Origin of the sequence: Microbacterium testaceum, assembly GCF_001476285.1 — a bacterium.
Lineage (GTDB): Bacteria > Actinomycetota > Actinomycetes > Actinomycetales > Microbacteriaceae > Microbacterium > Microbacterium testaceum_B.
On record NZ_LDRU01000082.1, the window covers coordinates 1 to 93,741 of the forward strand.

Annotated in this window: 86 protein-coding genes, 2 tRNA genes and 1 pseudogene; 60 read left to right on the forward strand and 29 right to left on the reverse strand. The window is 69.5% G+C overall.

What is annotated here, in order from left to right:
* Nucleotides 1–167: 167 nt before the first annotated feature.
* The 5 genes from NS283_RS13430 to acs form a co-directional block, all read right to left on the reverse strand.
* Nucleotides 168–1,340, reverse strand: coding sequence for a bifunctional 2-methylcitrate synthase/citrate synthase (locus NS283_RS13430; RefSeq protein ID WP_058597367.1), 1,173 nt, complete (start codon nt 1,338–1,340; stop codon nt 168–170).
* A 2-nt stretch (nt 1,341–1,342) separates the two neighbouring features.
* Nucleotides 1,343–2,245: a methylisocitrate lyase gene (gene prpB / locus NS283_RS13435; RefSeq protein WP_058597368.1), complete on the reverse strand. Its 903-nt coding sequence runs from the start codon at nt 2,243–2,245 to the stop codon at nt 1,343–1,345.
* Nucleotides 2,245–3,771: an MmgE/PrpD family protein gene (locus tag NS283_RS13440; protein ID WP_058597369.1), complete on the reverse strand. Its 1,527-nt coding sequence runs from the start codon at nt 3,769–3,771 to the stop codon at nt 2,245–2,247. The genes prpB and NS283_RS13440 overlap by 1 nt, the downstream gene beginning before the upstream one ends.
* Nucleotides 3,768–4,448 carry a GntR family transcriptional regulator gene (locus NS283_RS13445; RefSeq protein ID WP_058597370.1) on the reverse strand — a complete coding sequence of 227 codons (681 nt, stop codon included), beginning with the start codon at nt 4,446–4,448 and terminating at the stop codon, nt 3,768–3,770. Before NS283_RS13445 ends, NS283_RS13440 begins: the two co-directional genes overlap by 4 nt.
* Nucleotides 4,449–4,601: 153 nt before the next feature.
* On the reverse strand, nt 4,602–6,569 hold the full coding sequence (gene acs / locus NS283_RS13450) for an acetate--CoA ligase (protein ID WP_058597371.1): 1,968 nt from the start codon (nt 6,567–6,569) through the stop codon (nt 4,602–4,604).
* Nucleotides 6,570–6,999: 430 nt separating this feature from the next.
* Between acs and NS283_RS13455 the strand changes: the two genes are divergently transcribed.
* From NS283_RS13455 to NS283_RS13525, 15 genes are all read left to right on the forward strand, one after another.
* Nucleotides 7,000–7,968 (forward strand): TadA family conjugal transfer-associated ATPase, encoded by a 969-nt coding sequence (locus NS283_RS13455; RefSeq protein ID WP_058597372.1) that lies wholly within the window; start codon nt 7,000–7,002, stop codon nt 7,966–7,968.
* Complete coding sequence (locus NS283_RS13460; RefSeq protein WP_058597444.1) at nt 7,965–8,873, forward strand: type II secretion system F family protein; 909 nt, start codon at nt 7,965–7,967, stop codon at nt 8,871–8,873. The genes NS283_RS13455 and NS283_RS13460 overlap by 4 nt, the downstream gene beginning before the upstream one ends.
* 41 nt (nt 8,874–8,914) lie before the next feature.
* On the forward strand, nt 8,915–9,154 hold the full coding sequence (locus tag NS283_RS13465) for a DUF4244 domain-containing protein (protein ID WP_058597373.1): 240 nt from the start codon (nt 8,915–8,917) through the stop codon (nt 9,152–9,154).
* Between the two features lie 43 nt (nt 9,155–9,197).
* A complete protein-coding gene (locus NS283_RS13470; RefSeq protein WP_193751245.1) occupies nt 9,198–9,497 on the forward strand; it encodes a TadE family protein in 300 nt (99 codons plus the stop codon).
* A complete protein-coding gene (locus NS283_RS13475) occupies nt 9,497–9,910 on the forward strand; it encodes a helicase (RefSeq protein WP_193752688.1) in 414 nt (137 codons plus the stop codon). The genes NS283_RS13470 and NS283_RS13475 overlap by 1 nt, the downstream gene beginning before the upstream one ends.
* A complete protein-coding gene (gene topA, locus NS283_RS13480; RefSeq protein WP_058597375.1) occupies nt 9,886–12,600 on the forward strand; it encodes a type I DNA topoisomerase in 2,715 nt (904 codons plus the stop codon). The genes NS283_RS13475 and topA overlap by 25 nt, the downstream gene beginning before the upstream one ends.
* Entirely contained in the window at nt 12,597–13,271 is a 675-nt protein-coding gene (gene tmk, locus NS283_RS13485) for a dTMP kinase (RefSeq protein ID WP_058597376.1), read from the forward strand. Before topA ends, tmk begins: the two co-directional genes overlap by 4 nt.
* A gap of 72 nt (nt 13,272–13,343) precedes the next feature.
* Nucleotides 13,344–14,522, forward strand: a complete 1,179-nt coding sequence (locus NS283_RS13490; RefSeq protein ID WP_058597377.1) for a DNA polymerase III subunit delta' — start codon at nt 13,344–13,346, stop codon at nt 14,520–14,522.
* Nucleotides 14,519–16,060, forward strand: coding sequence for an alpha/beta hydrolase (locus NS283_RS13495; RefSeq protein WP_058597378.1), 1,542 nt, complete (start codon nt 14,519–14,521; stop codon nt 16,058–16,060). The genes NS283_RS13490 and NS283_RS13495 overlap by 4 nt, the downstream gene beginning before the upstream one ends.
* Nucleotides 16,061–16,136: 76 nt before the next feature.
* Nucleotides 16,137–16,808 carry a deoxyribose-phosphate aldolase gene (gene deoC / locus NS283_RS13500; RefSeq protein ID WP_058597379.1) on the forward strand — a complete coding sequence of 224 codons (672 nt, stop codon included), beginning with the start codon at nt 16,137–16,139 and terminating at the stop codon, nt 16,806–16,808.
* 64 nt (nt 16,809–16,872) lie between these two features.
* Nucleotides 16,873–16,948, forward strand: a tRNA-Thr gene (locus NS283_RS13505).
* 192 nt (nt 16,949–17,140) lie between these two features.
* Nucleotides 17,141–17,647, forward strand: a complete 507-nt coding sequence (locus NS283_RS13510; protein WP_058597380.1) for a hypothetical protein — start codon at nt 17,141–17,143, stop codon at nt 17,645–17,647.
* A 67-nt stretch (nt 17,648–17,714) separates the two neighbouring features.
* On the forward strand, nt 17,715–18,110 hold the full coding sequence (locus NS283_RS13515; RefSeq protein WP_058597381.1) for a hypothetical protein: 396 nt from the start codon (nt 17,715–17,717) through the stop codon (nt 18,108–18,110).
* A 40-nt stretch (nt 18,111–18,150) separates the two neighbouring features.
* Complete coding sequence (locus tag NS283_RS13520) at nt 18,151–20,454, forward strand: MMPL family transporter (protein WP_058597382.1); 2,304 nt, start codon at nt 18,151–18,153, stop codon at nt 20,452–20,454.
* A complete protein-coding gene (locus NS283_RS13525; protein WP_058597383.1) occupies nt 20,451–21,029 on the forward strand; it encodes an isochorismatase family protein in 579 nt (192 codons plus the stop codon). The genes NS283_RS13520 and NS283_RS13525 overlap by 4 nt, the downstream gene beginning before the upstream one ends.
* On the opposite strand, the gene NS283_RS13530 is transcribed toward NS283_RS13525, so the two are convergent.
* The 3 genes from NS283_RS13530 to NS283_RS13540 all read right to left on the reverse strand — a co-directional run bounded on the left by NS283_RS13530 (nt 21,018) and on the right by NS283_RS13540 (nt 24,790).
* Nucleotides 21,018–22,124, reverse strand: a complete 1,107-nt coding sequence (locus NS283_RS13530; protein WP_241490345.1) for a PAS domain-containing sensor histidine kinase — start codon at nt 22,122–22,124, stop codon at nt 21,018–21,020. The genes NS283_RS13525 and NS283_RS13530 overlap by 12 nt on opposite strands.
* Nucleotides 22,125–22,221: 97 nt before the next feature.
* Nucleotides 22,222–23,799, reverse strand: a complete 1,578-nt coding sequence (locus NS283_RS13535) for a molybdopterin-dependent oxidoreductase (RefSeq protein ID WP_058597384.1) — start codon at nt 23,797–23,799, stop codon at nt 22,222–22,224.
* Between the two features lie 82 nt (nt 23,800–23,881).
* Complete coding sequence (locus tag NS283_RS13540) at nt 23,882–24,790, reverse strand: DMT family transporter (RefSeq protein WP_058597385.1); 909 nt, start codon at nt 24,788–24,790, stop codon at nt 23,882–23,884.
* 80 nt (nt 24,791–24,870) lie between these two features.
* Here NS283_RS13540 and NS283_RS13545 point away from each other — a divergent pair, with 80 nt between their 5' ends.
* Both NS283_RS13545 and NS283_RS13550 read left to right on the forward strand, forming a co-directional pair.
* Entirely contained in the window at nt 24,871–25,335 is a 465-nt protein-coding gene (locus NS283_RS13545; protein ID WP_058597386.1) for an Lrp/AsnC family transcriptional regulator, read from the forward strand.
* Between the two features lie 70 nt (nt 25,336–25,405).
* Nucleotides 25,406–26,104 (forward strand): hypothetical protein, encoded by a 699-nt coding sequence (locus NS283_RS13550; RefSeq protein ID WP_058597387.1) that lies wholly within the window; start codon nt 25,406–25,408, stop codon nt 26,102–26,104.
* Nucleotides 26,105–26,106: 2 nt separating this feature from the next.
* Here NS283_RS13550 and NS283_RS13555 read toward each other — a convergent pair whose 3' ends face one another.
* Nucleotides 26,107–26,292, reverse strand: coding sequence for a hypothetical protein (locus tag NS283_RS13555; RefSeq protein ID WP_058597388.1), 186 nt, complete (start codon nt 26,290–26,292; stop codon nt 26,107–26,109).
* Between the two features lie 90 nt (nt 26,293–26,382).
* A complete protein-coding gene (locus NS283_RS18970; RefSeq protein ID WP_193751249.1) occupies nt 26,383–27,297 on the reverse strand; it encodes a CPBP family intramembrane glutamic endopeptidase in 915 nt (304 codons plus the stop codon).
* A 141-nt stretch (nt 27,298–27,438) separates the two neighbouring features.
* Between NS283_RS18970 and NS283_RS13565 the strand changes: the two genes are divergently transcribed.
* From NS283_RS13565 to NS283_RS13655, 18 genes are all read left to right on the forward strand, one after another.
* On the forward strand, nt 27,439–28,611 hold the full coding sequence (locus tag NS283_RS13565) for a sensor histidine kinase (RefSeq protein WP_058597390.1): 1,173 nt from the start codon (nt 27,439–27,441) through the stop codon (nt 28,609–28,611).
* Nucleotides 28,608–29,240, forward strand: a complete 633-nt coding sequence (locus tag NS283_RS13570) for a response regulator transcription factor (RefSeq protein ID WP_058597391.1) — start codon at nt 28,608–28,610, stop codon at nt 29,238–29,240. The genes NS283_RS13565 and NS283_RS13570 overlap by 4 nt, the downstream gene beginning before the upstream one ends.
* An 86-nt stretch (nt 29,241–29,326) precedes the next feature.
* A complete protein-coding gene (locus NS283_RS13575) occupies nt 29,327–30,109 on the forward strand; it encodes an IclR family transcriptional regulator domain-containing protein (RefSeq protein ID WP_058597392.1) in 783 nt (260 codons plus the stop codon).
* Between the two features lie 220 nt (nt 30,110–30,329).
* Nucleotides 30,330–31,070, forward strand: a complete 741-nt coding sequence (locus NS283_RS13580; protein WP_058597393.1) for a 3-oxoacid CoA-transferase subunit A — start codon at nt 30,330–30,332, stop codon at nt 31,068–31,070.
* Nucleotides 31,071–31,143: 73 nt separating this feature from the next.
* Entirely contained in the window at nt 31,144–31,782 is a 639-nt protein-coding gene (locus NS283_RS13585; protein ID WP_058597446.1) for a 3-oxoacid CoA-transferase subunit B, read from the forward strand.
* Nucleotides 31,783–31,785: 3 nt separating this feature from the next.
* Nucleotides 31,786–32,952, forward strand: coding sequence for a thiolase family protein (locus tag NS283_RS13590; protein ID WP_058597394.1), 1,167 nt, complete (start codon nt 31,786–31,788; stop codon nt 32,950–32,952).
* A 53-nt stretch (nt 32,953–33,005) separates the two neighbouring features.
* Nucleotides 33,006–33,416, forward strand: coding sequence for a hypothetical protein (locus NS283_RS13595; RefSeq protein ID WP_058597395.1), 411 nt, complete (start codon nt 33,006–33,008; stop codon nt 33,414–33,416).
* A complete protein-coding gene (locus tag NS283_RS13600; protein ID WP_153003374.1) occupies nt 33,416–33,775 on the forward strand; it encodes a hypothetical protein in 360 nt (119 codons plus the stop codon). The genes NS283_RS13595 and NS283_RS13600 overlap by 1 nt, the downstream gene beginning before the upstream one ends.
* A gap of 725 nt (nt 33,776–34,500) precedes the next feature.
* Entirely contained in the window at nt 34,501–35,490 is a 990-nt protein-coding gene (locus tag NS283_RS13610; RefSeq protein ID WP_081317430.1) for a LacI family DNA-binding transcriptional regulator, read from the forward strand.
* A 92-nt stretch (nt 35,491–35,582) separates the two neighbouring features.
* Nucleotides 35,583–38,024, forward strand: coding sequence for a glycoside hydrolase family 32 protein (locus NS283_RS13615; RefSeq protein WP_058597399.1), 2,442 nt, complete (start codon nt 35,583–35,585; stop codon nt 38,022–38,024).
* 186 nt (nt 38,025–38,210) lie between these two features.
* Entirely contained in the window at nt 38,211–39,233 is a 1,023-nt protein-coding gene (locus NS283_RS13620; protein ID WP_058597400.1) for a LacI family DNA-binding transcriptional regulator, read from the forward strand.
* 68 nt (nt 39,234–39,301) lie between these two features.
* The gene (locus NS283_RS13625) at nt 39,302–40,969 is read left to right on the forward strand and encodes an ABC transporter substrate-binding protein (protein WP_058597401.1); all 1,668 of its coding nucleotides are present in this window, start codon (nt 39,302–39,304) and stop codon (nt 40,967–40,969) included.
* Nucleotides 40,970–41,035: 66 nt separating this feature from the next.
* Nucleotides 41,036–42,013 carry an ABC transporter permease gene (locus NS283_RS13630; protein ID WP_058597402.1) on the forward strand — a complete coding sequence of 326 codons (978 nt, stop codon included), beginning with the start codon at nt 41,036–41,038 and terminating at the stop codon, nt 42,011–42,013.
* A 40-nt stretch (nt 42,014–42,053) separates the two neighbouring features.
* Nucleotides 42,054–43,037 (forward strand): ABC transporter permease, encoded by a 984-nt coding sequence (locus NS283_RS13635; RefSeq protein WP_058597403.1) that lies wholly within the window; start codon nt 42,054–42,056, stop codon nt 43,035–43,037.
* Nucleotides 43,034–43,951, forward strand: coding sequence for an ABC transporter ATP-binding protein (locus NS283_RS13640; RefSeq protein WP_058597404.1), 918 nt, complete (start codon nt 43,034–43,036; stop codon nt 43,949–43,951). The genes NS283_RS13635 and NS283_RS13640 overlap by 4 nt, the downstream gene beginning before the upstream one ends.
* Nucleotides 43,948–44,979, forward strand: a complete 1,032-nt coding sequence (locus NS283_RS13645) for an ATP-binding cassette domain-containing protein (RefSeq protein WP_058597405.1) — start codon at nt 43,948–43,950, stop codon at nt 44,977–44,979. Before NS283_RS13640 ends, NS283_RS13645 begins: the two co-directional genes overlap by 4 nt.
* On the forward strand, nt 44,976–46,469 hold the full coding sequence (locus NS283_RS13650) for a glycoside hydrolase family 32 protein (RefSeq protein WP_058597406.1): 1,494 nt from the start codon (nt 44,976–44,978) through the stop codon (nt 46,467–46,469). The genes NS283_RS13645 and NS283_RS13650 overlap by 4 nt, the downstream gene beginning before the upstream one ends.
* On the forward strand, nt 46,466–47,953 hold the full coding sequence (locus tag NS283_RS13655) for a glycoside hydrolase family 32 protein (RefSeq protein WP_058597407.1): 1,488 nt from the start codon (nt 46,466–46,468) through the stop codon (nt 47,951–47,953). The genes NS283_RS13650 and NS283_RS13655 overlap by 4 nt, the downstream gene beginning before the upstream one ends.
* 44 nt (nt 47,954–47,997) lie before the next feature.
* On the opposite strand, the gene NS283_RS13660 is transcribed toward NS283_RS13655, so the two are convergent.
* The 3 genes from NS283_RS13660 to NS283_RS13670 form a co-directional block, all read right to left on the reverse strand.
* Nucleotides 47,998–48,073 (reverse strand) — tRNA-Lys (locus NS283_RS13660).
* 38 nt (nt 48,074–48,111) lie between these two features.
* Entirely contained in the window at nt 48,112–49,116 is a 1,005-nt protein-coding gene (locus NS283_RS13665; protein WP_058597408.1) for a FecCD family ABC transporter permease, read from the reverse strand.
* The gene (locus NS283_RS13670; RefSeq protein ID WP_206542559.1) at nt 49,113–50,162 is read right to left on the reverse strand and encodes a FecCD family ABC transporter permease; all 1,050 of its coding nucleotides are present in this window, start codon (nt 50,160–50,162) and stop codon (nt 49,113–49,115) included. Before NS283_RS13670 ends, NS283_RS13665 begins: the two co-directional genes overlap by 4 nt.
* Before the next feature lie 23 nt (nt 50,163–50,185).
* Here NS283_RS13670 and NS283_RS13675 point away from each other — a divergent pair, with 23 nt between their 5' ends.
* Entirely contained in the window at nt 50,186–51,238 is a 1,053-nt protein-coding gene (locus NS283_RS13675) for an iron-siderophore ABC transporter substrate-binding protein (RefSeq protein ID WP_241492253.1), read from the forward strand.
* 89 nt (nt 51,239–51,327) lie between these two features.
* Here NS283_RS13675 and NS283_RS13680 read toward each other — a convergent pair whose 3' ends face one another.
* On the reverse strand, nt 51,328–51,999 hold the full coding sequence (locus tag NS283_RS13680; RefSeq protein WP_058597409.1) for a fasciclin domain-containing protein: 672 nt from the start codon (nt 51,997–51,999) through the stop codon (nt 51,328–51,330).
* A 317-nt stretch (nt 52,000–52,316) separates the two neighbouring features.
* On the opposite strand from NS283_RS13680, the gene sigK reads away from it, so the two are divergent.
* The 4 genes from sigK (at nt 52,317) to NS283_RS13700 (ending at nt 55,721) form a co-directional block, all read left to right on the forward strand.
* Nucleotides 52,317–52,907 carry an ECF RNA polymerase sigma factor SigK gene (gene sigK, locus NS283_RS13685; RefSeq protein WP_058597410.1) on the forward strand — a complete coding sequence of 197 codons (591 nt, stop codon included), beginning with the start codon at nt 52,317–52,319 and terminating at the stop codon, nt 52,905–52,907.
* Nucleotides 52,904–53,701: an anti-sigma factor gene (locus NS283_RS13690; protein ID WP_058597411.1), complete on the forward strand. Its 798-nt coding sequence runs from the start codon at nt 52,904–52,906 to the stop codon at nt 53,699–53,701. The genes sigK and NS283_RS13690 overlap by 4 nt, the downstream gene beginning before the upstream one ends.
* Before the next feature lie 120 nt (nt 53,702–53,821).
* Nucleotides 53,822–54,460, forward strand: coding sequence for a hypothetical protein (locus NS283_RS13695; RefSeq protein WP_058597412.1), 639 nt, complete (start codon nt 53,822–53,824; stop codon nt 54,458–54,460).
* 376 nt (nt 54,461–54,836) lie between these two features.
* Nucleotides 54,837–55,721: an aminodeoxychorismate lyase gene (locus NS283_RS13700; RefSeq protein ID WP_058597413.1), complete on the forward strand. Its 885-nt coding sequence runs from the start codon at nt 54,837–54,839 to the stop codon at nt 55,719–55,721.
* Nucleotides 55,722–55,805: 84 nt separating this feature from the next.
* Here the strand turns inward: NS283_RS13700 and pstB are convergent, their stop codons facing one another.
* From pstB to NS283_RS13720, 4 genes are all read right to left on the reverse strand, one after another.
* Entirely contained in the window at nt 55,806–56,585 is a 780-nt protein-coding gene (pstB, locus tag NS283_RS13705; RefSeq protein WP_058597414.1) for a phosphate ABC transporter ATP-binding protein PstB, read from the reverse strand.
* Nucleotides 56,586–56,605: 20 nt separating this feature from the next.
* Nucleotides 56,606–57,694 (reverse strand): phosphate ABC transporter permease PstA, encoded by a 1,089-nt coding sequence (gene pstA / locus NS283_RS13710; protein ID WP_058597415.1) that lies wholly within the window; start codon nt 57,692–57,694, stop codon nt 56,606–56,608.
* Nucleotides 57,691–58,710, reverse strand: a complete 1,020-nt coding sequence (gene pstC / locus NS283_RS13715) for a phosphate ABC transporter permease subunit PstC (RefSeq protein WP_193751253.1) — start codon at nt 58,708–58,710, stop codon at nt 57,691–57,693. Before pstC ends, pstA begins: the two co-directional genes overlap by 4 nt.
* A gap of 158 nt (nt 58,711–58,868) precedes the next feature.
* The gene (locus NS283_RS13720) at nt 58,869–59,996 is read right to left on the reverse strand and encodes a phosphate ABC transporter substrate-binding protein PstS (protein WP_058597416.1); all 1,128 of its coding nucleotides are present in this window, start codon (nt 59,994–59,996) and stop codon (nt 58,869–58,871) included.
* Between the two features lie 158 nt (nt 59,997–60,154).
* Here NS283_RS13720 and NS283_RS13725 point away from each other — a divergent pair, with 158 nt between their 5' ends.
* Together NS283_RS13725 and NS283_RS13730 are read left to right on the forward strand one after the other, a co-directional pair.
* Nucleotides 60,155–64,093, forward strand: coding sequence for a Pls/PosA family non-ribosomal peptide synthetase (locus NS283_RS13725; RefSeq protein ID WP_058597417.1), 3,939 nt, complete (start codon nt 60,155–60,157; stop codon nt 64,091–64,093).
* Nucleotides 64,090–65,388: a M1 family metallopeptidase gene (locus NS283_RS13730; protein ID WP_058597418.1), complete on the forward strand. Its 1,299-nt coding sequence runs from the start codon at nt 64,090–64,092 to the stop codon at nt 65,386–65,388. The genes NS283_RS13725 and NS283_RS13730 overlap by 4 nt, the downstream gene beginning before the upstream one ends.
* Nucleotides 65,389–65,514: 126 nt before the next feature.
* On the opposite strand, the gene NS283_RS13735 is transcribed toward NS283_RS13730, so the two are convergent.
* The 4 genes from NS283_RS13735 to NS283_RS13750 all read right to left on the reverse strand — a co-directional run bounded on the left by NS283_RS13735 (nt 65,515) and on the right by NS283_RS13750 (nt 69,924).
* Nucleotides 65,515–66,018, reverse strand: a complete 504-nt coding sequence (locus tag NS283_RS13735) for a 4'-phosphopantetheinyl transferase superfamily protein (RefSeq protein WP_058597419.1) — start codon at nt 66,016–66,018, stop codon at nt 65,515–65,517.
* On the reverse strand, nt 66,015–66,953 hold the full coding sequence (locus NS283_RS13740; protein ID WP_058597420.1) for an NUDIX hydrolase: 939 nt from the start codon (nt 66,951–66,953) through the stop codon (nt 66,015–66,017). Before NS283_RS13740 ends, NS283_RS13735 begins: the two co-directional genes overlap by 4 nt.
* On the reverse strand, nt 66,950–69,118 hold the full coding sequence (locus NS283_RS13745; protein WP_058597421.1) for an RNA degradosome polyphosphate kinase: 2,169 nt from the start codon (nt 69,116–69,118) through the stop codon (nt 66,950–66,952). The genes NS283_RS13740 and NS283_RS13745 overlap by 4 nt, the downstream gene beginning before the upstream one ends.
* 113 nt (nt 69,119–69,231) lie before the next feature.
* The gene (locus NS283_RS13750; protein WP_058597422.1) at nt 69,232–69,924 is read right to left on the reverse strand and encodes a winged helix-turn-helix transcriptional regulator; all 693 of its coding nucleotides are present in this window, start codon (nt 69,922–69,924) and stop codon (nt 69,232–69,234) included.
* 118 nt (nt 69,925–70,042) lie between these two features.
* Between NS283_RS13750 and NS283_RS13755 the strand changes: the two genes are divergently transcribed.
* The 4 genes from NS283_RS13755 (at nt 70,043) to NS283_RS13770 (ending at nt 73,266) form a co-directional block, all read left to right on the forward strand.
* Complete coding sequence (locus NS283_RS13755; RefSeq protein ID WP_058597423.1) at nt 70,043–70,333, forward strand: hypothetical protein; 291 nt, start codon at nt 70,043–70,045, stop codon at nt 70,331–70,333.
* 133 nt (nt 70,334–70,466) lie between these two features.
* Nucleotides 70,467–71,066 (forward strand): FABP family protein, encoded by a 600-nt coding sequence (locus NS283_RS13760; RefSeq protein WP_058597424.1) that lies wholly within the window; start codon nt 70,467–70,469, stop codon nt 71,064–71,066.
* A gap of 2 nt (nt 71,067–71,068) precedes the next feature.
* Complete coding sequence (ygfZ, locus tag NS283_RS13765) at nt 71,069–72,157, forward strand: CAF17-like 4Fe-4S cluster assembly/insertion protein YgfZ (RefSeq protein WP_058597425.1); 1,089 nt, start codon at nt 71,069–71,071, stop codon at nt 72,155–72,157.
* Nucleotides 72,154–73,266, forward strand: coding sequence for an FUSC family protein (locus NS283_RS13770; RefSeq protein WP_193751215.1), 1,113 nt, complete (start codon nt 72,154–72,156; stop codon nt 73,264–73,266). Before ygfZ ends, NS283_RS13770 begins: the two co-directional genes overlap by 4 nt.
* Before the next feature lie 17 nt (nt 73,267–73,283).
* Here the strand turns inward: NS283_RS13770 and NS283_RS13775 are convergent, their stop codons facing one another.
* Nucleotides 73,284–74,081 carry a class I SAM-dependent methyltransferase gene (locus tag NS283_RS13775; protein WP_058597426.1) on the reverse strand — a complete coding sequence of 266 codons (798 nt, stop codon included), beginning with the start codon at nt 74,079–74,081 and terminating at the stop codon, nt 73,284–73,286.
* A 66-nt stretch (nt 74,082–74,147) separates the two neighbouring features.
* Between NS283_RS13775 and NS283_RS13780 the strand changes: the two genes are divergently transcribed.
* Entirely contained in the window at nt 74,148–74,894 is a 747-nt protein-coding gene (locus NS283_RS13780; RefSeq protein WP_058597427.1) for a phosphoglyceromutase, read from the forward strand.
* A 60-nt stretch (nt 74,895–74,954) separates the two neighbouring features.
* Here the strand turns inward: NS283_RS13780 and phoU are convergent, their stop codons facing one another.
* Nucleotides 74,955–75,638, reverse strand: coding sequence for a phosphate signaling complex protein PhoU (phoU, locus tag NS283_RS13785; protein WP_058597428.1), 684 nt, complete (start codon nt 75,636–75,638; stop codon nt 74,955–74,957).
* A 169-nt stretch (nt 75,639–75,807) separates the two neighbouring features.
* Here phoU and NS283_RS13790 point away from each other — a divergent pair, with 169 nt between their 5' ends.
* On the forward strand, nt 75,808–77,022 hold the full coding sequence (locus tag NS283_RS13790) for a sensor histidine kinase (RefSeq protein ID WP_058597429.1): 1,215 nt from the start codon (nt 75,808–75,810) through the stop codon (nt 77,020–77,022).
* Nucleotides 77,019–77,702 carry a response regulator transcription factor gene (locus NS283_RS13795; RefSeq protein ID WP_058597430.1) on the forward strand — a complete coding sequence of 228 codons (684 nt, stop codon included), beginning with the start codon at nt 77,019–77,021 and terminating at the stop codon, nt 77,700–77,702. The genes NS283_RS13790 and NS283_RS13795 overlap by 4 nt, the downstream gene beginning before the upstream one ends.
* Nucleotides 77,703–77,755: 53 nt before the next feature.
* Here NS283_RS13795 and NS283_RS13800 read toward each other — a convergent pair whose 3' ends face one another.
* Entirely contained in the window at nt 77,756–78,310 is a 555-nt protein-coding gene (locus NS283_RS13800) for a hypothetical protein (RefSeq protein WP_058597451.1), read from the reverse strand.
* Nucleotides 78,311–78,513: 203 nt separating this feature from the next.
* On the opposite strand from NS283_RS13800, the gene NS283_RS13805 reads away from it, so the two are divergent.
* Both NS283_RS13805 and ispD read left to right on the forward strand, forming a co-directional pair.
* Entirely contained in the window at nt 78,514–78,996 is a 483-nt protein-coding gene (locus NS283_RS13805; protein WP_013585821.1) for a CarD family transcriptional regulator, read from the forward strand.
* Between the two features lie 61 nt (nt 78,997–79,057).
* Nucleotides 79,058–80,248: a 2-C-methyl-D-erythritol 4-phosphate cytidylyltransferase gene (gene ispD, locus NS283_RS13810; protein WP_058597431.1), complete on the forward strand. Its 1,191-nt coding sequence runs from the start codon at nt 79,058–79,060 to the stop codon at nt 80,246–80,248.
* On the opposite strand, the gene NS283_RS13815 is transcribed toward ispD, so the two are convergent.
* The gene (locus NS283_RS13815) at nt 80,245–80,706 is read right to left on the reverse strand and encodes a GNAT family N-acetyltransferase (RefSeq protein ID WP_058597432.1); all 462 of its coding nucleotides are present in this window, start codon (nt 80,704–80,706) and stop codon (nt 80,245–80,247) included. The genes ispD and NS283_RS13815 overlap by 4 nt on opposite strands.
* A 9-nt stretch (nt 80,707–80,715) precedes the next feature.
* Nucleotides 80,716–81,537, reverse strand: a complete 822-nt coding sequence (locus tag NS283_RS13820) for an IclR family transcriptional regulator (RefSeq protein WP_058597433.1) — start codon at nt 81,535–81,537, stop codon at nt 80,716–80,718.
* Between the two features lie 86 nt (nt 81,538–81,623).
* On the opposite strand from NS283_RS13820, the gene mhpA reads away from it, so the two are divergent.
* The 8 genes from mhpA to NS283_RS13860 all read left to right on the forward strand — a co-directional run bounded on the left by mhpA (nt 81,624) and on the right by NS283_RS13860 (nt 90,683).
* Nucleotides 81,624–83,177: a bifunctional 3-(3-hydroxy-phenyl)propionate/3-hydroxycinnamic acid hydroxylase MhpA gene (gene mhpA, locus NS283_RS13825; protein WP_058597434.1), complete on the forward strand. Its 1,554-nt coding sequence runs from the start codon at nt 81,624–81,626 to the stop codon at nt 83,175–83,177.
* Nucleotides 83,174–84,169, forward strand: a complete 996-nt coding sequence (locus tag NS283_RS13830; protein WP_058597435.1) for an amidohydrolase family protein — start codon at nt 83,174–83,176, stop codon at nt 84,167–84,169. The genes mhpA and NS283_RS13830 overlap by 4 nt, the downstream gene beginning before the upstream one ends.
* Before the next feature lie 7 nt (nt 84,170–84,176).
* Entirely contained in the window at nt 84,177–85,250 is a 1,074-nt protein-coding gene (locus tag NS283_RS13835) for a maleylacetate reductase (protein ID WP_058597436.1), read from the forward strand.
* Nucleotides 85,247–86,158 (forward strand): dioxygenase family protein, encoded by a 912-nt coding sequence (locus NS283_RS13840; protein ID WP_058597437.1) that lies wholly within the window; start codon nt 85,247–85,249, stop codon nt 86,156–86,158. Before NS283_RS13835 ends, NS283_RS13840 begins: the two co-directional genes overlap by 4 nt.
* A gap of 58 nt (nt 86,159–86,216) precedes the next feature.
* Entirely contained in the window at nt 86,217–87,521 is a 1,305-nt protein-coding gene (locus tag NS283_RS13845; RefSeq protein ID WP_058597438.1) for an MFS transporter, read from the forward strand.
* Between the two features lie 106 nt (nt 87,522–87,627).
* Entirely contained in the window at nt 87,628–89,028 is a 1,401-nt protein-coding gene (gene cysS, locus NS283_RS13850) for a cysteine--tRNA ligase (RefSeq protein WP_058597439.1), read from the forward strand.
* The gene (gene rlmB / locus NS283_RS13855) at nt 89,021–90,019 is read left to right on the forward strand and encodes a 23S rRNA (guanosine(2251)-2'-O)-methyltransferase RlmB (protein ID WP_058597440.1); all 999 of its coding nucleotides are present in this window, start codon (nt 89,021–89,023) and stop codon (nt 90,017–90,019) included. Before cysS ends, rlmB begins: the two co-directional genes overlap by 8 nt.
* Before the next feature lie 22 nt (nt 90,020–90,041).
* The gene (locus NS283_RS13860) at nt 90,042–90,683 is read left to right on the forward strand and encodes an NAD(P)-dependent oxidoreductase (RefSeq protein WP_058597441.1); all 642 of its coding nucleotides are present in this window, start codon (nt 90,042–90,044) and stop codon (nt 90,681–90,683) included.
* An 81-nt stretch (nt 90,684–90,764) separates the two neighbouring features.
* Here the strand turns inward: NS283_RS13860 and NS283_RS13865 are convergent, their stop codons facing one another.
* Nucleotides 90,765–92,087, reverse strand: coding sequence for a DUF4032 domain-containing protein (locus NS283_RS13865; RefSeq protein ID WP_058597442.1), 1,323 nt, complete (start codon nt 92,085–92,087; stop codon nt 90,765–90,767).
* Nucleotides 92,088–92,121: 34 nt separating this feature from the next.
* Nucleotides 92,122–93,225 carry an ABC transporter ATP-binding protein gene (locus NS283_RS13870; RefSeq protein ID WP_058597443.1) on the reverse strand — a complete coding sequence of 368 codons (1,104 nt, stop codon included), beginning with the start codon at nt 93,223–93,225 and terminating at the stop codon, nt 92,122–92,124.
* Nucleotides 93,226–93,436: 211 nt separating this feature from the next.
* Between NS283_RS13870 and NS283_RS13875 the strand changes: the two are divergent.
* Nucleotides 93,437–93,741: pseudogene (locus tag NS283_RS13875) on the forward strand (protein-disulfide isomerase); the annotation flags it as partial.

The window sequence follows — 93,741 nt, forward strand, 5'->3', positions numbered from 1 at the left end:
CTGTTGACGTCTACCGCAGTCTCATGTTGCCTAGTCGTCGGCAGCGTGGGTGGTTTATAAGAGACAGTGGACAGCCCGGTCGAGGTCGAGGTCGTCTTCACCGTCGCCTGAGCCGAAAGAACGTCGGAGGGGGCGGGACCGCACAGGTCCCGCCCCCTCCGACGTTCCTACGCCTCTTCTGGCCGTGCGGCGGCAGCTCGGTCCGCTTCGGACGCGACGTAGCCCTCGACATGCCGTTCGTCGGGGCCGTTGTACGCCGACAATGGGCGGATGAGGGCGTTGGATGCCGTCTGCTCCATGATGTGCGCCGTCCAGCCCGTGACGCGGGCCGCGACGAACAGCGGGGTGAAGGTCAGGGTGTCGAAGCCGATGAGGTGGTACGCCGGTCCGGACGGATAGTCGAGGTTCGGGTAGATGCCCTTCCGCGCGACGAACGCGGTCTCGAGCTCGTCGTACAGGGCAGCGAGTTCGTCAGCGCCGTAGTGGGCGACGAGCGTGTCGAGGGCCGCCTTCATCGTGGGAACGCGAGAGTCGCCCTTCTTGTAGACCCGGTGCCCGAAGCCCATGATCTTCCGCTTGTTCGCGAGGGCGTCGTCGAGCCAGCCCGCGACCCGCTCGGCCGAACCGATCTCGTCGAAAATGTGCATGACCGCCTCGTTCGCGCCTCCGTGCAGAGCGCCCTTGAGGGCACCGATGGCGCCGACGACGGCTGAATACAGGTCGGCGGTCGTCGAGGTGATGACGCGCGCCGTGAAGGTGGAGGCGTTGAACGAGTGCTCGGCGTACAGGATCATCGACACGTTGAACGCCTCGGCGACGACGTCCACCGGCTCTTCGCCGAACGTCATCCAGAGGAAGTTGCGCGAGTAATCCAGGTCCTCTCGCGGCGGAACCAGCCCCTGCCCCCGTCGGCGGCGCTGGTCGTACGCGACCATCGCGGGGATCTTGGCGAACAGCAGCTTCGCCTTGGCGAGATCGGCCGACGGAGAGTTGTCGGCCACGTCGGCCGCCGAGGCGCCGAGCGCCGAGACGGCGGTCCGCACGACGTCCATGGGGTGAGCGTCGAGCGGGAGCAGGTCGATCACGGTCTTGATGTCGTCGTCGAGGTCGCGGTTCGCGCGCTCGAACGTCTCGAACTCCGCGCGCTCCGGCTCGGTCGGCAGGTCGCCGTTCCACAGCAGCAGGGCGACGGCCTCGAACGACTGCGTCGCGGCGAGCTCTTGCACGGGATACCCGCGGTACAGGAGCGAATTCGTCTCGGGATTGACCTTGCTGATGGCGGTGTAGTCCACCGTGACGCCGGCGAGGCCTTTCTTGATGTCGTCCTGGGTGTCAGCCATGCTCACTCCTTCGTGATGGTGAAGTCGAAGATGTTCGTGTCGAAGTGGTTGTACTGCTCGTAGTCGATCAGGTCGTAGAGATCGGCGCGATGCTGCATCTGCGCGAGCTGGCTCTTCAGGTGGCCTTCGACCTGCAAAGCGTCGAGCGCGCGGTCGGCGGCCCCCATCGCGAGGCGCAGGAGCGAGACCGGCCAGATGACGATGTTCACGCCGACGCTCCGCAGGTCGTCGACGCTGAAGAGGTCGCTCTTGCCGAACTCGGTCATGTTCGCCAGGATCGGCACGTCGACCGCCGCGCGCACCGCCTCGAACTCCGCGAGGGTGCGCATCGCCTCGGGGAAGATCGCGTCCGCTCCGGCATCCACGAGCTGTCGCGCGCGGTCGATCGCGGCGTCCAGACCGTCGACGGCCCGGATGTCGGTGCGGGCCATGACGAGGAAGTTGTCGTCACGCCGCGCATCGACCGCCGCGCGGATGCGCTTGATCGCGGTGTCGGTGTCGACCACCGCCTTCCCGTCGAGGTGGCCGCAGCGCTTCGGGTTGATCTGGTCTTCGATGTGGCATCCGGCCAGTCCCGCGTCTTCGAGCGTCTGGATGGTCCGCGCGACGTTCATGGGTTCGCCGAAACCGGTGTCGGCGTCGATGATCGCGGGGAGGTCGGTCATCCGGGCGATCTGCTGCCCGCGACCGGCGACTTCGGTGAGGGTGGTCAGACCGATGTCGGGAAGCCCGAGATCGGCGCTCAGCACCGCTCCCGAGATGTACACGCCCTCGAACCCCTTGCGTTCGATGAGGCGGGCCGACAGCGGGTTGAACGCCCCGGGGAAGCGGAGGAGCTCGCCGGATGCCAACCGCTCGCGGAAAGCCCGCCGCTTCTCGGCTGCCGAGACCGAGGAGTACAGCATCAGAAGAGTCCCTTGGGTGCGGGAGCGGATGCCAGGACGCCGGGCTTCGCGACGATGGTGAGCTGCATGACCTCGGCGGGGGTGAGCTCGGGCAGGCGCTCGGCGAGGGCGAGGAAGCGTTCGATCTCCTCGGGGAGGAGAACGGGCTCGGCGAGGGTCCGGAACTTGCGGATGTAGTCCTCGCGGGCGAACGGCCGGGCGCCGAGGGGGTGGGCGTCGGCGACGCCGATCTCGTCCTCCAGGGTCGACCCGTCGGTGAGGGTGATGACGACGCGACCGCCGAACGCCTTCTCGTTCGGGTCCTCGGAGTGGTACCGGCGGGTCCACTCGGCATCCTCCGCCGTCGTCACCTTGTGCCAGAGCTCCACGGTGTCCGGGCGGCCTGCGCGTGCGGGGGCGTAGGAGTCGACGTGGTGCCAGGCGCCGTCCTGCAACGCCACGGCGAAGATGTACGGGATGGAGTGATCCAGCGTTTCGCGCGAGGCCGTGGGGTCGTACTTCTGCGGGTCGTTCGCGCCGGAGCCGATCACGTAGTGCGTGTGGTGGCTGGTGTGCAGCACGATCGAGGCGATGTTCGCCGGGTCGGTGAGGTCGGGGCGCTCGTGGTGGAGCTTGCGGGCGAGGTCGATCCACGCCTGCGCCTGGTATTCGGCGGAGTGCTCCTTCGTGTACGAGTCGAGGATCGCCCGCTTGGACTCCCCGTCACCCGGCAGCGGGACGTCGTAGGTGGCGGTGGGGCCGTCGAGCAGCCAGGCGATGACACCGTCTTCGCCTTCGTAGATCGGGGACGGCGACGTCTCGCCCCGCATGGCGCGGTCGACGGCTTCGATCGCCATCTTTCCCGCGAACGCGGGGGCGTGCGCCTTCCACGTGGAGATCTCGCCCTTACGGGACTGGCGAGTCGCGGTGGTGGTGTGGAGGGCTTGGCCGATCGCCTGGTAGATCGTGGCCTGATCGAGGCCGAGGAGGGTGCCGATACCGGCGGCGGCCGAGGGGCCGAGGTGGGCGACGTGATCGATCTTGTGCTTGTGCAGGCTGATCGCGCGGACCAGGTCGATCTGCACCTCGTACGCCGTCGCCAGCGCCCGCACCACGGCGGCGCCGTCACGGCCGGTGTGCTGAGCGACGGCGAGGATCGGGGGGATGTTGTCGCCGGGGTGGGAGTAATCCGCCGCGAGGAACGTGTCGTGATAGTCGAGTTCTCGCACGGCGACGCCGTTCGCCCACGCCGCCCACTCCGGGCTCGAACGTCGCTCCAGCGCGCACCCGAACACCGTCGCCCCGGCCCCGCCGATCGACACCGCGTGATCCAGCGCCTGCTGGCGCGCCGCGCTCACCGGCTCGCGCGATAGCGACGCCGCAGCGACGGCGGCGTTGTCGATCACCCGGTTGATGATCATGTCCGCCACATCGGCGTCGACCGCCACCGGGTCGACCGCGATTCGCGCGAGAGACCACGCGAGTTGTCCCTCACGGGCCAGGTTCTCTTCGCTGCGGTGGACACGAACGTGGTGCGTGATCGTCATGATCTTCTCTTTCGGCCGGTGGATTGCGTGCTGGACGCGAGGGTCGGGGAGGTCTCGAGCGAGTCGAGGATGCTGGTGAGGGCGTTGTGCAGGTGGACGTGGACGGCATGCGCGGCGAGGTCGCCGTCGCCGGCCGCGATGGCCGAGGCGATCAGGCGGTGCTCGGCGACCGAGGCGGCGAGTCGTTCCGGGCGGTACCGGGCAAGACGTCGGACGCGCACGAGGTGAGCGCGGACGGTGCGCAGCGCGCCGACCAGATAGTCGTTGTCGGCGGCGGCATCCATCTCGTCGTCGAACTCGGCGATGAGCGCGTAGTACGCGTCGCGGGCGGTGTCTCCGTCGAGGTCGGCGGCGGCGAAGGCGTCCGCCAGACGGGCGAACGCTGTCGCCGAGGGCGATGCCGCGGCCAGGCGGGCCGCCGTCTCCTCGAGGGCGCGGCGGACGGTGAAGAGCGCGCGGATGTCGCCGCTCTGCACGTCGGTGACGACGGTGACCCGGGGGGACGACTGGGCAACGAGTCCGTCGGATGCCAGGCGAGCGAGAGCCGTGCGCAGGGGAGTCCGGCTCACGCCCAGGCGGGCGGACTGCTCGACTTCGCCGAGGACGGTGCCCGGCGCGAGGACGCCTGTCTGGATCTCTTCGAGGAGGGTTGCGTAGGCCCGATCGCTCGCGCGCATGCTGGCCTCCTCGACATCGCCGTTCACCGCTGAGTGTATACGCAAGGCGCCCTGCGGGGCGGCGATCGTGTCGTCGAGGGGTCCAATGTATCCAGAACACGAAAGATCCCGGATGCGGGGGTGTGGCATCCGGGATCTTCCGTGTCGCGTCGTCTACTTCACCTGTGCGCTGATGACGCTCATGACGGCGGTGTCCGCGAGGGTCGTGGTGTCGCCGACCTCCCGGCCTTCGGCGACGTCGCGGAGGAGACGTCGCATGATCTTGCCGGAGCGCGTCTTGGGGAGCTCGCCGACGATGTAGACGTCGCGCGGGCGGGCGATCGGGCCGATCTGCTCGCCGACCCATTTGCGCAGCTCGTCGCCGAGCCCCTCGACCGGGTGCTGTTTCAGGTAGCTGCTCTTGATGATGACGAAGGCCACGACCGCCTGACCCGTGGTCTCATCCGACGCGCCGACGACGGCCGACTCGGCGACGCCCTCGTGCCCCACCAGGGCCGATTCGATCTCGGCCGTCGAGAGGCGGTGACCCGAGACGTTCATGACGTCGTCGACCCGCCCGAGGAGCCAGACGTCTCCGTCGTCGTCGAGACGAGCTCCGTCGCCCGCGAAGTAGTAGCCCTTGTCGGAGAACTTGTCCCAGTACGTCTCGCGGTAGCGATCGGGGTCGCCCCAGATCCCCCGCAGCATGCTCGGCCACGGCTCGGTGATCACGAGCAGACCGCCGCTGCCGTTGCCGACCGGCTCGCCCTGATCGTCGACGACGGCGATGGAGATCCCGGGGATCGGAACCTGCGCCGATCCGGGCTTCGTCTCGGTGACACCGGGGAGGGCGGAGATCATGATCGCTCCCGTCTCGGTCTGCCACCAGGTGTCGACGATAGGCGTCGTGTCGGCGCCGATGATGTCGCGGTACCAGACCCACGCCTCGGGGTTGATCGGTTCGCCGACCGACCCGAGCAGGCGCAGCGAGCTCAGATCGAACTTCTGCGGCACGTCGCGACCGATCTTCATGAACGAGCGGATCGCGGTCGGCGCGGTGTAGAAGATCGTGACGCCGTGCTTCTCGATGAGCTCCCACCACCGGCCCGGGTGCGGGGTGTCGGGGGTGCCCTCGTAGAGCAACTGCGTCGCGCCGTTGGCGAGCGGACCGTAGGCGACGTAGGTGTGGCCCGTGATCCAGCCGATGTCGGCGGTGCACCAGTAGACGTCGGTCTCGGGGTGCACGTCGTGGACGACGCGGTTGGTGAAGGCCGCCTGCGTGAGGTACCCGCCGGAAGTGTGGAGGATGCCCTTGGGCTTCCCGGTGGTGCCGGAGGTGTAGAGGATGAAGAGCGGCGTCTCAGCGGGGAACGCCTCAGCCTCGTGCTCGCCCGAGGCCTGCGGGACGACATCGTGCCACCAGATGTCGCGGTCGTCGATCCACTCGACGTCGTTCTCGCCGCGCTTGACCACGAGCACGTGCTCCACGGTCTCTTGGATGCCGGACCCGTTGCGGTCGGCGAGCGCCTGGTCGACCGCGGGCTTGAGGGGAGACACCTTTCCCTTGCGCCAGCCGCCGTCGGCGGTGATGACGAGTTTGGCGCCGGCGTCGTCGATGCGGGAGCGGAGACTGTCGGCCGAGAAGCCGCCGAACACGACCGAGTGCACGGCTCCGATGCGGGCGACGGCGAGCATGGAGGCGATGGCCTCGGGGATCATCGGCAGGTAGATCGCCACGCGGTCACCCCGCTCGATCCCCAGGTCGATCAGGACGTTGGACAGGCGCTTCACCTCGTCGGTGAGCTCGGCGTAGGTGACGTTCCGCTGATCGCCGGGCTCACCCTCCCATCGCAGCGCGATGCGGTCGCCGTGGCCGGCGTCGACGTGACGGTCGAGGCAGTTGTACGCGACGTTCAGCTCGCCGTCGCCGAACCACTCGGCGAAGGGCGGGTTCGACCAGTCGAGCACTCGCGTGAACGGCGTGTGCCAGTGCAGCTCTCTCGCCTGGTCGGCCCAGAATCCCTCGCGGTCGGCCGCGGCGCGCTGGTAGAGACTCGCGTCGGCGACGGCGTTCGCGGCGAACTCCGCCGAGGGGGCGAAACGGCGGGTTTCATTGAGGAGATGGTCGATCTGGCTGCTCATCGCGGCGCTCCTTCGCGGTCGAGGGATGCCGCGTCCTCGCAGGCATCGTCACCGTGATGACGCTAGCGAGAGCCTCCGACACCCGGCCACCTCCGATAGTTGGCATCCCGGCCGGAAGAAACAGGTGATATATCAGGGCGCGGTGGCGCGTGGTGAGTTGGCGCGGCCGTCCGAGGCGCGTAATCTAGCAACGCCCGAACATCGCTTCCGGCATCCGCGTCGGTGGGAGCCCCCCAATTTCCGCCGGCGCGTGGCGGCATCCCTCGCCCCCCACTGACGGGATGCCGCCCCCTTTTTTTTCTGCCCCGGGTCCACTGTCGGACCGTGTGAGGCGGCACTTCTTCTCCCCGAGCCGCGAGCTCGAAGATCTCTCCACGAATCCGACATTCGGCTCGGTGCGAGGCGGGCTCGCCCTCGTACCGTCGTCGGCATGTCTCCCGTCCTTTCCCTCCGGCCTCCTTCGGAGGTGTGGCGCGACCCGGCGCTGTCCTTCCTCCGGCCGTTCCTCGACGACCCCGCGGTCACCGACCTGTTCCTCAACGGCGAAGAAGGTCTCTTCATCGATCGCGGACGCGGGGCGGAGCGGGTTCCGTCCTGGCGAGCGGGGGAGGGCGATATCCGACGGCTCGCCGTGCGTCTCATCGCGCTCGGAGGGCGACATCTCGACGACGCGTCGCCGTGCGTGGACGTGCGCCTGGACCGCGGCATCCGGGTGCACGCGGTGCTGTTCCCCGTCGCGACGAGAGGAACGGCGGTCTCGATCCGTGTGCCCCGGTGGGATGCGCCCGACCTCGATCGACTGGAATCTGCGGGCATGTTCACGAAGCGCGGCCGATCGTACCTCGATGCGCTCATCGATGAGCGGGCCAACGTCCTCATCACCGGTGCCACGGGAGCGGGGAAGACCACCCTGCTCAGCGCTCTGCTCTCCGGGGTTCCCCATGGGGAGCGCCTCGTCACGATCGAAGAGGTCGCGGAGCTCCGGCCCGACCACCCGCATCACGTGGCGCTCGAAGCGCGGCAGCCCAACCTCGAGGGCGCCGGCGGAATCGGACTGGCCCGTCTGGTCCGCGAGGCGTTGCGGATGCGACCCGATCGCCTCGTCCTCGGGGAGTGCCGCGGGGAGGAGATCCGCGAGCTTCTCCTGGCGCTGAACACCGGGCACGACGGGGGAGCCGGAACCCTCCACGCGCGCAGCCTCTCCGACGTTCCGTCGCGCCTCGAGGCGTTGGGGGCGCTCGCGGGCATGGATGCGGCGGCGACGGCGCGGCAGGTGCGCAGCGCCATCGACGTCGTCGTCCATGTCGAACGAACTACCGTGGGTCGACGCATCGTGGGGGTCGGTCGACCCGTGGTCCGCGATGAGCGTCTGTTGATCGAACCGGAGCCGTGGACATGATCGCTCCCGGTCGCCGGTCGCGCACAGCTGCACCGGACCCCCTCGACACCGTCCTGCGTCTCGCCGTTCTGCTGGCGGCGGGGCTGAGTACGGCTACCGCGTGGCGGCATCTCGCCGAAGACGCGGGTCCGGTGGGACACGACGCGGCGGAAGCCGCCGCGATCGGCGATGACGTCGCCCGAGTTCTTCGCGAGGCGGGCGAGGGGTGGCTCGACATCGCGGCGGTGTGGGCCGTTGCGACCGCGGTCGGGGCTCCTCTCGCCGACACATTGCGCGACGTGGGGACGTCGCTGCGCGAGGCGCGTGACATCGTCGACGATGTCCGCGTCGCTCTCGCCGAGCCGCTCGCGACCGCGCGCCTGCTCGCCGGACTTCCGCTCGTGGGCGTTCCCCTCGGCATGGTCCTCGGATTCGACACCGTCCGGGTGCTCGTCGCCGATCCGATCGGTCAGGTCTGTCTCGGGGTGGGGCTCGCGCTGACCGTCGCCGCGCGGGTGTGGTCGGGGCGCCTGGCGCGGAGCGCGACGCCTCCGCCCGCCGTCCCGGGTCTGACCGCGGAGCTCTTCGCGGTCGCCCTCTCCGCTGGTGCCTCGATCGAACGCGCGCGTGCCCTCATCTCCGGAGAGCGACACCGCGCCGATGCTGCCGCGGTCGACGACGACGTGCGGCGTGCTGAGGCGACACTCGACCTGTCGCTGCGCGCCGGTGTTCCCGCGGGTGAACTCCTCCGCGGCGACGCGTGGCTCGCCCGACGGGCGGCCCGGACCGCGGGCCGAGAGGCCGCAGCACGGCTCTCCACACGACTTCTCCTCCCGCTCGGGGTGTGCACCCTCCCAGCCTTCCTCCTGCTCGCCGTCGCGCCGCTGATGGTCGGCATCCTCCGATCCGGCGTCTCGCCGTTCTGACGCGTCCGTCCGATCCGTCCACATCCATGAAAGAGGTCTCCATGTCCGCCCCGTTTTTCTCACCCGCTGCATCCGCTTGCGCCGTGCCCGCCCTTCCCCCTCTGACGACCCGCCGTGCCGGAGCACTCTTCCTGGACGACCGCGGCGCCGCCACGGCGGAGTACGCCATCGCGACGATGGCGGCCGTGGCCTTCGCCGGCTTGCTTGTCGTCATCATGAGGAGCGATGAAGTGCGCGGCATTCTGACCGATCTCGTCCGCCGTGCACTCACGGTTCAGTGAGCAGCCTCTCGTGAGGGGGATGTGGCGCGATGAACGCGGATCGGTGACCGCCGAGTTCGCGGTCGCGGTCCCGGCGGTGATCATCGTCCTCGCGCTCTGCGTGGGCGTGCTGGCGTCGGCGGCGACGGCCGTTCGGCTCCAACACGTGTCGGCGGAGTCCGCGCGAATGCTCGGGCGCGGTGACGAGGCGCGAGCCTTCACCGCGGTCAGCGAGGTCGGCGGATCCATGTCGGTGTCGCGGGCCGGCGGACTCGTCTGCGTCGACTCGTCGGCACCGTTACCGCTCTCCGTCCCGCTCCCGCCTGTGACGGCGAGAGCGTGCGCTCTGGACGGGGGCGAGTGATGCCCGGGGTCGTCACCGTCGTCGGGATCACGGCGGTGACCGTCGGTCTGACCGTGGCGCTCGCCGCGGCGTGCGGCGCGGCCGTCCAGGCTCAGAAGCTCGCCGGGACGGCGGATGCGGCAGCCCTCGCCGCCGCCGACACGGTGAGCGGCGCCGTCGACGGCGTACCCTGCGACGCCGCCGCCGCGGTCGCTGCGGCGGACGGAGCGACCCTCGAGGAGTGCGTGCTCGACGGTCTCGTCGCCACGGTGACCGTCGGCACGGCGTACGGTGGAATTCCGTTCGATGCACACTCGCGGGCCGGTCCTCCCGATACGACCGACCGAGCGGTCTCCGGGAACCCCACCAGGAATGCGTGTGTATGGTGTGCAGCGAAGAAAGGACCCCAGTGGCAAACGGCAAGAAGCTCGTGATCGTCGAGTCCCCGACCAAGATGAAGTCGATTCAGGGATACCTCGGTGACGACTATGAGGTCCTCAGCTCGGTCGGGCACATCCGCGACCTCGCGTCGAAGAAAGAAATCCCGGCCGACAAGAAGGCGGCATACGGGAAGTACTCGATCGACGTCGAGAACGACTTCGACCCCTACTACGTCGTCAACGACCGCAAGACGAAGACGGTCGCCGAGCTGAAGCGGGCGTTGAAGACGGCCGACGAAGTCCTGCTCGCCACTGATGGTGACCGCGAGGGCGAAGCCATCGCGTGGCACCTCCTCGAGGTCCTGAAGCCGAAGGTCCCCGTGCGACGCATGATCTTCCACGAGATCACGAAGGACGCCATCCGCGACGCCGCGGAGCACACGCGCGACCTCGACGTCTCGCTCGTCGACGCGCAGGAGACCCGTCGCGTCCTCGACCGCCTCTACGGGTGGGACGTCTCGCCAGTCCTCTGGCGCAAGGTCGGCTCCGGCCGCGAGGGCACCGCGCTCAGCGCGGGCCGCGTGCAGTCCGCGGCGACCCGCATGGTGGTCGAGCGCGAGCGAGAGCGCATGGCCTTCGTGTCGGCGTCCTACTGGGATGTCGAGGCTCGCGCGTCGCAGGCGGGTTCGTCGTTCACCACGCGGCTGAACCGACTCGACGGAGCCCCGATCGCACGCGGCGGCGACTACGACGACAACGGTCAGCTGAAGAAGGCCGTCGTCGTCCTCGACGAGGCACAGGCTCGCGCGCTCGCCGACGCCGTGACCGCCGCCGGACGCGCGACGGTCGCCAAGGTCGAGGCCAAGCCCGGAACCCGCAGCCCCCGTGCCCCCTTCACGACCTCCACGATGCAGCAGGAGGCCGGTCGCAAGCTCTCGATGAGCGCCAAGCACGCCATGGGCGTCGCACAGCGGCTCTACGAGAAGGGGTTCATCACCTATATGCGAACCGACTCCGTCGCGCTCTCCGCCCAGGCGATCTCGGCGGCTCGCGCCCAGGCGGTGTCGCTCTACGGCGACAAGGCCGTGCCCGCCAACCCCCGCGTCTACAAGAGCAAGTCGAAGAACGCGCAGGAAGCGCACGAAGCCATCCGCCCCTCGGGCGAGACCTTCCGGACCCCGGCGTCCGTGGCCTCCTCGCTCGACCGCGACGAGCAGAAGCTCTACGACCTCATCTGGAAGCGCACCGTCGCCAGCCAGATGGCGGATGCCAAGTACGAGACGACCACCGTCACTCTCACGGTGCAGGCGGAAGAGAAGGTCGCGGAGTTCTCGGCATCCGGAACCGTCTACACCTTCAAGGGCTTCCTCGAGGCCTACGAGGAAGGCGCCGACGAGAAGCGCAACGGCCGTGACGACGACGAAGACCAGTCGCTGCCCGCGGTCGCCGTGGGCGACGAGCTCGCCGTCAGCGACGTCGAGCCCAAGGGGCACAGCACCTCACCGAAGCCGCGGTACACCGAGGCGAGCCTCGTCAAGGCGCTCGAAGAGAAGGGGATCGGTCGTCCCTCGACCTTCGCCAGCATCATCGGCGTGATCCTCGACCGCGGGTACGTCACGAAGCGCGGCCAGGCGCTCGTTCCGAGCTGGCTCGCGTTCAGCGTCGTCCGTCTGCTCGAGGAGCACTTCGCCGACCTGGTCGACTACGACTTCACCGCGGCCCTCGAAGACGACCTCGACGCGATCGCCCGCGGCGAGCAGCGTCGCACCGAGTGGCTCAAGGAGTTCTACTTCGGCTCCGACAAGCAGATCGGTCTGCGTCACATCGTCGACAACCTCGGCGAGATCGACGCGCGTGAGCTCAACTCCACGCGGATCACCGACACCGCGACGCTCCGTTTCGGCAAGTACGGCCCGTACCTCGAGGTCACCGAGCCCGGCGCCGATCCCGAGGCGAAGCCGCGCATCGTCAACATCCCCGAGGATCTCGCGCCTGACGAGCTCACCCCCGAGAAGGCGCAGGAGCTCATCGACGCCCCCGTGGCCGGTGACCGTGTGCTCGGGGAGAACCCTGAGAACGGCAAGCTCGTCGTCGTGAAGGACGGCCGCTTCGGTCCGTACGTGCAAGAGGTCGAGCCCGAGGACCCCGAAGAGGTCGACCCCGCCACGGGCGAGGTCGTCGAGCAGCCGAAGAAGAAGACGACGAAGAAGGACGCTGCTCCCAAGCCGCGCACCGCGTCGCTGTTCCGCTCGATGTCGGTCGACACCATCGACCTCGACACCGCGCTGCAGCTGCTGTCGCTCCCGCGTGTCGTGGGCGTCGACCCCGAGTCGGGGGCCGAGATCACGGCGCAGAACGGGCGCTTCGGCCCGTACCTGAAGAAGGGCACCGACTCGCGTTCGCTCGACAACGAGCAGCAGATCTTCGACATCACGCTCGAAGAGGCCCTCGCGAAGTACGCCGAGCCCAAGTACGGTGCACGTCGCGCGTCGAGCGCCCTGAAGGAGTTCGACGCCGACCCCGTGAGCGGCAAGCCGATCAAGCTCAAGGACGGCCGCTTCGGTCCGTACGTCACCGATGGCGAGACGAACGCCACGGTCCCGCGCGGTGAGGATGCCATGGCCATCACCTTCGAGCGCGCCGTCGAGCTCATCGCCGACAAGCGTGCCAAGGGCCCTGCGCCGAAGAAGACCGCCGCGCGGAAGACGACGACCACCCGCAAGGCCCCGGCGAAGAAGTCGTGACCCCGGATTCGACCCGGCCGCCGCGCGCTCCCCGAGCCGCGACGGCCGGGGGACCCGGGCTTTTCGTCACGTTCGAGGGCGGCGACGGCGCGGGTAAGACCACGCAGGCGGCGCTCCTCGAAGAGTGGCTTCGCGAGAGCGGCCGCGAGGTCGTCCGCACGCGTGAACCCGGCGGGACCGAGGTGGGCGTCCTCGTGCGCGACATCGTGCTCCACCACCGCGGCCACATCGCGCCGCGCGCCGAGGCTCTGCTCTACGCCGCGGATCGCGCGCACCACGTCGAGACCGTCGTCCGCCCGGCGATCGCGCGCGGCGAGGTCGTCATCCAAGACCGTTACCTCGACTCCTCCGTCGCCTACCAGGGGGCCGGGCGGGTGCTCGACTCCGACGACATCCGCGAGCTGTCGCTGTGGGCGACCGGCGGGCTGCTCCCCGACCTGACCGTGCTCCTCGACCTCGACCCCGCTGCGGCCCGGACGCGCCTCGACGCAGACGCCAAGCCGTTCGACCGACTCGAGGCGGAGAAAGAGGAGTTCCACGCTCGGGTGCGCGCGGGATTCCTGACCCTCGCGGCGGCCGAGCCCGAACGCTTCCTCGTGCTGGACGCACGCCAGCCCGTGCCCCTCCTCGCCGCCCGCGTGCGCGAGGCCGCGGCGACGCTCATCGGGTGACGCCGCTTCACGAGGCGAGCGCACAGCGGATCGCCAGCGGCGCCGTCGGAACCCCCGTCTAGGGTGGAACGCATGCCCGCCGTGCTCGACCCCTCACCCGACGTGGCCGTTCCCGCACCGTTCCCCTGGGACGCCGTGTGGGGCCAGCCCGAGGCCGTACAGACGCTGCAGGCGGCAGCCTCCGACCCCTCGGCCCTCGCGCACGCCTGGCTCATCACCGGCCCTCCGGGTTCGGGCCGTTCGACGCTCGCCTACGCCTTCGCGGCCGCTCTCATCGCCGACCCGGGTGACGTACCCGCACAGCGTCAGGTGATCGCCCGTACCCATCCCGACCTCACGGCGCTCCGGACCGAGCAGGTCGTCATCCGCATCGACGAAGCGCGCCGACTCGTCGAACGCGCCTCGTTCGCCCCCTCGCTCGGGCGATACCGCGTCATCGTGGTCGAAGACGCCGACCGCATGGCCGAGCGCACCTCCAACGTCCTCCTCAAGGCGCTCGAAGAGCCGCCCGAGCAGACGGTGTGGGTGCTCTGCGCACCCAGCGACGCCGACCTGCTCCCCACGATCCGCTCGCGGGTTCGCGTCCTGCGCCTGCGCGAGCCCTCGGTGTCCGACGTCGCGGCACTCATCGTCGAGCGCACGGGGGCCGCCCCCGACGTCGCCGAAGAGTCGGCCCGGCACGCGCAGCGCCACATCGGCATGGCCCAGCGGCTCGCGACCGACGACGACGCGCGCGCCCGCCGGGCAGAGACGCTCGCCGCGGTCCTCGGCGTCCGCGGCATCGGCGACGCCGTCGAGGTCGCCGGCCGCATCGTGCGGCTCGCGACCGACGACGCCAAGGCGCTGACCGCGACCCGAGACGAAGAAGAGCGACGCAACCTGCTGCGCATGCTCGGGGTCGCCGAGGGCGCCGCGGTACCCCCGTCGGTGCGCGGCCAGGTCAACGCCCTCGAAGACGACCAGAAGCGGCGGGCGACACGGAGCCTCCGCGACGGAATCGATCGCGTGCTGACCGACCTGCAGTCGCTCTTCCGCGACGTCGTCATGCTGCAGTTCGGCCGCGACACCGATCTGGTCAACAGCGAGCGCGTCGACGACCTCCGCGTGCTCGCGGGGGAGTGGTCTCCGGCGCGCACGCTCGGCGTGCTCGACCGGATCTCCGAGACACGGCGCAATCTCGAGCAGAACGCGGCCCCCCTGCTCGCGCTCGAGAGTCTGCTGATCACCGTGGCCGACGGGTCCGCACCGTGAACGCGCGTCGTCGCGTCGTCGCCGCGGTCGCGGGTCTCGCGACCGCGATCCTCGCCCTCTCGGGCTGTCTCTACGCCCAGATCCCGCCCGCCGCGCCGGCCCCGGGGCCCTCTCTCGCGCCGCAGACCGACGGCGTGGCCCCCGAGCTGCTGCCCTACTACTCGCAGGCGTTGACCTGGGAGGAGTGCGGCACCGGCCTCGACTGCACCACGGTCACGGCCCCACGCGACTACAGCGATCCCTCCATGGGCGATCTGCAGCTCGCTGTCGTCCGACACCGCGCGACCTCCGGCAAGCCGCTCGGCTCGCTCCTGACCAATCCCGGCGGCCCCGGCGCCAGTGGCGTCGACCTCGTGAAGTCGTCGCTGTCGATCCTCGTCGACCAGAAGCTGGCCGACGCGTACGACGTGATCGGCTTCGATCCCCGCGGCGTGGGTGCCTCGACGGCGGTCAGCTGCTACGACGCGAAGGGTCTCGACAGCTACTTCTACGACATCCCGCCCGGCGCGCGCGGCAGCGACGAACGCGAGCAGGCCCTCGAGGAGCGCGCCGCCGCCTTCGCCAAGGCGTGCGACGCGAACAGCGACGGCATCCTGCCCTACATCAGCACCGAGAACTCCGCGCGCGACATGGACCTGCTGCGCGCGGTCCTGGGCGACCCGAAGCTCAACTACCTGGGCTTCTCGTACGGGTCGTTCCTCGGCACCACCTACGCGGGACTCTTCCCCGAACGGGTCGGCCGCATGGTGCTCGACGGGGGCATCGACCCGACCCAGTCGCAGTCCGAATCCTCGATCGGCCAGGCCGAGGGCTTCGAGCAGTCGCTGCGCGCCTTCATGGCCGACTGTCTCACCATGTCGGAGTGTCCGTATGCGGGCTCCATCGACGACGCGATGGCCGACCTCGCCGCAACGCTCGCCCGCGTCGACGCGCGCCCGATCACGGCGAGCGACGGGCGTCAGCTCGGGGGAGACACGCTCATGACGGCGATCGTCGCCGCGCTCTACAGCCAAGACAGTTGGCCGTACCTGCGTGCAGCCCTGACGGATGTCGGAAACGGTCGCGCCGACGTCGCGTTCCAGCTCGCCGACTTCTACAACGATCGCCAGGGCGGCAGCTACGCCAGCAACACCATGGAAGCCTTCATCGCGTACAACTGCATGGACTACCCCGACGAGGGGTCGGATGCCGATGACGAGGCGTTCCGTCAACGTCTGGCCGAAGCGGCTCCGACGACGGCCCCGTACTGGGAGGGCGTCGATGTCTGCGCCTCATGGCCGGCTCCGCCGACCGGGACGCGCGGAGCGATCACGGCGGAAGGCTCGCCGCCCATCGTCGTCATCGGAACCACGGGCGACCCCGCCACGCCCTACGTGGGTGCGCAGCGGCTCGCCGAGCAGCTCTCGCAGGGCGTCCTCATCACGAACGTCGGCGAGGGCCACCTCGGTTACAACAAGGGCAAAGCGTGCGTGACCGAAGCCGTCGACGCCTATCTCGTCGACGGAACCGTGCCCGAAGACGGCCTGCGCTGCGAGTGAGGGCGGTCCGCTCCGTCTCGCCGCCGCCCAGGTCGGAACACCTAGGCTGGTTCACGTCCCACCCGAAGGAGTCCCCATGACTGCGCCCGTCACCGACCTGGCCCGCTACATCGACCACACGCTGCTCAAGCCCGAGGCCACGCGCGCCGACGTCGAGCGCATCATCGCCGAGGGCGCCGAGCTCGGCACGTACAGCGTCTGCCTGTCGCCGTCGTTCCTGCCCGTCGAGGTGCCCGCCGGGCTCAAGGTCGCGGTCGTGTGCGGTTTCCCGAGCGGCAAGCACCACGCCGAGGTCAAGGCCGCCGAGGCCGCGCTGTCCGTCGCCCAGGGTGCCGACGAGATCGACATGGTCATCGACGTGGGCGCGGCGATCGAGGGACGCTACGACATCGTCGAGACCGAGATCCGCGCCGTGCGTGCCGCCGCTCCCGCGCCCACGGTTCTCAAGGTCATCATCGAGTCGGCTGCACTATCCGACGACGCCATCGTCGCCGTCTGCGAGGCGGCGGTCACCGCGGGCGCCGACTTCGTGAAGACCTCGACGGGCTTCCACCCCGCCGGCGGCGCGAGCGTGCACGCGGTCGAGCTCATGAAGCGCACCGTGGGCGATCGCGCCGAGGTCAAGGCATCCGGGGGCATCCGCACCCGCGCCGCGGCCGAAGAGATGATCGCCGCGGGCGCCACGCGGCTGGGTCTGTCGTCGAGCCGCGAGATCCTCGCCGACCTCTCGGCGTCCGGCGACTACTGACGCGTGCGTCGACACGCGCTGGAGCATGTAAGATCGATGATCGTGCACGCGACAGCGCGCACACGCCGCCTTAGCTCAGACGGCAGAGCGATTCACTCGTAATGAATAGGTCAAGGGTTCGATTCCCTTAGGCGGCTCCACCACAGAAGGCCCGGGACAACCCCGGGCCTTCTGCCATTCGCGGCGGCTGTGGCGCGGCGGTGCCGAGGCTCGCGATCTCGACATGTCCCCGCGGCGGCGGTCTCCCTCGGCGCGGTCGCTCGCCATCGAGGCATCTCGCGGCGGCACGGCGGCCGCGGTCGTACTCTCGGGAGCACAGCCCGGGAGGCCGCATGACCCTCGCACCCGCACTACTGCGCCGCGTCCGTTTCTGTCTGACGGTGGTCGTCGTCGGTCTCGTCGTGAGCGGAGCGACCGCGTTCCCTCTCCGTGAGGAGCTCGCTCTGGCGCGGGACGTGCTGGCGCAGCTGAACGTGGGCTCGATCCTGCCGGGCGCCGTGTGGTGGGTGAACCGGGTCGCCGAGGGCCTGGATGCCACGGCCGCGGCGTATCCGTTCATCGCGTACGGCACCGACTGGCTCGCGTTCGCCCATCTGCTCATCGCGGTGGCCTTCCTCGGGCCGCTCGTCGATCCCGTGCGCAATGTCTGGGTCATCGTCTGGGGCCTCATCGCGTGCGCCGGCATCGTGCCGCTCGCGGCCATCGCGGGCGCGCTCCGTGGACTGCCGCTCGGGTGGCAGCTGATCGACATGTCGTTCGGCGTGGTCGCGGCGGTCCCGCTCGTTCTCGCGCTGGTGTGGACGCGTCGCCTCGCGAGCCCGATCGAGGCGGCCCGCTAGGCTGACGTCACCCGTTCTGCCCTGGCCCGACGGAGGCCGTCCCGTCCGCGACCCGCAGGAGACCCCCGTGTCGAACGCCCTCGACGCCGTCATCGAGATCTTCACGTGGGTGGGGCTGGGCGGCGGGACGTTGCTCGCCCTCCTCGCCGTCGTGCTGCTGCTCGCCGACGGGACCTGGCTCCCGGCCCGTGCCGTGGTCGAGGAGGTCGACGGGGGTCGCGTGGTCCGGTGGTTCGACGATCGCGGTGGGGTCAACGAAGCCCCGCTCTCCTCCCACGACGACGCGAAGATCGGGTCTGCCGACATGGCCGACATCTTCTATCGCCGAGGAAGCGCGCACCGCATGCGTCTCACGCGTGCCTCTCCCGTGGTGCGGTTCGTCTCGCTGCTCGCGGCCGGGATCCTCGGGCTCGGACTCGTCGCTTTCGTGCTGTCGATCGTGGTGCTCTTCGCGCGGGGGTGAGAACTGGCGCGAAAGTCATGTAGCTAGATAAGCTAGCGATATGGCTCGCTCCACCTCGACCCCTGCTCTTCGCCGCGACCGCGTCGCGCCGCGCGTCTCACGCTGGCTGCGCATCGGCATCCCGAGCCTGCTCGTGCTGATCTGGGTGGTCGGCGGATCGATCGGCGGCCCGTTCTTCGGCAAGGTCGACGAGGTCGCGACGAACGACCAGTCGTCGTTCCTTCCGCAGTCGGCGGATGCCACGCGCGTCAGCGAGCGTCTCACCGACTTCACCGGCGGCGACACGATCCCGGCACTCATCGTCGCCGAGACGACGGACGGCACGGCGCTCTCGGACGCGCAGCTGACGGCGTTGAAGACTCTCGCCACCGCGGCCGCCGAACTCGAGGGAGTCGAGGGGGAGGCATCCCCACCCGTCGTCTCCGAGGACGGGCAGGCCGCGCAGATCTTCCTGCCCCTCGACAGCTCCGGAGAAGTGCGCGAGGTCGTGGAGGCCGCGCGGACCCTCGTCGCGTCAGACGTCCCGGCCGGGGTGCAGGCGTGGGTGACCGGTCCGGCGGGGTTCACGGCCGACCTGGTGAAGGGTTTCCTCGGCATCGACGGTCTGCTGCTGATCGTCGCCCTCGGCGCCGTGTTCGTCATCCTCGTGGTCGTCTACCGGTCGCCCCTCCTGCCGATCCTCGTGCTGCTCACCTCGGTGTTCGCCCTGTGCGTGGCGCTGCTGACGGTGTGGTGGCTCGCGTTCGCGGGCATCGTCGTGCTCAACGGTCAGGTGCAAGGCATCCTGTTCATCCTCGTCATTGGGGCGGCGACCGACTACGCACTGCTGTACGTGGCGCGGTTCCGCGAGGCGATCGGAGCGGGAGACAAGCGGTGGGATGCCACGATCCGGGCGTGGAAGGGAGCGGTCGAGCCGATCCTGGCCTCGGGTGGCACCGTGATCGCGGGGCTCCTCTGCCTGCTGTTGTCCGACCTCGCCACCAACCGCGCCCTCGGTCCGATCGCCTCGATCGGCATCGCCTTCGCCGTGCTGTCGGCGTTGACGTTTCTGCCGGCTCTTCTCGCCCTGTTCGGGCGCGCGGCCTTCTGGCCCTTCCTCCCCAAGGCCGGGGCGACCGATCTCCCCGACGACCTCACCGCCCCGGTGAGAGGGCTGTGGCCCCGCCAGGCGCGCTTCGTCGCCCGACGAGCGCGACCGGTGTGGATCGTTTGCACCGTCGTCCTCCTCGCGGCGTGCGCGGGTCTGACGCAGCTCCGCGCGGACGGCGTCCCCTCGAGCGACCTCGTGCTGGGCGCATCCGAAGCCCGCGACGGCCAGGCGGCACTCGCCGAGCACTTCCCGGGCGGCTCGGGCAGCCCCGCGTACGTCCTGGTGGCCGAGGACCGTGCCGCGACCGCGGTGGAGGTGCTCGATCGCGCAAGCGGCATCGACTCGGTCGCCGTCCTCTCCACCGATGCGACCGGGGGACAGGCGCCCGTCCAGGCGGTGGACGGAAGCCTCGTGACGACCGCGTTCGGCCCTCCGGGGACACCGGCACCCGCGCCCACCGTGTCGGACGGGCAGGTCCTCCTCGCCGCGACGCTCGCCGACACGGCTGACTCGGCCGCGGCCGACGACACGGTCCGTCAGCTCCGCGTCGATCTCGCCAATGCGCTGGGGGAGGGGACGGCCCTGGTGGGAGGGGTGACCGCGACCGACATCGACTCGATCGACACGTCGATCCGCGACCGTACGCTCATCATCCCGATCGTCCTCGCGGTGATCCTGCTGATCCTGATGGCGCTGCTGCGCTCGATCGTCGCGCCGGTGCTCCTCATCGGCACGGTCATCCTGTCGTTCGGGGCGGCGCTGGGCGTGAGCGCCCTCGTCTTCAACGGGCCCCTGGACTTCCCCGGCGCGGACCCTTCCGTTCCGCTGTACGGCTTCGTGTTCCTCGTCGCCCTCGGGGTCGACTACAACATCTTCCTGATGTCGCGTGTGCGCGAGGAATCCCTCGCTCACGGCACGCGCTCCGGCATCCTGCGCGGGCTCGTCGCGACGGGCGGCGTGATCACGTCGGCGGGTCTCGTGCTCGCAGCGACCTTCGCAGCGCTGGGCGTGATCCCCATCCTCTTCCTCGCCCAACTCGCATTCATCGTGGCCTTCGGCGTCCTGCTCGACACCTTCGTCGTGCGCTCGCTCCTCGTCCCGGCGCTCGCGTACGACCTCGGCTCGGCGATCTGGTGGCCGTCGAAGCTGTGGCGTCGCGACCGCGCGCAGCCCGCCACCGGCGCGAGCGCGGGCCGCGGCGCGAGCAACGGACAGCCCGCCACCCGCGGGAGCGCGCGTAGGCTCGACACATGACCAGGGCACTGTTCATCGTCGATGTCCAGAACGATTTCACCGAGCACGGGGCGCTCGGAGTCGAGGGAGGCGACGCGGTCGCCGAGCGCATCTCGCGCTTCCTCGCCTCGCACGCCGACGAGTATGCCGTCATCGTCGCCTCGCGCGACTGGCATCACGGCGACGACGACAACGGCGGCCACTTCTCGACCGCGCCCGACTTCATCGACTCGTGGCCCGTGCACTGCGTGGCGGGGACAGAGGGTGCCGAGTACGACGCCGTCTTCGACGCCAGCCGGGTGACCCATCACCTCAAGAAGGGGCAGGGGCGACCGGCGTACTCGCTGTTCGAGGGCGTCTCGGACGACGACCAGACGGCGGCGGACATCCTCGACGCCCACGGCATCCGGGACATCGACATCGTGGGCATCGCGACCGACTACTGCGTCCGCGCGTCGGCTCTCGACGCGGTCGCTGCCGGTCGCGCGGTGCGCGTCTTCACCGACCTCGTCGCCGGCGTCCACCCGGCCTCCAGCGCGGCCGCGCTGGCCGAGATCGAACGCGCGGGGGCGACGCTGGCGACCTCAGAAATCTAACTCGTCAGCCCGCGGGATCGAGATGGTGACCCGGGTTCCCACTCCCGGCTCGCTGGTGATCCGCAGGACGCCGTGGTGTTCGGTCACCACGCGCTGGACACTGGCGAGACCGATACCGCTGCCGCCGTCCTGGGCGTCCGCGAAACGTCCGCGCTCACCCTCTTCGACGATGCGGTGCAGATCGTCGGGATGGATGCCGCGGCCTCGGTCGCTCACCGACACCACCGCCCCCTCGTCGGTCTCGTACGCCTCGATCGTGATCTCGTCGTCGGAGTACTTCGCCGCATTCTCGACGACGTTCGCCACGGCGCGGCGTAGGCCGAGCACGTCCCCCGCGACCGTGATGGCATCCATTCGACCGAAGACGACGCGCCCCGGGCTCCCACCCGGCAGGACGAGTGCGACGGCCCCCCGTGCGATGAGATCGAGCGTCGCCCGCCTCTGCCCGCGCTCGGGTCGTGTGGTGGCGTCCGTCATGAGGGCCTGCGCCATCGCCACCAGGTGTTCGCTCGCCTCGGACGCCAGGCGCAACAGCCGGTGGTCCGCGGGGAGTTCGTCGGCGAGAAGGTCGAGGTAGCCGCGCAGAGCGGTCACCGGGGAGAGCAGGTCGTGGGCGAACGTGCGCTGAAGAGCTGCCTGTTCGTCGGCAGCCTGCTTCTCGCTCGTCAGGTCGCGCACGATCTTGACGAACCCGAGGACCTGCCCTTGGTCGCTGCGGATCGCCGAGATGGTGACGCGCGCCCAGAACTCGGTCCCGTCTTTGCGGACTCGCCATCCGGTGTCTTCGACGTGACCGTCGCGCTGGGCGGCCGCCAGGAGGGTATCCGGAACGCCGCGCCGTCGATCCTCCTCGCGGTAGAAGCGCGAGAAGTGCGAGCCGACGATCTCTTCCTCGGTGTAGCCCTTGATGAGCTCTGCGCCCAGGTTCCACCCGCGCACGAAACCCCCGCCGTCGAGCTTGACGATGGCGAACTGATCGACCTGTTCGTCCCAGTCGGTCGGGAGGACACGGCGGAAACTGGCGAGCGGACGCTCGCCGCCGTCGCGGCCGTCGGGTTCGGCGTCGCCGGGCGGAGACTGCACGGGCGCGCTCACCGGCGCAGGGTCGAGCGCTCGGGAATGCTTGCTGAGGGCATCTTCAGATCTTGTCGTCCGGGGGAGGGGGGCGCCAGCACTTGACAGGGTGAATTCGTCAGCTGACGGTCACGAGGGTGCGCTGCCACCCACTGGACCCGTTCGGGGCGATGGCCGCCTGCTCCTGGATCTGCAGATTGCCCTGCTTGTCCCGCGCGCGCACGACGATGTAGTGCGTGCCCGCATCGGCGTTCCAGTCGAGCTTCCACTGGACCCACGACTGATCGTTGATCGGGGTCGACAGGGTGGCCTGCTGCCAGTCGCCGTCGTCGATACTCACCTCGACGGCCTGCACGCCGACAGGCTGCGCCCACGCCATACCGGCGATGACCACGTTGCCCGCCGGGACAGGATTGCCGATCTTCGGGGTGTCCACGCGCGACGACATCTTGATCGGCGCTTCGGCCGCGTAGCCGCGGGGCGTCCAGTACGCCTCCGCCTGATCGAAGCGCGTCACGGTCAGCTTGGTGACCCACTTCGTCGCCGACACGTATCCGTACAGTCCCGGAACGACCATGCGCACCGGGAAGCCGTGCTCGAACGGCAGCGGCTCGCCGTTCATGGCCACCGCGAAGATGGCGTCGAGGTTGTCGTCGACGAGAGACGAGAGGGGAGTGGATGCCGTGTACCCGTCGACGCTCTCGGACAGCACCATGTCCGCTCCGCTCTGCGGACCCGCTTTGCGCAGCACGTCGCGGATGGGGACTCCGGTCCAGATCGCGTTTCCGACGAGGTTGCCACCGACCTCGTTCGACACACAGGTCAGGGTCACGCCGTACTCGTCGAGACCCATGCCGACGAGGTCGTCGAAGCTCAGCTCGATCGGCGTGTCGACCATTCCCTCGATCGAGAGCCTCCAGGTCGTGGGGTCGACATTCGGGACGGTGAGGGCCGTGTCCACGCGGTAGAAGTCCGCGTTGGGCGTGATGATCGGCGTCACACCGGGCACGCCGAGGTCGGCGCCCGCGGGGACGGTCACCGTGCTGCGCGCCGCGGGGAGGCGGAGGGCGTCGCGGGCGGCCGCGACCGACGCCGTCGCGACATTCACGACACGGGCGCCGACGCCCACGACGATCGCGGTCGCAGCGGCGATCCCCGAGACGATGAAGAATCCGCGACGATCCACCCCGGCAGCGGGAGCATCCGCGGCCGCGGCATCGGCCGCCCAGCGGCGCAGCCGCGCGGTCAGGACGAGCAGGATCGCGACGCCGGCGATGGTGCCCACGACGGGCGGCAGCCACGCCAGGGCGCCGGCCCCGGCGCGGGTCACGATCGCTGCGGTGGCCAGCGCCCCACCGATCGCGAGGAGGACTGCCCCGACGAAGCGGAACCGGTACTCGAGCGCGCCTGCGACCGCGGCGGCGACGACCGCGCCCAGACCCACTCCGACCAGGAGCGCGATCTTGTCGGACTCGCCGAACAACGTGATCGCCAGCTCCTTCAGCGGACGCGGCACGATGTCGACGATGAACGAGCCGACGGCGAGGACCGGGCTGGCGGACCGTGCGAAGATCGCCGCCAGCACCTCGGCGCCGCCCAGCAGAACGAGAGCCGAGACGATCCCGGTGAGGGGGGCCCAGATCCAGGAGCGCGGTCGGCGAACGGCACGTGCGTCCGTGGTGGTTTCGGTGTCCATGGCATCCCTCATTCCCGACGGGCGCACGCGGCATGCCCGTCACCCCGTATTCGGAACCACGCGGAGAACGGATGCCACGGGCTCAGCGCCGCGGCGCCAGGTGGAACACCGCGACGCCCGACACGATCAGCGCGAGAGCGATCGCGAGGCCCGCGGTGAGCGGTTCGTTCAGCAGCGGGACGGCCACGACCGCGGTGAGGACGGGACTGAGAGCCCCGGCGCTCGAGGCCAGGCTGCTCCCGAGGTGCTTCACGGCGAGCACGTAGCACGCGGTCGAGAGCAGGCCCGTGCCGACGCCCTGGACCAGCGCGTACGTCGCGATCTGCGGAGCCGGGAGCGTCCCCGCGAGCAGGTGCGAGGGGAGCACGCCGGTCACCGCCAGGGCGAGCGCGACGATCGCGGAGGTGACGCTGATGACGACGATGACGCTCACCAGATCCAGTCGAAGGGATGCCAGCCCCACCGTGTAGAGCGCCCAGACGAGGCCCGCGGCCAGGAGCACGGCGACCCCGCCGAGATCGGCCGTGCCGCCTCGGAGCATCGCGCTCGCCGCGACACCGACGACGATGGCGGCGAGAGCGCCGAGACGTCGCCGCGAGACGGGTGTGCGGTGACGGAGGAAGAGCAGGAGCGTGACGAAGAGCGGAACCGTGCCGGGGACGAGGAGACCGGTCAGCCCGGCCGAGGTGAGCTCTGCGCCCCACGCGAAGAGGAGGAAGTGCGGGAGTCCGGCGAGGAGCACGAGACCGAGTGCGCCGGCGCCGGCGCCGCGCACGGCGCGCAGTGTGCGGGGGATCCACGGGGTGAGAAGGAGCGCGGGCACCGCGAAGCGCAGGATCGCGGCATCGCCGGTCGTGAGGCCTGCTCCCTCGATCGCGCGCGTCGACAGTGCGAACGCCGACCACAGCGCGACGACGCCGGAAAGAGCGGCGACACCGATGAGCGTGCCGCGCGACAGGGCGAGACGCGGCGAGAGGGCGAACGAGGTCACTTGGTCAGCGTAGGAACGCGGCGTGCGCAGTCGATTGCGAATATTGCTCTGTGGAGTCGAATATTGGCAGAATCTGCTCCATGCACGTCCTTGACGAGATCGACCGCCGCATTCTGGGCAAACTCCAGCGCGATGGCCGGCTGTCCAATCAAGACCTCGCCGACCGTGTAGGCCTGTCGCCGTCGCCGTGTCTTCGCCGCGTTCGCCAGCTCGAGCAGGCCGGCATCATCGAGGGATACCGTGCGGTCGTCTCTCCGAAGGCCGTCGACCTCACGATCACCGCGTTCGTCCGCCTGCGTCTCGCCTCTCACGAGGGGGCGACGGTCGACGCCGTCGAGGAGCGTCTGCGGGCTCTCCCGAACATCGTGGAGGCGCACCTCCTCGCGGGCGACTGGGACTACCTCGTGCGCATCGTCACCCCGAGCTTCGAAGAATACGAGCGCCTGCTCCGGGAGCACCTCCGGGCCATCCCGTCGCTCGCGTCCATCGACACGACGTTCGCCTTCGGGGTGACCAAACCGCTGTCGCCCCTGCCTCTCGGATGACGGTGCCCGCCGATACGATGGCACGACCCGTGGCATCCGGGATCCGCCCCTGCCCGAGAGGAGTCCGCACGTGGATGACCTCACCCGGTGGACAGCGGCGCTGACGACACTCGTCGGGCTCGGGTTGACGCTCGGCCTGAACCCCGCGCTCTACGGCGCCACGGCCGACATGCTGGCGCAGAACGTCCGCGTCATCCCGCGCATGGCGTTCATGGTCGCGGGCCTTGCGACCGGAGCCACCATCCTCTACCTCGCGCTGCAGAGTTTCGACCCGACCGAGTTCGTGTCGGCGGCCGAGCGCCAGGCCACCGAAGCGGTGCTGGACCGCCGCGTCGATCTGGCCGCGGGTGCGCTGTTCCTCGCGGGCGCGGTCGCCATGGTCGTCTGGCGCCTCCGGGTACCGATCCGCGCGCCGCGGACCAAGCCGGTGAAGAGCCGCGCGCACTCGTGGAGCTACTACGTGCTCGGGGTGAGCTGCTCGATCATCGGTTTCACGACGCTGCCGATCATGTACATGACCGGTCGGATCGCCGACGGCGTCAGCGATCATCCCGCGCTCAGGTGGACCGCGTACGCCGTCTTCCTCGTGGCGCTCGCCGCGCCCTTCGTGCTCCTCGCCACCGCGTGGCTGCATTTTCCGGCGACCGCGGCTCGCGTGAACGGCTACTACACCCGCGCGATCGACATGGATCACCGGTGGCTGTACGCGGGCGTCCTGGCTGCCGCGGGAATCGCGTGCGTCGTGCTGGGCGTGGTGCCCGGCCGTTGAGCTCAGCGCTTCACGCGCTGCTTCCGCATCTTCGCCACGACCCGGCGGCGCACCTTCTGCACCTTCGGGTCGGTCCACACGCGGTAGGCCACCGTTCCCGCGGCGACCGCGCGACCGATCGCCGTTCGTGCGAGCACGGCTCCCGCCAGCCCCACGGCTCCGGTACCGACCCAGCGTGCAACTCCCATGGCATCCCTCGTTCTCTCTGTGGAGAGACCAGCAGACACGAGGAGGGCGCGGATGCCAGGCGGCTTGCGTCGCGGGAGGGGATGTGCGTGTCACGGGCGAGCCGTCGTCCCATCGGGAATGCGTCTGCCGTGGCGCAGTGCGGTGACGATCAGGGCGACGCCGATGACGGATTGCACCGACCCGATGGCGAGCCAGGATGTGGCAGGAGTCACCGGCGGGAGGAGCGTGCCGGCGATCACGGTGCCGACATGGAATCCGCCGTGCACCCCCACCGCAGCCCAGAGCGAGCCCGTCCACAAGAGCAGGCCGACCGCGAGCAGGGCGAATCCGAAGGGCAGTGCGAGATACAGCACGTGCTCCCACGGTGACTGCTGCCCGCCGTTGGACACGAGATGGATCAGCGTGAACGCGAGAGTGGTGACAGCCACGGCGAGAATCGGGCGCTCCCGCAGTCGCCAGAGCAGCATCCCGCGGAAGAGCAGCTCCTCCGGGATCCCCTGCTGCAGGAAGGCGAGGCCGAGTGAGTACGCGATCAGCAACGAGATCATGACCGGACCCGTCTGCCCGGAGAAGTGTGTCGAATCGCTCCGGACGGGACCGTCGGCGGGGATCAGCGCTGTCACCGCGACGACCGTTCCGGCGGAGAGCCCGATGCCGAGCAGGAGCCACACGGCCGAGAGCCTGTTCGCGCTCCATCCGGCCGCGCGGAGCGGCGCGCGCTCGACTCCGTTCATCCACCCCCACACACCGAGCACGACGGTGCCGAGGACGAGCGACTGGAGGACGACCGCGAGCCCGAAGCCCCACGGCGACGATCCGCCGAAGACCTCGGACGCCCCGGGCACCAGGACCAGGAGGCCCGTCGCGAGCGCGGGAACGAGGTTGGCGATGATCAGGATGCCGATGGCCACGACGACTCGGACGGTGATGCCGAGCGGTCCCAGCGCCAGTCGCGGAGCGACCGACCTCGTGCCGGGGGCGGGCGGGACTTGTGTGACGTTCATGCCGAGGACGCTACGGAGCGTCGGGGCGGCGATCCCGTCCCGGGAGTCACGATCGCGAACGACCCCGGTCACGCGCGAGAGGGCCGAAGTCGTGACCGCAGTCACGTGTGAGGGACGAGAGCGCGTGCTTAGCTGAAGCGTATGTCCGGGACCCCGAACCGTCGCGCGCTGTTGCTCGATCTTGCCGCCGTCATCGGGTGGGCGGGACCGGCTCTCATGGTTGTCGCATCGCTGGACCGGAGGCCGGGGTGGGCTTCGGCCGCGGTGTCCTCGCTGCTGATCGGCTCCATGGTCGTGTGGGTGCTGTGGCGTCGCTCGGGGCAGCGGTCTCGCGCTGCCGCGATCGCCTTCGCGACCATCGCGACGGTGACGATGTCGTTCGGAAACGGATCGTTGTACTACGGCATCGTCTGGGCGGCATGTCTCGTCCTCGGTGTGACATTCACGGCGGCCGCCGTGGTCTGGGGCTACGCTGCCGCTCTCGTGGGACTCGTCGTCGCCCTCCATCTGTCCACCGGGAGCGCACCCGAGCTCATGATCGGTGAAGCCGCCGTCGCCGCGGTCTTCGCCGGCGTGGCGGCGGCCGTGGCGGCGATCCTGCGCGACAGCTTCCGGGTCGGGGAGGAACTGCGTGCGGCGCTCGTACAACTGGATGCCGTCAACGCCGAACTCCGCAGCCGTCTCGACACCGACCGTGACCTCGCACTCGCTCGCGAACGCGAGCGCACCGCGCGGGAACTCCACGACGGCCTGGGGCACCGGCTGACAGCCGTCGGGATGTCGCTCGATTATGCCGACCGCGTGGGTGACTCGCCCGAGGCGCGCGAAGAGACGCGACGTGCGCGACAGCTGGTGGGGGAGTCCCTCGATGCGATGCGCCGACTCGTCCGTGCCATGCACCCCGTCGAGCTCTCCACCCTCCGCAACGCCGAGGCGTTCCACGCTGTCGCCGAGGCGTTCCGGGGCACGGGGATCGATATCCGGGTGTCGATCGAGGGCGACGACTCCGCGCTGAGTCATGACCACGCGCTCCTACTGCTGAGTTTCGTTCAGGAAGGGTTGACGAACGTCGTGCGTCACTCCGATGCGACATCCGTCGACCTGCGAATGGTGGTGGGGGATGCCCACCTCTCCGCGGTGATCGAGGACGATGGGGCCGGAGCGTCGACCGACCCGTTGATCGAGGGCTTCGGCCTGCGATCGCTTCGCGCGCGCGCCGAGCGGATGGGCGGGGCATTCACTGCGGAGCCGACTCCCACGGGCTTCCGTGTGGCGCTCGAACTCCGTCCCGCGCTGATTCGCGGGCTCGCGTGAGTACCGTGCGGGTCTTCGTCGTCGACGACCAGGAGCTTCTCCGGCGAGGCCTGCGCATGATCCTCGAAACGGACTCCGCGGTCGAGGTGGTCGGTGAGGCTGAGAACGGGCAGCGGGCACTCGCTCTCATACCGGGGCTTGCGCCCGACCTCGTGCTGGCCGATGCCCGCATGCCGGTGCTCGACGGTCTCGGACTCGTCCAGCGGTGCGCGGTGTCCCATCCCGACCTTCCGGTCCTGGTCCTCACGACGTTCGACGACGCGCGTCTCGTGCGTCAGCTGCTGGACGCGGGGGCCGCCGGATTCCTGCTGAAAGATATCTCAGCGGACGCGTTGATCGGCGCCATACGCCATGTCCTGGCGGGTGGGCTCGTGCTGGATCCGCGCGTCGCCCGTGCTGTGCTGTCGTCGACGCCGGTGCAGATGGAGCAACCCGTCCTCACCGAGGCGGAGCGAGCGGTCGCGGACCTCGTCGCCCGGGGGCTCCCCAACGCGGAGATCGCCGCACGCCTTCATCTCGCACACGGGACGGTGAAGAACACGGTCTCCGCCCTGTTGCGCAAATTCGCTGAGCCCGACCGCACGGCCCTTGCTCTGCGGCTCGCGCGAGAGTCGACGGCCGGGGCCTGAGGGCAGCCTCGGAGCGGAGTCCCCGCCCCTGCGGATGGACCCGTTCCGTGTCGGTGGCCGGCGGCAGCCCCGCTAAGGTGAGCCGGGTGAGCGACGCGGGAGAAGGGCAGGCGGGGTCGGGCGACTTCGTCCAGTCTCTCGCGCGCGGGCTCGAGGTCATCCGCACCTTCGATGCCGAGCACCCGGCGCTGACGCTCAGCGATGTGGCTCGTCGCGCGGATCTCACCCGCGCCGCCGCGCGGCGCTTCTTGCGCACCCTCGAGACGCTCGGTTACGTGCGCGCCGACGGCCGGTCCTTCTCGCTCACGCCGCGCGTGCTCGAGCTCGGCTTCAGCTACCTGTCGGCGCTGTCTCTCCCGGCTCTCGCCCAGCCCCACCTCGAGCGCTTGTCGCGTGAGGTCGATGAGAGCGTGTCGTCCGCCGTCCTCGACGGCGCCGACATCGTCTACGTCGCGCGCGTCCCCACGCGGCGCATCATGAGCGTCGGGATCACGATCGGCACGCGATTCCCCGCCTACGCGACCAGCATGGGGCGCGTCCTGTTGGCCGCGCAGCCCGAGGGTCGCGCTCGCGAGATCATCGCGGCATCCCATCCCGAACCGCTCACGTCCCGCACGCGCACCGACGTCGAGGCGATCCTCGCGGAGCTCGCCTCCGTGCGCGCGCAGGGGTGGGCGCTCGTCGACGGCGAGCTCGAGGAGGGGCTGCGATCGCTCGCCGCGCCCATCCGTGACCGCGAGGGGGCCGTCGTCGCGGCGCTCAACATCTCGGCCACCGCCCGGGGCGACGGCGACGCCTGGCGCGAGCAGTGCCTCCCGGCGCTCCTCGCGGCCGCCGCCGATATCGACGCGGATCTTCGTCTGATCTGACGGGCTCACGCGCCGACCGCGTGGCGAGTGTCCAGAACACCCGGACGTTTTTCGCGGCGGTCCGGGTGACGTGGACACTCGAGCCCGCTTTCCGGGATGCGGATGCCACCGGCCCGCCGGGCGCGCCGGATTGACGCCGGCCCTTGTCGCCGTCGCGCGCGCGTCGTAGAATGTTCGCAAGACGTACGTATGTGCGCAGAGCGAACACATGGGAGCCCGAGTGATCGACAAGACCGTCCCCGACGTCGCGGCGGCCGTCGCCGGTATTCCGGACGGAGCCACCGTGATGATCGGCGGCTTCGGACGAGCCGGACAGCCCGTCGAACTCATCGACGCGCTCATCGCGCAGGGCGCCCGCGACCTCACCGTCGTCAACAACAACGCCGGCAACGGCGACACGGGACTCGCCGCCCTGTTGGCCGCCGGACAGGTGCGCAAGATGATCTGCTCGTTCCCCCGGCAGAGCGACTCGTGGGTGTTCGACCGCCTCTACCGCGCGGGCGAGCTCGAGCTCGAGCTCGTGCCGCAGGGCAACCTCGCCGAGCGCATCCGCGCGGCCGGCGCGGGCATCGGCGCGTTCTTCACACCGACCGGCTTCGGCACGCAGCTCGCCGAGGGCAAAGAGACGCGCCGCATCGACGGGCGCGACTACGTGCTCGAGTACCCCATCCGCGCCGACGTGGCTCTCATCGGTGCACGCGCCGCAGACCGCTGGGGCAACCTCGTCTATCGCGAGACAGCGCGAAACTTCGGACCGATCATGGCCGCCGCGGCGGCGACCACGGTCGTGCAGGTCGACGAGATCGTGCCGCTCGGTTCGCTCGACCCCGAGGGCGTCGTGACGCCGGGACTGTACGTGGACCGCGTCGTCGCGGTCGGGGAGCGCGCGTGGCTGCGAGACGGCGAATTCGTCGGTGGCGTCGACATCGAGGGCCGCGTCCTCTCCGAAGAAGGTGCCTGATGGACGCATCCACCAGTTCCGCACCGGCACGTCGTCGAGCTTGCGCGCACCGCGCGGGAAAGAGAGCAGCACAGTGACCACCCGCATCTCCCGCGCGCAGCTCGCCGCGCGCGTGGCATCCGACATTCCCGAGGGCGCGGTCGTGAACCTCGGCATCGGGGCCCCGACGCTCGTCGCCGATTACCTCCCCGAGGGGCTCGAGATCGTTCTGCACACGGAGAACGGCATGCTCGGCATGGGGCCCGCTCCCGAGCGTGGGCGCATCGACCCCGACCTCATCAACGCAGGCAAGCAGCCCGTCACCGCCCTCGCGGGGGCGGCCTTCTTCCACCACGCCGACTCTTTCGCGATGATGCGCGGCGGGCACCTCGACGTGTGCGTGCTGGGCGCGTTCCAAGTCTCGGCCGGGGGTGACCTCGCGAACTGGTCGACGGGTGAGCCCGGCGCGATTCCGGCGGTCGGCGGGGCGATGGACCTCGCGATCGGCGCGAAGGACGTCTACGTGATGACCGACCTGCTCACGAAGGGCGGCGAGCCCAAGCTCGTGGAGGCGTGCACGTATCCGCTCACGGGCGTCGGCTGCGTCTCGCGCGTCTACACCGACCACGGCGTCTTCGACGTCACGCCCGACGGCTTCCGCGTGCGCGAGCTGTTCGGCGACAACACGCACGCCGAGATCGAGTCGCTGCTCGGTCTGAAACTGGAGGCCTGAGCCATGCCCGCATCTTTCGTCTACGACGCCGTCCGCACGCCCTTCGCGCGGCACGGCAAGGCCTTCGCCGACGTGCGCCCCGACGACCTCGCGGCGACGGTCATGGCATCCGTCGTCGAGCGCACGGGTATCAACCCCGCCCGCATCGAAGACGTGATCTTCGGCGACGCCAACCAGGCCGGCGAAGACAACCGCAACGTCGCGCGCTTCGGCGCTCTGCTCGCGGGCTTCCCGTCGTCGGTTCCCGGGACGACGATCAACCGCCTGTGCGGATCGTCCCTGGATGCCGTCATTCAGGGTTCGAGGGCGATCGAGGCCGGCGACGCCGACGTGATCCTCGCCGGCGGTGTCGAGTCGATGACCCGCGCGCCGTTCGTGGTCGAGAAGAGCCCGCGACCCTTCCCCGCGGCGAACCAGACGATGTGGAACACCTCGATCGGCTGGCGCATGACCAACCCGCGGCTGCGCAAGGACTGGACGATCTCGAACGGCGAAAGCGCCGAGAAGCTCGCGGAGATCTACGGCATCTCGCGCGAGGAGCAGGATGCCTTCGCCGCCCGCAGCCACCGCCTTGCGGCTGCCGCGTGGGCGGCCGGGACCTTCGACGATGAGATCGTGCAGGTCGAGGGCCACGCGCTCGCCCGCGACGAGGGGATCCGCGACGACTCCACCGCCGAGGTGCTCGCGGGGCTGCGCCCGGCGTTCCAGAAGGACGGGACGGTCACGGCGGGCAACTCGTCGCCGATCAACGACGGCGCCTCGGCGGTGCTCCTCGGTTCCGAGGGAGCCTTGGATGCCGAACCTCTCGCGCGCATCGCCGGCCGCGCCGCGTTCGGCAACGACCCCGATGTCTTCGGTGTCGCCCCCGTCGAGGCCGCGAACCGCGCGCTCGCCCGCGCGGGCCGTTCGTGGAGCGACGTGTCGTTCGTGGAGCTCAACGAGGCCTTCGCCTCGCAGACCCTCGCGTGCGCGCAGCTGTGGACCGAGCTCGACCCCGCGAAGCTGAATGAGAACGGCGGCGCGATCGCCATCGGTCACCCGCTCGGCGCCTCCGGCGGTCGCATCATCGCCCGCGCCGCCCACGAGCTGAAGCGTCGCGGCGGGGGAGTGGCCGTCACCGCGATCTGCATCGGAGTGGGTCAGGGCCTCGCGGTGGTTCTGGAGCGCTGAGCGTCAGAGCTTCCTGCGATGAGCTGCTCCGAGCCCCCTCGTAGACTCCGGGCATGGCCTTTCCCTCGTTCCAGGATGACGCGGCGATCCTGTTGGCGGCGATCGGTAGCAGTCAGCGGTCGTCGACGTCCGTACGCTCGGTGCTCGGGACCTGGGACATGATCAACGTCGACGTCCCGTCGCGGCAGATGATCGAGTCCGCGGCCGGGGCGCTCCAGCGTGCGGGCCTTGTGGTCATCGACGACGAATGGGGCCTCCGGCCCACTGCCGAGGGAGTGCGTCTTCGGCGCACGCCACGCGGCGTCTCGATGCGAGGGCTCCCAACGGCGATAGGGAAGTTGCTGCCACCTCTGACGCCCGACCCATCCGTCGTGATGCCGCAAGAGATCTACGACGCGGCCCTCGAGGACTACCTGCATCCGAAGCCGCTGCTTCCGCGGTGGCTGACAGGGTTGTTCCGGTGATGGATGATTCGGATGCTGACAACGGTCACGTCATCGTTAGCTTCGATGTCTCGACGGCGGTTCGCGTCGGTGAGCTCGAACAGCTACTCAGAACAGAGCCAGGGTCTGCTCCCCCGTTCTCGTATCACCTCGGAACGGTAACGTTCGATGAGCCGAACTGGGAGGCCCGGGCTGACAAGCTGAATGCCGTGATCTTGGACTTCGTAGACCGCCTGCACGGGGTCTCGCCGGCCGTTCTGAACTCCCCGGAGACGTTCGTTCGCCTCTTCATGACCCTTCCCGCCGGAGCCGAGACCCTCGATGCCGGTACGGTGAAACGGCTCGCCGACGTGGGCGCCACAATCTGGATTGACGCGTGACGGATTTTCCCTTGCATCGAGATGCCGCAGCCCCGAAGAGAGAACGCTTGAGCTGGGTGCGTCTGGCCATTGCGTGTGCAATCGCGTCCGCGGTCGCGACGGTGCTCATTACCGCGGGGACGATCTTCCTCTATGAGGGTCGCGGGTTCGTCTTCGGGAATGGACCGTGGTCGCGATCGTCGTCATACGCTCGCCTGGATACCTATCTCTATGGTGTCTCCGTCAGATTTCTGTTCGTCGGTGTTCCTGTGGCCCTCTGCACCTTTCTGATCGCGAGGAGGCTTCGGTCGGCCAGCCGGCGGATTCGCGTCATGGCCGTCGTGGCGCCGTCGCTTGCGACGCTGATTCCTGCGTGGTGGCTGGCCGCATGGGACGGACCACCCCTGCTCGCTCTTCTCGTCGGGAGCCTCAGCGCTCTTTTCGGTGCCGGCGTGTTTCTTCTCGCAGCGCACATCGCGGGATACACGCGGATCGCCGCCGGTATGGCTGTGGTTGTGGCCGGAAGCTTGCGCGATCGTCCAAGCAGGTCGGGCGGCACACGGACGTAACCCTGGCACACCTCGACTTGCTCGAGTGCCCGCACAGCTTCTCCGGCTCCGCGCCCGAATCGATCGAGCAGCGCATTTTCGAGGAACCGTTCGCGGAACCGCGGGGCGAGGATGAGTCGGATCGAGCGACGAGCCCGCCTAGCCTCAGCCGCGGACGCCGTCGTGAGAACATGAGGGATGCCTTCACGCCGTGTGTCGATGGACGACATCGCCCGACGCCTGGGGCTCAGTCGAAGCACCGTGTCGTTCGTGATCAACGACCGCAGCGACATCCGCATCGCGGAGGAGACGAAGCGGCGGGTGTGGGAGGCGGTTGCCGAGTTGGGGTACCGACCGCACGCGGCTGCGCGCGCCCTCGCGTCGCAGCGGACCCATCTGCTGGGTCTCGTCACCGACATCGCCAGCAGCCCGTTCGGCGGCGGAATCATCACCGGGGCTCAGCGAGCGGCCTGGGCGCGGGGGCAGGTGCTGCTGATCGTGAGTGTGAGCCCAGACGACTCGGCCGACACGGCGCTCGAGATGCTGCTGGAGCGACGGGTCGAGGGTTTGATCTACGCGACCGCCGGTCACATCGGGGTGAAGCTCCCGACCGCCGCGGCGGAGGTGCCCGTCGTGCTCGTGCACTGCGAGGATCTCGACGGTCACTACCCCTCGATCCTCCCCGACGAGGAGCACGGTGGGTACACGGCGACTCGGCGCCTGCTCGACACCGGGCACCGGCGCATCGGCCTGCTGAACATCGATGCGCCCTACCCCGCTGCTGGTCGCCGCGCGGGCTACGAACGTGCACTGCGCGAAGCGGGTATCGAGGTCGACCCCGCGCTCGTCTCGTCGGGTCCCGCTCACGCCGGGGCCGGGTACGAACTCGCCCGCGCCATGCTGGAGCTCCCGGACCGTCCGACCGCGCTCTTCTGTGGAACGGATCGCATGGCCATGGGCGCATTCGATGCGATTCGTGAGGCGTCTTTGCGTATCCCCGAAGATGTCGCGGTCGTCGGTTTCGACGATCAGGAGATCGTCGCCGCCTACCTGCGACCGGCGTTGACGACCATCGCGCTCCCGTTCGAGGAGATGGGCGCGGCGGCCGTGGAGATCCTCAACGGCGACGTTGCGGAGTTCAGCGGCGCGACGATGCCCGGGTGGCTCGTCGAACGCGATTCGGCGTGATCGCCCGGATCTCTTGTCCGAGGGGGCGGGGAGCGCTACGTTAACTCGCGTTAGTAACGCGCGTTAGCGAATGGAGCCTCGTGAACACAACAATGAAGTTGCGCGCCCTCGCGGCGGGAGCGGCGACGCTGATCACCGCACCCGTCCTCACGGGTATCGGAGTGACGGCGGCGCACGCCGACAACCCCGACGCAGAGCAGTATCGTCCGCAGTACCATTTCTCGGTCCCCGACCACTGGAAGAACGACCCCATCCGACCGGTCTATCTCGACGGCGAGTACAACTACTACTACCTGTACGACGTCGACTACAACGGCGTCTCGACGCAGACGGCGTGGCGGCATGCGACGACGACCGACCAGATCGTCTACCACGACGAGGGGATCGCCATCCCGGAGGACACCACCTTCGGCTCGCCGATGGCCGGTTCGATCGTCGTCGACACCGACAACACGGCGGGTTTCGGGGCAGGCGCCCTCGTGGCGCTCGTCTCCGTCGACGAAGGACCGACGAACGCGACCGATCAATGGGTGTACTACTCCACGGACGGCGGCGACACCTTCGTGCCGTACTCGACGACCACGCCCGCGATCGCGAACCCCGGACCCGGACTCCACGAGTTCCGCGACCCCAAGATCGAGTGGGACGAAGCCAACGACCAGTGGGTCGCCCTCGTCGCGGAGCCGCTGAGCGGCATCGGCTTCTACGCCTCGTCCGATCTGAAGAATTGGACCTTCGAGTCGTTCTTCCCGGCCCCGAGCGGGATCACGTTCACCGAGTGCCCGGACTTCTTTCAGATGAGAGCCGACGACGGCACGTTGCAGTGGGTCGTCGGAGCGAGCACCGGCGGCGACATGCACACCTTCGCGTATTGGCCGGGAGAGTGGGATGGCAGCACCTTCACCCCCGACACGACGGTGCCGAAGTGGTTGGACTACGGTGACGACTTCTACGCCGCTGTCACCTACCCCGACGAGGCCTCCGCAGACCGGAGCACGCGGTTTCTCAAGGGGTGGGTCAACTACTGGAGCCACCCGAACACGGCGAGCAGCTGGACCGTGGACGGCTTCACCGGCACCGATGCCATCACCCGGGAACTCCGGCTGAAGGCGACGGGCGACACCTATCGCCTCGTCTCGAATCCCGTCGCCGCTCTCGATGACTACGCCACGCGCACCTGGGAGCTGGGCGACATCGCCGTCGACGGGGAGCGCGATCTCGGCTACCACGGTACGTCCTACCGACTCGACACCACGGTGTCGTGGGCCGATCTCGACAACGTCGCGATCAAGCTGCGACGCTCACCCGACGGGACGCGCGACTTCACCGTCGGCAAGTTCGACGACTTCATATACGTTGACGCGAATGATCCGACGATGTACCGGGAATCGCACGCGCCGTTCGACCCGCAAGCCACGACCGTCCAGTTGAGCATTCTGGTCGACACCACCACCGTGGAGGTGTTCGTCAACGGCGGAGAGCAGGCGCTGACCATGAAGTCGAACCTCGATCCGACCGACACCGGTCTGCAGCTCTTCACCCAGGGCGGCGCCGCGACCTTCGGCGACGTCACCATCACCGAGTTCGCGAACGTCAACGGGCAGGCGGAAGGGGGAACGGTCTTCCAAGATTTCGACAGTGGCCATGACGGGTGGACCACCACCGGCAGCGCCTTCGGGTCGGCGCCGGCGACGGGAACCCTTCCGGCGCAGCAGCCCGTGACCGGGTGGCGGGGGACGGGGCTCGTCAACAGCTACCTCGGCGGGGACGCGTCCACGGGAACCGTGACATCGCCGACCTTCACCGTCTCGAGCCCGTACGTGAGCTTCCTCGTCGGCGGGGGCGACCATCCGACGCCGTCCGAGGTCTTCGCCGACTTCGAGGGGAATGACTGGGGGCCGGGCTGGACGGCCACGGGCAGCTTCGCTGGTCGCGGGCCGACGGCCTCGAGTCTGACGAACCAGGCGGGGGCGAAGGTAGCCGACACCTTCGTCAACGGCGGCGACGCGGCCACGGGGACCATCACCTCGCCCGAGTTCACAATCACCCGTGACTACCTCACCTTCCGGATCGCCGGGGGAGACTTCCCCTGGCCGGCCGTGGGGAACGCCTCCGTCCGATTGGTCATCGACGGTCAGGTGTACTTCAGCGCCACCGGCGACGGCACCCCGACACTGCGCGACGTCGCTTGGGATGTGCACTCGCTGAGGGGCAAGACGGCGTATCTCGAGATCGTCGACGAGTCGACTTCGACAGCGTTCGGCCACATCATGGTCGATCAGGTGATGTGGGGGAACACCCCCGATGCCGTCGTCGGGGAGGCGGACACCCCGACCGCGGTGAATCTGAAGGTCGGTGGGGCCACCGTCCGCACCGTGACCGGTACCGATGCGGAGCGGCTGCACTGGGAGTCGTGGGACGTCGCCGACTTCATCGGCCAGACCGCCCAGATCGAGGTGGTCGATCAGAGCACCGCGGGGTGGGGGCACGTGAACGTGGACGAGATCACGTTCTCGGATCGGCCGCTCGGCTGAGCGTTCGCGCAGGAGTCACCCGTCCCGTCGGCTGACGGCGCGCACCGGACCCGCCGGAGATTCTCCGGCGGGTCCGTCGTGTGAGGCGTCGCGGAACATCGGTGTTGACGACGGCTACTTACGCGCGTTAGCATCATCGAAACATCGCACTAACGCGGGTTAGTAACCTCGAAGAACGAAGAGATCATGTCGAAGAAGACACCGCAGACACGCGCTGTGACGATGCAGGACGTGGCCCGCCACGCGGGCGTATCCCGCACCGCCGTATCGCTCGTGCTCAACGATCGCTTCGACGTGACGTTGGCGTCCGACACCCGCGAGCGGGTCATGAGCTCGGCGACGGAACTCGGCTACCGCCCCAACGCCGGCGCCCGGGCCCTCGCCCAGCAGCGCAGCGACTGGTACGGCCTCGTCACCGAGATCGTCACGGCACCGTTCGCGGTCGATGTGATCAAGGGTGCTCAAGATCGGGCGATGACCGACGACAAGTACCTGCTCATCGCCTCGACGGAGTCTGATCCGGCCGCCGAGACGACCGCGATCGAACGGCTCCTGGAGCAGCGCGTGGAGGGCCTGATCTACGCGGCGACGTGGCATCGCGGCGTCTCGGTTCCCGATATCGCGAGCGAGGTCCCCACCGTGCTGGTGAACTGCTTCGACCGCGACGGACGGTTCCCCTCCGTCGTGCCCGACGAGCGCGCCGGCGGATATCGGGCGACTGCCCGCTTGCTCCGCGCCGGTCACCGACGCATCGGGTTCATCAACCTCGACCCCGGGATCCCGGCGGCCATCGGCCGCCGCCAGGGGTATCTCGCGGCTCTGGCCGACGCGGGGATCCCGGCTGACGAGCAGTGGCAGGTCACCGGCCACGCCACGGCCGACAGCGGGTTCGCGGCGGCCGAGGTGCTCCTCGATCTCGCCGATCCGCCGAGCGCGATCTTCTGCGCGAACGACCGGATGGCCATGGGAGCGTACGACGCCATCAAAGAACGGGGACTCCGCATCCCCGACGACATCGCCGTCATCGGCTTCGACAACCAGGAGCTCATCGCGGGGTACCTGAGGCCGGCGCTGACGACGGTTGCGTTGCCCTTCGAACAGATGGGCGCACGGGGCGTGGACATCCTCGCCGCCATCACCGCGGGAGAGCCGACCGTCACGAAAAGAGTGACGGTCGACTGCCCGCTCCTCGAACGCTCGTCGGTGTGACGGGACATCCCCGACGAGCAGGATTCTTCGGCTTCAACGCGGAAGAGAAGAAAGGAACAGCACCAATCATGGCACTACACCGGAGAAAGACGGCCCTCTTCGCCGCCGTCGCGGCAGCGGGAGCTCTTCTGCTGTCGGGCTGCACCGCGGGTGGCGGCCAGTCGGCCGCCGACCTCGACGGCACGCAGCTGCTGACGATCCCTCGCGAGGACATGGGCACGTTCGATCAGAACTTCAACCCGTTCTCGAACCCCGACTTCCCGATGACGCAGGTCGCGATCTACGAGTCGATGCTCGTGTTCAACCCCGCCGACGGCACGACGACGCCGTGGCTCGCGACCGACTGGGAGGCGGCCGACGACGGCAGTGGCCTCACCTTCCACCTGCGCGAGGGCGTGCAGTGGTCGGACGGTGAACCCCTCGTCGCTCAGGACGTGGTGACGAGCTTCGCGCTGCAGAAGGAGATTCGCGGAGGATTCGACTACGTCGAGACGGTGACCGCCATCGACGACCTCACCGTCGAGTTCGACTTCAACACGCCCTTCTCGCCCGCCCTGCTCGATGTCGGGCAGCAGATCATCGCACCCGCGCACATCTGGGCCGAACAGAGCGACGCCGCGAAGTTCACGAACCCCGACCCGGTCGGAACGGGGCCGTACACCGAGGTGACGAACTTCCAGGCGCAGTCGTTCGACCTGCTGAAGAACCCCCATTACTGGCAGCCCGACAAGCAGAAGATCGAAGGTGTACGGATGCTGGCGTTCGCCGGCAACGACGGTGCCAATCTGGCCGCCGCGAACGGCGACGTCGACTGGGCACCGCAGTTCATCCCCAATATCGAGCAGGCGTACGTCGCGAAGGACCCGGAGCACCGCTTCTTCTGGTTTCCCACGACCGGCTCGATGATCAGCTGGCAGTTCAACACGACGAAGGCGCCCTTCGACAACCCCGATGTGCGCAAGGCCCTGTCGATGGCCGTGGACCGCGACCAGGTCACCTCGATCGGCATGCAGGGGTACACCATTCCCGCCGACTGCACCGGATTGTCGGGGGCGTACGACGCCTGGCGCGACAGCGACGTCGTGGACTCGTGCACCTGGACGAAGCGCGACCTGGACGCGGCGGGCGAGCTTCTGGATGCCGCCGGCATCACCCGCGGCGCGGATGGCACGCGCGTGCTTCCCGACGGCTCGCCGTTCGCCTTCGACTTCTCGGTCGGGTCGACCTCGAGCGACTGGGTGTCGGTCGGCAACGTCATCTCGCAGAACCTCGCCGAGCTGGGCGTGACGGTGACCGTCGCGGCTCGGGACTGGGCCGAGGTCAGCGCGAGCTACGAGAACGGCACGTTCGACTCCGGCATCGTGTGGAGCAACAACGCGCCGACGCCGTACCAGTTCTACCGGGGTGTCATGGCCACCGAGACGGTCAAGCCGGTGGGCGAGCAGACGTTCGAGAACTACCACCGGTACGGCAGCGCCGAGGCGGACGCTCTTCTCGCGCAGTTCGCGGCGACCTCTGACGAGGAGCAGCAGCGCTCGATCATGAATGAACTTCAGGCGCTGTTCGCCGAGGACATCCCGGTCGTCACGCTTTTCCCCGGTCCGGAGTTCGGCGCGGCCACCACGGCGCGCTTCACCGGCTGGCCGAATGCCGACAATCCGTACGCCAGCCTCGGGGCGGTGCGCGCCCGCAGCGCGGTGCTGATCCTCACCACTCTCGAGCCCGTCACGGGCTGATGACCGGACCGCTGCGCCGCCCGCACGGGCGGGCGGTGCAGCGGCACCTCACGAGGAGAAACGATCATGGGCTACATCCTTCGGCGCCTGGGCTTCTACCTGGTCGCCTTCTGGGTCTCTCTCACCCTGAACTTCCTGCTGCCGCGGCTCATGCCCGGCGACCCCGTGACCCGCATGGTCGCGCGACTGCAGGGCGCCATCCGTCCCGACCAGATCGAGGCGCTGCGGAGCTCGTTCGGTCTGGACGATGCGCCGCTCTGGGAGCAGTACTTCCGCTACATCGGACAGATCCTGTCCGGCGACTTCGGTTTTTCGATCTCGCGCTTCCCGACCCCGGTCACCGATGTGATCTCCGCGCAGATCGGATGGACGCTCCTGCTGGGTCTGACGTCGCTGCTGATCGCGGTCGTGATCGGCAACCTGCTCGGCATCGTCGCGGCGTGGCGCCGAGGCGGGGCCGTGGACTCCGTCCTTCCGCCGGTCCTCATCTTCATCGGCTCCTTCCCGTACTTCTGGCTCGCGATGGGTTTGCTCTACCTGTTCGGAGTCACCCTGGGGTGGTTGCCGCTGCGCCACGCCTTCTCGGTCGGCGCGACGCCGGAGTTCTCGTTCGCCTTCCTCGGTGATGTCGCGGTCCACCTGTTCCTGCCGGCCGCCTCGATCGTGCTCGTCTCGATCGGCGGCTGGATGCTCGGGATGCGAAACACGATGATCTCGACCAACGCCGAGGACTACATCACGATGGCGGAGGCCAAGGGGCTGCGTCGCAACCGGATCATGTTCGCCTACGCGGCCCGCAACGCGATGCTGCCGTCGGTGACCGCGTTCGGGATGTCGCTCGGGTTCATCGTCGGCGGGGCGCTGCTGACCGAGGTCGTCTTCGCCTATCCGGGCGTCGGCTACCAGTTGCTGTCGGCGGTGCAGAACCTCGACTACCCCCTCATGCAGGGCCTGTTCCTCACGATCACCACCGCCGTGCTGATCGCCAACTTCCTCGTGGACATCGTGTACGTGCGGCTCGACCCGCGCGTGCGCGTGAGCTGATCGGAGCGTGACGATGTCTCTCGCCCAAGACCCCCGTGCCATGGTCGAACTCGATCTCGGCGTCGCCGCCGACGCGGACACCCCGCCCGTCCGGCCACCCCGCGGGCGCGATGGCTTGCTGCGCGGGCTGCTGAGAAACGGCAAAGCCATCGCCGGCCTCGTGATCCTGGCGCTCTTCGTCGCCGTCGCCGTGCTCGCCCCGGTGCTGGCCCCGGGCGACCCCACGCTCATCCGGGGTCTGGGAGCGCAGCCCCCCTCGCTCGACCACCTGCTGGGGACGACCGCGAAGGGGCAGGACGTCCTGGCACTCAACGTCTGGGGAGCGCGGTCGTCTCTCTTCGTCGGTTTCACCGTCGGAGTCCTCGCCACTCTGGTGGGACTGCTGGTGGGTCTTGCCTCGGCCTACCTCGGCAAGAACGTCGACAATCTGCTCTCCCTCGTGACGAACGTGTTCCTCCTGCTGCCGGGCTTGCCGCTCCTGGTGATCCTGGCGGCCTTCCTCCCGCAGGGCATCGGCACCGTGATCATCGTCCTGGTGATCACGGGATGGGCCGGATCCGCTCGCGTCCTGCGCTCGCAGGCGATGTCCATCCGCGGGAAGGACTTCGTCGCCGCCGCGCAGGTCACCGGTGAGTCGTCCGTGCGCATCATGTTCCGCGAGATGCTGCCCAACATGGCGTCGATCGTGATGAGCACGCTGCTCTCCTGCGTGATCTTCGGAATCGGCGCCCAGGCCGGTCTCGAGTTCCTGGGCCTCGGCGACATCTCGACCACGAGCTGGGGCACCAATCTGTACTGGGCGAGCAACGACGGAGCTCTGCTCACCGGCTCGTGGTGGGTGTTCGTGCCGCCCGGCGTCGCGATCGCGCTGGTCGCCTTCGCCCTCTCCCTGGTCAACTACGGCGTCGACGAGACGACCAACCCTCGTCTTCGCACTCCGCGTCGCCGCGTGTCGGCGACCGCTCCGACGCCGGTCGCCGACCTCCGCGTCGACCCCGCCATCGCGAAGGAGGACGCCCGATGAGCGCCGCACTGTTGGAGGTCGAGGACCTCTCCGTCGAATACGTCACCGATTCCCGGACGGTCCGCGCGGTCGATCGCGTCTCCTTCACGGTGGGCGAGGGCGAGGTGTTCGGCCTCGCGGGTGAATCAGGTTGCGGAAAGTCCACGATCGCCAACGCGATCCTGCGTCTCCTCCGCGACCCGGCGATCATCGCGGGCGGATCGATCCGCTTCCGGGGGACCGACGTGCTGGCGTTGACCGCCGGGGAACTCCGCGCGTTCCGGTGGCGCCAAGTCGCCATGGTGTTCCAGAGCGCGATGAACTCGCTCAATCCGGTCATGACGATCGGCGATCAGATCGCCGACATCTACACGACGCACGAGCGTGTCTCCAAACGCGAGGCCCTCCGCCGGGCGGCCGGCCTGCTCGATCTCGTGGGCATTCCGCACGATCGGCTCCGGTCCTACCCGCATCAACTCTCCGGCGGCATGCGGCAGCGAGTCGTGATCGCCATGGCGACCGCCCTGCGTCCGCTGCTGCTGATCATGGACGAGCCCACGACGGCGCTCGACGTCGTCGTGCAGCAGGAGATCATGGCCCAGATCAAGGACCTGCAACGCGAGCTCGGGTTCGCGATCCTCTTCATCACCCACGACATGTCGCTCATGGTCGAACTGAGCGACCGCATGGCGGTGATGTATGCAGGACGATTCGTTGAAACGGCATCCGCTCTGTCGATTTTCGAGACGCCGCGCCATCCGTACACGAATGCGCTCATGAACGCGTTCCCTCCGATGACCGGTCCGCGCGTGCGCCTGCGCGGCCTGGGCGAAGGCATCCGCTTCACCGACATCCCCGACCTCGTTCCCGTCGGGCCCGACCACTGGGCGGCACCGACCTCGGTCGAGACGTCCCGAACGGAGGCGACCCGATGAGCCCCCAGACTCCCGTGCTGTCGGTGCGCGGACTGACGAAGACGTTCCCGATCGGCGGGATGTTCTCGCGTCGACACGTGCGCGCGCTCGGCGGCGTCGACCTCGACATCGCCCCCGGCGAGATCGTGGCGCTGGTCGGCGAATCCGGCAGCGGCAAGTCGACCCTCGCGCGGTGTCTCGCGCGTCTCGAGCAGCCCTCCGGCGGCAGCTTCGCGTTCGAGGGGCGCGACGTCCTGAAGGCCGAGCCGCGACGAGCCAGCCGCGCGTACCGATCGGCGGTGCAGATGATCTTCCAGGATCCGTTCGGCTCGCTGAATCCCGTCCACCGGGTCTCCCACTTCCTCGAGCGGCCGTTGCAGCTGCACGACGCCGTCTCCGGGAGGGACGAGCTCGAACGCGCGAAGCGCCGGTTGATGCAGAAGGTCGACCTGCCCGCCGAACTCCTCCACCGATACCCGCATGAGTTGTCCGGCGGTCAGCGACAGCGGATCGCGATCGCGCGTGCGCTCGCCGTGAATCCCCGCCTGATCCTGGCCGACGAGCCGACATCGATGCTGGACGTCTCGGTACGCATCGGCGTGCTGAACCTGATGCGATCGCTGTGCGAGCAGCAGGACATCTCGATGCTCTACATCACCCACGACCTCGCGTCGGCGAGGTATCTCGCCGACCGCATCATCGTCATGTTCGCCGGCGAGTTTGTCGAAGGGGGCGAGGCCGCGGCCCTGCTGGCAGAGCCACGGCATCCGTACACCCGTCTACTCATCTCCGCCGTTCCCGACCCGCGTCGACGCGGCGGCTTCGACCCCGTCGAACGTGCGCGGTTGCGTCACGAGGTCGTTCAAGCGACTTCTTGTGCCTTCCACGGCAGGGGAGAGACCACGTGCTCCGCCGAGACCGCGGTGTTCCATCGCGTGAGCGACGCGCCCGAGCACTGGGTGCGGTGCGGTCTGTACGCGCCGCCCTCGGACGCCCCCGGCACCGCCCTCGAACGACCCGACACGACGCAAGAAAGCCCCGCCGCATGACCATGACCTCTGGCCCCGCCCTCGTCTCCGCCGAACTCCTCGCGCTCGCCGCCGAAGACCCGCACCGCCCGGTGTTCCACTTCACCGCACCGGCGGGGTGGCTCAACGACCCGAATGGCCTCACCCAGCGCGGCGGCGAGTACCACCTCTTCTATCAGTTCAACCCCGATGCTCCCGTGCACCATCGCATCCAGTGGGGCCACGCGGTGAGTACCGATCTCGTCACCTGGCGCGACGTCCCGGTCGCTCTCACTCCGACGGAAGGCCCCGACGTCGACGGCTGCTGGTCGGGCGTGCTGGTGTACGACGGCGACGTGCCGACCATCGTGTACTCGGGCAGACACGGCGACCGCGAGTTGCCGTGCATCGCGACAGGGTCCGACGATCTGCTCGTGTGGACCAAGGATGCCGGGAACCCCGTCATCGCGGCTCCCCCCGAGGGGTTGGAGGTCACCGCCTTCCGGGATCACTCCGTCTGGCGGGAGGGCGACGTCTGGCGCCAGTTGATCGGCTCCGGCATCCGGGGGCAGGGGGGAACGGCGTTCCTGTACGAGTCCCTCGACCTGAGGAGCTGGACGTATCTCGGCCCCCTCCTCGTCGGCGACGGCGCCGGCTCCGATCCGGCCGCACCGGACTGGACCGGCACGATGTGGGAGTGCGTCGACCTGTTCGCCCTCGGCGACGCGGACTCCGCACACCGCGACATCCTGGTCTTCTCCGCCTGGAACGAGGGCATCACCCACCATCCGCTGTACTGGTCCGGTCGGTACGAGGGCGAGCGCTTCACACCGGCGGCGCTGCACCGGCTCGACCTGGGCGGGCGGTACTTCTACGCGCCGCAGTCGTTCCTCGACGAGTCGGGCCGGCGGGTGATGTTCGGCTGGCTGCAGGAGGGGCGATCGGATGCCGCGGCGGTCGCCGCCGGATGGTCGGGGGTGATGTCGCTGCCGCGGCTGGTGACGCCGGCGCCGGACGGATCGCTTCATCAGCGGCCGGCGCCCGAGGTAGATGCTCTGCGCGCGGCGGAGGTCGCCGACCGCGCACTGACCCTCGGGGCAGAAGAGACCGAGGTCGCTCGCGGAGACGAGCTCGACATCGAGGCGCGATTGACCATCCCGGAGGGCGGTGTGGTCGCGATCGTCGTGCGCGCGTCGGACGACGACGCGGAACGCACGGTACTGCGGCTGCGTCGAACGGGCGACCGCGCAGAACTGAGCCTCGATCGTTCTCGATCGAGTCTGAATGGCGACGTCGATGTCACTCCGCGCTCGGGCGAGGTTCCCGTGGATGCCGAGGGTGCCGTGGAGGTCCGTGTGCTCGTCGACCATTCGGCGGTGGAGGTCTTCGCGGGCGGAGTCCCGCTCACGACCCGCGTCTATCCGACGCGTGCGGATGCCCTCGGCATCCGGCTGTCCGGCGAGGGGGTCGCCGTCCACCTCCGTGCGTGGTCGATGCGTTCCGTCGCACGCGGAGCCGAGGGTGCGGAGTGAATCCTGACACGCAACCGCGCCCCGCGACGCGGCGCCCCGCCTTCCATTTCAGTGTTCCCGACAACTGGAAGAACGACCCACAGCGGCCGATCCACCTAGCGGGGGAGTACCTGTACTACTACCTCTACAACGGCGACTACCTCGCCGGTGGTATCGGCACCTCGTGGCGATTGGCCACGACGCGTGACCACGTGGCGTTCGTCGACCGCGGGGTCGCGATTCCGAAGTTCTCGAACGGCAACGGTGACTGCTGGTCGGGCTCGCTGGTCGTCGATACCGGGGGCACGGCCGGATTCGGTGCAGGTGCGATCGTGGCCCTGGTCACCCAGGCCCGGGTGGACGCCGTGCCCGAGGGGCGCCAGGCGCAGTACCTCTGGTACTCCACCGACGGTGGCCGCTCGTTCCGCTCCGGCGGAGACGATCCCGTCCTGGACGTTCCGGGAATCCCGGACTTCCGCGATCCCAAGGTGATCTGGGACGCAGAGCGGGGGCGGTGGTTCCTCGCCCTCGCTGAGGGGGACCGGCTGGGGTTCTACGCCTCGACGGATCTGCGCACGTGGGACCGCGTCGGTGAGTTCGCCCGCGACGACCTGGGACTGCTCGAGTGCCCGGACATCTTCTCGATGACGGCCGACGACGGATCGACGACCTGGGTCCTCGGCGTCAGCGCTAACGCGAAGCACCGGGGTCTGCCCGCCACTTACGCCTACTGGACGGGCGCTTTCGACGGTCGTACGTTCGTCCCCGACGCCGAACAGCCGCGCTGGCTCGACTGGGGGTTCGACTTCTACGGTGCCGTGACCTATCCGCACCACGGCACCACGGGAGCGGAAGACCCGGGCCTGCGCCACGTGATCGGGTGGGCCAACTTCTGGGACTACCCGCACAACACCCCCACGATCGATACGGACGGGTACAACGGCGACGACATGATCGTGCGCGATCTGAGACTCGTGCGAGATGAGCGCGGCTACCGGCTGATCTCCGCTCCCACCGCGGCGCTCGCCGACTACGTCACCACCACGCATCTCGTCGGAGACGTCGAGGTGTCCGCGCATGTCGATCTCGATGTCTCCGCCGTGGCCTATGACCTCGAGTGCGATGTGTCGTGGTCGGCATCGACGCAGGACGTCGGTGTGCAGGTCTGCCGCGCGCCGGGAGGAACCCGCTTCGTCGCGGCTGGCCTCGACGTGACCAAGGGGAGCGCGTACCTCGACCGGAGCTTCACCGCAAACCCCACCCGAGCCCGCAGTGAGGCGCCCTTCGACCCCACCGCCGGCTCCGTACGGCTGCGCGTGCTCGTGGACAGGACGAGCGTGGAGGTCTTCGTCGCGGATGGAGAGACCGTACAGTCGCACCGGGTGTTCCCGCTCAGCGGGGACGAGCGGATACGCCTGTACAGCAGCGGAGGAGCGGCCGTTTTCCGTGACGTCACCGTCCGCGAGCTGGAGGTCGGGCCGCGACGCGACGGGGGTGCGGGCTGAGGAGAGATCGCGATTCCCGAACTTCTCCGTTCAGTTCGGAATCATGGTGGGCCCGGAGGGGCTCGAACCCTCGACCCGCGGATTAAAAGTCCGATGCTCTGCCAACTGAGCTACAGGCCCTCGGTCCCAGCCTAGCGGGCGCGGCGGGGGTGCCGTGCTCACCTGCGAGAGCGGGCGACGATCCAGAACAGGTACGCACCACCCACCGCCGCGGTCAGCAGACCGACGGGGATCTGCAGGGGAGCGAGCGCGCGCTGGGCGACGACGTCGGCCACGATCAGCACGACGGCCCCCGTGAGGGCGGATCCGACGAGGGGGATGCCGCTCGTCCCCATTGCGCGACGAGCCAGCTGCGGTGCGGTGAGGGCGACGAAGCCGATCGGGCCCGCGACCGCTGTCGCCGTTCCGGTCAGGAGCGCGGCGACCACCACGAGCGCGAGGCGCGCGCGACCGGTGCGGACGCCCAGCGACCGCGCGGTGTCGTCGTCGAGCTCAAGGGCGCGATAGTCGCGACGGAGCGCGACCAGCGCGGCGCTGAGCACGCCGAGTGAGGCGAGGAGCAGCACGACGTCATTCGCGGAGGTGGCGGCGAGACTTCCGTGGAGCCACTGCGTCGCGTTGCGCGCGACGTCGAGCGGAGCGCGCGTGAGCAGGTAGTCGTTGACCGCGGCCAGGAGGGTCGTCAGGGCGATGCCGGCGAGGATCGTTCGCTCCCGCGAGATCCCGACGCTGCGGGCGATCGCCATGACGACGATGACGGTGAGCAGCCCTCCCGTCCACGCGCCGATCGCGGGAGAGGGGGGAGGAGTGATCAGGGTCAGCCCGATGAGCGCCCCGGTCGCCGAACCGGCGGTGAAGCCGACGATGTCGGGACTGGCGATCGGGTTGCGCGCCAGGGTCTGGAAGACCGCCCCGGCCAGACCCAGGGCGGCCCCGATGAGAAGCGCGGCAATGAGGCGTGGCATCCGCATGCCCATGACGACGACAGTGGTTCGTGAATCGGCGCCGCCGGATAGAGCGGATGCCACATCCCCGAGCGATGCGTGGAACGAACCCGTCGTGAGCCCGATGCCGGCTGCGGCCACGGCGACGACGATCAGGATCGCCGTGACCGCGAGCGTGCGTCGATGTCGTGACAGCCGGGTCCGCGAGGGCGCGCTCATCGGGTTCTCCGCAGGATCAGCCAGAGGAGGAGCGGAGCGCCGAGGAAGGCGGCGACGATACCCGCCTCGACTTCGCCGGGGAGGGCGATGACGCGCCCCACGATGTCGCTCGCGAGCGTCAGTGCGGCACCTGTCACGGCCGCGAGCGGAAGGGAGACGGGGACGGATCCGCCGACGGCCCCGCGGACGGCGTGCGCGACGAGCAGACCGATGAAGGCGAGCGGCCCCGCCGCCGAGGTCGCGGTGGCGCAGAGCACGGTGATCGCCGCGCCCGAGGCGATCGTCACGAGGGCGGGGGAGACCCCGAGGGATCGGGCCAGATCCCGTCCCAGCTGGAGGTGGTCGAGGCCTCGTGCGACGACGGCGGCGAGCGCCATCCCGACGATGGCGAACGGAAGCAGCTGCGCCGAGACGTCGGCATCCCTCCGTTCGAACGAGCCGACCGCCCAGAATCGGAACGACTCGAACGTGGTGTCATCAGCGAGGGTGATGATGCCGACGATGGCGCTGAGGCAGGCGCTCAGGGCGACGCCGGCGAGGATCAGACCGACGGTGTCGTTGCGCCGGTCGGGCCGTGCGGCGGCGTTCACGAGCAGGGCGGCTCCGCCCGCCCCGGCGAACGCGAACCAGACATAGCCGCTGGCGGTCCCCACTCCGAAGGCGGCGATCGCGACGACCACGCCGAGCGCGGCACCCGCGTTCACCCCGAGAAGCCCGGGGTCGGCGAGCGGATTCCGGGTGAGCGCCTGCATGAGGACGCCGGCGACACCCAGGCACGCTCCCGCGAGCAGGGCCGTGAGGGTGCGCGGCACACGGAGCTCGTGGACGATGACGCCGACGGTATCCCGGCGTTCCGAGAACAGGGCGGACAGCACGTCCACGGGGGCGAGGGCCCGCGATCCGACGGCGAGGCTCGCGACGACGAGGACCGCAAGAAGAGCGGAGACCGCGACGATCAGCACGATCGCGCGAGAGCGCGCCGAACGACGACGCGAGTCCAGCTGTGCCGCAATCCCCGGTGAGCTGGCAGCGGCCGAATCGAGCACAAAGGTAAGGGTATCCTAACCGTGTGACCCTCTTTCGTTTCTCGTCTCCGCACATCCGTCATCGTCCTCGACGAGCGGTCCTCGCCCTCGGGGCGGCCCTCGCCCTCGTACTCAGCGGCTGCGCCGGGGCCGGCGCACCGTCATCGACGGTCGACGCCGAGGCGGGGGCCACCGGCACCTGGGTGGTCTCGCGCGATCTGGAGCCCGGCATGGGTTCGAGCGAGGCCGACGGCGTCTTCCCGCGCGAGGTGACCCACTTCGGCGGGGTCACTTCGATCACCGCGAAGCCGACGCGCATCGCCGTCGTCTCGACCGGTCAACTGGACGTCCTCTTGGCTCTCGGAACCGTGCCGGTCGCGGCGACGCGCGCCGAGAACAGCGGCCTCGTTCCCCAGTACCTCCAGGACGCCTTCCCCGACGAGGCGGCGCCGCTCGCCGCGATGGCCGACATCGGCAAGCGGACGGAGCCCGACCTCGAGGCCATCGCCCAAGCCGACCCCGACCTGATCCTCATAAACTCCACGCGGGGGACCGAGCTGTACGACGCGCTCTCCGCCATCGCCCCCACCGTGCTCACCAAGGGCAACGGCGTGAACTGGAAGAGCGACTTCCTGCTCATCGCGGACGCCCTCGGTCAAGAGGGGGAGGCGCGCGGCATCCTGGATTCACTCCAGACGGACAGCGCGACGTTCGCCGAGACGCACGCGGCGGGGGAGCCGACGGTCTCGTTCCTGCAGTCCACCGGGGACCGCACGCGCATCATGGGGGTGCCCTCGTTCGCCGGGGGAATCGCCGAAGACCTCGGTCTCGGGCGACCGGCCTCTCAGCAGTTCGATGACACGTCGCAGGACATCAGCGCCGAGCAAATCGATCTGGCCGATGCCGACCACGTGTTCTACGCCGGGATCGGCGAGGGGACGGCCTTCATCGAGGATGCGCCGCTGTGGAAGACACTCGGCGCCGTTGCCGACGGCCGTGCCGTCGCGGTCGATTACGACCCCTGGTTCACCAACGCCGGGCCTGTCGCCGCACGCCTCGTTCAGGATGAGATCGTGCGCGCGGTGGACGGCGACTGACCGGCACGAAAGAGCGAGCGCCGGACCCCCTCGCCTGGGGTCCGGCGCTCGCCGTCAGATCCGATCCGAGGATCGGCCGGGTGCGTGACTTACGCAGCCGGGGGCATCAGCACCGTGTCGATGAGGTACACGGTCGCGTTGGCGGTCTTCACGCCACCGCAGATCACCTTGGCGTCGTTGACCATGAGGTTGTCGCCCGAGCCCGAGACGGTGACGTCCTGTCCCTCGACCGTGGCGTGGGTGCCGTCGATCTCGGACGGGCTGAGCTGACCGGCGACCACGTGGTACGTGAGGATCTTGCTCAGCGTGGCGCTGTCGGTCTTGAGGCCGTCGACGGTCGCGGCGGGGATCTTGGCGAACGCGTCGTCGACCGGAGCGAACACGGTGAACTCGCCGCCGTTGAGCGTGTCGACCAGGTTCACGTCGGGGTTCAGCTGGCCGCTGACGGCGGCGGTGAGCGTCTTCAGCAGCGGGTTGTTCGAGGCGGCGGTCGCGACCGGGTCAGCGGCCATGCCTTCGACCGAACCGGCGCCCGAGGGGACGGCGGCGGCGTAGTCGGCGCAACCGGGGCCGACGAGGTCGGACGCAGCGTCCATCGAGCCCGAGGAGGCCGAGGGCGACGCTGCCATCGAGGGGGCGCTGCTGGTCTCTTCGCTCATGGAACCACCCGAGGTGGTGCCACCCGAGCAGGCGGTGAGAGCGAAGGCCGAACCCAGAACGAGGGCGAGACCAGCAACGACAGGCTTCTTGTTGGTGAGCATGACATTCCTCCGAAATCGTTCGGATCGCATTCACGATCCGTCAGGGACACCCCGGTGCGGGTGGTTCGCCGTGGAGCGGCTTACACGGGGTCTTCGGGACCCCAGGGCGATCGGATTGGCGTCGAGGCGGAATTCGTTCTCGAACGAGAGACTCCGAGATGGAAAACCCCAGGTGAGAGGCGAGGAAATATTCTGAGGAATATTTTCTATCAGCTCGGAAGAAGGTCGATCCGCGCGCATAACGGTTCCGTACCCGATGTCCCGACGCGCGGCCACCCGGTCGGGTCGCGTCGTCGACATAAGAGAGGATGGATGCCATGGTGATCGACGGCTTCGACCTGCCCGACGAGGGCTCGGATCGCGCCGACCACGTGGGCGATCTCATCCAGCGCGTCGCGACGGGCGACCGGGATGCGTTCGCCGAACTGTACGACGCGCTGTCGCCTCGGGCTTTCGGTCTCATCCTCCGGGTGCTCGTCGACCGGGCCCAGAGCGAAGAGGTGCTCCAGGAGGTCTTCCTGGAAGTGTGGCAATCCGCTGCGCGCTTCACTCCGAAGAGAGGCCAGGGAAGATCGTGGGTCCTCACGATCGCACACCGGAGGGCGGTGGACCGCGTGCGGTCCGCGCAGTCCAGTGTCGATCGAGATGTGCGCGCGGGCTTCCGCGATATGGACGTTGCCTATGACAACGTCGCCGAGAAAGTCGAGATGAAGATCGAGGGGAGACGCGTCGTCGATGCACTGGCGGCGCTTCCCGAGGCCCAGAAAGAAGCGCTCACGTTGGCCTACTTCGGTGGATACAGCCAGAGTGAGATCGCTACTCTCGTCGGTGCGCCCCTCGGGACCGTCAAGACGAGAATGCGTGACGGTTTGTCACGCTTGAGGATGGAAATGGGGGTGGACAAGTGAACGAGAGGGAATTCGCCGACCTCGCAGCCGGTCACGCGCTGAATGCGCTATCCGATGCTGACGAACGCGCGTACCAGGAGGCACTTGCGAGCAATCCCCACTGGGAGTCGCACGTCCGCGACGCAGCCGAGGCGATCGCCGCCCTGAGCGCGGTCATCGAGCCCGTCGACCCGCCGCCGTCGGTGCGCGCCTCCCTCATGGCTCGTATCGCCGACGTTCCTCAGCAGGCAGTCGGGCCGGTCACCACCCCCGATGTCGACCGCGACGACGAGGACTACGCGGCGGCAGGTCCCGCGCCGGTCGTTCCGGATGCCACTTCCTCGCGCCCCGCGAGCTGGGGCCGTCGTCGCTGGTTCACGCTCGCGGCATCCATCGTCGCTGTTCTGGTCCTCGGCTTCGGGGCGGCGTCGTTCGGCCAATACCTCACCCGGCCCGCGGCCGTCATCGCCCTGCAGCAGATCGAGAGCGCGCCCGACGCGCAGTCCGCTTCGGTGTCGATGCCGGACGGCGGCTCCGCGACCGCGCACTGGTCTGCCTCGACCGGGCAGAGCGTGCTCGTGACCGACGGCATGCCGGCGCTCAGCGACGACCAGACCTATGAACTGTGGTTCGTGCGGGGCGAGACGCCGATCGCCGCGGGCATCTTCGAGACGGATGCCGATGGCCGGGCGACAGCGATGCTCGATGGAGAGTTCCACTCGGGCGACGTCATCGCGGTGACGGTCGAACCGGCGGGCGGCTCGCCCGACGGGACGCCGAGCTCCGCACCGGTCGTCGCGGTCGCCACCGCTTGAGGCTGCTCGAGCGAGGTCCCTGAGTCTCACGAGCGCGGACCCCGACGCTCGCGATCGAGATCCCTGAGCTTGTCGAAGGGACCGGAGCCCCTTCCCCGGCTGACCGCCTAGCCTGGAACGATGAGCGATTCGCCGCGCGAGTTCCACAAGCCGATCCGACGTCCCGCTGAACTGTTCGACCGTCTCTTCGCCGCCGACGACCCCGCCGAGGTCTCGCGTGTCGCGCACAGCACCGCTCACGCTCTCCTCGCGCGCGTCCGCGCGGATCCGAGCGTCGACATCGTCGAGCGTCTCGTTGCCTTCACCGACGACCACGGCATCGATGACATCGCCGAGCTGTGGTCGCGGTCACCCGCGCGCTCCCTCCCGGGGGCACTGTGGCGTCTCTACCTGCTGCAGCTCATGATCCACGACGATGCGGCGACGGCGGCCCTGCTGTACGAGCGAGGGCGGGTCGAGATGGCGACGGTCGACCCCGTCGTGGTCGGCGCCCCTGCGCCCGCCGGCCCCGAGGAGCTCGTGCAGCTGATCGACACGATCCTGAGGGGACTGTTCGAGGGCGACTTCGCCGTGGCGCTGGACCGCGCCGCCGCGTTCTGCCGCGTGCAGGCGTCGGGGTCGACGCATCTCGCCGACGACTACGAGAACACCGAGTCGGAGCGGGCCTCGGCGTTGACGACGCGCGCGCTTCGGCTGTCGACGTACGCCGAGGATCTGTCGGCCGCCGCGGCGCTGTGGCGGCGTGATGCGCTGACCTGAGGGTGCTCCCGGCCCCTTCGACAGGCTCAGGGACCTCGCGTGAGCGGGTGGCGTCGCGGGTGCGGGTGCCGTCGCGTGGGCCGTGCCTCGCGTGAGCCGGTGGCTGAGCCTGTCGAAGCCGGCGGCGGAGAGAGCGCGGCGGGAACGGTGGCTGAGCCTGTCGAAGCCACCCGCAGGAGAAACCCACCGCGGAGAAGAAAAGTGCCGGACCGCAGAACGCCTCTCGGCGCATGGCCGCTCAAAGCGGCAGAAGATGGAGCCCGGGGTTACTGCGGCCCGGCATGAAAAGTGTAACAAGCGTCAGCCGTCGACATTCCCTCCGGAGGCCCCGTTGACAAGACCCGGGCGTGTCGTGGCCCGAGCGTAGGCTCGCTCCATGGCTTTACGTTTCGCCCTCATGATCGACCCCGTGGCATCCGATGATCGACGCGAGAGCTTCGACGACGCCTTCACCGTGGTCGACCCCCTCGGTCCGGCGTTGCCCCTCGGTGAGCTGAGCGCGCAGCGCGGCGACGGTGTCTTCGAGTCGCTCGGTGTGGTCGACGGGCACGCTCAGGAGGTCGGTCCGCACCTGGATCGCCTCGCGCATTCCGCGCACCTGCTCGACCTTCCGGCTCCGAACGCGGCTCAGTGGCGCGCGGCGATCGCGCGCGTCGCCGCCGAAGCCGGGCCGGGGGAGAGCGTGATCAAGCTCATCCTCAGCCGGGGCATCGAAGAGGGGTCGTCGCCGACCGCGTGGGTCACCCTTGCGACCGCGCCCGAGAACACCCGCGCCCGCACCGAAGGGGTGCGCGTCGTCACCCTCGATCGCGGGTACCAGCTCGACGTCCCCGGGCGCGCGCCGTGGCTGCTGCTCGGCGCGAAGACCCTCTCTTACGCGGTCAACATGGCCGCGATCCGCGAAGCGAAGCGCCGCGGAGCCGACGACGCCGTGTTCGTGACGACCGACGGATACGTGCTCGAGGCGCCGACGGCATCCGTCATCCTCCGTCTCGGAGACAGGTTCGTCACGCCCGAGCCCGCCGCCGGCATCCTGCACGGGACCACTCAGCGAAGCCTGTTCGCCCACCTCGCGCAGCGTGGCTTCTCGACCGTGTACGAGCCGGTGCTCCTGAGCGACCTCAGAACCGCGGATGCCGCGTGGTTGCTGTCGAGCGTCCGTTTGGCCGCGCCGATCTCGGCGGTCGACGGCGTCGAGAAGACCGTCGACCGCGATCTGACCGACGAGCTGAACGCGTACCTGCTCTCGCCCCGCGACTGACTCCCGGAACCGACGGACCAGACACGTCCGCCCCCCGGAAACGACGATGGCCCCGCCGAAGCGGGGCCATCGCGCGACGCGGGTTTATCCGAAGCGTCCCGAGACGTAGTCCTCGGTCGCCTGGACGGTCGGGGCGGTGAAGATCGTCGCGGTGTCGTTGTACTCGATGAGCTTGCCGGGCTTGCCGGTGCCGGCGATGTTGAAGAACGCCGTCTTGTCGCTCACGCGCGAGGCCTGCTGCATGTTGTGCGTCACGATCACGATCGTGTACTCGCTCTTCAGCTCGCCGATCAGCTCCTCGATCGCGAAGGTCGAGATGGGGTCGAGGGCCGAGCACGGCTCGTCCATCAGCAGCACGTCGGGCGAGACGGCGATCGCGCGCGCGATGCACAGGCGCTGCTGCTGACCACCCGAGAGGCCGCCGCCCGGCTTGTCGAGGCGGTCCTTGACCTCGTTCCAGAGGTTGGCGCCCTGCAGCGACTTCTCGACGAGGGCGTCGGCGTCGCTCTTCGACATGCGCTTGTCGTTGAGCTTCGCGCCGGCGAGCACGTTCTCGCGGATCGACATGGTGGGGAACGGGTTCGGACGCTGGAAGACCATGCCGACGTGGCGGCGCACCAGCACCGGGTCGACCCCGGGGCCGTACAGGTCGTCGCCGTCGATCAGCACGCGGCCCTTGACGTGTCCGCCGGAGATGACCTCGTGCATGCGGTTCAGCGTGCGCAGGAACGTGGACTTTCCGCAGCCCGAGGGGCCGATGAAGGCGGTGACCGAACGCGGCTCGATGTCGATCGAGACGCCCTCGACCGCGAGGAAGTCGCTGTAGTAGACGTTGAGGTCCTGGACCTCGATGCTCTTGGACATGGGGGTGTGCCTTTCCGCGCTCAGCGGGACTTCGGTGCGAACAGGGCCGCGACGATCCGGGCGATCAGGTTGAAGATGACGACGAGGACGACGAGGAGGAAAGCCGCGCCCCAGGCGTTGGCCTGGGAGGCGTCGATGTCCTGCCCGGGGAAGCTGTACGCGGTGTACGCCATGACCGGCAGGGTCTGCATCGGACCCTCGAAGGGGTTGGAGTTGAAGTTGTCGGTGAAGCTGGCGGCGATGAAGATCGGCGCCGTCTCACCCACGACGCGGGCCACGGCCAGCACGACACCGGTGATGATGCCCGAGGCTGCCGTACGGAGCACGACCTTGATGATCGTCGCCGAGCGCGGCACGCCGAGCGCGAGAGATGCCTCGCGCAGGTCGGCCGGCACCAGGCGCAGCATCTCTTCGGTGGAGCGGATGACGATGGGGATCATCAGCACGCACAGGGCGATGGATGCCGAGAACCCACTGAACGCCTTCGGACCGACGATGAGGCTGAACAGCGAGAACGCGAACAGACCCGCGACGATCGAGGGGATGCCGGTCATCACGTCGACGAGGAACGTGATCGTGCGGCGCAGGGGATTCGTGGGCAGCGCGTACTCGACGAGGTAGACGGCCGCGAGGACGCCGACCGGAACCGAGATGAGCGCGGCGATCCCGGTGATGATCAGTGTGCCGGCGATGGCCTGCCACGCGCCGGCGGTCGCGACGACCGCGAGGGTGTTCGGGTCGAAGGTGGTGCCGCCGACCTGGGTGATGAACTGCAGGTTCACCACGGCGAGTCCCTTGGAGATCACCGTCCACAGGGTCGACACGAGAGGCGCGAGAGCGAGAAGGAACGCGGCGGTGACGAGTCCGCGGACGATGCGGTCGACAGCCTTGCGGCGGTTCTCGACGATCGCGGAGCCGACGCCGATCGCGATCAGGTAGATCACGGCGGTCAGGATCAGCCACACCGCGAGGTTGAAACCGCCGAAGAGGAACTGCACGGCGGCGATCACCACGGCGACCCCGACGAGCAGGGCGGGTTCGATGAACCGCGGAAGCTGCCCGCTGGTCAGGGCCAGGGGAGCCGAAGCCGGGACGGCGGAGGCGGTCACGAGCGCTTTCCTCTCTTGCGGCCCTTCGCGCCCGGTCCCGTCGCCGAGATGATGTAGCGCGCGAGCATGTTCACCGCGAGCGACACCACGAAGAGCATCAGGCCCGTGCCGATGAGCGCGGAGCGCTGCAGGTCGGTCGCGATCGGGAAGTTCAGGGCGATGTTGGCGGCGATGGTCTGGGAGTTGTAACCGTCGGTCAGCAGGAGCACCGAATAGATGAGGCTCGGCGAGATGATCAGGGCGATGGCCATGGTCTCGCCGAGGGCGCGACCGAGACCGAGCAGCGTCGCCGACACCATGCCGCTGCGCGCGTACGGGAAGACCGCCAGGCGGATCATCTCCCAGCGCGTGGCACCGAGGGCGAGAGCGGCTTCCTCGTGCAGGCGCGGGGTCTGCAGGAAGATCTCTCGGGTGATCGAGGTCACGATCGGCAGGATCATCACGGCGAGCACGACGCCACCGGTGAACATCGTGGAGCCGGTGGTCGACACGGGGCCCTGGAAGAGCGGGATCCAGCCGAGGTACTCGTTGAGGAACTGGCTCACGGGCAGAAGGAGCGGGCGCATCACGATGATGCCCCAGAGGCCGAAGACGATCGAGGGCACCGCCGCGAGCAGGTCGACGACGTAGCCGAGCGCGCCGGCCAGTCGACGGGGTGCGTAGTGCGAGATGAACAGCGCGATGCCGATGGCGACGGGGGTTCCGATCACCATCGCGATGAGCGCGGCCCAGATGCTGCCGAAGAGCAGCGGACCGACGTACTCCCAGAAGCTCGACCAGTTGCGGTTCTGATAGCCGGCGAGGTCGCCTTCGCTCCAGTTCGCCGTGATGGCCGGGAGGCCTCGGATGATCAGGAAGATCGCCACGCCGGCGAGGATGACCATGATCGACACAGCGGCCGTGGTCGACAGGCCGAGGAAGACGGTGTCGCCGACGCGACGCTTCCCGACGATGCTGGCTTTCGGGGTGCTCGGTGTCGCGGCGTCGGTCGCGGCGTCACTCACGGTGTCAGTCACGGGGGACCTCATGCTCGGCACGGATCAAGGGGTGCTCCTCGGTCGGGTTCTCTCTGAGGATGTTCGGCTCAGCGGAACGGTCGATGCTGAATCGACCCCTCCGATCAGCCCGGCCCGGTCCGCACGGGAGGTGCGGACCGGGCCGAGTCCGAGAGGTGTTACTTGATGGCCGCGAGCGTCTCCGCAGCAGCCGAGAGGACCGAGTCCGGCAGCGGGGCGGAGCCGGCGTTCTTCGCGGCGACAGCCTGGCCCGTGGTGCTCGTGACGAAGCCGAGGTACGACTTCACCAGCTCGGACTGCTTGGTGTCCTTGAAGGTGGTGCAGGTGACGGCGTACGACACGAGCGGGATCGGGTAGGTCTCGGCGGTCAGCTTCGAGTAGTCGAACTTCTTCGACAGGTCGCCCGGGACGCCGTTGCTGGCGTCGACGGCCGCGGCCTCGAACGTCGCGGTGACGGCCTCGGCGCTGTAGGGGATCGCGGTGCCGTCCTGGATGATCGCGGCCGCGTTCAGGTCGCCGATGGCGGAGTGGTCGGCGTAGCCGATGGTGCCCGAGCCGGCCTTGACCGCCTCGACGACGCCGGAGCCGCCCTTCTGCTTCGACACGTTGCCCTCGATCGGCCAGTCCTTGCCCGCGGGCGAGGTCCAGACCGACGACTGCGTCGCGGCGAGGTAGTTCGTGAAGTTCTGCGTGGTGCCCGAGCCGTCCGAACGCGCGACGGTCGTGATGGGACCGGCGGGGAGCGCCGTGCCGTTGTCCTTGGTGATGGCCGGGTCGGACCAGTCGGTGATCTGCAGCGCGAAGATCTTCGCGACGGTCTCACCCGAGAGCTTGAGGTCGGTCACGCCGGGGACGTTGAAGATGATCGCGACACCGTCGAGGTAGATCGGGATGTTCACGCCACCCTCGGTGCAGAGAGCCTTCGACTGCGCGGTCTGGTCGGCGTTGAGGGGGGCGTCCGAGCCGGCGAAGTCGTACGCGCCGCTCAGGAAGTTGGTGACACCGCCGCCGGAGCCCTGCGACTTGTCGTAGTTGACCGTCACGCCCTTGACCTGCGCGTTGTAGGCGGCGGTCCACGCGGCCTGCGCGTTGGACTGGGCGCTCGAGCCACCCGCGGTGATCGTGCCCGTGAGGTTCGGGTCGAGCGTCGCCGTGACGTCGGACGAGGTCGGCGATGCCGAGGTGCCCGCGGCGTCGCCGGAGCCGGAGGGCGAGGAGCAGCCGGCGAGAGCGAGGGAGGCGACGGCCGCCACGGCGCCCAGCTGAACGAATCGGGAGAGCTTCACTGTGTGAATCCTTCGTATGTCGGGGACACGAACCCGGTGCAGGGTTCTCCCGCACGGTAAACACCGACTCTTACGAGAGTGCGTTGTGCGGGTGAACGGAAGGTGAACCGCTCCCGCCTGACCGGGACGTTTTCTTCGGCGGTATACGCTTCACCCCCGTGACGACCCCCGCCTCCGCCGCCCAGGCGCCGCTCGATCGTGTGAGCGCCGCCCCGCCCGCCCGCACGCTCATCGATCTGCTCGCCGACGTCGCGGCTCGGCATCCGGAGGCCTCGGCGATCGACGACGGCTCGGGCGCCCTCAGCTATCGCGAACTGCTTGCTCGGGTGTGGCGGACAGCGGGTGCCTTTCACGCCGCGGGCGTGCGCCGCGGCGACCGCGTCGGCGTGCGCATGCCGTCGGGGTCCAAAGAGCTGTACGTGTCGATCCTCGCCGTGATGGCCGCCGGAGCGGCTTACGTGCCGGTGGATGCCGACGACCCCGACGAACGCGCTCGGCTGGTGTTCGGCGAGGCGGGTGTGAAGGGCATCATCGCGGGCGACGGAGAGTTCGTCGCCGGCGATGACGATCTCGTACGCCTGTACGAGGGGGACGCTCCGCATCCGAGTACGAACGCCATTCCGGTCGTGGCGCCGCCCACGGTGGACGACGACGCGTGGATCATCTTCACGTCCGGCTCGACCGGCGTGCCCAAGGGCGTCGCGGTGTCGCACCGATCGGCTGCCGCCTTCGTCGAGGCCGAAGCGCGCCTCTTCCTCCAGCAGGAGCCGCTCGGTCCGGGCGACCGCGTGCTCGCGGGGCTCTCGGTCGCCTTCGACGCCTCGTGCGAAGAGATGTGGCTCGCGTGGGGCCATGGAGCCTGTCTCGTCCCCGCCCCGCGCTCGCTCGTGCGCTCGGGCGAGGACCTCGCGCCCTGGCTGCTGCGCCAGGGCATCACCGTGGTCTCGACGGTGCCCACGCTCGCGGCGATGTGGCCGGCCGACTCGATCGAGAACGTACGCCTGCTGATCTTCGGCGGTGAGGCGTGCCCGCCCGAACTGGCGGCACGACTGGTCGCCGAGGGGCGTGAGGTGTGGAACACCTACGGACCCACCGAGGCGACGGTCGTCGCGTGTGCGGCGCCGCTCGACGGCACCCTTCCCGTGCGTATCGGCCTGCCCCTCGACGGCTGGGCGCTGGCGGTCGTGGATGCCGAGGGTCTTCCCGTCGCGGAGGGACAGGTCGGCGAGCTCATCATCGGCGGCGTCGGTCTCGCGCGCTACCTGGACCCGGCGAAGGACACCGAGAAGTACGCCCCCATGCCCACGCTCGGCTGGGAGCGGGCGTACCGTTCGGGCGACCTCGTGCGCTTCGATCCCGAGGGACTCGTCTTCCAGGGCCGCGCCGACGATCAGGTCAAGGTCGGCGGGCGTCGCATCGAGCTCGGCGAGGTCGAGTCGGCACTGCAGGACCTCGCCGGGGTCAGCGCCGCCACTGTCGCGGTGCGGACCACCGAGGCCGGGGTTCCGGTGCTCGTGGGGTATCTGGTGATGGATGCCGGGGTCGACCTCGATCGCGGAGCGGCCCGTGCCGCACTCGCCGAGCGTCTCCCCGCCTCGACGATCCCGCTGCTCGGCGTCGTCGACGAGCTCCCCGTGCGCACCTCGGGGAAAGTCGACCGTGCAGCGCTCCCGTGGCCGTTGCCGGGTGTCGATGCGCCCGCCGCCACGGATTTCTCCGCCGACGAAGCGTGGCTCGCCGAGCAGTGGCAAGCTGTCCTCGGCCTTCCCGTGACCGAGCGGAAGGCCGACTTCTTCGACCTGGGCGGGGGATCCCTCGCCGCCGCGCAGCTCGTCTCACGGATCCGTGCGCGCGTGCCCGAGTTCTCGGTGGCCGACATCTACGACGTCCCCCGCCTGGGGGCGATGGCCAAGGCGCTCGGCCCGCAGCTGAGCGACGAGGGTCCGGCCGAGTTCCACCGCGCGGCGCCGACACCCCGGACGACGCAGTGGGCGCAGACCCTCCTCGGCGCACCGCTGTTCATCCTCGCCGGCGTGCGGTGGCTGCTGTACCTGCTGACCGCGTCGGCGATCCTGCACCTCCTGCCGGGTTTCGAGGTGCTCCCGACGGTGCCCTGGCCCGCCCTGCTGATCGGTCTGCTCGTGTTCGCGACGCCGTTCGGGCGCATGGCGATCGCCGTGGCATCCGCTCGTCTCCTGCTCGCGGGAGTGCGTCCGGGCGACTATCCGCGCGGAGGGTGGGTGCACATCCGTCTGTGGCTCGCCGAGCAGATCGCCGACCAGGTGGATGCCGTGGGCCTCGCCGGTGCGCCCTGGGTGTCGTACTACGCCCGGGCGCTGGGTGCGCGCATCGGCCGCAACGTCGACCTGCACGCACTGCCGCCCGTGACCGGGATGCTCGTCGTCGGCGACGGAGCGTCGATCGAGCCCGAGGTCGACCTGACCGGCTATTGGATCGACGGCGACCTCGTCCGCATCGGGGAAGTCCGCATCGGAGCGGATGCCACGGTGGGAGCCCGCTCGACCCTGGCCCCGGGCACGCGGATCGGTCGTCGCGCCGAGATCGCTCCCGGCTCCGCGGTGTTCGGCCGGGTCAAGGCGGATCAGTCCTGGGCCGGCTCGCCCGCCGTCCGCGTCGGCGGAACGGCGAAGGGCTGGCCGGGAGAGCGCCCGCCGGCTCCGACGCGCTGGCTGTGGGCGTACGCCGCGTCGGCCGTGGTTCTCGCGCTGCTCCCGCTCGCGGCGTTCACCGTCGGCGGTCTCGTGATCGCGCAGGGCATCCACGGGGCCGACAGCCTCGGTGAAGCGACCGCGCGGGCCTTCGCCTGGCTCGTGCCGGCGGTCGCGGTCACGGGCGTCGTGTTCGCGGCATCCGTGGTCCTTCTCGTGCGGCTGCTCTCGATCGGTCTCGTCGAGGGGACGTTCCCCGTGCGCAGCCGGGTCGCGTGGCAGGCATGGAGCATCGAGAGACTCCTGGATGCCGCGCGCACGATCCTCTTCCCGCTGTACTCGTCGCTTTTCACCCCCGTGTGGCTGCGCCTGCTCGGCGCGCGCGTCGGGCGTGACGTCGAGGCATCCACGGTCCTTCTCATTCCGTCGATGACCCGTATCGAGGACGGGGCGTTCCTCGCCGACGACACCATGGTCGCGTCCTACGAGTTGCGCGCCGGGTGGCTGCGCCTCGGGCCGGTGCGCATCGGCAAGCGCGCGTTCCTCGGCAACTCGGGAATGGCGGCCCCCGGACACCGCGTGCCTCGAGACGGTCTCGTGGCCGTGCTGTCCGCCGCTCCGCTGAAGGCGAAGCCCGGCTCGTCGTGGCTCGGCTCCCCGGCGGTGCGCCTGCGGCGGCTGTCGGCCGAGGGCGACGAGTCGCGCACGTACCAGCCGACCCCGGGCCTGCGGCTCGCGCGCACGCTGTGGGAGCTGTGCCGCTTCGTGCCGGTGGTCGTCACCTGCGGGATCGGCCTCGGCGTGCTGTTCACCCTCGCCGGCCTGTGGGATGCGGTCGGACCGGTGTGGACGCTCCTGCTCTCGGGTGTTGTCCTGCTGGCGGCGGGCGCGGTCGCGGCGGCCGTGTCGACCGCGGCGAAGTGGGCGATCGTCGGGGTCATCCGGGCAGGAGAGCAGCCCCTGTGGTCGAGTTTCGTCTGGCGGACCGAGGTGTCCGACACCTTCACCGAGATGGTCGCGGCGCCGTGGTTCGCTCGCGCCGCGTCCGGGACGCCGGCCCTCGCGGTGTGGCTGCGCAGCCTCGGCGCGCGGATCGGCACGGGCGTGTGGTGCGAGAGTTACTGGCTGCCCGAGCCCGACCTCGTGACTCTCGGCGACGCATCGACGGTGAACCGCGGGTGCGTCGTGCAGACGCACCTTTTCCATGATCGAATCATGAGTATGGACACCGTCGAGCTGGAACCCGGGGCGACCCTCGGCCCGCACAGCGTGGTGCTGCCGGCATCCACGCTCGGCGCTCACGCCACCGTGGGCCCGGCTTCTCTGGTCATGCGTGGCGAGACCGTCCCGGTCGGCTCGCGCTGGAGCGGAAACCCCATCGGCCCCTGGCGTGCGGTCAAGGTGCGCGCCTACCAGTCGACGTCGTGAGCGGCGGCGACCCCTACGCCCCGCAGAGCGGCGACGCGTCGTACGACGTCGAGGAGTACGACCTCACCCTCAGCTACCGCGTGCGCACCAATCGCCTCGAGGGGGTGGCCACGATCACCGCCGTCGCCCGGCAGCCGATCGCCTCGTTCGCCCTCGACCTCGTCGGACTCCGCGCCACACGCGTGAAGGTCGACGGAGTGGCAGCGCGTCACACGAGCGGTCCTCGCGCGTTGCGGGTCACCCCGCCGCGCGCTCTCGCCGGCGGTGCGTCGTTCCGCGTCGAGGTGGTCTACGCCGGTTCGCCGGCCCCGCGGCGCTCGCGCTGGGGGACCGTCGGGTGGGAGGAGCTGACCGATGGCGCTCTCGTCGCGGGACAGCCGACGGGTGCACCCACGTGGTTCCCCTGCAACGACCGGCCTGACAACCGCGCGCGCATGCGGCTGGAGGTCACGGTCGACGACGGGTACACGGTCGCGGCCACCGGCGTCGCGGGGGCGACGACACGGCGCGGCGGTCGCACCACGACGACCTTCACGTCCGGGGTCCCGACCGCGACCTACCTCGCGGCGGTGCACGTCGGGCGCTATCGCACCCAGGTCCTGGTGGGAAGCGGCGTCGACGTGGTCCCCGTCGTCAGCGTGACCGCCCCGCCCGCCCTCACCGCGGCCGCCGACCGGGCCTTCGCCCGCGTCCCCGACATGCTGCGCGTGTTCGACAGGCTGTTCGGCCCGTACCCGCAGGAGGCGTGCACGCTCGTTGTCACCGCGGACGAGCTCGAGATCCCACTCGAAGCGCAGGGGCTGGCGGTGTTCGGCATGAACCACCTCGTCCCGGCGGCGCAGCGTCTCGTCGCCCATGAGCTCGCGCACCAGTGGTTCGGCAACAGCGTCGGCATCGCCCGATGGAGCGACATCTGGCTGAACGAGGGCTTCGCTTGCTACGCGGAGTGGCTGTGGTGGGGCGCCTCAGGTGGCCCCTCGATCCGGGCTTCCGTCGCCGAGAATTACACCCGGCTCGCCGCGAAACCGCAGGACCTGCTGCTCGTCAATCCCGGACCCGACGACATGTTCGACGATCGCGTCTACAAGCGCGGCGCTCTCGCGCTGCACGCGGTGCGTCGCGCGCTCGGCGACGACGCCTTCTTCGCGCTGCTGCGCGGCTGGACCGCCGACCACCGCCACGGTCTCGTCACGACCGACGACTTCCGCGCCGCGGTCGAGCGGGCCGGGGGAGCGGATGCCGCTCACCTGCTGTCGCGCTGGATCGACCATCGCGAGCTGCCCGCGCTGCGCTGACGCCGCGCTGATTCGGTGCTGCGGCGGCGCGGAGGCGTGCGCGATGGAGGATCAGGGACGCAGGGAGGATCCGCCGTGGGGATCGGCCCTCCGCTCGTCCCTGGTCCTCCTCCTGTCACGCGTCGCTCACGGATGACGGGTGAGCACCGCGACGGCGACCACGACCCCCTCGGGCCCCTCGACGTCGTACCCGTCGAACGCCGGGCCGTCGTCGATCGCGCCGCTCCACGTGCCGTCGTCACGCGCGTCGATCCGCACGCGCGCCGGATCGACCTCGAGCCCCCGCCCGTCGGCCTTCACCACCGCCTCGAGCCGCGCCCACGCCCACGCATCCGCGCCCGGCATCACGCGGTCCAGGCCGGACGCGTCGGCGGGCACGGCGTCGAGCCCTACGCGCCCCTCGCCCTCGAGCGTCGCGACCACCGCCCAGCGCCCGGCGTAGGAAACGGATGCCGCTGCCTCCACGCCCGAGACGCGCAGGCGCCCGTGGTCGCCACCGCACCGCGCGCAGCGCGACGAGAGCCGCGCTCCGGGCAGGAGTTCGCTCACCAGCGCCCGCGACACCGACCGACGCGCCACCCCGCCGGCGATCTCGCGCCACGCGACGCGGACGCCGTCGGGGAGGCTCACACCGGTGGCTCGTGCGTCTCGATGGCGACGATGCCCGCACCCGGGTGATGGACGGGGATGTGCACCACCGAGAACCCGCCGGTCTCGAGCGCCGACGAACTGCCGAGGTAGGAGCCGCGCATCGTGCCGGTCGCGAGCGCCAGCTCGTGCATGATGGCCGGCAGCACCGGCCCGTGGCTCGAGATCACAACGGGCTTTCGTGCCCGCACCCGTTCGCCGACGACTCTCCGGACGTCGGCGCGACCCTCTTCCCAGGCGTCCTGGCTGATGTCGGCCGTCAGCTGGATCTTCAGCGCCAGTGCCTGCGCGAGCGGCGTCACGGTGCGCACGCAGCGCTCGGCGGGACTCGACACGATCCGACGCACCCCGAACGCGAGCAGGGGGCCGACGATCGCGTTCGCCTGCTTGCGTCCGCGCGGGGCGAGGGGGCGCTCGGCATCCGGACCCTCCCACTCCTCGCGCGGGCGGGCCTTGCCGTGCCGGAGCGCGATGATCGGGAAGGTCGGCAGAGCCTTCTCGTCGACGAGTCGGATGAACTCGTCGAGGATCTCGAGGTCGACCGGGTAGCTCAGGTTCTTCCGGGCCTTCTTGAGGCTCATCCACTCGATGGCGGCGACCTCTTTATTCGGCACGAAGGTCGACGTGCGCACCGCGGCATCCGACGCCTCGGCGGCCCAGTAGTGCACGATCTTCGTCCGCGAACTCGGCATCCGATACCGAGAGACACCGACGGGCACCCCGAGGGCGACACGGATGCCGGTCTCTTCGCGGATCTCTCGCACGGCGGTCTCGGCGAGCGTTTCGCCGGGGTCGACCTTTCCCTTGGGCAGCGTGACGTCGCGGTACTTCGTGCGGTGGATCAGCAGGACCCGCAGCTTGCCCTCGACCTCGCGCCAGACCACGCCTCCCGCCGCGTAGACGGCGGTTTCACTCACCGTGCCGCCCGCGCGCGCCGCTTGCGCTGCACGCGTGCCATCGTGTGCTCCTGCAGATCGATGAGAGGCGCGCCCTCCGCGTCGACACTGTGCCGGATCCACTCGCCGTCGGCGTTCAGGTGCCACGACATGGTTCCGTCGTCCATCGCGAGGTCGAACAGGGTCGACAGCTCCTGCAGCTGGCTCGGATCGACGACCCGCACGAGCGCCTCGACACGGCGATCGAGGTTGCGGTGCATCATGTCGGCGCTGCCGATGTAGATCTGCTCGTCGCCGTCGTTCGCGAACGAGAAGATGCGCGAGTGCTCGAGGTAGCGGCCGAGGATCGAGCGCACCGTGATGTTCTCGCTCATCCCCGGAACCCCGGGCTTGATCGAGCAGATGCCGCGCACCCAGACCTCGACGGGAACTCCCGCTTGGCTCGCACGGTAGAGCGCATCGATGATCTCTTCGTCGACCATCGAGTTGACCTTGATCCGCACGCGAGCGGGCTTGCCCTCGAGGGCGTTGCGGCGCTCCTTGTCGATGTGGCGGAGCAGGCCCTTGCGCAGGTGGAGCGGCGCGACGAGGAGGCGCTTGAACTTCTTCTCGATCGCGTACCCGCTCAGCTCGTTGAACAGGCGGGTGAGGTCGCGCCCGACCTGATCGTCGATCGTGAACAGACCGAAGTCCTCGTAGATGCGGCTCGTCTTGGGGTTGTAGTTTCCCGTCCCGACGTGGCTGTAGTGGCGCAGGCGCCCCTCTTCCTCGCGGATCACGAGCGCGAGCTTGCAGTGCGTCTTGAGTCCGACGAGGCCGTACACGACGTGCACCCCGGCCTTCTCGAGCTTGCGCGCCCAGACGATGTTGTTGGCCTCGTCGAAGCGCGCCTTCACCTCGACGAGGGCGAGCACCTGCTTGCCCGCCTCGGCGGCGTCGATCAGGGCCTGCACGATCGGGCTGTCGCCCGAGGTGCGGTAGAGCGTCTGCTTGATCGCGAGGACGTGCGGGTCGCGCGCCGCCTGCTCGAGGAAGGCCTGCACGCTCGTCGCGAACGACTCGTAGGGGTGGTGCACGAGGACGTCCGCCTTGCGGATCGCCCCGAACAGGTCGGCGCGCCCGTTCTGCTCCGGCGGTTGGAACGCCAGTGCGGTCTTGGGAACGTGCGGCGGGTAGTGGAGGTCGGGCCGGTCGATGCGCGAGAGGTCGAACAGCCCGCGCAGGTCGAGCGTGCCGGGGAGGCGGTAGACCTCCTGCTCGGTGATGTCGAGCTCGCTCAGAAGGAGCGAGCGCGTGACGTCGTCCATGTCCTCGGTGATCTCGAGGCGGATGGGCGGGCCGAAGCGTCGGCGGAGGAGCTCGGCCTCGAGGGCCTGGATGAGGTTCTCGGTCTCGTCTTCCTCGATCGTCATGTCTTCGTTGCGCGTGAGCCGGAACGCGTGATGATCGAGCACCTCCATGCCCGGGAACAGGTCGCCGAGGTGGTTGGAGATCAGCTCCTCGAGGGGGAGGTACCGCACGCCCGGGCCCTCGCCGGGGACCTCGACGAACCGCGGCAGCATCGGTGGCACCTTCAGGCGCGCGAACTCCTGGCGACCGGTCCGCGCGTTGCGGATGCGGATCGCGAGGTTCAGCGACAGTCCCGAGATGTAGGGGAAGGGGTGCGCGGGGTCGACCGCAAGGGGCATGAGGACGGGGAAGACGTTGTGCTGGAAGTACTCCGTCAACCGCTCGGCGGTGGGCTCGTCGAGCGAGTCCCACGTGACGACCTCGATACCCGCCTCGGCGAGGGCGGGCCGGACCTTCTCGGTCCACGCCGCCGCGTGGCGGAGCTGGAGACGGTGCGCTTCGGCCGAGATGTCGGCGAGGACGTCGAGGGGAGCGCGACCGACGTTGGTCGGGACGGCGAGCCCGGTGATGATGCGACGCTTCAGACCGGCGACGCGCACCATGAAGAACTCGTCGAGGTTGCTCGCGAAGATCGCGAGGAAGTTCGCGCGTTCCAGGACGGGGACCGTCGGGTCTTCGGCGAGTTCGAGCACGCGCTGGTTGAAGGCGAGCCAGCTGATCTCACGATCGAGGTACCGGTGGTCGGGCAGCTGGTCGTCCGCGGCCTCGATCGCCTCGTCGAAGTCGTCGTCGTCCGCGTCGCCGAGGCCCGCGTCGAGAGCGTCGTGTTCCATCATCCCCACATCATTGCAGGGGTCGGTGACACGGGAGTGAACACGCGGTACGCGCGCCGCACGCGCGGGTGCTCAGAGGCGGAAACTCAGAAGTGGAAACTCGGGCCGCGGGTGGCTCACGCGGGAGCGGATGCCACGGGCGGCTGGTCGTCTTCGTACACGTTGAAGCGGTAGCCGACGTTGCGCACCGTGCCGATGAGCTGTTCGAGGTCGCCTAGCTTGGCGCGCAGGCGCCGCACGTGGACGTCGACCGTGCGGGTACCGCCGAAGTAGTCGTAGCCCCACACCTCGCTGAGCAGCTGCTCGCGCGTGAAGACGCGCGAGGGATGCGTGGCGAAGAAGTGCAGGAGCTGGAACTCCTTGTAGGTGAGGTCGAGCGGCTTGCCGTGGACCTTGGCCGAGTATGACGACTCGTCGATCGTGATGCCGGAGGTCTGGATGCGCGTCGACACCTGATCGGCGCTGCGCCGCCCCATGGCCAGGCGGATGCGAGCGTCGATCTCGGCCGGACCCGCGCCCACCAGGACGACGTCGTCGACGCCCCAGTCGGTCGAGACCGCGGTGAGACCGCCCTCGGTGATGACGAGGATCAACGGGGCTTCGATGCCCGTCGTCGTGAGGATCTTGCACAGCGACTTCGCGCCGACGAGGTCGAAACGCGCGTCGACGAAGACGATGTCGGCGCTCGGGGCATTCACCAGCTGAGCCGGCTCGGCGGGGATCTGGCGCACCCGGTGGCTCAGAAGTTCGAGCGCAGGCAGAACGGCACCACCGCCGGGGGCGGAGCTGAGAACGAGAAGTTGAGCCACGCGGTCCTCCCAGTGCGGGCTGCCGCACACCCGCCCATCTTAGGGTGAGGCACGCCACCACGCCGCACGCCGCCGTCCGGGGCGTGCGTCACGCCGCGGTCTGAGCAATGATGGGGGCATGTCGACGCCCGACCTCGTACCGCGCCGCACCTACGGTGGCGTGATCGCCGTGTGGGTCCTGGCCGTCATCGCGGGGGTGGCGATCGGCATCCTGGTGCCGGCTCCGTGGCGCGCGCAGTGGATCACCGTGGCCCTCGGGGGATGCGTGGTCGCCGCCTTCGCGATCCAGCTCTGGTACGGGCGGTCGCAGGCCTTCATCCAGCGCATGGCCGCGAGCGTTTTGGGCGCTCTCGTCGTTCTCGGACTCATCACGGCCGGCTTCGGTCTGGCGGCCATCGTTCCCCGCTAGAGTTGAGGCATGAACCTCCTCGCGCTCGAACTGTTCTTCGTGGGACTTCTGGGCCTGGCGTCGCTGGCGATCGCCTTCGTCTCCGGCACGGTCATCTGGAACCTCTTCCGCGGCCAGCGCTGATCGGCATCTCGTGATCGAGATTCCGACGGACCTTCCCGCCGACCTCGTCCCCCTCTCGTGGCTCCTCGGCGTCTGGGAGGGCACCGGGGTCATCGACTACGAGGCGGACGGTCGTTCCTACTCGGGCGAGTTCGCGCACCGCGTGAGCTTCAGCCACGACGGCGGGGACTTCCTGAACTACTCCGCGGACGCGTGGCTCCTCGCCGGGGAGGAGCGGCGCCCCCTCGTCTCCGAGATCGGCTACTGGCGCGTCGCGCGCCCCTCCGGCGGCGCTGACGCCGGTCCGGCGCTGCTCCCGCCGACCGAGTCCGCGGTCGTCCGCACGGCCGACGACGTCGAGAAGCTCCGCAACGACGACGGCGGGTTCGACCTCGAGGTGAGCCTCGTGCATTCGGACGGCGTCCTCGAGCTGTACGTCGGGCAGGTCAAGGGCCCGCGCATCGACCTCGCCACCGACGCCGTCGTGCGCACGGCCGGCGCGAAGCCGTACACCGCCGCGACCCGTCTGTACGGGCTCGTCGACAACCACCTGCTCTGGGCGTGGGACATCGCCGCTCTCGGGCGCGAGCTGGGCTCGCACGCCTCGGCGCGTCTCGCGCGGGCGGAGTGACGATGGCGACGCTCGCGGACGTCCCCGGCGCCGTGGTCGACGATCGCGGTCTGCGTCACGTCGGTTCCCCGGTCGCGGAGCAGCGACGCCTGGCATCCGGGTCCGCTCTCGCCCCGCTCGGCGACCGTGGTGTCATCTCGGTCGGTGGTGAGGACCGCCGCAGCTGGCTGGATTCGCTCTCTTCGCAGGCGCTGACGCACCTGGCGGCGGGCGTGTCGACCGAGATGCTCATCCTCGATCCCCAGGGACGCGTCGAGCACGCCGCTTCCGTCGTCGACGACGGAGAGACCTCGTGGCTCATCGTCGACAGGGCCGACGTCGAGGCGCTCGCCGGGTGGCTCACGCGCATGCGGTTCCGCCTGCGGGTCGAGGTGAAGGACCGCTCCGACGACCTGTTCGTCGTAGGCGGTACACGCGAAGCGGTCTCGGCGCTGTCGGCGGTCGCGCCGGTGTGGGTCGACCCGTGGCCCGACGTGTCGCCCGGAGGATGGGCGTACGCGCGTGTCGAGCCGCACCCCGGCTCCGAGCGTGACTGGGCGGAAGCGATCCTGGATGCCGCCGAGTTCGATCGCGTGATCGATTCCGCCGTACGCGGAGAGGTCGCGCTCGCAGGCCTCGACGCCGTCGAAGCGCTGCGCGTGGCCGCGTGGCGCCCGCGCGTCGGTGTCGATGCCGACGAGCGCCTGCTGCCGCACGAGATGGACTGGTTGCGCACCGCGGTTCACCTGTCGAAGGGCTGCTACCGCGGTCAGGAGACCGTGGCGAAGGTCCACAACCTCGGTCACCCGCCCCGGCGCGTGGTCGCCCTGCAGCTCGACGGCAGCGACAACGTGCTTCCGCAACGGGGCGACGAGGTCCGCGCGGGTGACGCGGTGATCGGGGCCATCACCTCGGTCGCCGTCCACCACGAAGAGGGACCGATCGCGCTCGCGCTGATCAAGCGCACCGCGCCGGAGGGTGTGCCGCTCGTCGTCGAGACCGCCGACGGTCCGCTCGCGGCCGCGCAGGAGACCGTCGTGCCCGCTGATGCGGGTGCCACGGCCTCGATCCCGCGGCTCCCGCGCCTCGGTCGTCGTCGCGCCGCGGAATGACCGGGGACGACGCGTCGACCACCACCGTCGGGGTGGCGGTCGCGCGGCCCGGATGGCGCACGGCCCTCGCGCGCCGGAGTGTCCGGGTGCGCGAGTCGCTTCCGGCGATCGCGCAGATCGTCGTCGCGGCCACGGCCGCCTACTGCTTCGCGCATTTCGTGCTCGGACACTCCGTCCCCCTCCTCGCCGCAACCGTGACGGTGTCGAGCCTGGGGCTCGTGCGCGACGCCCGCCCGTGGCGCGTGGCCGAGACCGTCGCCGGGATGCTCGTCGGCATCCTGATCGCCGAACTCGTGCTCCTGATCGCGGGCGCAGGGTGGTGGCAGATCGCGGTCGCGATGACCGTCACGCTCATCGCCGCGCGCTTCCTCTCCCCGCAACCCGGCTTCGCCCTCGCGGCGGTCGTGCAGTCGCTCATCGCGCTCGTCCTCGTCTCGGGGGTGCCGTTCCTCCGACTCGTCGACGGGGCCGTCGGGGGAGTGGCGGCCCTCATCGTCACGGCCCTCATCCCGCGCACCCTGCGCCGCACCGAGCTGCGTGACGCCGACGAGCTTTTCGACGCGCTCGATGTGGCGATGAACACCATCGTGCGCGCGCTTCGCCGGGGTGACAGAGCCCGTGCCGAACGCGGGCTCGAGCGCGCGCGCTCGCTGCAGACCTATGTCGACGCGTGGAGCGGCTCGCTCGAGTCCGGTCAAGAGGTCGCCCGGATCTCCCCGTTCCTCCGACGGCAGCGCACCGAGCTGCAGCGTCACGCCCGCGTGCGTGAAGCCCTCGACCTCGCGACCCGCAACCTTCGCGTGGTCGCTCGCCGCGCCGCCTACCTGTGCGCCGACGGACAAGCACGTCCGGTTCCCGCCGACCTCCTCGCGGAACTGGCGCGCGGTGCGGCTCTGGTGCGGGACAGCCTCGACGACATCTCGCTCGAGCCGGCTGCCCGATCGGCCGTGGTCGCGGTGATCCGCCGCCTCGATCCGGCGGCGCTGCTCCCCGGTGGCGGGGTCGGCGAGCTCAACCTGGTGGCCGCGATGCGTCCGTTGGCCGTCGATCTCCTGGTCGCGGCGGGGATGCCGTCGGCCGAGGCGCGGGCCCTGCTCCCGCGCATCTGAGAGCGTCGCGGCGCGCGTCAGCGCGGAGCCACCGCGTCCCAGGCCACACCGACTTCGCCGAGCCGCCAGCGCTCGCGGCGCACGAGCGGCCATCCGGCGTCGGCGAGGGCGTGCATCGCCGTCCGCCACCGATGCACCGGCCCGAAGGGCGCGACCGCGGCCGCCCGCGTCCACTCCCGATCGACGGATGCCACGAACTCGTGCACGCGCTCCCCGAGGACGTTGCGGTGGATCAGAGCCTTGGGTAGACGCTCGGCGGCGATCGAGGGCACGTCCAGCCCGGCGAGGCGGAGCGAGATCGTGAGGCTCCGGGGCTCGGCATCCGCCCCGACCTCGATCCACGTCGCGACGCGACCGATCTCGTCGCACGTGCCCTCGACGAGGATGCCGTCGGGCTGGAGTCGCGCGCACATGAGGGCCCACGCATCGGCGACGTCGCCCTCGTCGTACTGCCGCAGCACGTTCATCGCGCGGACGACGGCGGGACGCTCGCCGCGGGGCAGGGGGATCTCGAAGCCGCCGCGCGCGAAGCGCAGGCCGTCGATGCCCCGCGCCTCGGCACGGGCGCGTTCCACGCGCTCCGGGTCGATCTCGAGACCGACGACGCGCGCGTCCGGGCGCTCGCGCCGGAGACGCGACAGCATCTCGACGGGCGTGACCGAACTCGCGCCGAACCCCAGATCGACCACGAGCGGATCCTCGGTGCGACGGAGCACGGGATGCCGAGCGATCCACCGATCGATCCGGCGGAGGCGGTTGGTCCCGGTCGTGCCGCGGGTCGGGCGGCCGACGGGGGAGGAAGTCACTCCCGACATGATGCCAGGCTCGGCTCGGGAGCAGGCTCCGCTCGGGAGCAGCCCGCGCGTCGATAGCATGGAGTCATGCCTCACACGCTGATCCTCCTCCGCCACGGGCAGAGCGAGTGGAACAAGACCAACCAGTTCACCGGCTGGGTCGACGTGCGACTCACCGACCAGGGCAAGGCCGAGGCGAAGCGCGGCGGCGAGCTGCTCGCCGAGTCCGGCACCCTGCCCGACGTGCTGCACACCTCGGTGCTCAGCCGCGCGATCCAGACGGCGAACATCGCCCTCGACGCGGCCGATCGCCTGTGGATCCCCGTGAAGCGCTCCTGGCGCCTCAACGAGCGTCACTACGGCGCGCTGCAGGGCAAGGACAAGGCGCAGACCCTGGAGGAGTTCGGCAACGAGCAGTTCATGCTCTGGCGTCGCTCGTTCGACGTTCCGCCGCCGCCCCTGCCCGCCGACGACCAGTACAGCCAGGTCGGCGACCCGCGCTACGCGGGCATCGACGGCGAGGTGCCCGACACCGAGTCGCTGAAGATCGTGATCGACCGCATGCTGCCGTACTGGCACAGCGACATCGTCCCCGACCTGCAGGCAGGCAAGACGGTCCTCGTCACCGCGCACGGCAACTCGCTGCGCGGTCTCGTCAAGCACCTCGAGGGCATCAGCGACGCCGACATCGCCGAGCTCAACATCCCCACCGGCATCCCGCTCGTCTACCAGCTCGACGACGACATGAAGCCGCTCGGCCCGGGCCAGTACCTCGACCCCGAGGCGGCGGCCGCGGGCGCCGCGGCCGTGGCTGCGCAGGGCAACAAGCACTGACACCGCGACGAAGAAGGGGGTGGATGCCGATCGGCATCCACCCCCTTCTCGTTTTGCCGCTCAGATCACGGGGTGAGGCTCGTGCTCGATCTCGTCGTCGGCGCCGGCCCAGTCGCCGGTCGCGAGGTAGACCACCTTCTTGGCGACCGACACCGCGTGGTCGGCGAAGCGCTCGTGGTAACGGCTCGCGAGGGTGGCGTCGACCGTCGCGGTGGCCTCGCCCTTCCACGAGTCGCCCAGGACCTTCTCGAAGACGCTGACGTGCAGCTCGTCGATGTCGTCGTCGGCGTCGCGGATCGCCTCGGCGATGCGCAGGTCCTGAGTACGCAGCAGCTCGGCGAGCTTGCGCGCGACCTCGACGTCGAGTTCACCCATGCGGGTGAACGTCGTCTTGAGGCCCTTCGGGATCGCGCGCTCGGGGAAGCGCGATCGCGCCAGCTGAGCGATGTGCTCGGCCATGTCGCCCATGCGCTCGAGCGAGGCGCTCACCCGGAGCGCCGTGACGACGATCCGCAGGTCGCGCGCGACGGGCTGTTGACGCGCGAGGATCTCGATCGCGAGCTCATCGAGCTCGACGGCCTTCTCGTCGATGATCGCGTCGGCCTCGATGACCTCTTCGGCGAGCGAGACGTCGCTGGTGCCGAACGCGCGTGTGGCGCGGTCGATCGCGACCGTCACCAGGTCGGCGATCTCGACCAGGCGGGCCTGAACGTCCTCGAGGGACTGGTGGAATACTTCGCGCATCGCGGTACCTTCCGTCGGCGGCACGGCACATGTGCGTTCCGCTACCTCCGGGGATTGTTTCCAGCGAAGATGAACGAATGGTGCCGTGACAGTGAATAGTAACGTTCGGCTTCGGCATCCCGTGCCTGAACGGCCGGTGACGCCGTGACCACGCCTTTACGCTGGGGGCATGGAACCACCGCAGCTCTCGCTGCTCGCGCTCCTCGTGGGACTCCTGCTCGGGGGCGGCATCGTCGGCCTCGTGGTCGGAGCCCTGCGAGCACGCGATCGTTCGTTGGCGCAGACCGCCGTCGATCTGCCCGAGGGCGTCGAGGCGATGCTCGGGGCGATGGATGACCCCGCCTTCGTCTGCGACATGTCGTCGACGGTTCTCGCGCTCTCATCGACCGCGGGCGTCTTCGGTCTGGTCGCCGGAGAGGTGATCGCCAGCGACGAACTGCGTCGCGTCGCGCGGGCGGCGCGTGACACGGGAGCGTCGGTCAGCGAGAACCTGCGGTTGCGCCGTGGTGCCGCGCCGGCAGAACCGCGCCTGGTCGCGGTGCGCGCGACTCCCATCTCGCCGCGACTGGTCCTCCTGGTGCTGCGTGACATCACCGAACGCGAGCGCGTCGAAGAGATGCGTCGCGACTTCGTGGCGAACACCAGCCACGAGCTCAAGACTCCCGTGGGGGCGGTGAGCCTGCTGGCCGAGGCGATCGAATCCGCGGCCGAGGATCCGGAACAGGTGCGGTACTTCTCATCGCGGCTGCAGGCGGAGGTGACGCGGTTGGCCGGCCTGGTGAACCGCATCCTGAGCCTGTCTCGTCTGCAGGCATCCGACGAACTGCGCGACGTGCGGGACGTCTCGATCGACGAGGTCGTCACCTCGGCGGTCGAGGCCTACGCGATCGCCGCGGACTCGGCCCAGGTGACGGTCGTGCGCGGAGGGACCAAAGGGCTGTGGGTGCGCGGCGAGCCGCAGATCCTCACCGAGGCGCTGGGCAACCTCGTCGCGAACGCGATCGCGTATTCGCCCGGCGGCTCCAAGGTGGGCGTCGGGGTGAAGCTCGACGGCACGGTCGTCGAGATCGCCGTCACCGACCGCGGGATCGGCATCCCCGAAGCCGATCAGCACCGCGTATTCGAGCGCTTCTACCGGGCCGACCAGGCGCGATCCCGCCGCACAGGTGGAACCGGGCTCGGTCTGTCGATCGTCAAGCACGCCGTCCAGCGCCACGGAGGCGAGGTGCGACTGTGGTCGCGCCCCGACCGCGGCTCGACGTTCACCATCCGACTGCCGATGTCCGAGGCGCCCGACCTCGAGCAACCCCGCCCCAAGTCGGGACGCAAGGGCCGCAAGGCCGCTGCTGCACGTCCCGCCCCCATGAACGGAGACACCGTATGACCCGCGTTCTGATCGTCGAGGACGAGCCGGACCTCGCCGACCCGCTGGCCTATCTGCTGCGGCGGGAGGGGTACGAGGTCGAGATCGCCGAGGACGGCGCTCTCGCCCTGACGGCGTTCCACGACCGCGGTGCTGACATCGTGCTGCTCGACCTGATGCTGCCCGGCATGCCGGGCACCGAGGTCTGCCGACAGATCCGGCTGTCGTCGCACGTGCCGATCATCATGCTGACGGCCAAGGACTCCGAGGTCGATATCGTCGTGGGGCTCGAGCTCGGTGCCGACGACTACGTGACGAAGCCCTACTCGACGCGGGAGCTGCTGGCCCGCATGCGCGCCGTCCTGCGACGTCGGACCCCGGATGACGCCGACCTCGACGACCGGATCCTCAGCGGAGGACGCGTCACCCTGGACATCGATCGACACACCGTGGCGGTGGATGGAGCGGAGATCAACATGCCCCTGAAGGAGTTCGAGCTGCTCGAGGTCCTCATGCGCAACGCCGGCCGCGTGCTGACTCGCGGTCAGCTCATCGACCGGGTCTGGGGCACCGACTACTTCGGCGACACCAAGACGCTCGACGTTCACATCAAGCGCATCCGCTCGCGCATCGAGCAGAGCCCGAGCGAGCCGACGATGCTCGTCACCGTCCGAGGGCTCGGCTACCGATTCGAGGCCTGAGGCGGGAATGACGAAGGCGCCGACGGGAATCCGTCGGCGCCTTCATCATTCCGTCAGGAGGACGGCGTGGGGCTCGGTGTCGCGCTGGGCGTCGGCGTCGGGGTGTTCCAGACGGTGGCCTGCGGGGTGGGCGCGAGAGTCTTCAGGTACTGCAGCGCGCCGTCGAGGACGGGGACCTGCATGAGCGCCCCTTCGCCGTCGCCGGACTGGAAGTAGACCGGGACGGTCGATCCGGGGACGGCCTCGATACCGTCGAGACGGAGCGGCTCCACACCATTCGTGAGGTCGCCCAGGCTGAGGGTGCTGCTGGCGGGGACCTTGACCGAGGCGCGAACGGCCGAGGAGCCCTCGCCGACCTCGAGGCGCAGCGTCTGCGGCTCGGTCGTGGAGTTGACGACGGCGGCGACGAAGTTGCCGACCTCGCCGCTCTCGTCGGCGACGATCAGAGCGTTGCGGACGTCGAGGGGGCCCGAAGCGGCGGGGACGTTGACTCCGTCAGAGGCGGAGTAGTCGATCGTCGTCGCCTGGGGCGCAAGGATGTTGCAACCCGTCGTGCCCAGCACGACGGCGGCACCTACGGCGATGGACGCGATCAGGCGCGATTTCACGGATCCTCCCAGGACGACAGACGGCACACCTTCATCCTACGGGGTCGGCGCACCGCGGTCGGTTCGGGTGCGAACGCGGTACCCCTTCGCGCGTCGCGTCGCACGCGCGAGGGCGCGCGCGGAGCGGAAGCGGGTCAGGAGGGCGGAACCTTAGCGTATGAGTGCCTGTGGTATCCTGGATGTTGCCGAAAGGACATAACTCCATGCTTTTTGAGGTTGGCGAGACCGTCGTTTACCCGCACCATGGCGCGGCCACGATCATCGAGGTCAAAGAACGCGTCATCAAGGGCGAGACGAAGAAGTATCTGAAGCTGAACGTCACGCAAGGCGACCTCGTGATCGAGGTCCCGGCTGACAACGTCGACCTGGTCGGCGTTCGCGACGTCATCGGTAAAGAGGGTCTCGATCGCGTCTTCGACGTGCTGCGCGCACCGTTCACCGAAGAGCCCACCAACTGGTCTCGCCGCTACAAGGCGAACCTCGAGAAGTTGGCCTCGGGCGACGTCATCAAGGTGAGCGAGGTCGTCCGCGACCTGTGGCGCCGCGACCAGGACCGCGGGCTCTCCGCGGGCGAGAAGCGCATGCTGGCGAAGGCTCGCCAGATCCTCGTGTCCGAGCTGGCTCTGGCCGAGAAGACCGACGAAGACCGCGCGAGCGTCGTGCTCGACGAGGTCCTCGCGTCCTGAGACGTTCCATCGCCCGTCGTTCCTTCCGAGCGGCGGGCGATGCCCGCGCTAGCGTAGGGGAGTGATCCCCTCGCCTTCCCCTCGTCTCGCGGTCATCGTCGTCGCCGCCGGCTCCGGCACCCGTCTCCAGGGGGGAGCGCCGAAGGCCTTCGTGCCTCTCGATCGCGACTCGATCCTGCGTCACTCCCTCCGGGGGGTTCTGGCGGCACCGCGCGCCCAGGTCGTGGTCGTCGTGCCCGACGGGTTTCAGGATGCCGCCCGCGCCGACGTTCAGGCCGTGTCCGGCGATCCTGGAGACGGTGATGGCGGAGACGCCGTCCGCGTCGTCGTGGGCGGTCGCACCCGACAGGAATCCGTGGCCGCGGGCCTCTCGGCGCTCGATGCGGACGTGGACCTCGTGCTCGTGCACGACGCCGCGCGCGCGCTGACCCCGGTCTCGGTGTTCGAACGCGTGATCGACGCGCTCGAGGGTGGCGCACCGGCCGTCATCCCGGCCGTCCCCGTCGTCGACACGATCAAGCGCGTCGATGAGAACGGGGTCATTCTCGCCGCGGTGGATCGTTCCGAGCTCGCCGCCGCCCAGACGCCCCAGGGCTTCCGACGCGACGTGCTCGAGGCAGCGGTCGCGTCAGCCGACGCTGACCACACCGACGACGCCGCCCTCGTCGCGGCTGCCGGCCATGACGTCGTGACGGTCGCGGGCCACGCGGACTCCTTCAAGATCACCACCGCCCCCGATCTCGACCGCGCGCGAGCTCTCGTCGCGTCGCGACGCCCGGCCGCGCCGCGCATCGGTATCGGGACCGACGTCCACGGCTTCGGCGGCGAGGGAACGCTCTGGCTTGCTGGTCTCGAGTGGCCCGGCGAGCAGGGGCTGTCCGGGCACTCCGACGGTGACGCCGTCGCTCACGCGATCGTCGACGCTCTGCTTTCGGCCGCGGGCCTCGGCGATATCGGCACCCACTTCGGCACCGATCGGCCCGAGTTCTCGGGTGCGCACGCCGAGGCCTTCCTCTCGCACACGGTGCGGCTGATCGAAGACGCCGGCTGGCGCGTCGGGAATGTCTCCGTCCAGGTGCAGGCCAACCGCCCGCGTTTCGCCGCGCGCCGGGTCGAGGCGGAGGATGTGCTCTCACGCGCTCTCGGCGGGGCGCCGGTCTCGGTCAGCGCCACCACGACCGACAGGCTCGGCTTCACCGGACGCACCGAGGGAGTCGCCGCCTTCGCGACCGCGCTGGTGCTTCCGCTCTAGACCTCGCGCGTCATGAAGGTCGACAGCGGGTCGGGTCGGTAGTCGCCGAAGGGCGGGCACTCGACGAAGCCCTCGCTCGCGTAGAGGCCGCGCGCGGCCGCGAAGTCGTCGCCGCTGCCGGTCTCGAGCCACAGGCTCCGGATGCCACGCGCCCGCGCCTCAGCCACGATGTGGCGCAGGATCGCGCGGCCGATGCCCTTCCCGAGGAACGCGTCGGTCACGCGCATGGACTTCAGTTCTCCCTCCTCGGCGCCGAACGGCGACAGGGCGCCGATGCCGGCGAGTTCTCCGTCGACCCATGCTGACCACAGCAGTGCTTCCTTGCCCATGAGCGCGTCAGCATCCAGGGCGTGGCAGCTCTCAGGCGGAGTGTTCGCGAGCATCCCGGCGACATGTGCCGTCACCAGCTCTCGCGTCGGTGTGCCGGAGAGGTCGTCGAGGCGGATGTCGAGGTCCATGCTGCGAGGTTAGCCGCGGCGTGTGACGGGAATGTGTCCGTCGGTGGTGGCGCCCAGCGCCGCGGTGATCTCCGCCGTGGTGACGTGCAGTTCGCGTTCGATGGCGGCCACCGTTTCGTCGTCGGCCAGGCGCGCCGGCAGAGCGACGGAGACGGCGAGGGGCAGCGACCCTTCGGCGAAGACCGGGGCCGCCACGGCGGCGAGTCCCGCCATGACGCTGCCCGAGGTCACGGACGCGCGTCGCTCGCGGACGGCCGCGCGAATGCGCTCGGCGTGTGTCATGGCCGCGACAGCGCTCTCGCCGGCGGAGGCCGCGTCGACGATCGCCGAGCGCGTCATGGCCTCGGGGAGGTAGGCGAGGAACACCTGGCCCACCGAGGAGTCCAGGAGCGGCAGCGTCGAGCCGATGCGGATGTTCATGGGCAGCGCGTGTTCGCCGTACTCCCAGTGCACGAGCACCGGCCCGTTGTCTCCCCAGACGGCGAGGTTGACCGAGTGCGTGGTGCGGTCGCGGAGGGAGGGGAGGTACTCGGTTGCCAGGGCGACCTCGTCGACGCGGCGCAGGGCTTCGATGCCGACGCGTCGCGCGGCCGGGCCGAAGTCGTACAGGCCGGTGCGTTGGGACTGCGACACGAGCCCCGAGCGGATGAGGCTCACCAGGTACCGGTGCACCTTGCTCGTGCTCATCCCGCATGCCTGCGCCAGTTGCGAGAGAGTGCGGGGGCCGCGACCTTCTTCCAGCGCTCGCACCACCTGCATCGCGAGCTCGACGGACTGGATCCCCTGACGCTGCGGGGCTGCGTCGTCGTCGGCGTCGATCGGGTCGGACATCTTCCGATCGTAGCGGGGGACGTGGTACCGTCAGCTTCACTATGGTGAACGCGTTCACGATAGTGAAACGGTTCGAAGGAGATCCGATGACGATGAACGATGTGGTGATCGTGGGGTGCGGTCCGACGGGCATGACGCTGGCGGCGCTGCTCGGACAGCAGGGCCGGACGGTCACTGTGCTGGAGCGGTACGAGAGCCTCTACAACCTTCCGCGTGCCGCAGCGTTCGACGACGAGACGATGCGGACGTTCCAGAAGCTGGGCGTCGCCGAGAAGATGCTGCCCGGGACGAACGTGCAGTCGGGCTACGTCTGGACCAACGCCGCAGGCGAGGTCCTGCTCGACATCGAGTACGACAACCCGGGTCGCAGCGGCTGGCCTGCGCAATACATGATGTACCAGCCCCACGTGGAGAAGACCCTCGTCGAACTCCTCGCGTCGATGCCGAACGTCGAGATCGTGCGCGGTGCGACCGTCACCGCGATCCGCGACGCCGACGACCACGTCGAGGTCGCGGCGGTCCGCGGCGACGGATCGTCGCTTCAGGTCGCGGGGCGGTTCGTCGTCGGCGCCGACGGCGGCAACGGCTTCGTCCGATCGCACATCGGATCGACCTGGGACGACTACGGGTTCTTCGAGAACTGGCTCGTGTGCGACTTCGCCCTGCACGGGGAGGTGGAGACGCTGCCGACCTTCCGGCAGGTGTGCGACCCCGACGGGCCGATCGCCATCGTCAACATCGGTCCCGGGCACCATCGCTTCTCGTTCCGCCTTGAGCCCGGTCAGACTCGCGAGGAGGTCACCGAACCCGGCTTCGTGTGGGCAAAGGTCGCGGCCTACCTCCAGCCGCACCACGCCGAGCTCATCCGGACCGCGAACTACACGTTCATGTCGCTCATCGCGCACAGCTGGCGCGCGGGCCGCGTGTTCCTGGCCGGCGATGCCGCGCACCAGATGCCCCCGTTCCTCGCGCAGGGCATGGTCTCCGGCATCCGGGACGCTCGAAACCTCGCGTTCAAGCTCGGGATGGTCATCGACGGAGCGCCCGACGAGCTGCTCGACACCTATCAGGCCGAGCGTGAGCCGCACGTGCGTTTCATCACCGAGCGCGCCGTGGAACTCGGACGCGTGCAGACCGAACGTGACCCTCTCCGAGCGGCCGAGCGTGATCGACGGATGCTCGCGGCCCGGCAGGCCAACCAGAAGCCGGACAAGCTGATCTACCCCGCGCTGCGCGGCGGGCTCATCGCGAGCGATGGAAGCCTGTTCCCGCAGGGACTGGTGTCGACGCCGGAGGGGACCGGGCTGTTCGACGACCTCGCCCCCGCCGACTGGCTCATCGTGGTGTCGGAGCCCGCGGCGTTGTCGGCGCTGGACGACGAGGTGCGCGCCGCTTTCGCGGCCGTCGGCGGCGAGGTCGCCGATTTCGCGATCACGTCCATGTTCCAACGTGCGCGGTTCTCCGACACGGGCGGCGTCTACACCCGCTACTTCCGAAGCAGCGGCCTGGTCGCCGCCGTCGTGCGACCCGATCGCTACACCTACGGTGTGGCATCCACCCCTGAGGAACTGCGCTCGCTGCTCGCCACTCTGCTCAGCGCCGTCACCACCACCGAGAAGGAAGCAGTGCTCGCCCGATGAACGGAAAGATCGCTCTCGAGGAGCATTTCGCCATTCCCCAGACCCTGCAGGACTCGGCGGGCTTCGTGCCCGGCGACTACTGGAGGATCCTTCAGGACCGTCTGCTCGACATCCACGGGCAGCGTCTCGACCAAATGGACGCGCACGGCATCGAGACATGCGTGCTCTCCCTCAACGCTCCCGCGATCCAGGCGATCCCGCAGCGCGACCGCGCGGTGGAGTACGCGCGGATCGCCAACGACGTGCTCGCCGAAGAGGTCGCCAAGAGGCCCGATCGTTTCCGCGCGTTCGCGGCACTTCCTCTTCAGGATCCGGATGCCGCGACCGCGGAGCTACGTCGGTGCGTGGAAGAGCTCGGATTCGTCGGAGCCCTCGTGAACGGGTTCTCGCAGGACGAGCAGCACGGAGACGGACACGACCCGCTCTACTACGACCTTCCTCAGTACCGCGCGTTCTGGGCCGAGGTCGAGCGGCTCGACGTGCCGTTCTACCTCCACCCCCGCAATCCGCTCCCTCAGGACGCCCGGATCTACGACGGTCACCCGTGGCTGCTCGGGCCGACGTGGGGCTTCGCGCAGGAGACGGCCGTGCACGCACTCCGCCTCATGGCGAGTGGGCTCTTCGACGAGCACCCCGGCCTGAAGATCGTGATCGGGCACATGGGGGAGGGGATCCCCGCGATGCTCTACCGCATCGACCACCGCAACAAGTGGGTCGAGGCGCCGCACACCTATCCCGCGCAGCGGAAGTTCGTCGACTACTTCTCCGAGAACTTCTGGATCACCACGTCGGGCAACTTCCGCACGCAGAGCCTCATCGATGCCGTCCTGGAGATCGGTGCCGACCGCATCCTGTTCGCCACGGACTGGCCGTTCGAGAACATCGATCATGCCGCGGAGTGGTTCGACACGGCATCCATCTCCGACGCCGACCGCCGCAAGATCGGCCGCACGAACGCGCTGAGCCTGTTCCGGCTCGGGGCGGGGGAGTGATCTCGAGATGGCGTTGAGTTTCGACCACCGCACTCTCGGGCAGAGGGTGCTGTTCGGCACGGATGCCGCCGCCGACAACGTCGCGACGGCGGTCGGGGATCTCGGTGGGCAGCGTGTGCTGCTGGTCGCCGACGCTGCCGCTCCGGAGGTCGTCGCCCGGATCCTCGAGCGCGTGCCCGTCGCCGCCCGGATCGACGAGGTCGTGCAGCACGTCCCGGTCGAGAACGCCGAGGCCGCCGTCCGGCTCGCGCGCGAGGTCGACGCCGACCTCGTCCTCACCGTCGGCGGCGGGTCGGCGACGGGCCTGGGGAAGGTCGTCGCCCGCGACACCGCGCTGCCGCTGGTGGCCGTCCCGACGACCTTCGCCGGCTCGGAGGCCACTGATGTGTGGGGTCAGACGGAGGACGGCCGCAAGGTCACCGGATCCGACCCTCGCGTGCTCCCGCGCGCGATCATCTACGACGCGGCGCTGTCGCGTTCATTGCCGGCGGGCCTCGCCACCGCCAGCGGCATGAACGCTCTCGCGCACGCGGTCGACGGTTTCTGGGCTCCCCGGGCCGACCCGATCAACCGCGCGCTCGGCACCGAGGGAATCCGTGCGCTCGTCCCCGGACTGCGTCGACTGTCCGCCGATCCCGATGATCTCGGGGCGCGCGAGCAGACTCTCTACGGTGCGTACCTCGCCGCCGTCGCGTTCGCTTCGGCCGGCAGCGGCATCCATCACAAGATCTGCCACACGCTCGGTGGCGCCTACAACCTCTCGCACGCCGAGATGCACGCGATCGTCCTGCCGTACGTCACGGCTTTCGTCGCCCCCGCGGCTCCCGATGCCGCCGGTCGTGTGTCGCGGGCGCTCGGCGGTGTGCCCGCGGGACCGGGGCTCCTGGCACTGCGCGCCGAGCTCGGCATCCCGGCCGGACTGCGTGACCTGGGCATGCGCGAGGGCGACATCGCCGAAGCCGCGGAACTCGCGCTGCCGTCGATCCCGCCGAGCACCCCTCGCCCGGTGGGCCTGAATGACCTGACGACCCTCCTGCGCGCGGCGTGGGCGGGCGCACCCCTCGAGGAGGTGACGGCATGACCGTCGAGAGCGATGAGCAGACCGCCCGCGAAGACGCGCTGGTCGAGCGGGTTCGGGCCTCGTTCGCGGGCACCTCCGACGCGCGGCTGAAACTCCTCATGGAAGAGCTGGTCGACACCCTGCACGACTACGTGCGCCGGGTGCGACTCACGGAGCAGGAATGGAACGTCGCGATCGACTTCCTCACGCGTGTCGGCCGCATCACGAGTCCGACGCGACAGGAGTTCGTCCTCCTCTCCGACGTGCTGGGCGTGTCGATGCAGACCGTCACCGTCAACAACGAGGCGGTGGGGGATGCCACCGAAGCGACGGTCTTCGGACCGTTCTTCCTCAACGACTCGCCGCAGATCCCGCTCGGGGGCGACCTCTCCGGGGGTGCGCCGGGCGAGCCGGCGTGGGTGCAGGGATCCGTGCGCGACGTCGAGGGAACGCCGATCCCCGGGGCTCGCATCGAGGTATGGGAAGCGGACGAGGACGGACTCTACGACGTCCAGCACGACGACTTCGAGGTGTACGGGCGTGCGCACCTCTTCAGCGACTCCGAGGGCGACTACCGCTTCTGGGGCCTGTTCCCCACGCCCTACCCCATCCCCGACGACGGCCCCGTGGGGGAGCTGCTGCGAGCGACCGGCCGCAGCCCCTACCGTGCAGCGCACCTGCACTTCCTGGTGACGGCGCCGGGGTATCGCACCCTGGTCACCCATATCTTCGTTCGTGGGGACGAGTTGCTCGACGCGGACTCCGTGTTCGGCGTCCGCGACAGTCTGATCTACGACTGGTCGCACCACGCCGCCGACGAACCGACCCCCGACGGTCGTGACGTGGGCGGTCGGAAGTGGGCCCGCACCCGCTTCGACATCGTGCTCGCCCCCGGTGAGGGGGTCGATCACACCACCCTCATGCGCTGACGACCTTCGCCCGCGCCTTCCGCAGTACCCGATGTTCTCTCAACGACGAGGAGCCACCATGACCACATCCACCGCCCGCGCGGCCGCGACACGAGCGTCGCGGCCGCTCCTCAGCAGCGGTCGCGCCCTCGCGATCGCGACGCTCATCTGCACCCTCGAGGGTTTCGACCTCGCTGTCTGGGGTGCCTCCGTCCCCCTGATCATGAAGGACCCGGGCTTCGGGCTCACCCTCCCCGCAGCCGGGCTGATCGGCGCGATCATCAGCGTCGGCATGCTCGTCGGAGCCGCCGTAGCGGGGGCCATCGTGCAACGTGTCGGACAGGTCCGCCTCATCGGTGTGGCCGTGGTCCTGTTCACCGTCGGCATGCTCATCTGCGCCGTCGCGGGCGAGCCCGTGCTCTTCGGCGTCGGACGCCTGGTCGTCGGGCTCGGCCTGGGTGTCGTCCTGCCGACGGTGAACGCGTACACCGCGGACATCAGCAAGCCGGGGCGCATCGGCCGCAACATCGGTCTCACGATGGCCGGCTACGGTCTCGGAGCACTGTGCGCACCCCTCCTGGCCGCGCTCCTGCAGCAGCAGAGCTACCGCTGGCTTTACGTCATCGGCGTCGTCCCGGCGCTCATCCTCCTGCCACTCCTGCGGCGGCTCCCCGAGAGCCCCGCGTTCCTCTGGCGCACCGGGCGCCGCGACGAGGCGCGGGAGCTGGCGACGGCCTTCGGCCTGCCCGACCCGAGCGCCCAGGTCGAAAGCCACCCGGGACGCTGGCTGGGTCTCGGTGCGCTCTTCGCCCGGGGCGTGGCGCCCGCCACCGTGCTGTTCTGGATCGTGTCGTTCTGCGGTCTTCTGCTGGTGTTCGGCATCAGCGCGTGGCTGCCGACCATCCTCCAGGCCGCTGACTACGCCATCGGCAATGCGCTCTATCTCACGGCGGCGATGTGGCTCGGCGTGATCGTCGGTGTGATCGTGGGCGGACGGATCGCCGACATCATCGGGGCCAAGGCGATGGTCGTCATCGCGTTCCTCACCGGCACCCTCGGCCTCGTCCTGATGGCCTTCGCCCCGCCGCTCTGGCTGATGTACGTGCTCATGTTCATCAGCGGGTTCGGTTTCATCGGCTCGCAGATCATGAGCAACGCCCTCATGGTCACCCGCTATCCGACGGAGCTGCGCGCCAACGGGATCGCCTGGGCCCTGTCGATCGGGCGCATTGGCGCGATCGTCGGTCCGCCGCTCGGCGCCGCGGTGCTGGCCGCGCAGGTCCCGGTGGAGTGGAACTTCTACGCCTTCGCGATCCCCGCCCTGGTCGGTGCCGTCGCCGCCCTCCTCGTGCCGCGGATCACGGCGAGCCGATTGAGCCGCTGATCGCCCTGGCCGACGCGTGCCGCGGGTGCCCTCCGGGGGCGCCCGCGGCACGCGTCGCGCGTCGGAGACTCGGGTCGCGGAGACAGGCGGCCGGTAGGCTGGGGCGGTGACTGTTCGGCTCTACGACACGAAGGCTCAGGCCCTGCGTGACTTCACGCCTCTCGACCCGTCGAACGTCACCCTCTACGTCTGCGGACCGACCGTTCAATCCGGTCCGCACATCGGGCACGTGCGCGCCGCTCTCGCCTTCGACCTCCTCCGCCGCTGGCTCGCTCACCGCTTCGGCCGGGTGACCTTCGTCCGCAACGTCACCGACATCGACGACAAGGTGCTCGCGAACGCCACCGACACCGAGCCGTGGTGGGCGCTCGCGTACCGGATGGAACTCGAGTTCTCCCGCGCGTACGCCGCCATCGGCATCCTCCCGCCGACCTACGAGCCGCGCGCGACGGCGTCGGTCACGCAGATGCAGGAACTGATCGCCGAGCTCATCGAGCGCGGTCACGCCTACGCCGCCGAGGGGGATGTCTACTTCGACGTGCGCTCCTGGCCGACCTACGGCGAGCTCACGCGTCAGAGCCTGGATGCCATGGAGCCCGCGTCCGACGCCGACCCCCGGGGAAAGCGCGACCCGCACGACTTCGCCCTGTGGAAGGGCGCGAAGCCGGGTGAGCCCGCGTCGGCGACGTGGGCATCGCCGTGGGGTGCGGGCCGGCCGGGCTGGCACATCGAGTGCTCCGCGATGTCGCGCCGGTACCTCGGCCCCGAGTTCGACATCCACGGCGGCGGACTCGATCTGCGTTTCCCCCATCACGAGAACGAGATCGCCCAGTCGACGGCGGCGGGCGACGCGTTCGCGCGCTACTGGGTGCACAACGGTCTCGTGACCGTCGACGGGCAGAAGATGTCGAAGTCGCTCGGCAACTTCACCCTCGCGTCCGACGTGCTCGACGCGCACGACCCGCTGGTGGTGCGATACGCGCTCGCCGCGGCGCACTACCGCTCCAACCTCGATCTGAGCGACACATCGTGGGCTGAGGCCGAGGCTGCCCTCGGCCGGATCCGGACGTTCCTCGACCGGGCCCGACGAGTCGTTGAGCCCGGGTGGCCCGAGGGGAAGGAGGGGCTGCCCACCGAGTTCTCCGACGCCATGGACGACGACCTCTCGGTGCCCCGGGCCCTGGCGGCCATCCACTCGAGCATCCGGTCCGGAAATGCGCTGCTCGACGCCGGCAAGTACGATGAGGCGAAGCAGGATGTCATGGACGTCATGCAGATGACGCTCGTCCTGGGGATCAACCCTCACTCTTCTCAGTGGGGTGGCACCGGCGGGGGAGCGGAGACCGCCGCTCTGGACACCCTCGTCCAGACGATGATCACGCAGCGCGCGCAAGCGCGCGCGGACAAGGATTGGGCGGCCGCGGATCGCATCCGTGACGCGATCGCCGCCGCAGGAATCACGCTGGAGGACACTCCAGCCGGAACCCACTGGAGTATCGATGGCTAAGCCAGGACGCCCGGGCGCACGCAACCCCGGCAAGAAGAAGGGCCCTCTGAAGGGCACCGGCGGGCACTCCCGCAAGGCGCTCGAGGGTCGGGGTCCCACCCCCAAGGCCGAAGACCGCGCGTGGCACCCCGCCGGCAAGCGCAAGGCCGCCCAGGAGCGTTACGCCGCCGCCGGCGGCAAGGCCAAGCCCGCCGTCCGCGGCGTCGGCGGTAACGCGAACCGGAAGAGCCCGAAGGCGTCCGACGACACCGAGACCGTCACCGGCCGCAACTCGGTGCTCGAGGCGCTGCGCGCCAGGATCCCCGCGACGGCGTTCTACATCGCACAGCGGGTCGAGATGGACGACCGCGTCAAAGAGATGCTCTCGATCGCGACGAACCGCGGTATCCCGGTCCTCGAGGTCACCCGCCCCGAGCTCGACCGGATGGCCGGTTTCGACGGCGTCCACCAGGGTGTCGCCCTGAAGGTGCCGCCCTACACGTACGCGCACCCGCAAGACCTGCTCGAAGAGATCATCGATCGCGGCGAGGTCCCGCTGCTCGTCGCCCTCGACGGCGTCACCGACCCGCGCAACCTCGGGGCGATCATCCGCTCGACCGGCGCGTTCGGCGGCCAGGGGCTGATCCTTCCGCAGCGCCGTTCGGCGAGCGTCAACTCCGCGGCGTGGAAAACCAGTGCCGGAGCCGCGGCGCGCATCCCGGTGGCGCTCGCGGCCAACCTCACCGCGACGCTGAAAGAGTTCAAGAAGCAGGGCGTGTTCGTGCTCGGTCTCGCCGGCGACGGCGAGGTCTCGCTGCCCGCGCTCGAGCTCGCGGATCGTCCCGTGGTCATCGTCGTGGGCTCCGAGGGCAAGGGCCTCTCGCGCCTGGTGACCGAGACCTGCGACCAGGTCGTGTCGATCCCGATCTCCGCCGCAACCGAGTCGCTGAACGCCGGTATCGCGGCATCCGTGGCTCTGTACCAGGTGTCGACGCTTCGCGCCGCGCACTGATCCCGTCGAGGAAGGAACGCTCATGACCCGTATCGCCGTCATCGGAGGAACCGGCTACGCCGGTAGCCACATCGTCGCCGAGGCCGCCCGCCGCGGACACACCGCCGTCTCGATCGCCCGGTCGGTCCCGACCGATCGCGTGGAGGGCGTGACCTACCTCGAAGGCACGGTCCTCGACGTTCCCGGCCTGGTCGCCCAGCTCGAGGGCGTCGACGTGGTCGTGTCCGCCGTGGCTCCGCGCGGCGACATGGAGGGCAAGCTCCGCCCGGCCATCGCCCAGCTCGTCGCGGCTCTTCCCGACAATGTCCGGGTGGGTGTCGTCGGCGGCGCCGGTGGCTCGCTCGTTGCCGAGGGCGGCCCGCGCCTGATCGACACCGACGGCTTCGCCGAGGAGTACAAGCCCGAGGCCCGCGAGGCCATCGGCATCCTCGAAGACCTGCAGGCCGACGACACGGGTCGCGACTGGTTCTACATCCACCCCGCGGGCGGCTTCGGCTCGTGGGCTCCGGGCGAGCGGACGGGCGCGTACCGCGACGGCGGCGACGTCCTCGTCGTCGACGGCGACGGCAACTCCTTCATCGGCGGCGCCGACTTCGCGGTCGCGGTCCTCGACGAGATCGAGAACCCGAAGCACACGCGCGAGCGTTTCACCGTCGGTTACTGAAACCCGGCTCTTACGCGGAAGGCCGTGGCATCCCGGATCGTCTCCGGATGCCACGGCCTTCCGCGTCGAGGAGCGGCGGCGTCAGACCAGGTCGCGCCAGTCCACGACGTCGGTGTCGGTCGTCGGCACCTCGCCCGTCGCGGGAGCGTCGGCGTCGGACACCGTGGGCAGTGACATCGTGTCGGTCGGCGGGCCCATGACGGTGGCCTCGTCGCGGCGGTGGCGCAGGACGTCGTCGATGTACGACGACACGACCTCGGCGAGCGGCACGGACCGGCCGCGCGCCTGCGACATGTACCAGCGGTGCTCGAGAACCTGGTGGAAGACCTCGGCGGGCTCGAGCTTGGCGCGCAGATCGAAGGGGATCGCCATGACGATCGGCTCGAAGACACGCGTGAGCCACTCGTGGGCGACCATCTCTTCGTCCGACCCCAGTCGTGACACGCGGGCGCGGAACTCGTCGAGGTCGTTGAGCAGGCGCCGGGCCTGGTTCTCTTCGACGTCGAGTCCGGTCAGGCGGAGCAGTCGTCGCTGGTGATGACCGGCGTCGACGACCTTCGGCTGGATGGACACGCGGGTGCCGTCGGGCGTCGTGCTCATCGACATCTCGCCGATGTCGAAGCCGAGGGCGTTCAGACGGTGCACGCGCTCGGTGATGCGCCACGACTCGTCGACGGCGAACGACTCCTTGTCGGTCAGGGCGCCCCACAGCGAGTGGTACGACGAGACGAGACCGTCGGCGATGGCGACGGCATCCAGTCCGCCCTCCAGACGACCGCCCGCTTCGAGATCCATGATCTCGCCGGCGATGTTCGTTCGCGCGATGTCGAGGTCGTGCGCGCGCTGTCCCGGGCTCAAGCGGTTGCCGTGGAGCTCGCCGGTCTCGGCGTCGACGAGGTAGGCGGCGAACTCGCCGGCGTCGCGGCGGAAGAGGGTGTTCGACAGCGACACGTCACCCCAGTAGAACCCGACGTTGTGCAGACGCACCAGGAGGACGGCCAGGGCGTCGACGAGGCGCGTCGCCGTGTGGGGGCGCAGCACCTGCGTGAACAGGGCGCGGTAGGGGAGCGAGAAGCGCAGGTGCGCGGTGACGAGCGCCGCGGGAAGAGGACGACCCGAGGCGTCGGTGCGTCCCGCGATGACCGCGATCCGATCGACGCACGGGGCGTCGAGGCGGTCGAGGTTGCCGAGCATGTCGTACTCGCGGCGCGCCATCTCTTCGGTGGTCTCTTTGATCGCGACCACGCGTCCGGACAGGTTCGCGAAACGCACGAGGTGGCGGGAGATGCCCTTGGGGAGCGCGACGATGTGGTTGCTCGGCCAGTCGGCGAGACCAGTCGACCAGGGGAGCTGCAGGAGTCCCGGGTCGACGGCGCTGGCGGTGATGCGGAGGGATTCGGACACGGTGTCTCCGGGGAAAACAGGTGCGGCGCGTCGATCAGGCCGAGGCGATGGCCTTGTCGGTCAGGCGGTCGCCCGAGGTGGCGTCGAACACGTGCACGTGTCCGGGGACCGGAGCCAGGACGACGGTCTCGCCGGCGTTCGGGTGACGGCGGCCGTCGACACGGGCGACCAGGTCGGTGCGCTTGCCGTTGATGTCGGTGTGGCCGTAGAGGTAGCCGTCCGCGCCGAGCTCCTCGACGAGGTCGACGACGACCGACAGGCCGCGGCCGTCGGCCGGAGCGACCTGGATGTCTTCGGGGCGGACACCGATGGTGACCTCCGAGCCGTGCGCCTTGCCGATGACGTCGGCCTCGACGGGGACGACCAGGTCACCGAAGCGGACGCCGCCTTCGGCGAGGTCGACCGAGAACAGGTTCATCGCGGGCGAGCCGATGAAGCCGGCGACGAAGACGTTCTTCGGCTTCTCGTACAGGTCGCGCGGGGTGCCGACCTGCTGGAGCAGGCCGTCCTTGAGCACGGCGATGCGGTCGCCCATGGTGAGCGCCTCGGTCTGGTCGTGCGTGACGTAGACCGTGGTGACGCCGAGGCGGCGCTGCAGCGACGCGATCTGCGTACGCGTCTGGACACGGAGCTTGGCGTCGAGGTTCGACAGCGGCTCGTCCATGAGGAACACCTGGGGCTGACGGACGATCGCGCGGCCCATGGCGACACGCTGACGCTGACCACCCGAGAGGGCCTTCGGCTTGCGGGTCAGGTACTGCTCGAGGTCGAGGAGCTTGGCGGCCTCGAGGACGCGCGCGGCGCGCTCTTCCTTGCCGACGCCTGCGATCTTGAGCGCGAAGCCCATGTTCTCGGCGACCGTCATGTGGGGGTACAGCGCGTAGTTCTGGAAGACCATGGCGATGTCACGGTCCTTCGGGGGGACGTCGGTGACGTCGCGGTCGCCGATGAGGATGCGGCCCGAGTTGACCTCTTCGAGGCCGGCCAGCATGCGGAGCGACGTGGACTTACCGCAACCGGAGGGGCCGACAAGGACGAGGAACTCGCCGTCTCCCACCTCGAGGTTGAGCTTGTCGACGGCGGCACGGGTGCCACCGGGGTACAGACGGGTTGCGTTGTCAAATGTGACGGACGCCATGTTCTCTTCTCCTTCACCGGCAGGTACGTGCCGGACGATCCGTAGTGAATGGAATGAGCGGGGGCGACCCCGCGCGCTCGACGTTGGGCGCAGGGTCAGTATGCCATGCGTCTGGGCTTTTCTCAGCCAGCCTGGCTAGCATCGATGCTCGTTCGCCCCAACCCGAGCGATCCCCAGATTTGTTGCGGCACCGCCGTGCCCGAGAGGTTCCATGTCCAACGACCAGTCGCCGAATGTGCCCGCCGAACGCGATCGCCGTGAGGCGGTGCGTGAGAAGGCGCAGCAGGTCAAGGCGCGCCAGGCTCGCCTGCGCGTCCTTCGCCGCTCGCTGATCGGCGCGGGCGCTGCGGCCGTGGTCGCGGTGGGTGCGGTCGCGGTGACGTACGCGGTGTCGTCCAACGGCTCGCGTCCGCAGGCTCTTCCTGCCGCGGCCACGGACGACGGTTTCCTGGTCTCGAGCGCGACCGCCTGGGGCCCGACCCGCTCGCGCCCCAGGCGGTCGCGCTCGAGACCAGG

Coding starts and splice junctions, on each gene's coding strand:
- prpB (WP_058597368.1), bottom strand. CDS start 2,245: ATGCTGTACTCCTCGGTCTCGGCAGCCGAGAAGCGGCGGGCTTTCCGC.
- NS283_RS13820 (WP_058597433.1), bottom strand. CDS start 81,537: ATGTCCGACCCGATCGACGCCGACGACGACGCAGCCCCGCAGCGTCAG.
- NS283_RS13830 (WP_058597435.1), top strand. CDS start 83,174: ATGAACGGAAAGATCGCTCTCGAGGAGCATTTCGCCATTCCCCAGACC.
- NS283_RS13430 (WP_058597367.1), bottom strand. CDS start 1,340: ATGGCTGACACCCAGGACGACATCAAGAAAGGCCTCGCCGGCGTCACG.
- mhpA (WP_058597434.1), top strand. CDS start 81,624: ATGACGATGAACGATGTGGTGATCGTGGGGTGCGGTCCGACGGGCATG.
- NS283_RS13755 (WP_058597423.1), top strand. CDS start 70,043: ATGTCGACGCCCGACCTCGTACCGCGCCGCACCTACGGTGGCGTGATC.
- NS283_RS13620 (WP_058597400.1), top strand. CDS start 38,211: ATGTCGAAGAAGACACCGCAGACACGCGCTGTGACGATGCAGGACGTG.
- NS283_RS13665 (WP_058597408.1), bottom strand. CDS start 49,116: ATGAGCGCGCCCTCGCGGACCCGGCTGTCACGACATCGACGCACGCTC.
- NS283_RS13490 (WP_058597377.1), top strand. CDS start 13,344: ATGCCCGCCGTGCTCGACCCCTCACCCGACGTGGCCGTTCCCGCACCG.
- NS283_RS13805 (WP_013585821.1), top strand. CDS start 78,514: ATGCTTTTTGAGGTTGGCGAGACCGTCGTTTACCCGCACCATGGCGCG.
- NS283_RS13790 (WP_058597429.1), top strand. CDS start 75,808: ATGGAACCACCGCAGCTCTCGCTGCTCGCGCTCCTCGTGGGACTCCTG.
- NS283_RS13610 (WP_081317430.1), top strand. CDS start 34,501: ATGCCTTCACGCCGTGTGTCGATGGACGACATCGCCCGACGCCTGGGG.
- NS283_RS13815 (WP_058597432.1), bottom strand. CDS start 80,706: ATGGACCTCGACATCCGCCTCGACGACCTCTCCGGCACACCGACGCGA.
- NS283_RS13600 (WP_153003374.1), top strand. CDS start 33,416: ATGGATGATTCGGATGCTGACAACGGTCACGTCATCGTTAGCTTCGAT.
- rlmB (WP_058597440.1), top strand. CDS start 89,021: ATGGCTAAGCCAGGACGCCCGGGCGCACGCAACCCCGGCAAGAAGAAG.
- NS283_RS13635 (WP_058597403.1), top strand. CDS start 42,054: ATGGTCGAACTCGATCTCGGCGTCGCCGCCGACGCGGACACCCCGCCC.
- NS283_RS13535 (WP_058597384.1), bottom strand. CDS start 23,799: ATGGACACCGAAACCACCACGGACGCACGTGCCGTTCGCCGACCGCGC.
- NS283_RS13795 (WP_058597430.1), top strand. CDS start 77,019: ATGACCCGCGTTCTGATCGTCGAGGACGAGCCGGACCTCGCCGACCCG.
- NS283_RS13840 (WP_058597437.1), top strand. CDS start 85,247: ATGACCGTCGAGAGCGATGAGCAGACCGCCCGCGAAGACGCGCTGGTC.
- NS283_RS13775 (WP_058597426.1), bottom strand. CDS start 74,081: ATGTCGGGAGTGACTTCCTCCCCCGTCGGCCGCCCGACCCGCGGCACG.
- NS283_RS13445 (WP_058597370.1), bottom strand. CDS start 4,448: ATGCGCGCGAGCGATCGGGCCTACGCAACCCTCCTCGAAGAGATCCAG.
- NS283_RS13780 (WP_058597427.1), top strand. CDS start 74,148: ATGCCTCACACGCTGATCCTCCTCCGCCACGGGCAGAGCGAGTGGAAC.
- NS283_RS18970 (WP_193751249.1), bottom strand. CDS start 27,297: ATGAACGTCACACAAGTCCCGCCCGCCCCCGGCACGAGGTCGGTCGCT.
- phoU (WP_058597428.1), bottom strand. CDS start 75,638: ATGCGCGAAGTATTCCACCAGTCCCTCGAGGACGTTCAGGCCCGCCTG.
- NS283_RS13525 (WP_058597383.1), top strand. CDS start 20,451: ATGACCAGGGCACTGTTCATCGTCGATGTCCAGAACGATTTCACCGAG.
- NS283_RS13565 (WP_058597390.1), top strand. CDS start 27,439: ATGTCCGGGACCCCGAACCGTCGCGCGCTGTTGCTCGATCTTGCCGCC.
- NS283_RS13835 (WP_058597436.1), top strand. CDS start 84,177: ATGGCGTTGAGTTTCGACCACCGCACTCTCGGGCAGAGGGTGCTGTTC.
- NS283_RS13845 (WP_058597438.1), top strand. CDS start 86,217: ATGACCACATCCACCGCCCGCGCGGCCGCGACACGAGCGTCGCGGCCG.
- NS283_RS13475 (WP_193752688.1), top strand. CDS start 9,497: ATGCCCGGGGTCGTCACCGTCGTCGGGATCACGGCGGTGACCGTCGGT.
- ygfZ (WP_058597425.1), top strand. CDS start 71,069: ATGGCGACGCTCGCGGACGTCCCCGGCGCCGTGGTCGACGATCGCGGT.
- NS283_RS13545 (WP_058597386.1), top strand. CDS start 24,871: ATGCACGTCCTTGACGAGATCGACCGCCGCATTCTGGGCAAACTCCAG.
- NS283_RS13860 (WP_058597441.1), top strand. CDS start 90,042: ATGACCCGTATCGCCGTCATCGGAGGAACCGGCTACGCCGGTAGCCAC.
- NS283_RS13640 (WP_058597404.1), top strand. CDS start 43,034: ATGAGCGCCGCACTGTTGGAGGTCGAGGACCTCTCCGTCGAATACGTC.
- NS283_RS13870 (WP_058597443.1), bottom strand. CDS start 93,225: ATGGCGTCCGTCACATTTGACAACGCAACCCGTCTGTACCCCGGTGGC.
- NS283_RS13695 (WP_058597412.1), top strand. CDS start 53,822: ATGAGCGATTCGCCGCGCGAGTTCCACAAGCCGATCCGACGTCCCGCT.
- NS283_RS13650 (WP_058597406.1), top strand. CDS start 44,976: ATGACCATGACCTCTGGCCCCGCCCTCGTCTCCGCCGAACTCCTCGCG.
- pstB (WP_058597414.1), bottom strand. CDS start 56,585: ATGTCCAAGAGCATCGAGGTCCAGGACCTCAACGTCTACTACAGCGAC.
- NS283_RS13625 (WP_058597401.1), top strand. CDS start 39,302: ATGGCACTACACCGGAGAAAGACGGCCCTCTTCGCCGCCGTCGCGGCA.
- NS283_RS13745 (WP_058597421.1), bottom strand. CDS start 69,118: ATGATGGAACACGACGCTCTCGACGCGGGCCTCGGCGACGCGGACGAC.
- NS283_RS13615 (WP_058597399.1), top strand. CDS start 35,583: ATGAAGTTGCGCGCCCTCGCGGCGGGAGCGGCGACGCTGATCACCGCA.
- NS283_RS13455 (WP_058597372.1), top strand. CDS start 7,000: ATGTCTCCCGTCCTTTCCCTCCGGCCTCCTTCGGAGGTGTGGCGCGAC.
- deoC (WP_058597379.1), top strand. CDS start 16,137: ATGACTGCGCCCGTCACCGACCTGGCCCGCTACATCGACCACACGCTG.
- NS283_RS13555 (WP_058597388.1), bottom strand. CDS start 26,292: ATGGGAGTTGCACGCTGGGTCGGTACCGGAGCCGTGGGGCTGGCGGGA.
- acs (WP_058597371.1), bottom strand. CDS start 6,569: ATGAGCAGCCAGATCGACCATCTCCTCAATGAAACCCGCCGTTTCGCC.
- NS283_RS13440 (WP_058597369.1), bottom strand. CDS start 3,771: ATGACGATCACGCACCACGTTCGTGTCCACCGCAGCGAAGAGAACCTG.
- NS283_RS13645 (WP_058597405.1), top strand. CDS start 43,948: ATGAGCCCCCAGACTCCCGTGCTGTCGGTGCGCGGACTGACGAAGACG.
- NS283_RS13510 (WP_058597380.1), top strand. CDS start 17,141: ATGACCCTCGCACCCGCACTACTGCGCCGCGTCCGTTTCTGTCTGACG.
- NS283_RS13700 (WP_058597413.1), top strand. CDS start 54,837: ATGGCTTTACGTTTCGCCCTCATGATCGACCCCGTGGCATCCGATGAT.
- NS283_RS13520 (WP_058597382.1), top strand. CDS start 18,151: ATGGCTCGCTCCACCTCGACCCCTGCTCTTCGCCGCGACCGCGTCGCG.
- NS283_RS13465 (WP_058597373.1), top strand. CDS start 8,915: ATGTCCGCCCCGTTTTTCTCACCCGCTGCATCCGCTTGCGCCGTGCCC.
- sigK (WP_058597410.1), top strand. CDS start 52,317: ATGGTGATCGACGGCTTCGACCTGCCCGACGAGGGCTCGGATCGCGCC.
- NS283_RS13680 (WP_058597409.1), bottom strand. CDS start 51,999: ATGCTCACCAACAAGAAGCCTGTCGTTGCTGGTCTCGCCCTCGTTCTG.
- NS283_RS13630 (WP_058597402.1), top strand. CDS start 41,036: ATGGGCTACATCCTTCGGCGCCTGGGCTTCTACCTGGTCGCCTTCTGG.
- NS283_RS13595 (WP_058597395.1), top strand. CDS start 33,006: ATGGCCTTTCCCTCGTTCCAGGATGACGCGGCGATCCTGTTGGCGGCG.
- NS283_RS13460 (WP_058597444.1), top strand. CDS start 7,965: ATGATCGCTCCCGGTCGCCGGTCGCGCACAGCTGCACCGGACCCCCTC.
- NS283_RS13590 (WP_058597394.1), top strand. CDS start 31,786: ATGCCCGCATCTTTCGTCTACGACGCCGTCCGCACGCCCTTCGCGCGG.
- NS283_RS13770 (WP_193751215.1), top strand. CDS start 72,154: ATGACCGGGGACGACGCGTCGACCACCACCGTCGGGGTGGCGGTCGCG.